The sequence below is a fragment of the Zwartia hollandica genome, assembly GCF_019923725.1.
GTDB lineage: Bacteria > Pseudomonadota > Gammaproteobacteria > Burkholderiales > Burkholderiaceae_B > Zwartia > Zwartia hollandica.
The window spans coordinates 912544-999835 of sequence record NZ_JAHXRI010000006.1 but is presented as its reverse complement, the minus strand read 5'-3'; the positions used below and the strand labels follow the sequence as shown (position 1 = coordinate 999835).

Sequence of the window (87292 nt, the reverse complement as noted above, 5' to 3'; positions counted from 1 at the left end):
CATAACAGGCATACTTACCCAACCTGGCCTGTGCTTTAAGTTTTTAACTCGAAGAAATCTAACTAGCAAGGCTTATTATTATTCGGCGACAAGTAACTTAGTTTCCATCTCGGGTAAGAAAGAGCCACCCAGAGGTAGCGGTCTTTCCGAGTTCACAACTGTATGTGGACTAATAGACAGTCACGGTCAATAAAAATTTACGTCTGGACTGGTACGACTGTTATTGCTTGTAAGCCGACCAAGCATCTACTTCAAAGCTAGGTGCCATTTCCGACAGAGTTTGCTACCACCATATAGGCCTGAGCGGTCGTCTGCTGCGTTCCCAATGGGTGCAAATTCCCCTCTATCGGTGTATCTTGTCGCTTAAGCTGTCTAATTAGGTTTCGCGTCATACCGAACCCGAAGCTAACAAATCTCTGGCTTCATTAACAAATGAAATCATTAACTGTAATTCTTGAATGGCTAGTCGCGCCTTTCCTCTTTTTTACTGGATATAAGTCCTTTCGTGATAACGCCGCGCTTGGGAATGTGCGCCTAAATAGGCTTGGTCTCCATGTATTTCGCGCTTGGTTGGCAGATCGCATGGCGCGTCTACGGCGCTTACTCTTAGGTCGATATGTACCAGATTCTGTTCGCAAAGAATATGAGAAAAACGGCTTTGTGATGCGCGAGAGTTTTTTGTCAGCTGCCAATTTTGAGGGAGTACGACGCGAAGTATTTGAGTCCGACTGGCCGATACGTGAAATGCAACAGGGAAGTGCGCGCACACGCAAGGTATTTCTTGATATGGCGACACTCGCACATTCGCATCCGAATCTTTTTCAGCTCTTGTCGAGCAAAGACCTAATTGCACAGATACGCTACGTGGCAGGAATCGGTGGCGAGCCCTTATTTACGATTCAACATCTGATATGCGAGGCTGGGCAACAAACTGATCCTCAGATGATGCTTCATCAAGACACTTTTCACTCGACGGCAAAGGCATGGCTATATCTTGAAAATGTTCCTGAAGATGGGTGTCCATTCTCTTATGTGCCTGGCTCGCATATAAGATCGCGACGAAGACTTCGGTGGGAATATGAGCAAAGTCAACGGGCTCGTTTGCACCCAGTGCTCTATCACGCACGTGGCTCGTTCAGAGCATCACTAGAGGACATCAGATGCATAGGATTGCCAGATCCAGTGCGGTTTGTGGTGCCTGCTAACACTCTGATTATTGGCGACACTTCCGGATTCCATGCACGTACGCCTACAGCCGAAAAAACGGTCCATCGAATCGAGATATATGCCTCGTTACGCAGAAATCCCTTCCTACCATGGACTGGACTAGATTTTTTCTCATTACCTTTCATACGAAAGAATCACGGCGCATGGGCGATAGGCTTGATGACCCTATTGGCGCGCCCGGGCTGGGTAAAAATGCCTTGGAAAAAAACGGGGCATGGGAAGCTACGTAGCTAACCTCTTTGCGAGAGGGGACCGTTAAGTTAAAGCAGAAGCTTTAAGCGTTTGGATCATTTGAAGATATTTTTGGTGGGCGGTACAAGGTTCGAACTTGTGACCGCCGCCATGTGAATAGGCATCCGACACTCACCGTACGATCGGCGCAATGCTGCTGAACTGATCCGTCCATAACCTCAACCCAGGCTGGTCGTAGGGCTCGTATCTGAGCAAACGACCCTGATCGTCCCGAACTTCGCGACTAACCGAGGAGTGCGCCTTCAGATAGGCTTGGTCATGTGTCATGATGAAGTGCAGATTCCTTCTCACTTTACGCACCTCATCCATATTCTGGTATTTGTGACGGTGGGCCATACCCAACACCTCCGCTTGAGCCTTCGCAATCGGGTAAAGATTCAAATAAGCATTGGTGATGTTAATCGCGATGTGACCATCAGGTTTCAGGTGATCACGATAAATCTGAAACGCCTCACGCGTCAACAAATGGATAGGCACCGATCCGCCTGTGAAAGCATCCAACACAATCACGTCGTACAACTTGTCTTTGGACAGCTGCTCCATGCGCAACCTAGCATCACCTAACAAAATATTCTGCTCACCGGCCTTGCAGGTCGACAAGTTGTCAAACCACTCCTGTGCAATCTGCACGGCCGCAGGGTTGATTTCATAAAAGTCGTAGGCATCAGCTGGGCGTGCGTAGTTGGCCAAGGTGCCAGCACCCAAACCAATTAACGCAACCGAAAGCGACGGTTTTTGTGTCATCACCCACTGTAAAGTCTCGCCGATACCGCTGTCTCGCGCATAGTAAGTTGTCGGCACATGACGAAGCGCGTCAGAAAGAAACTGCTGACCATGGGTCACATTGCCACTGAAAAAAACCCGGTCATTGCGCTCGGGGTCCGATGCAAATCGTCGCTCTTTCACGGCAACAGTGCCATAAAAATTTCGGACTTGGTCTAGTAAAACTTCGGTATCGTCGCCCTTGTGGACGTCACGCCAAGACCTCGGGCTTTCCATGAAAAATATCGAAACCACCATGACCACTGCCGTCAACGCGCCCACCGTCGGACACACATGGCCAGGGGTTTGCCTCCCAGCGCGGAACAACACATGGCACGCCAACAAGGCCACCAAGATCAGTGCCATCAACCACTCGTAGTAATCGTCAAAGAATTGAGTGGCCACAAGGGTCACGAATAAGCCCCCGAACGCCCCCCCAATCGACATACACAGATAAAACTCGGTCAATCGACGCGTGTCCACCGGCCTGCGGCGGTACAACTCGCCATGACACAGCATGCACACCACAAACAACAACGCGTAATGCGACCAACGCACTTCATTGACGCCGGACTCCCATTGAATACCGAGCCAACTGGGTATGTCGCTCAACCCTGAGGTCGCTATCAACAAAACCAGCGTGAGGAAGGCAAACAACTTGGGGCGGTACCACCGAGGGTGGTCAAACGTCAGGATGAAAGTGATCAAATACAAGCTCAGCGTCGCCACCCAAAGCCCTGGCTCGGGTGCCACGTCGTGGCTAATCTGATCTGTGGTTGCAATAAAAACAAGTGAAGCCAAGGCCGGCAAAGCCACCCACGACATGCGCAGGGTCAACGAAGGCTTCAATACGCTGCCCGCATTCCCCTGAGTGGTTGGCACGCCATCTACGGCATCAGAATGAGCTGCGCCGGCAGGAGAATTATTTTGCCACGCACCAAAAGCCACCGGCAAGCAAAGCAAGGCAAAGACCCAAAAGCCAGCGGTCCAAAGGCGCCCCATTTCCTGCTGCTCCAGCCAAGGCTCGAGCACATACGGGAAAGACAAAAGTGCCAGGAGCGAACCTACATTAGACAAAGCGTACAAACGGAAAACTGATGAGGAGTGTGCCGTGCTGGTGAACCAGTGCTGAACCAAAGGCCCGGTGGTCGCCAAACAGAAATACGGCAAGCCCACACTAGCACCCAAAATAAGCAGCACTTGAAAAACAGGTGAATCAGGTGATTCAGGTCGAAGTTCTAACCCAGGTAGCACCCTGGTAGCCAACAAGGCCGCAAGCACCAGCAAGGCCACATGGATACGCGCCTGAGTTTTCCGGGAAGGCAAGGAGGCCAAAGCGTGGGCATAGAGATAGCCCAAGCACAGCAGGCTTTGAAAAAACAGCATGGCCGTAGTCCAAACTGCTGGGCTGCCGCCAAACCATGGCAGGATCTGTTTGCTCAACAGGGGCTGCACCTGAAACAACAAAAACGCGCTAGTAAAAATCGTCAGTGCAAAGGGCAAAAAACTCCACGGATTGGGAGTTTGGCTCGGTAGGGGATGGGTCATGATCAAGAGGTGACTGGGGGCTACGAATTATTTTTTTAGTTATGACCGTCTCAGAACCTCATGTTTGAGGAACCGTCATGCCTAGCGCTCATCGGATCGTAGCAAATTTCAATCATGTTGAACAATAAATGCTTGAATAACTTAAAGATATTTTTGGTGGGCGGTACAAGTTTCGAACTTGTGACCCCTGCCGTGTGAAGGCCACCGATACCTTCTTCATTTCTTTTTTATTTTTCCAACTAAATATTGACCATTTACCTCAAACGCTTCAAATTCGACTTCATCACCCGGCTGAAGACTTTTTAGCAGCGCAGGTTGTTTTGCGACAAACACCATCGTCATCGGCGGCATATCGAGCGCTTTGATGTCTCCATGACGGATAGTGATTTTGTTGTTGTCGAGATCAATACGTCGAACAACTCCCTCGGCCATTGCTTGTGCAAAGCTATTTGCACTCAGTGCACATATGGTCATTCCAAGAAATAATTTAATCAATGACTTATTGAGTTGCATTATTTCGCCCCGGCAATCACGGTAATTTTCCCAACCATACCTGCCTCGTAATGACCCGGCAACAAACAGGCAAAATCAAAATCTCCGGCTCGGTTGAAGTTCCAAATGATTTCGGCACTTTTGCCCGGAGACACGTGAGCCATGTAGGGCTCATCATGCTCCATATTAGGATGTTTTTTCATCATTTCCGCATGTACATCAAGCTCCTGCTTCGTGCCTATCACTAGTTCGTGCATCACTTTGCCTACATTCTTGACTCTCAATCTAACCGTCTCACCTTGTTTGACAGTGATTTGCGCTGGCATGAACCGCATTGTGTCGAGCATCGTGACCTCAATGGTGCGCGTGACAGCCTTTGCATCTCCACCTATGCCCCATTCTTTTTGCTCTTTAGGCATCGCGTCGTGATTCTTATGACTCTGTTGATGGGCTCGCACAGCAAGAGTTGTGGCTCCGAGGGAGAAGCAAACAAGCAAGGAGATCAATATTTTTTTCGTCATCATATGGCACCTATTTCGGCTAAAGACTAACTAGTGTTTGTGAGAGCCGCTTGTTGATTGGCTAGGTTTTCGAACTTGTGCGTTACCCACGTCCACCGATGGCGCCGGCAAGGACCCCGTCTGTCCACTACCGGGCTGATCGGCACCATTTCGGTTCACTGCAGGGAGCTTGCCCTTATATTCGTAAGCCTGCGTACCCGCTGGTTGCTTGTACCAGCCTGGATCTGAATAGTCATCAGGCTTTTGATCCTCGCGGACCTTAAGCGTAGTGAACATCCCGCCCATACCTATTGGACCGTATGGGCCTGTGCCAGTCATCATCGGTATCGTGTTGGGCGGAAGCTCCATCTCCATTTCTTTCATGTCATACATGCCGCGCTCACCCATGACCATATAGTCAGGCACTATTTTTTGGATCTCTCGAACCAGGCCTAAGTGGTTGAGTCCAATCATTGTGGGCACATCATGACCCATCGCGCCCATGGTGTGATGGCTTTTGTGACAGTGCACAGCCCAGTCCCCCGGCTCATCGGCAACAAACTCAATTTGGCGCATTTGGCCAACTGCAATGTCCGCCGTAACTTCTGGCCAACGAGCCGAAGCGGGCACCGGCCCCCCATCCGTACCGGTCACCTCGAACTCGATACCATGCACGTGAAAGGGATGATTTGTCATCGTCAAGTTACCAATACGAATACGCACCCGATCACCTAATTTTGCAACCAAGGGCGATAGTCCTGGGTAGACCCGACTATTAAAAGACCAAATATTGAAATCAAGCATGGTGTTGACCTTTGGTGTCTTGCTGCCCGGCTCGACGTCAAAGGCATTCAGCAAAATACAGTAATCGCGGTCAACCTCACTAATATTGGGGTGCTTGCTTTTAGGATGCGTTACCCAAAAGCCCATCATCCCCATCGCCATTTGTGTCATCTCGTCAGCATGAGGGTGGTACATGAAAGTACCAGGACGTTTTGCAACGAAGTCATAGACGAATGTTTTCCCAGTGGGGATGGGAGTCTGATTTAGACCACTCACCCCATCCATACCGTTTGGTAGTCGCTGACCATGCCAATGAATAGTCGTTTTTTCGGGCAGTCGATTCGTTACAAAAATGCGAACACGATCTCCCTCAACGACTTCGATCGTTGGGCCGGGGCTTTGTCCGTTGTAACCCCACATATTTACCTTGAATCCCGGCGACATCTCTCGAACGACCGGCTCCGCTACAAGATGGAACTCTTTGACGCCCTCGTTCATACGGTAGGGCAAGGTCCAGCCGTTAAGAGTGACGACAGGCCGATACCGCGCATTGTCACCCGTCGTCTCAGGCCCCCGCCAGGGTGGCGCTGTGCCAGCATTTGGCTGAAATATTGGCTCTGGCACACTAGCCAAAGCGTGTCTGCCAACGGCTGTCGCAGTGACTGTGCCAGCTATGCCAATCAGCGCGTTTTGTATGAAGTCTCTGCGTTCCATAATATCTCAATGGCCTTTGCCAGTAGGGCTGTTGACTTCGGCACTATTGGCGCTATTGCCAGGACTTGAGTAGGGCGCACCCGCGAGTAAAGCCTGCATGTCAACCAAAGCTATCCAAAACGCTTGTTTTGCTTGAGCAACAGCCACCTCCGATTGCATTTTGGTTTGCGCCTTGGCGATCAAATCCCACGTGCTGATGAACATCCCGTTGTAGCGCGTAAGCGCCTCCTCTTCCGCAGCGCTATGCAGATTTTGAAGCTTGTTCAGAATATCTGACGCCTGCGTGTGGGTCGCGCGCAAATGTTCACGCGCCTGCTGTAAATCTGTTTTAGTTTTAATTCTCAAACGCAGCATCTCCGAGCGTGCCTTGATTGCCTTCTCAAGGTCGTGGTTCCAGAGTATTTTTGAACGGTCTAGTGTAGGAATCCCAATCGTCCAGCTCGCGCTCGCTCCTATCATTTTGTCGATCTCTTGCTGCCACTGTCCCAACATCGCAGGACCGACAACTCGCTCATAATACTGGGTGTCTTTCTCCAAGATTGCGTATTGAGGATGACGGGCCAGCAATTCGGTCAGTTGCTGTTCCAGCGGAGTCAGTAGTTCGGATAAGCCAGCAAGGTCTTTGGGTTTTGGTAGCGTGTTGGGTAAGCGCCAAAGTTCCGAACCGATTTGTGCGAATAATTTTTGCCTCGAGTTGAAGGCAGTTTGCTCCGCCACCAAAAGTTGACTACGTGCAGACTGATAGCCAATCTCGATGTCGATGCGTCTATTGCGGCCCCAGTTACCGATCTTCTCCATTCGTTTGGCGAGCTCAAGTGAAACGCTAGCCGCTTCGGCGAAACGTTGTCGGATGATGAGTTGTTCCTTTGCAGAGACAGCTTCTATCCAGAGCCTTTGTGTGGCTTGCTGCAACCCGAGTAGTTGAATGTCACGGGACATTCGTTCAACGATACTAATCGCTTGACTTGCCAGCGCATCAGCGTGCAACGTTAGGGTCGCATTTCGTGCGAGTTGTTCCGTCAGTTCGGGGGCCGCGGGGTCCTCTTTGAAGGCACCAAGCATTAGGTTGGAATCCCGCTCACCCGCGCTAACTCGACCGCGCTCAGCTTTAAGTAAATCGATATGACCCCGCGGAAATCGACCGACTTCGGTATTGGCGTTACGCCATTGCCTAAGATCAGACTGTTGCGTAGACTGCGCGCGTACATTAAACGACTGATTAAGTGCCGCAAGAGCAAAAAATAAAGTTATCGACTGTACTAGTCGGGGTCGTACGCTGTAAAAAAACATTATTGCCTAGGTTGCATGAAACCTCTGGTTTGTCTGCAGTAACAACTTTTGCAGCGAATAATCGAGAATGTAGTGTTTCATGGCCAAAGCAGACGTGACGTTAACATTACAAAATTGTCATGTTGCGCTTGGTATGTTGCGTTGCCAGAGCGCTGGGGTATAGTCCTCAGAGACGCTAGCTTAGGCCTTAACACCCCTGATGCTAGCGCTGACCATAGGAGTTCTTCCCGTTGAAAATCTTGATCGTCGAGGATGAGCCAAAAACGGGCGAGTATTTGCGCCAAGGTTTGCGTGAATCCGGTTTTACAGTCGATCTTGTTCAAGATGGTCTGGATGGTTTACATCTCGGAATCGAGGGCGACCAGGACTTGATTATCTTGGACGTCATGTTGCCTCGCATGGATGGCTGGGGAGTCTTACAAGCGCTGACTCAGGCGGGGGTTGCGACACCAGTTATTTTTTTAACTGCCAAGGATCAGGTCGAAGACCGTGTGCGCGGCCTTGAACTAGGTGCGGCTGACTACTTGGTGAAACCCTTTTCTTTTGCCGAACTTTTAGCAAGGGTAAGGAATGTCTTACGACGTGGTCCAACGGCGACAGAAAGTCCAACCTTGCAGATCGCGGATCTCGAGGTAGATCTGCTTAAGCGTCGTGTCACGCGTGCGGGTAAGCGGATTGACCTGACGCCCAAGGAATTTGGCCTGTTGGAGTTACTAATGCGTCGTCAAGGTGAGGTATTACCACGTTCTTTGATCGCATCCTTGGTTTGGGATATGAATTTCGATAGTGATACCAATGTCATCGAAGTAGCGATGCGTCGGTTACGCGCCAAAGTAGACGAAGGCTTTGAAGTTAGGCTGATTCAAACGGTACGTGGGATGGGCTATGTACTAGAGCCTAACAAGGCGCGTGATGTTTAAACGGCTCACGCTGGTATCTCGCTTAACAGTTCTGTACGCCTTGATTTCGGCGTTAGTACTATGCGGGCTCGGCGTAATGGTCGCGCGTGCCAGCTATTTGCATTTCGTCGATCTGGATCTGGCTTATCTCCAGGGCAAAGCAAGCCTAGTACAACGTAACCTAGAGCAGAACTCCGATTCAAACGTAATAAGCTCCGCAATCGAGCAACAAATGGAAAGTCACGAGGGACTGTACATTGCGCTAACCGATGCAGCATCTGTGCGCCCAGTCACGAAGGACATAGACTTTTCTCAGCTACTTAAAGCTAGGCTTGCAGGCGGCGAGACCTATGATTGGCAAACAGGCGGGATGACTTTGCGGGGGATTAAGGAGCCCCTAAGACAGGGCGGTTTTTTATTGGTCGCCCTAGACTTACACCATCACGCCCACTTCATGACACAGCTTCACTACTCCCTAGCAATTTACTTGTTGATTGCCACGATTCTCAGCGGCCTATTGGGTTGGTGGGCGGCGCAGCGCGGACTAGGGCCCCTACGCGTTATGCGAGAGCGTGCCCGTAACATTGACTCGCGACAACTAAATATCCGAATGCCGACTGAGAATAGTTCGCCGGAGCTCGCAGAGCTCGCCCAGGGGTTGAATCTCATGCTCGAGCGTTTAGAGTCCGATTTTCAACGCATTTCGGAGTTTTCAAGCGATCTCGCGCATGAGTTGCGCACTCCAATTACCAACTTGATGACGCAAACACAGGTCATACTGACGCGCGAACGAGACTCAGCCGCTTATCGCGACACGCTTGCTTCAAACGCTGAAGAATTTCAGCGTTTAGCGCGCATGGTGTCCGACATGTTGTACCTCGCCAAGACTGAGAACGGGGTTGAGCTTCCCAATCGTGAGCCACTCTCACTAGCAAAAGAGGTGCGCGCGTTATTTGACTTTTATGAGGCCGTCGCAGAAGAAGCAGGCGTGCGCCTGTCGCTCGAAGGAGATGCAACGATCATTGGCGATCGTTTGATGGTGAGGCGCGCCATCAGTAACTTGTTATCGAATGGGCTCAGGCATGCGTTTAAGCAGTCCGTGGTCGAAGTTAGTGTGACTGCCCTCCCCGAGACTGTTGAACTCTCCGTAGTGAACGAGGGCAATCCAATCGATGAAGCGATGATCCCTCGGTTATTTGATCGCTTTTACCGAACCCAAAAGTCTCGCCCACATCCCGAGCATAGTGGTATCGGGTTAGGTCTATCCATCACTATGTCTTTGATGCTGGCTCATGGTGGCACTGTAAGAGTCAGCTCGAAACAGCCGCACACAAGATTTACACTGGTTTTTCCAACCTTTAGCAAGACCTTGTAACAAGGAGATCCCGCGATCTTAGGCTCGAACGAGTTTATTTTGGTGGGCGGTACAAGGTTCGAACTTGTGACCCCTGCCGTGTGAAGGCAGGATTTAGTGTTTTTTAACGTCCATTAAGTCTTTCGACTCCTTCATTTTACCTATGAAAATCGTCTATTTCAATCCATAGTCGTCCATAGTAGAATATCCGTACAAAATCCGTACGGAGAAAATCGTGGCAAATCCGATCGATAGCAAGACGAAGCGAGATCGCCTGAAGCCTCGGCGCGAACCCTATTGGGCGACACTGGAAAAGTTTGCAGCGCTCGGGTACAGAAAGCCCGCCACCGGACAAGGCACTTGGATTGCGCGGAGATTGGACGAGGATGGCAGAAAGCGGTATCAAGCTCTCGGCACACATGATTCATTTGATATTGCAGCAAAAGCTGCGCGGAAATGGTTGGCCCTTGCAGCCCAAGGGATCTACACCACCGACGTCAAGGTAAAAGATGCCACAGACGCTTATGTCCTTGCCCTTAAGGACAAAGGCCGCACATCAACCGCCCAAGATGCCCAAGGTCGCTTCAAGCGACTTGTAGATAAAGCGCCCATCGGGAGCATATTGCTAACCAAGCTCACCAGCATCAACGTCCGCAAGTGGCTCAACGACCAAATCAACAAAGACAAGGGCGCTGAGGAAGAGGACATCCGTCGATCAAAGGACTCAGCCAATCGAAATTTGTCGAGTCTAAAGGCTGCTCTCACTCTCGCGTACACCAATCGCTTAGTCGCAAGCGACGATGCATGGGCCATAGTCAAGCCATTTCGCCAAGTGGGCGCTCGTCGGAAAGATGCCTTCTTGACTATAGATGCACGTGCCGCTCTGCTTTCCGAATGTCCCGCTGACCTAGCCCTTCTAGTCAAAGCTGCGCTGCTAACAGGCGCTCGTCCCGGGGAACTGGCTGCACTTAACGTAGGTGACTTTAATAGATCACAAGGGGTTCTAACCCTGCGAGGTAAGACTGGGAGCAGAACAGTTGCAATCTCCACCGAAGCTGCAAAGTTCTTCACAGAAAGAAGTAAAGGAAAGACGCCAGCCGCACCTTTGCTAGCGACAAGCTTTGGTCAAGCGTGGAATAAAGATAGCTGGAAAAAACCACTCAAAGATGCGGTCACGAAAGCAGGTTTGTCGGATACTGTAGTGTTGTATTCGCTCAGACACACGGCAATATCAGAGATGATGCGGGCTAGCATTGATGTTTTTACCGTTGCGAAGCTTACTGGGACGTCGGTATCAATGATTGAGAAGAATTACGGTCACCTCAGGCATGACGAGGTTAAGGCTAAGCTGGATAAGATTCGGATGATCCGTTAGCTAGCAATCAAGCAGTCGCCGCGAAGATTACCCCATCCCTTGTTGATTTCAGCCAGCCGATACCCCACCGTACCCGCACCCCCGTAAATCGACGGCTTCGCTGTGCAGACCTATGTGCTGTATTTTGCTCAAACGATGCTGCTCGGGCGTTAAAAAGCCACCCGAAGGTGGCTAGTACCCAAGTGGGTTACAAGCGCAGCAGAAGCTAACACACCCAATAAAAATTCGTATCAGGCGTAAAAACTCCTCTCTGCGCACTACCGGCAGTCAGCTCCAGTGCATCATCAGAGACATCCTGCACAACAACTTCATCCAGTTCAATGTTCATAGCAGACTCCAAGGTTGAATACCCACGCCCAAGTTGGGTGTGGGTTTGCTGTCAGCAATAGCTAACACAGGTAAGTGCATTTTAAGGATGCCTTACCCTTATAGTCCTTAATGACGTCGCAGGGTAATAAATATGCGTTGTTGGTGAGTGACTGCGAGAGTTGGCTAAATCCCCTGAGACACCCGTAAAAACTGAGACACCTGAGCCATCACCTCGTAGCTGAGAATGCCGACCGTTTGTCGATTTCAGCCAGCCACACCCACTGTACCCGCACCCCCGTAAATCGACGGCTTCGGTATGCAGACCTATGCACTGTATTTTGCTCAAACGATGCTGCTCGGGCGTTAAAAAGCCACCCGAAGGTGGCTAGTACCCAAGTGGGCATGGGTTACCGGTCAGCAATAGCTAACACCCGCACCCCTTGGCAGACCATGGCTGAGGGTTGGTGGAGGAGCCACAAGCCAGCCCCCCCTGCGCAGCACCCGCAGCCAGCTCCAGTGCATCATCAGAGACATCCTGTACAACAACTTCTTCAAGTTCAATGTTCATAGCAGACTCCAAGGTTGTAGGTTACCGGCGCAGCAGGAGCTAACACTCGGCTAATGCATTTTAAGAATGCCTTAAATTTATAAAACTACTATTCGATGGGTGTCAACCGTTATTTGCAGTATTAGTGCGTGACTGCAAGAGTTGGCTAAACCTCCTGACTCACCCGTAAAAACTGAGATACCTGAGTCATCGCCTCAGCCTACCTCTTGTCGTTTTCAGCCAACCGACACCCCACCGTACCCGCACCCCCGCAAATCGACTGCTTCGTTGTTTGACCTATGCACTGTATTTTGCTCAAACGATGCTGCTCGGGCGTTAAAAAGCCACCCGAAGGTGGCTAGTACTCAAGTGGGTAGGGTTACCGGTGCAGCAGGAGCTAAGACCCTCAGTGTGATTATGCACCCAAGAGACAGGGCTAATAACACCCTGTATTACATGGGTAGGTTACGGTTGTTCCCCCCTTCGCACCACCCGCAGCCAGCTCCAGTGCATCATCAGAGACATCCAGCACAACAATTTCTTCAAGTTCAATGTTCATCGCAAACTCCAAGTGGGTTACCGGCGCAGAAGAAGTTAACACCAGCTAAAGGCATTTTATGAATGCACCACTTTTATAGTATCGGTGCTGAATGGGTGTCAACCATTATTTATGTGCAAGCGCGAGAGTTGGTTAACCTCCCTGAGACATCAGAGTGCATCCTGAGGATGCGCCTTGTTCGTCACCCCACTCCTGCGCCACGCATTCACAGTAACAAGCGCCAAGGCACGCTGACTAGCGGATACGCTGCCACGGCTTACATTATGCGCAGTAGCAGACAGTCGCGGATCGATTTCGTCTGACACATCGATTTCTGATTGACAATGCTTACTTATGCGTCGATGCTAACCACTTCAGCCGCCAGTCGAACGCCATCCTCTGATTCAACGGTGCGGAGTCGCACTCCTTGCGGAACTCAGCGCTCTTGATTATCTCAAGAGTGTCAGGTGGCTCCTCAGGAGCCTCCTCAGCTTTCTTCTGATTCATTCTGCAACTGACGCTTGCGCTCAATTTTCTCCCCCGAGTAGTCTCGCGCCTTCCATGGGCGGCGATAACGTTATCTTTGAATTTAAACCCAAGCCCCTTCTCGAAGGCATACGACGGCAATCTTGCAATCGAGAGAGTTTGAGAAACTCACAGCACTATTACTAGGTGGGTAAGGGGTATCGGGAGCTGATACTTGCTTCATCCGCGCCAGAGTGTAATTGCAATTAGTGGAAGTCCCTTCCACTCGCAGTCCCTCTAATGTATGTGGTGGCAGTTTCCACTCTAGTAGCACAACCGAGTGCCACTGATCATTGAGCAGCTCGGGCTTGAAGCCGATCTGCGCCGAACGTTTGTCAGCCTTTTGGAACTGGGCGAGCAGCATCCCAGTTTGATCACGCTATTCAAGATCGCCCCCGCTCTGGGCGTTACACCCTCGGAGGTCGTCAGGCGAACCGAGCTATTGGTGCGATAAACGGCGCAGCAAATAGGTACGACAACCCCATCCCCGCGACGGTAGCCAGCACATCGAGGTGATCATATGTGCCGGGAATATAGATGCCCTGAGCTACCTCAACGCCGATCATCAGAATAGATCCGAAAGCTAAGCAGAGCTTTCTTGTTGCCGGGCGATCGTTCCTACATGCAATCAGGAGAAAACTCATGAAACTGAATGACCAAAGCCCGTCTGGAACGTTATAGACCAGCCAGTCAAAGTTTGATCCGAGCTTGAAAGGGTGAGCGTTATAAGGCAGCCATTCGATCATTGCACTCAAAAGTAGCGGTGGGCTGGATCAAAAGGCAATGTAGATACCTCCAGCCAACGCTAACTGCAGGAGAACGTAAAGCAAACCCAGTGAGAATGTATTACCAAAGAGTAATCGTTGATTGTTAGAGTTCATCGCACAGAGTATTGGCTTTGCGAATGCAACTTGCAACAAAAAATTAGCAACTCGACCTAGTCGGACTGAGACCCGTAAAAAAGCCCTTTAGGATACCTTTAGGATACTAGACGGGGCTGTACGTCGGCAGTTACTTACAAGTCATTAATATTATTGGGATTTTTGGTGGGCGGTACAAGGTTCGAACTTGTGACCCCTGCCGTGTGAAGACTATGGCAGTTTGCCAATTTCTCCAATTAAATCAACGACTTAACCGCTTACAAAACCGCCAAAGTAGTATAGTTGTAGTATAGCCAAGAGTTATAAATTACTAATTTATTTGGATCATTTAGAACTTGTAGGACAGCAAGCGTAAAGAGTCTTTACGCTTGCGCATTTTGAACACTCACCCAAACCAATTAATTCAACGCCCTAGAATTCAAAATCCATAAGCCCCAATTTTGCTCATGGATTTGAATGTTGATTAGAAAAACCCATCAGTTGATCTGGTGCACTCCCAACTGGTGCGTTGCCCTAGTTCTGACCATCGCTCCGTGCATCAGTCCAGCTCACACTGGTGTTGTAGAAATTGAAGTTGTAGGCAACTACGATAACTCTGTGGGTAGCAGTGACTCAGCCTCTCAAGGGGTGATCAACTCTCAAATCATAGAAAACCGCCCTCTTCTACGCCCCGGTGAAATGCTTGAATATGTTCCGGGCATGGTTGTCACCCAACACTCAGGCGACGGCAAAGCTAACCAATATTTTTTGCGTGGTTTCAATCTCGACCATGGCAGTGACTTCGCTACCAGCATCAATGGCATGCCGATCAACATGCCAACCAATGCACACGGTCAAGGCTACAGCGATTTGAACTTTTTGATCCCTGAGCTTGTGCAGCGAATCGATTACCGAAAAGGACCTTACTACGCACAAGATGGAGATTTCTCCTCTGCTGGTTCCGCCGACTTTCACTACAAGACCAAGCTAGACAAGGACTTCACGCAATTCACACTGGGTCAGCGCGGCTATCAACGCTTTGTAGGAGCAGCATCGCATGAACTTTCCAACGGTATGAACTACGTTGTGGGTCTAGAGCGAATGAACAACAACGGCCCTTGGTCAACGCCTGAGGGTCTTAGAAGAACTAACGGCATCTTCATGCTCAGCGATGGAAGCAAAGCAAACGGTTGGACCGCAAGTCTTATGAGCTATCAAGCTCGTTGGACGTCTACAGATCAAGTACCCCAATCGTTGATCAACTCAGGCCTGAACAATGGGCAACCCTTTGGGCGATTTGACAGCCTAGATTCATCAGACGGAGGAAAGACTGATCGCTCAAGCCTATCTCTGGATTGGAGACAGTCACACGGGAAAGTTTCCGACAAAGTCATGGTCTACGCCATCAACTATGACCTCACTCTGTTTTCAAACTTCACTTATTTCACCAATGATCCCGTCAATGGTGATCAGTTCATGCAAAAAGAGCATCGCAATGTCTATGGCGTCAAAAGTTCACGTCAATGGGTGATTGATGGCGACGTTGAATGGATCAACACGCTAGGACTTCAAAGCAGAAGCGATTTAATAAATGTTGATCTAGCCAACACTCAATCACGCTCAGTCAGTTCATGGATTCGACAAGATAAAGTGAGGCAAAACTTGACTGGGATTTTTAGTGACGCACAGGCAAACTGGACGCCATGGCTCAGAACTAACTTTGGATTGCGATATGACCAATACAGCACCCATGTTAAGAGCGTTTTGCAAAACCAAAATTCTGGAGCAGCTACTGCAGGCTTATGGTCACCAAAATTCAGCATGGTCCTTGGTCCATGGCAAAAGACTGAATACTTCTTCAATGCTGGGAAAGGATTTCACAGTAACGATGCTCGCGGTACGACAGCAAAGGTTGACCCCATTGACTCCACTAAAACTGTTGCAAGCGTTCCTGGTCTAGTTGCATCCAAAGGCTACGAAGTCGGCATAAAAACCGAGGCCATACAAGGCTTGCAGTCCTCCCTTTCGCTATGGCGATTGGATTTCGATGCTGAGTTGGTTTACGTAGGGGATGCAGGCGGAACTGAATCAGGAAGATCTAGCCGAAGAACTGGTGTCGAATGGAATAACCGCTGGATGCCAAGTTCTAAGTTAGTCATAGACGCTGACCTTGCTTGGACAAAATCTCGTTACAACACTGAAGATGGATCTGGCGTGTTCGTCCCTAATGCAGTTGAGAAGGTAGCCTTGTTAGCTGCCACAGTAAAAGATGTTGGCAAGTGGAACTTAACTGGACAACTCAGATACATCGGACCTGCTGCATTAGTTGAAGATAACAGCGTCAGATCAAATTCGAGCTCCATCATCAACTTCAAAGCTCGTAGAAATTCCGAAAACAACCAAGCGATTTATTTTGATGTACTCAACGTCTTTGATCGCAAGTTCAATGACATTTCGTACTACGCACCAGACCCATTGCGAACCGTCCGCAATGGCACATTGATTTCTGACAATGCACTGGTTCATCCGGGAGAACCGCGATCTGTTCGATTAACTTACGCAATCAAATACTAATGGCCGCAACCTTTGGTGTGATGGCGTATGTGGCGATCAAAATTTCACATGCATCCTTGCTCACGTAGCGTGAGCATATTAAGTTTTGTAACCCAATTCAATCCGTTTTATCGCGATGAATAAATCAACAAGATTCAGTTTTACAGAGGCAAAAAAAAATGCTTCCTAGGGAAGCATATGCCGAACTCTTAAATAGTAAATTCTGAAAACAACCTAAGTGCTTGGTGGTGTTCAGATTTGGCAAAAATGGTGGGCGATGCAAGTTTCGAACTTGCGACCCCTGCAGTGTGAAGACTAAAGCACTTTGTCATTTTCCTGTTTAAAATCAACAAGTTAGCACATTACGCCGGGGCTAAAGTAGTATAGTTGTAGTATAGTTATGAATTAAAAGGTTTTACTTTTTTATAAGATTTTAGAACTTATAGGACATCAAGCGTAAAGACTCTTTACGCTTGTGTGATTTGAACTATCACCGAACCCGCTCACAAGTCACAACACGAACCAAAGTGTATAGAGTTTTCGCTGTAACTTCTATGGAGGCCAGCGATGGAAAAATCAAGACAGGAACTTTTCGAATTGGTCTGGTCAATGCCCATGACCAAACTCTCCAAGCAATTCGAACTTAGTGATGTTGGACTGAGAAAGATTTGCGTCAAGCATCAGATCCCCCTCCCCCTTCAAGGTCACTGGACTCGCAAACAATTTGGCAAAGAAGCTCCTAGACCAGAACTACCTGACAAAGATTTCAACCCCATCATTGAGATCAATGACGATTACAAAATCAAGCTGAATAAAGAGCGGTCAGAAGTAAAAAAAGCTGCGATAAAAATTGCGCTCAATCCACCAACGTCACAGCTGCGATCGCCAGAGCAACTAAAGCATGAACGCTGCATCACAGCGTTCAATGAGATCAAAGAGTTCATCGTTGAGATGGAGAAAAAACAAAACGTAGTGAAGTTTGAAACCATCAAGGACAAACCACCAACTTTTCCTCCAACACATATCTTTTCATTCTCGTATTTCCGATCGTCTAGACATGGATTTCCTTTGTACGCAACGGCTAGAAACGCCATCCGCGCCATCTGCATTGCTGATGAGCTCTTTGAACGATTAGAAGAAAAAGGGATCGAAATTCAAATTGATTTCGATGATCGTTCAGGGACAACAATGAACGCCGTTAAGGATGGTGAAAGACTTCAGTTCAATTTCCGAGAACCTTACACAAAGGTAGGGCGTACACCTGCCTTAAGCAAAATCGAAAAACAACTTCACAACTACGCATGGGAGTCGTCTCAAATAGAAGTGCCTCAAAACGTACTTTGTATAAATTTTGGATGGAGCTCTTACACAAAGAAAGCATTCAAAGATTCTGGTTTAAAGCTCGAGCATCAGATCGAAAACATAGTTGGCTACATTGTCAAAAAATTGGATGAGGAAATTGAAGAATCCAAGCAGCGAGAGATTCGAGCCCGCGAAAGCGAACGAAAAAAATACATATGGGACTACAACGAGCGCATTGCCAAATCTCGGAAGAATCAACTTGAGCACGCACTAAAAGAAAGCAAGGATTTAGAGAACCTTATTCGATTGAAGGTCTATCTCAAAACAATGAAAGGGATCTTTTCAAAACTGCCTGCCGATGAGAAAGCAGCTGGCTTTACGTGGATTGAACTTGTAAAGACTGAGCTCAAAACCATACAACCAATTGAGACTCGGATCAAAAGAATCAAGCGCGCTGCCAAGAAGCCCACAAAGAAAATCAAAGAGCTTTGGTATGTTGATCCATTACCTGATGATCACCAACCAGACTTTGAAGCTATATACGCAGAAGAGCGAAGACATTACATAGACTAAAAGTTGTCCAACAAGGAAGAAACATAGTCTTTGGGAAGTTGATGTCCCGCGTTTGGTACAACAGTAACTGGCAACCCAAGCAAGCTTGCAAACTTAGTGACGTTTTCTGGATTGCTCTGCCAGTCCTCTGAACCAACGTGAAAAGAACAGTTCAGTGGCGCTGGGTACTGATTGGAACTAGCAAGTTCACTGAGTCGATCTGCATACGGCGGGATAAATCCCATGCTGATTTCCTCGCTTGAAAACTCCCCTACGATTGGCGATAACAGCAGTATCTTTCCAATGAATGGATCCAATTTCGACAACGCATGAAGCAACAAATAGCCTCCGAAAGAGTTGGCAATGATCTTGGCATCATCGCGCCAAAAGTGTTCTTTTATGTCATTGGCAATGGTTGTGACTTGATCGTTGAAATCTAGCTTCTTAAAGACACCCACCGTCTCTCGTCCAACGACTTCATTCCCTCGAGCAACTAGAGCCTGCCCTAAACCATTGTTGATTTGACCGCCGTGACCTGGAAGGTAGTAAATAGCGGTTTTATTAAAGCCAGATATTTCCATTGATTTCTCGACTAATTTTTGAAAAATCTTAGGAAATTTAATTAGAGTCCTTGGCTTTCAAAGCATCAGCGTAAGCTTTTGCGTAGATTAATAGGAAATTTTTAGTGGCCCATTCTGCAACTTCATCGCGCCCTTTGCTCTGATTTTCGATCATGTATGCAAGGAATTCAGCGATTCTGTGGCAATAGACATTTACTGTAGACACTAAAATTTTTTCTTCATCAAGATACAAATCCGGCATAGTCAAACCTAAGGGCTTTCTTGTGGAAAAATTGAAGTCAAGGATCCAGTCAGTGAGTTTGTCAACATCTTCATCTGACAGTTCTACAGATACAAATTTTTGTTCATCATCAGAGTAATAGCCAGTTTTTTGTTGTCCAAGCATCTCAGATAAAAAAAACAGGAAATCTGCAGCAACCGCGACTGGAACATTAAAGCGCCGATTCTCATCATCGTACTGATGTTGGGTCATGAAATAATCTGACCAAAGTGTGCACCAAATAATATTGAAACTATCCATATAACTCTCTAGTCTTTTTAATTAGTCTTGAATGGCAGTCATTTTTTTCGCAGTATCTGAGCGCATCAATTGCAAAGAAATTGCTGTAACACTTTCAGCGAAAAAACCTTTGCACGGATCAGAGTTGCAAACTGCAAATAACGCTCGTTGTTCTTGTCGGCTCTTTAGATATTCGAAAGCATATTGATGAAGAGACGACAGATGTTTTCGAGGAGACAACTTAAATGAATGCATCTCACGAAGTTCGCCTTTGCTATCAATGCACCTGAACTTGATCATGTCGTCTTCAATTCTCACATCCTCGATATATGTATCTGCCATAACGTACTCGTATTTGACATGTGGGATAGACAACTTTTGAAATTTTGACGGCGCACGAAGTTCAATGCCTTCGATTTCACTTTCAATGATAGCTTTTAAAATCGGCTCAGGATTTTTAATGATCTCTTGCCCTGCTGCATCTGCTGCCTTGCTATCAAGAGCAATACTAACAATATGTTTTCTGAAAATATCTTCACAGTCGTTTGACGATTCAATTTCACCGCGAACGTAAGCAGGATGAAAATATTTAATCAAATCCTCAGTTGTTATTTGACCTCTTTTGAGCATGCGTTCAATATGGGCCGTGACTGTCATGTCACCCCTATTGCTCATCTTCATTAATAAAGTAACAACAGGAGGACTTTGCTCGCTTGTTTTTGGGGAGCCTAAAACGACCCTGCAATCAAGGCAGTATGGCTTGTCTACAGATCGTGACTCATTTGGAATTACTAGAGTTCCTGTGTAATGTTTATTGCCACGGTCAAGCTCATTTTGTCGCTGGCTAAGAGTGCCTTCTTCGTCGTACTGTGCATCTTCAAGAATCGCGAATTGCTGGTGCTTTTCAGTAATCGCGATACCCATTCTTAATGGGAGTGAAGCACTGTTCGTGTGGCCATACAAACTAAGAAAAACTTTCATGCCTTCACCTCCAAATTTGACTGAATATGCATGACACTAGCCCGAGCGTTTAAGAGTCAACTTGCTAGCATTTTGAACCCATTGAGTTCGCCTGCCAACTACGTGAGCCACAATCGCTGACCAAGAAATCAAAGGGGCAAATTATCCTAGACCCTATCAAACCATTTGAGCTATGCCTGTCGTGACCGCGAATCAGGTTCAAAAAAGCACTATGTTTTCTGCCTAAAAACCACGCTTTTGACCCGATAACGCACTTTTTGTCTGACTTATGGTCTTGAAAGGGTGCTGGGCACGTGAGTGAAATACCAGCTCGTCCTTGTCTCTTTCGTCATAGCCATTGGTCATTGGCTCGATGGGGGTCACTGGTTTTTGTATGGGGGTTGGTGGCTGGGGGTAGATTCTTTGCTGGGGGTTGGGTTTCATCAACTCCTTATGCAGGTGCTGGGCCAGTTGCTGATGTTGCTGGGCCTGTTGTTTTGTATCTTGGGTTGAAGTCACTTGCTGAGGGTTGGGCTTTGGTAGAGGTTTTGGAGCTGGGGCCATTGGCGCACGCTTGGGCTTAACCGCCTTGGTCTTTGATTTGGCTGAAGCTTTATGTGAAGTTTTGGTGGTGGGTCTGGCAACAGGCTTTGCTGGGTTAGCCACCCTACCCTTCAGGGTTGATGATTGAGGCCCCTGGGTGCTGTCAGGCTGCGGGACTGGCTGAGCAAATGCTGCCCACATCTTGTCAGATACCAGCTTCCACAGCGCCAGTTGGTCCTCAGGGTTGGCAATTTCCATAAATCTCATGTTTGGTCTCCTTTTCCTACATTTATTTATCCGTTGCCATAAATAAATGCATGCGAATATTTGAGCTTGCCAAACCAAAATCACCAGAGCAACTGAGGCTTGATCAACTGAAAGCCTCAAGCAAACGTGCCACTGACGTACTGAAAGTTGAACGCGAAAGACAAAAAGCACAACGCGCACAAAAAGCTTTGAGTCAACTACTCAAACCCAAATCGAACACGATCAAACCTATTCAACCAATCAAACCCAGATAGCCAAAAGAAAGCCGACCTTAGCGTCGGCTTGTTGAACATCAATGTGTTTAATTGGCTTTAGCTGGAAGCTTCAGGGTTGGTCGTTTGCCTGAAGTAGCTTCTTTGTCAAAGCCAGCTTTGACCAGTCCGCTAACAGCTTCTATACGCCCATCAAGTTCGCCCGCATCTACAGCCGTTCGCAACACTTCAAGCGTAGTGATAACGCCTGCAATGTTTTCTGTCTCGATGGCGTTCTTTCCTTCGACCACTTCGAGTGTACGAGCACCATAGCGAACAGTGATGCACATCTTGCCGTTATCGCTTGGCCACCACCATGGCTTCAAGCGCTTAGGGATCTCAACTTTGCGCGTCTCCCCTGTTGCTTCATCTTTAACGCTGCGGATCTTTACTGGCACAAACTCAGTCCCAGATTGAACGGCTTTGGCCATTTGTATCTGCTCATGAAGTTTGTTGCTAAGTTTTTGACGACGAGCGTGCTTAGGGCTATTGCCCTGTTGAGGCTTGCTGGCGACGAATTTCAATGCACTTAAACCTGACATTTGCTACTCCTTGTGTGTGTTGCAGGAATAACTAATTTATTGTCAGACCATGGCTCTGGACAACCGAAATGATTGGTAACCCGACAGATTGGAAGGACTCAGATTACTGAAATTTAAGATGGTCAAACTGGCTTTGAACCTGAGTAGTACGCTACAGCACGCGCTTGCTCAATTGCCATTCGGTCCTTGTGTTCTTGCTCTTCACGCTTTGCGTTTAATGATCGCGGTGTGTAGCGTTCGATCTGCTTGGGAGTGAGATGCCAGTATGGGTTGCCTGTTTGCTCGCGCATCTGCCATTCAATTTCACTTTTGAATTCAGCACCCAATCGACGCTTGAAGAAAATGGCATCGTGAACATTGGCAATGGGTACATGCCCTTTAGCCATTGCTGCTTGACGAACAATATCCATGACATGCGTTTCGCCGTGCTGATAAAGGTAGGCGAGCACCTTGGCTTTGCTAGGTCTTCCGCTATCCGTCTGCAGGTATCGCTCGAGCAGCAAATCAGGACGGAACTTCTTGAACAAATCGTAGAGGTAGTCGTCCAGTGCGTTTTGCTCTTTGATGAAAAGCTTGACCGTATCGTCGGCAAGAAATCGCATTCTGTCTTCAGTGTTTTGCAGGATCTCTACAAGCGCTGGGTTAGTCCAATTGCCAGATGCATCTAACCACCCTTTAGCTGTTTGTCGTGCACCAAAGCTGATAGCGGTAAACGCTTGCTTGAGTAGCTTGGGTCGTAGATCTTTGGGTACCGGGCTACTTTCTGGAAAAACATAATGGCGCACTGTCGCCATGAAGTCTGCTTTGTCTTCCAAGTACAGGAGCGTGGCGGGAAATGATTTCTTCAAATCTTGATCAAGTCCACTGGCAGCTAAGTAGCCACGGGCATAGCCCATTTTCCAAGCGACTACGCTGCTTCGGATGTCGTATTCCCAGCAGTTACCCAGCATAGCGCGGCGCAACTCCTTGTTGACGTTTTGAACGCTGGTTCCTTCGTAATAGGTACGACCAAACGGACTGAGTTTTTTGCGTTGGAGGTAGTAGCCCTTGGTAACAGCGGCTATGCCAAGAATTGATAACGCTTGTCGAAGTGCCAAATCTTTCTTGGGCCCTTGGATCATCTTTGATTCAGTCTCAAGCCAATAAACATATGCCTTGACTGACTCAACATCAACTGGCACCCAATCGAAAAGCTGCCGCAGCTTGTCCTCGCGCCATTCCAAGTTGTACTCTGGATAAAGGTGATCAAACAAGGCAATGTTGCTGACATCATTACCGCTCAGGTACGCATCAATCTCTTCGTCAGTTGTGGCGGCAGACAGGGATGCAGCAGGAATCTGCAAGTCGTTTTGTATCGTGACAAGGGGTGTGAGCTTGACCTGGGAATTCTGCCCAGAGAACTTAGTGCCCTTGACCACCGTTTGGACGATGTCCCAGTCGTTGTCCGTGAGCCATTTATGCACGCGGATCTTTTTGGGTCCGATCTGCCCGCCTTTATTAGCCAGTTGGTCTAGTGAAATTGCGTAAAGTCCAAGTTTGCGTTGCTCGGGTGTTTGCCCACGCTGAAGGGCATCAAACAGCATGGATTCCACAACGCTGATGTATTTAGCCAGCGCCCGTTTGGCAGCCGCAGCTGGCTTGGGAAAAGCCTTCTGTAGGGCTGCTTCTACCGACTCATGGACTGTGAGCTTGATCACTTGATACACGTTCCTTGCAAATGAAATCTAGGATTTCCAGTGTATTTAGCACCTTTTTACAGATTTCACGACCACAAAAAAAGTCACAGACATATAGTAATTTATAAGCCTGATTTGTTGAAATATATTGGATAAGTGGGATCTTGGAGTGGCATTACCACCATATGCCGAAGGCATGCAGCTTCTCTTTTTTGATTAAGTAAAAGTTTTTTTCATTGACAGCTATGCAGCGATTGCGGCCAGCCGAACTGAGGTGCTTGGTTCATATTGCTCGGTAAAAGCCGTCAATGACTCACTGAGCATTGCGGTGACATGAACGACCGGTATCGAAGGAACTGCAGTCGTCTTGCTTGGCTGGTTAGCCGACCGCACCGAAAGCGCGTGGCTGAAAGTCCGCTGCTCGAAACGGTGAATTCACGCTCTCGACCCTGAACCGCCGTAGAGCTTTTGGGAAAGCTGTCGTTCAACGACCCAAGCTCAGCGACCCGGCGCACGGGACGCGTGGATTGCAAACCACGACGTCATGCCGGGTTCGCTGCAGCGCATGGTTATGCGGCACTTGGTTGTGTACTTCATGGGCCTCTACTTTTCTGCTTACGACCAAAGGCGGCTGGTCGCGGTTACATTTTCCTTTCGTGATTATGAGGCGAAACTTTCTATTCAAGGCTTTCGGATGGATCTTCCTTTACCTTTTTCAGCCACGATGAATTCCAGCCATCGAACACCTTCAGTCTTACTAGGGTTCCAATGGGAATGAGTGGTGCCGGCCGGAACGAGTAGGCTGTCACCGGGTTTTAGGGTAATGGGTTCCTTGCCCTCCTGCTGGAAAACTGGTGTCCCAGAAACTACATAGAAGGTGACCGCCGCTGGATGAAAATGGCGACGGTTGACACCACCTGGCTCGTACTTCACATCTATGACTGTGAAGTCCAGATTCGCTGTGCCGTCCACTCCGCGTACTATGAGATCCGTAGGTGTTACCCCAGATTTTTGTGGGATGTCTTTCGGATCTTGTGCGTGAGCTACAGACGCAGCTAGAGCCGCCCCGAATAAGATGAGTTTAGTTAGTCTGTTCATTTTCAATCTCCATTTCGATGAGTGCCGCATAACTTTGTTTTCGGGCGACTGCCCAGCTGCGTAACATCGTTACTGCTCCATAATATCACACATCGACCCACGGCGTAACGCGCTTGCTGCTTGGATGCCCGAGGCATAGACTGTACAAAACAACAGTCATAACAAGCCATGAAAACCAGCACTGCACCGTTACCACCGCTGCGTTCGGTCAAGGTTCTGGACCAACTGCGCGAGCGCATACGCTACTTGCATTACAGCTTACGAACCGAACAGGCGTATGTCCACTGGGTTCGTGCCTTCATCCGTTTCCACGGAGTGCGTCACCCGGCAACCTTGGGCAGCAGCGAAGTCGAGGCATTTCTGTCCTGGCTGGCAAACGAGCGTAAGGTTTCGGCATCCACGCATCGGCAGGCATTGGCGGCCTTGCTGTTCTTCTACGGCAAGGTGCTGTGTGTGGATCTGCCTTGGCTTCAGGAGATCGGAAGACCTCGGCCGTCGCGGCGCTTGCCGGTGGTGCTGACCCCGGATGAAGTGGTTCGCATCCTCGGTTTTCTGGAAGGCGAGCATCGTTTGTTCGCCCAGCTTCTGTATGGAACGGGCATGCGGATCAGTGAGGGTTTGCAACTGCGGGTCAAGGATCTGGATTTCGATCACGGCACGATCATCGTGCGGGAGGGCAAGGGCTCCAAGGATCGGGCCTTGATGTTACCCGAGAGCTTGGCACCCAGCCTGCGCGAGCAGCTGTCGCGTGCACGGGCATGGTGGCTGAAGGACCAGGCCGAGGGCCGCAGCGGCGTTGCGCTTCCCGACGCCCTTGAGCGGAAGTATCCGCGCGCCGGGCATTCCTGGCCGTGGTTCTGGGTTTTTGCGCAGCACACGCATTCGACCGATCCACGGAGCGGTGTCGTGCGTCGCCATCACATGTATGACCAGACCTTTCAGCGCGCCTTCAAACGTGCCGTAGAACAAGCAGGCATCACGAAGCCCGCCACACCGCACACCCTCCGCCACTCGTTCGCGACGGCCTTGCTCCGCAGCGGTTACGACATTCGAACCGTGCAGGATCTGCTCGGCCATTCCGACGTCTCTACGACGATGATTTACACGCATGTGCTGAAAGTTGGCGGTGCCGGAGTGCGCTCACCGCTTGATGCGCTGCCGCCCCTCACTAGTGAGAGGTAGGGCAGCGCAAGTCAATCCTGGCGGATTCACTACCCCTGCGCGAAGGCCATCGGTGCCGCATCGAACGGCCGGTTGCGGAAAGTCCTCCCTGCGTCCGCTGATGGCCGAATGCGCTGGTTGACGGCCCCACTCGTTTGCAGTCATCAGTTCAACTGGAGTGATCTCTTCTGACTTGATATAGCGCAAGGCGGTTATACCCCAAAAGCGCATGCTTTGCTCCCCTCAACTCGATGGGAGACCATCATGGAAACCTCAACCAATGTGGTTCATCACGAACCGTGGAACAAGGGCAAGATCGTCGGGCAGAAAGCGCCCTTCAAGGTGAAAGACATCTGGGCCCTACGCGTACGGCTTCAGATGGAAGGACGGGTTCGCGAGCTCGCCCTCTTCAACCTTGGTATCGACAGTAAGCTTCGCGGATGTGACCTCGTATCACTCAAAGTCCGCGACGTGACCCATGGCGATCAGGTGGCCAACCGAGCAATCGTCATGCAACACAAGACCAAGCGCCCAGTGCAATTCGAGATCACGGCTGTCACCAGAGAGGCCTTGCAAGCGTGGATCAAGCAGGCGGCATTGAAATCCGACGACTTTCTTTTTCCGAGCAGGCTCCACGACTCCCCCCACCTCGGAACCCGGCAGTACGCTCGGATTCTCGGGCACTGGGTGGATGAGCTTGGTCTGGATCGTTCCGAGTATGGGACCCATTCGATGCGAAGGACCAAAGCCACGCTGATCTATCGACGCACTAAGAACCTCCGAGCCGTGCAACTGCTGCTCGGTCACTCCAAGCTGGAATCGACCGTGAGGTACCTGGGTATCGAGGTCGACGACGCTCTTGAAATCTCCGAGCAGACTGAAATCTGAGACGGTCATTGAAGGCGGCCTTTGTTCCGACACCGGGTCGACCGCCTTCAATGGCAGCTATGTGGGTGCATTCAAAAGTGTTGCTTTCGGCCAATTACAGTCCTTCGCGAACGGCAGCTAGCTAGCTAGCGACGTGTCGGAACTACCGAGGTCGGAACTCACTGTTGCACCCTGGTTTCAATAGATCTGGAGTTAGTGCACGCATGTTCCCGAACCTTGGCTAACTGAATAGCTCAGTTAATGACGACATGCCGAGTTTATTGTGCGGTAGGCGGTACGTCTAAGAAAAGGTTAACCAGATTGGGGCGTAATAGCATCCACACCTACATAGCCCCCGGTTGACGAAATCCAACTTCCGGTCGGCCGTTTGACCAAGCTGCAAAATGCCTTGACACGAATCGCTCAAATAAATCAAACTATCTCAAAGATAGACGGGGCACATTCGCTTTCATAATATCAAAAGGGATGAGCTCATGCAGGTCGCACACATTCATATCCAGAACTTCCGAGGCGTCAAAGAGGCTTCCCTCTTTTTCTCCCAGCATGCCGTTCTGCTCGGTGATAACAATACGGGGAAGACGACAGTTTTGGAAGCCTTGGACCTGACACTTGGTCCAGACAGGCTGAATCGCACTCCCCCAATTGACGAGCATGACTTCTATCGAGGGCAGTACCACACCAAAAACGTAGGGGCTGCCCAGCCTATCGTCGCAGTTGACGCGCTAGGTGCACCTGGCGCCGAAGGCGCAAAAGGAGAGGCTACAGGCAAGGAAGCCCTAACGATCAAAATTGAAGTGACGATCATTGACCTAACGGGGGAGCAGCAGGCGCGGTTTGGCGACTATGTCGAGTTTTGGGACTCGAAACAGAAAAAACTTTACAGCGATGCTGCACCGGAAGGTGTGGACGCTGCAAACATAACGCATGCCCTGCGTGTCGCGTTCTTGGGCCACTATGACCCAGAGGAAGACGATTTTGAAGGAAAGACTTACTACGCACGTACGATTACCGGCGGTTCGCCTGTGTCATTTAACAAGAAGGATAAGCAGGTCTGTGGCTTCCTCTATTTACGCTCAGTGCGCACCGGTTCACGTGCGCTAAGTCTTGAACGAGGAAGCCTGCTCGACATCATCCTGCGCCTGAAGGAAGTACGTCCGCAGATGTGGGAGGGTGCAATAGAGAACCTGGCGTCATTCTCGGTAGCTGAAGACCCAGCACTAGGCATATCAGGTGTGCTTAAGAGCATCAACACAGCGTTGAAGAAGTACGTTCCAAAAGAGTGGGGAGTAGAGCCTCATCTAAAAGTCTCAAATCTGACCCGTGAACATTTACGAAAAGTCATCACCGCGTTCATTGCAACAGGTGAAGGTGACCATGCCGCCCCCTTCTATCGTCAAGGAACAGGAACGATCAACATGCTGGTCCTTGCTATGTTGTCTCAGATTGCCGAAGATAAGCAGAACGTCATCTTCGCAATGGAGGAGCCGGAGACGGCCATCCCGCCTTACGCGCAGAAAACTATCATCCATGAGGTCCGCAAGCTGGCCTCACAAACGCTGTTCACCTCACACTCGCCCTATGTGCTCGAAGAGTTTGCGCTGACTGAGACGATTGTTCTGTCGCGCAACGCAGCCGGCAAACTTCTTCAGGCGGAGGTTGCACTCCCAGACAGTGTGAAGTTGAAACGGTATCGGCAAGATTTTCGGCAAAGATTCTGCGAAGGGCTGCTCGCACGACGAGTTCTAATAGCTGAAGGAGCGACAGAATCCGATTCGTTCCCAGCTGCATGCCGGAGACTCGCAGAACTGAAGCCCGAGACCTATTCTTCAATCGAGGCGCTTGGTGTCTGCATCGTGAATGCCGATGGTGAAGGCAATATCTCTGATATGGCAAAACTGTATAAAGCCATTGGCAAACGGACATTCGCCCTTTGCGACCTACAAGATGCTCGTGCGCAGGCTCTGATTGAGGCCCAGGTCTGTTGGCGATCGCCCAAAACTGACCCACTTAGAGCAATAGTTTTCACCCAAAATTGACCCATGTGATTGAATGTCCTGCTCAAGGAATGAGCAGGAGAATTTGGAGTGATCACAGTGGGCATGCTAGCTAAAATTAGGCGGATGCACTTGCGCGAGAAGCTCTCGATCCGAGAGATTGCGCGTCGCACCAATTTATCCCGAAATACCATTCGGCAATGGTTACGACAACCAGATATGGTGGAGCCGCAGTATCCGGTTCGACCGATTAAAAGCATCGTTGAACCACACTTTGAGCAGATTCGGCAGTGGCTAAAAGCGGATAGTCACCGCGCCAAGAAAGAAAGGCGCACGGCCAAGGTGATGTTTAACGAGCTCAAAACCCAAGGTTATGCAGGCAGCTACGTGCGTCTAGCCACCTGGGTGCGTAAGTTACGCCAAGAGATCACGGATGCGCCAGACCGTAAAGCGTTCGTACCAATGTTCTTTGCTCATGGCGAAGCTTTCCAGTTTGACTGGAGCTGTGAGTACGTCTGGATCGCGGGTTTACGGCGACGGCTGGAAGTCTCGCATTGCAAACTTGCCTCGTCGCGTGCCTTCTGGATGGTGGCGTACTTTACGCAGAGCCATGAGATGCTATTTGATGCTCACACTCGCTCATTTATCGCGTTTGGTGGAGTGCCACGACGAGGCATCTACGACAACATGAAGACAGCCGTCGACAAGGTGCTCCGAGGTAAGGGGCGCAAGGTCAATGCACGCTTCGAAGCAATGTGTGGCCATTATCTCTTTGAGCCTGACTTCTGTAATGTAGCCTCTGGTTGGGAGAAAGGCATCGTTGAGAAGAATGTTCAGGATCGTCGACGTCAGATCTGGGTAGAGGTTGGTAACCAACGATGGGACTCACTCGAGCAAGTCAATGCGTGGGTCTCTGAACGTTGTCGAACGGCATGGACTGAGATGATGCATCCGCAATGGCCAACGATGACGATTGCTGATGTGCTGCAAGATGAGCAGCAGCAAATGATGCCGTGCCCTAGGCCCTTTGATGGTTATGTCGAGCAACCAATAAGAGTCTCATCGACGAGCTTGATCCACTTTGAGCGCAATAGGTACAGCGTACCGACACCGTTTGCCCATCGCGTAGTCAGCTTGCATATCTACCCTGCGGAATTAGTGCTTGTTGCCGATGATCAGGAGATTGCCCGCCATGTACGTCAGTTTGATCGGTACGTAACGATCTATAACTGGGAGCATTACATCCCGCTCATTGAGCGCAAACCTGGTGCTTTACGCAACGGCGCACCGTTCATGACTATGCCCGACTCGTTGTTGAGTCTTCAACGCCACCTTCTTCGCCATCCGGGTGGAGATCGGGTGATGGCGCAAGTTTTATCTGCCATACCGGTGCACGGTATCGAAGAGGTGCTTGTAGCGGTAGAGATTGCGCTTGAGTCTGGACACCCAAGTGGAGAACACGTACTCAATGTTCTGGGACGTCTTAAAAATCCCGTCACGCCTGAAACCGTTCTGGTGTCTCCACTGAACCTCAGAGTAGAGCCCTTAGCGAACGTCTCTCGCTATGAAACGCTGCGTAACATTCCAACAGAGGTCAATCATGTCCCATGAAATCATTCGTCATCTGAAGTCACTCAAGCTCCACGGCATGGCCCATAGCTGGCCTGAGCTAACAGCGCACAATCGAGTCGCTGACTTCGATCCAGAGCAACTCATGATGCAGCTTATTAAGTCAGAGACGGCAGAAAGAGAGGTTCGCTCGGTAGCCTATCAAATGAAAGCAGCAAGATTCCCGGCTCATCGAGACTTCAACGGATTTACATTCAGTGAAGCGCAAGTCGATGAATCATTGATGGCCGAGTTGCGTACGCTGTCGTTTCTAGATGCCGCACATAATCTAGTATTTATTGGTGGTCCTGGCACAGGTAAAACGCATCTAGCTACGGCGCTCGGTATCGATGCAATCAGTCAACACGATAAACGAGTCAGGTTCTTCTCTACGATCGAATTAGTCAACGCTCTCGAGCTAGAAAAAGCAGCGGGAAAACAGGGGCAGATTGCCCATCGCCTGGTCTATGCAGACTTGGTTATTCTGGATGAGCTGGGTTACCTACCATTCAGTCAGGCAGGCGGTGCACTTTTATTCCATCTGTTATCGAAACTATATGAACATACGAGCGTGGCGATCACAACAAACTTGAGCTTTGCAGAATGGCCCAAGGTGTTTGGTGACGCAAAGATGACAACTGCACTACTAGATCGACTCACGCATCACTGCCATATCGTTGAAACCGGAAACGAATCCTGGCGCTTCAAACAAAGTGAGTCCAGTAAAAAACAGACCAACAGAAAATCAAACAAAGAGGGGGATTCAGATACGAAAAAACTTAACTTATCCACAGAAACACTGTAATTTATGCAGTAACAGGGTGGGTCAGTTTTAGATGAAAACTCTGGGTCAGTTTTAAGTGATTCTCAACAGAATAGCGCTTAGGGTGGTGGGTACCGAGTAGAAATCACCACCCTGAATTGAAAAGTACTTCACCATAATTTTTCGTAGCCCAATTTTTTATGGACGCAGGACCCAATCGGGCAAAGCGTGCGGGCATCAAAAAAGCCCTACAGCGCACTTTTACGCATGAGGGCTGGGCTGAGTAGCTGGGCAGCGGATTTATTGCTTGTAGGGCTTAAAAATTTATACGTTTTTTCAAGCGAGTTGCTAGCGCTTGGAACAAAAAAAAGCACTGAGTTCATCAGTGCTTTTTTGATCTGGTGGGTCGTAGTGGGATCGAACCACTGGCTTCCACCGTGTGAAGGTGGCACTCTACCGCTGAGTTAACGACCCAGATTCTTTGCTGCTTACTACTTTGACGTACCAAGCTTTTTACTCTACTGCTTCAGTGACTTAACTATCACCGACACATTCAAAACTACCTACTTTTGCGTACCCAAAATCTAAGAAAAGACATAGAAAAATCTATGACGAGTAGTATAGTTGGACTTTACTACTTTTTTCTTCTTAAATCACTTTAACTTTACGTTGCAAGTGCTTGAATTTAAAAAGAAATTTCTCAACTTTTTTGACACAAAAAACTCGGCAATTAAGCAGTGTGAAGGCAGTGCTCTACCACTGAGCTAACCGCCCAATCTGACGCGCACATATTGCGGCGGGATTGGAGTCTTGGAGTTAATCCAAGGGGCAAATTATACACACTCAAGCCTTTGATCCAATCGAAGACTGGTCACGACCGCTCTTGGTCGAACTTACGAATCCTCGCTTGTAGACTGTCGTTGCGCGGGGCACAAGGAAAGTAAAAAAACTGCGACAAGTATTGGCACCATTACCCAGTTCAACGCTTCACCCGGAGCAACCCCCTCGGTGACGACTGGTTTTAGATGGCCTGCGAGAGCCCGCAGAGGCGGCTCAAGGATAAAAACAAGAAGCACAAGCGGTACGAGTCCTCGGTAACGCAACAAAAGTACCCATAGCAGCACCGCCAACAGCAGCTGGATAGCGCCCCATTGCCCGAATATTGCAATAATATTTGCACCACCAGCAACCGATAGGTCTATGGTCGCAATACTTTGTGCACCACCATCGGGAGCAAGCATGTGTATAAGACTTCGCACTGTGATGAGGCACAGGTATAACACTGCAATCCACCAAGCTAAGGCTGGACCGCTTGAGATAGATGGATTGACCGGAAACAATGCGGTCAAATCAGGTCGCCAAACTTTGGGCAGCATATTTTTCACAAGCGCTCCATTAATTTAAGTCTTACATTGGGCAAAGAGTTAATAGTTGGCATCTTGCAATAGCCGCTTGTCTGCCGCTCCGAAGCGGGCTACTACCTAAGTGACGGCAAGAGTATTGAAATACACAAGCCAAAGACACTCATGCACATCGTGGCGAGCCCGCCCCCAATCCAAAGAACGTACTTATGTGAATTGGTTAGAACCGCAACATCAGCGCGTAATTTTGAAATTTCACTTTTACATTCATCCGCGTTGGTCGTCATCGCGTCCTTGAGGTCGGCAAGGTCAGATGTCACTTTGACTTCAAACTGAGAAATTCTATCCCCGAGGTGACCAACCTTCAAGTCTAGTTGGCCCACTTTCTCGTCTAGATGACCCACCTTGACGTCTAGTTGACCCACCTTCACATCTAGATGACCCACCTCCACTTCTAGGTGACCCACCTTCACTTCCAGGTGGTCGACCTTCTCATCAAGATGATCGACTTTCGCTTCGAGACGATCTGTCTTCATCTCAAGACGGCTAGTATTGGCCTCTAGTCGATCCGTCTTCTCCTCCAGGCGATCGGCCTTTGTTTCTAAACGATCGGTCTTTCCCTCAAGCTGATCGAGCTGTGTCTTCACTCCATGACTAAGCACTCTAAAATCAGCCTTTGTCGCATACTGCTCATGCCTGCGCAAAACAACCATCACAATCCCTTCTCAAAATAAATTTCAGAGATGATTTTCTGAAGCTTCTACTCTGAACGAACCAAGTACCAAACACAAGATAGAGGTCTTAACTATTACAAACATTTACAAAGTACCGTCTACAAAGTACTCGCATTCAGGACAGCGAACGCAGTCTCAGGCATGCCATTACAAGAAAAATCAGCCATAATTCAACCCAAACAACACCTATTTGAGACGAGCCGTGAAAATTACCGCGATTACCGCTATTCCATTGTCCTTTCGCCTCGATCAAGGCAAAACGGTGACGATGGGCATCGGCAGCACCACAAAGCGTGACGCCATCATCGTTAAGGTCGAAACCTCCGAGGGCATCACTGGCTATGGTGAGGCACATCCAGGACGCAGCCCAGGGGCCGTCGTCAGTCTGATCCACAACACCCTCGCGCCGATGCTAATCGGTATGCAAGCCACAGATTGCATAGGCGTTTGGAAGCGCGTACATCGCATGCAGCTATCTAGCCACGGTGTAGGTTCGGGCGCCTCACTCGGCTTAGCCGGTATCGATATGGCGCTTTGGGACATTCGCGGTAAGGCCGCGAATATGCCGCTGTATGAATTGCTTGGTGGCAGCAAGCGTCGCCTACCGGCCTATGCGGGCGGCATCTCGCTCGGCTATCAGCCCAAAGAGTCGCTCGCCGAAGAAGCGCAAGAATACGTTGCGCGTGGTTATAAAGCCGTAAAGCTACGCCTTGGCGACACGGCTGCAAAAGACATTGAGCGCGTATTACATGTGCGCAAGGTGCTCGGTGACGACATCGATATTCTGACCGACGCGAATACGGCCTATACCATCGCAGATGTGCGGCGTGTCTTACCTGTGCTCGCCGAGATCAAGGCTGGCTGGCTTGAGGAACCCTTCGCCTGCAGCGACTTCGCCTCTTATCGCGAAGCAGCCAAAATCACATCGCTCGTCCCCATCGCCGCTGGTGAAAACCACTACACACGTTTTGAGTTTGCACAGCTGCTCGAAGCGGGCTCCGTTCGAATCTGGCAACCAGACTTATCCAAATGCGGTGGCATCACGGAGGGCTTAGCGATTGCGGCGCTCGCTTCCGCACACCGCATCCCTATGAACACACACAGTTCGGCGACAGGCCTGAATCATGCAGCAACGATTCATTTCGCCTCAGCGATTGAGAATACGCAATATTTTGAAGCATGCGTGTCGCACTACAACCCGCTACGCGATATGTTCGGTGTGAGTTTTGAGATCGGCAAAGACGGTTGCGTCGAACCGCTCGATAAACCCGGAATAGGCATTGAAGTAGACGAATCGATCTTTGCAAAGTACCCATTAATTGATGGTCCTGGCTATGTAGTGAAGTTTTAAACATTCCAACGGAGATATAGATGAGCGCATTACTGAAACAGCTTTTACTGGGCGCAACCCTTGCATGTGCGCTAGTGACGACCGGCTTTGCACAACAGTATCCAAACAAAACCGTCAAAATTGTTGTGCCCTATCCACCAGGTGGCTTTAACGACACACTCGCACGCATCTCTAGCGATAAGCTTGGCAAGGTCTGGAGTCAATCGGTCGTGGTGGAAAACAAGCCAGGTGGTAATACAACGATTGGCAACAGCTATGTCGCAAAATCACCAGCAGATGGCTATACCATCTTGATCACGCCACTACCCTTCTCTGCGCTGCCTGGACTTTACGGCAACAAGCTTCCCTACGACGCGCTGAAAGACTTCCAAGCATTGGTCTGGGCGGGCTCGACACAAAACGCTCTGGTCACGCGCAAAGGCCTGAACATTAAGAGTGCGAAAGAGCTCGTTGAGTACGCTCGTGCTAATCCAGGCAAACTCAATTACGGCTCAACCGGCTCGGGCTCCTCGAATCACCTATCGATGGAGCTATTTATGAACATGACGGGCGTCAAGCTTACGCACGTCCCTTACAAGGGCAGCGCACCTGCAGTCGCGGCGCTGATGGCCGGCGAAATCGATGTGTTGTTTGACAATGTGCCAAACGTGATTCAACAGGTTCGTGCCGGAACAGTACTTGCGATCGGCGTCAGTGGAGCCAAGCGCACAGCCTTACTGCCAGATACACCAACCGTTGCAGAGTCAGGTGTACCTGGCTTTGAGGTAAACGTTTGGTTTGGCATGCAAGTGCCAGCAGGAACACCGCCAGCTATTGTGAAACAGGTAAACGGTGAGCTCGTAAAGATATTCCGCGAACCCGATGTGACCAAGCGTTTTAATGATCAAGGCGTAGAAGTCGTCGCGAGCACACCAGAAGAGTTCAGCAAGCTGGTGCAAAGTGAAGTGGCAAAGTGGTCTAAGCTGATCAAAGAAGCCAATATTCGGATTGAGTAACGATGAAAATTCAAGATGTCACTCTCACACTGTTTAGCTGGGACGACATTCCCTCAACCAGCTACGGTGCGCACACGGGTCGTTTTGCGGGGGGCAGCAAGCTTGGCTTGCTGGCCATTACAACCGACCAAGGTGTTACAGGCCATGCGTTTTTGGGTTCTGCTTTTTTTCCGGCAGACATGGATGGGGCAAGTCTCATTCGTTACCTCAAGCCTATCTTGTTGCAACAAAATCCACTCGATCGTGAACGACTCTATAAGGCGATGTGGAAGCGCGTGAGAACAACGACTGCACGTTGTATCGGAGCAGTCGACGTTGCGCTTTGGGATATTGCCGGCAAAGTAGCAAATCTGCCAATTCATCAGCTACTTGGCTCCTACCGTGATCATGTCCCAGCCTATATCAGTTCCGCTGTTCTCTCGAGCCCACAGGCCTATGCAGATGAAGCGCAGCATTACAAAGCGTTAAATCTTGCGGCCTACAAGATCCATCCGCCTCAAGTGTGGCGCGAAGATATCAAGGTATGTGAAGCCGTTCGCAATGCGGTGGGCGATGACTATGTACTGATGCTCGACTCCGTATGGAGTTACGATTACCCAGCCGCCCTGCGTGTCGGTAAAGTCATCGAAGAGCTCGATTTTTACTGGTATGAAGACCCGCTCGCCGATGCCGACATCTATAACTATGTCGAGCTAAAAAAACACTTAAGCATTCCGATCATGGCAACTGAGTATCCGGCCGGCGGCTTGGACTCATATGCCCCTTGGATCAAAGAGCGTGCGACGGATTTCTTGCGTGGCGATGTGGCTGTCAAAGGTGGAATCACAACGCTCATGAAGACTGCGCACTTAGCAGAAGCATTTCACTTAAATTACGAAGTGCATCATGGCGGGAACTCACTCAATAACTTTGCGAACCTTCACGTCATCATGGCGCTACAAAATACTGAGCTCTTCGAGGTGCTATTGCCGTCCGAGTCCCAGAAATACGGCTTACTTCAAGACATTGAAATTGATGCCCAAGGCATGGTGCATGCGCCCACTGGTCCAGGACTTGGCGCGCAAATTGATTTTGAATTGATTAAGCGCAAGACCCTTGGGGTATTGTCTTAGACGAAGGAGATCCAGGTCGCGAGCGATTTACCGCATCACTCCACTAACGTCCCAGCCTAGTTCCAAAAAAAATTGTTTCAATACGGGGGCCTTGGGGAGCGTCGCAAGAATCATCTCTCTGTCGAAGTGGTAGTCCTTAGAATATGTCATAAACTCCGACTCAATTTTTGTTGAACCTTTAGCTTTTTGTTCAACAACGTACCGCAAAATTAAGGCAGTGTTGTACTCAACATCGAAGCTATCCAGTGCATTCTTATTGCAATATTCATCGGGATTTAAGCCAAGTGAAAGAAAAGCATCCAGGCCACTCAATAGTCGAGGCAGATCAAGAATCTCTGGCTTAAACCCGACTTTCAGATCTAATAGCCGGCGATCGGATCTCTGCTGCACCGGTAAATATGTCGCCTTGTTTTTTAAACAGTCATCAATTTTTCGGTATATCACTGGGACTGTTCGTCCAGAGTAATAAAGGATATTTTTTTCACCGGAAGTAAACAGTAAGGAGTGCATTGCACTTCCCGCGTAACCAATAATGTTTTTATGCCTATTGAAAGCTCTGAACTGTTGTTCGATCGATAACGACTCAGGACAAATGATGGATGCACCCACACCCTTTAAAAGCTGATGCACAAGTCGTTCACCTACAACATATCTGCTATAGCCTGGAATCAACTCATGTCGCGATACGAACAAGGGCTCATCTGTATCGTTTGTTGGAAAGCTGTGTATCTCACTAAAATACCGGCTAAGTTTTAGATAATCAGAGTGAAAAAAATCAGGATAAATTACCGCTCGATCAGGAATTGTCAGTGAATTGATGATGGTTGGTCTTTCTATTATTCTGACCCGATCCCCAATTCCTAGTAAATCAAAAAAGTCTTGTGCAAATTTAGGAATTCCTGCGTCTGTCATTAGAAAAACAAACGTGTCAGATCCTCCCGCTTGGGAAACGATCCACAGCCTTGATAATGTATCGCACAAGAAATGCCCAAAATGGTTATGAAGAATCCCTAGGAAGATAGTCTCTCCATGAATTCGCTCAAAATCACCATTAAAAAAACTGACTAGTGTCGGGGGGTCATACGGCACCACACTCGGCTTTTTCCCCATGACTCTCGCTGACTCACCAATAAATCTACTGTCACTCGAGTAAATTCCACCGCAGAAAAGAAAACTACTGTTTCGCTGTCGTTCAAGCGCAAAACAGCGAACATCAAAGTGAGTTTTATATTTGAGTTGTCTGTAGCGATTGAAAAAAGACAGCACCGAACTTCCTTTCTGAAAATTCTTTGTCGTTTAAAACAACATCTATGAAATGATTCGTGAATGTAGACACTCCAGCGTCCACGGCAAAGCAGCAAAAGTACCCATTGCAGCAACGCCAAGAACAGTTGGCCAGGTTCTTAGCTTGCCATTACAAGCAAAATACCGAGCTCTCTGAGGTGCCATTGCCGTCCGAGTCCCAGAAATGCGGCCTACTTCAAGACACTGATGTCGTACCTTCGTCTAGGGTGCGCCACAGACACTTGCCTTTAACCGATTTATCGAGCGCAGCTAGATATTTTTCATGTGCCTCGAGCTCTTGTGCACTAGGCAAAATAACGGGTAGCTTCGCCGTATCACTGCGATGCTCGTTGGCCGCAGCCCCCTCGGTTGGGGGTACGTCAAACTGATCAATCATCAAACTATCTTGACCACGCGTCATCGCAAGCCAGACCTCGGCCAAGAGCCGAGAGTCTAACAACGCGCCGTGCAAGGTTCGATGGGAGTTCAACACGCCATAGCGGTCACACAAGGCATCTAGCGAATTACGCTTACCAGGATGCAGCGTTTTAGCATGTGCCAGAGAGTCGGTTACGCCCGCGCAATAGTCCGTCACCGACTTGCGCTCTACACGCGCGAGTTCCGCGTTGAGGAACTTAAGATCAAAGGACGCGTTATGAATAATCAATTCAGCGCCGTCGATGAACTTCAGAAAATCATCCACCTGATCTTTGAAGCGCGGTTTGTCCGATAAAAACTCGGTTGTCAGGCCGTGTACATCGAGTGCGCCTGGATCGCTATCACGATCCGGATTCAGGTAAGTATGAAAATGATTGCTTGTTACCGTCCGGTTCAAGACTTCCACGGCGCCAATTTCGATCACGCGATGACCGTATGCAGGATCAAGTCCAGTTGTTTCAGTATCAAGGATTATCCAGCGCATACGATCCAAACCATTCAGTTAAAAACAACTAAGCATTCTGCAAGAGCATCATACCTCTCACATCTTGGCCCGCGCCTCTTCAACGCCTCGGTTAGCTAACAAGTCCGCGCGCTCATTGCCCGGATCACCCGCGTGACCTTTCACCCATTTCCAGGTGATCGAATGTTTAGCGACTTCCTCATCCATCCGTTGCCAAAGATCCGCATTCTTAACCGGCTTTTTGTCAGCAGTCCGCCAACCCCGTTGCTTCCAGCCATGAATCCACTCCGTCATGCCTTTCATGACGTATTGAGAGTCGACATGCAACAGGACTTTACAAGGGCGCTTTAAGGCGCCGAGCGCCTCAATCACGGCGAGCATTTCCATCCGATTATTAGTCGTCAGCGGTTCGCCACCATGGAGCGTCTTTTCAACAGCCCCAAGTTTCAGAAGAGCTCCCCAACCGCCGGGGCCCGGATTACCCTTGCAGGCACCGTCGGTCCAAATTTCAACTGCGTCTTCGTTTTGCATGCGTCCTACTTAATTGTGATCTGGGGGCTCAATGACCCGATCGGTATGATGTTGTAGAGCAACGCCCGCCGCACGAGCAGCGACCCGCTTGGACTGGCGCGCTTTCCAACGAGGAGTAAGTAGTCGCATACCTGGCACGCGCTTGACGGCAGAAACGACATAGACGCCTCCACAAACTGGCCACCAGCGATTACCCGCCTGCTCTGCAAAAGAAAAACGCTCAATCCACTTTTTAGTAGCAAAAGGCGGGACATAGCAGCCAAAGTGCCCTAAATCAATGTCAAATGAAAGAAGTTTGAACCAATCTTTTAGCCTTGGCAGGGAAACTTGTGCGTTCGGAGCGACGGGGAGGTATTTTTTGCCAGGCAAGCGGTTACGCGCGCCCCACAAGCTCCAGGGATTAAAGCCCGACAGAACAATTCGCCCTTCAGGCACAAGCACTCGATCCACCTCCCGGAGCACCTCATGCGGGTGTTCCGTCAGCTCCAAACCATGAAATAACACCAATAAATCAATGCTTTGCGTTTCAAACGGTAAAAATTCGGGTTCGGCTTGAACCACACCCACCCAGTCGCCCGCATGCTTTTCTAGCGGGAGATTCGCACCGCAATACGCCTTAACGGGCATTCGGTTAGCTCGCAACAAATCCAACTCGGGCGTACCCAGCTGAATGGCGTTGTAGCCAAACACATCCGCGACAATCGCGTCGAACCGGGCCTGCTCCCACTCTCGGGCATATTGCCCGGAATCGGTTTGCAACCAGTCGCCGAGACTTACAATGGACGATTGTGTTGTTGACACGTGCTTTCCATAATTGAAGATGCCTACAGAAAAAATAGCTGCGAGCCACCTTGCCCCGGGCATCTACCCGGTCAGGGCCTTTAGCGACAACTATATCTGGCTGATTACCAATGGGAGCACAGCTGCAGTCGTCGATCCAGGGCAGTCCGCACCAGTATTAGACACCCTTAAGCGCCACAATCTAAAGCTTGTGAGTATTTTACTCACGCATCACCACCAAGACCATGTCGGCGGCGTTGCAGACTTGGTCACTCAGACCGAGGCCCATGTTTTCGGGCCTGCTACTGAAGTACTACCCCTGTGCGATACGCTCCTGCAAGAAGGAGATGTCGTCGAAAACACTTCGCTTGGCTTCTCACTACAAGTATTGGACGTGCCCGGACACACCGCCGGTCACATTGCTTACGCAGGGTTGTTCAACTCAAAACCCGTGCTTTTTTGCGGAGACACATTGTTTGCGGCAGGCTGCGGGCGGCTCTTTGAAGGCACACCCGCACAAATGCTCGCCTCGATGACAAAGCTCGCCAATTTAGCCCCACAGACTGAGGTCTATTGCGCGCACGAATACACCCTTTCAAATATGCGCTGGGCTCGAACGGTAGAGCCGGGTAATCACGCGCTCAAGCTTTGGGAAGAACAAGCACAACTGGCTCGCGATCAAGAGCAACCCACGCTCCCGAGCTCGATTGCCCAAGAGCTTGCCTGCAATCCGTTCATGCGAGCACGACAACAAACCGTGTCGAAAGCTGCATCCGAGTGGGCACAGCGCGCACTGGGGACCCCCGTCGAGGTCTTCGCTGCGCTGCGCGAATGGAAAAACAACTTTCGTTGATGCTGATGCAAAAATTTCGTGTTTTGATTTATGTTGTGTTGGCGTCACTCGCTGGCTGCGCGGGCCTTTCCGACAACAGTGGCCGTTTAGTCGCGCAAGATACTTCCCGCACCATCGATCTCACAGTACCCGCCTTGGATGTCTGGGAGCGAATCCGTCGAGGCTACGCCATCCCGAATCTGAATACGCCTTTGGTAGATAAGTGGACGAAGTACTATGCGTCGCATCCAGAGGCTATGCAGCGCATGGCTTCGCGCGCTGGGAAGTATCTGTATTACATCGTCGAAGAAATCAACCGACGCGGCCTACCCACGGAACTCGCTCTGCTCCCCTTTGTAGAAAGCGCATACAACCCGGTTGCTTACTCCAGCGCAAGAGCCTCGGGACTTTGGCAGTTCATTCCAAGCACGGGCACGCAATTTAAACTGAAGCAAGATTGGTGGCATGACCAGCGACGCGACCCAATTGCCTCGACCAATGCAGCGCTTGACTATCTGTCCTATCTTTTTGAGTTTCAAGGGGATTGGTATCTGGCGCTTGCCTCCTACAACTGGGGAGAAGGCTCGGTCAAACGGGCCATCACACGCAATATGGCCTCTGGCAAACCCACCGACTATTTGTCGCTCAATATGCCAGACGAGACTCGCAACTACGTACCCAAGTTACAGGCGATAAAAAATATTGTCGCAGATCCCGAACGCTATGCGGTGCTATTGCCACAGGTTGGTAATGAACCGTATTTTGTCACGGTCAAAAAGACAGTGAATGTGGACTTCAAGATTGCCGCAGAGCTCGCCGAAATGCCAATAGAGGACTTTCAAGCTCTTAATCCATCCTTTAATCAGCCTCTGATCTCGCCTCAAGAAGATCACGTCGTCATTCTCCCACGCGACAAAGTTGACATCTTTAAGGCAAATCTGGCGCAGTACAAAGGTGAACTATCAAGCTGGAAAATGTATGAGGCGCAACAAGGTGAGACCTTCGCCTCGATCGCCGCAAAGTTCGGTATTCAGGAGTCTCGGCTGCGTGAAGCCAATAGGATCCCGGTCAGCGTCAGAAGCGCCGGCGATCAATCGCTCTTAATCCCAACGCCTGCGGCGCAGGGCATCCGCATCACCCCCCAAATCGCTGCAGCGCAAGCGGTCAGAACCCATACAGTGGGTAATGGCGAATCTTTGGCAACGATCGCCCGACGCTACGGCACCACGGTCGCCACACTGCGAGCACTTAACAATCTAAAATCGGATACCGTACGTGTGGGCATGAAGCTTCGCATTCCAGGTACAGGGTCACGCAGTTAATCTACACTTCGCATATCTTTTATTCCACTTCTAGGACTAGTTCATGGGCTTTCTCTCCGGCAAACGCATTCTGATCACAGGCGTCATCTCCAATCGTTCGATCGCCTACGGCATCGCCAAGGCGTGCTACGAACAAGGTGCCGAGCTCGCCTTTACGTTTGCAGGCGAGCGGTTTGAAGAGCGTGTAAAGGAGTTCGCCGCAGAGTTCGCCAGCAACATCGTCCTGCCCTGCGATGTAGCAGAGGACAGCCAAATCGAAGCAACCTTCACTGAGCTCGGCAAACACTGGGACGGACTCGATGGTTTAGTTCACTCTATTGGTTTTGCGCCACGCGAGGCGATTGCCGGCCAGTTTCTTGACGGCCTCTCACGCGAAGCTTTCCGCATTGCGCACGACATTTCTTCTTACAGCTTTCCTGCACTCGCAAAGGCCGCGCGTCCGATGATGCAAGGCCGTAACGGCGCACTGCTCACACTGACCTATCTGGGCGCAGAAAAAGCCATGACGAATTACAACACGATGGGTCTGGCCAAAGCGTCGCTCGAAGCATCGGTGCGCTACCTCGCGGCAAACCTTGGCCCTGAAGGTATCCGCTCAAATGGTATTTCTGCGGGGCCCATTAAGACCTTAGCCGCCAGCGGCATTAAGGACTTTTCCAGCATTCTCAAGTTTGTAGAAGCCAACGCGCCTCTGCGTCGTAACGTCACAATCGAACAAGTCGGAAATGTCGCAGCGTTCTTATTGTCCGATCTATCTGCTGGCGTGACCGGTGAAATCCTTCACGTTGACTCAGGATTTTCAAATATTGTTGCAGGCTTAAACGAGTAGTGCCTTAACGACGGCTTGCGCGGCGACCCCTGCAAGCTGTCCTCCCTGTCAAACAGGAAGCGAAGTTTCAGCGCCAGCCAAAGACATACATTAACGCGCCGCCAACCACGCCAGCGCCCAAAATTAAAAGCATCGTATTGATGCGCGTGAGCATGATTAACGCCAAAGTGGTCAATGCTAACGCTGCAGACAAGAATCCATTGATGGCTCCCTGCGCCACCGCATACACACCCGAGCACATCAAGCCAATCGCAATCGGCTCCATCGCGTTTTGCACCGCACGTCGCCAAGGACGTTCACCGATTCGGTGCCATAGCCGTCCAACGGATAAACACAAAACACTGGAAGGCAACAAGAAGGATAGCAACACGACAGCGGCCCCCAGGAACCCCTCAATCTTGTAGCCGAAGATCACGACCATCAACATATTTGGGCCAGGCGATAGTTGGCCCATGCTGTAGATATGCACAAATTCAAGCCGATCGAGCCCAAACCGCAACGCTAAAACGTTTTGCATCTCAGGAAGCACAGCCGTGCCACCGCCCACAGCAAGCACCGAGAGCATGCCAAAGGTCAGGGCGAGCTGCAGTAAGACGCTCATTCTTTTTTCTCCAACCCCATTTCTGGCTCTCTTGAGACCGGACGGTGCAACCACAAACCGATCGGCACCATGATGAGCAACACCGTCACAAGAGAGAGCTTAAAAAAGCTCATGCAGACAAATGTCGCAAGAATGACGGGAACAGATTTCACGCGCTTAAAGTGCGGCAGACCAATACGTAATGTGACCGACGCAATCAAACCTGTCGCACCCGCCGACACTCCAGCCAAGAGTACGTTCGCTAAGGGATAGTCAGCCCCTTGACTGTAGGCAACAGCTGCAGCAAGAACGAAGCAAACACCTGGTGAAATCAATCCAATAACAGCGGCAAATGCACCTGCTAAACCGCGTATCCGATCACCAGATAGCATCGCCAAATTAACGGAGTTCAAGCCGGGCATCGTCTGCCCCATCGCGAGAATAGCCATGAACTCATCATTGGTGAGCCACTTACGCTTCTCAAGCAACAAGCGTCGCTCGTACGCCATGATGCCACCACCAAAACTCACCAAACCAATCAACAGAAATTCAAAAAAAATACTGCGGATGTTGGGCGCTGGTTTCTGCGGCACGAGTAGAGCAGCGTCTGATGGCGGGTGCATCAGAGGGGTGGGAGGTTGGTTCATGCGCATTAAATTGTAATGATGGGGCAAAATGCTCCACAGCAGATTCCTCAGACTATACTCAAAGTGCTCCGATCACCAGTCGTTTTTATCCTTTACAGATCATGAACCTACCTGAACTCTCCGCCCTTGAACTGCGTCGCCTGATTGGCTCCAAGAAGATCTCACCTGTCGAACTCATGGATGCCTGTATCGCACGTATTGAGAAATACAACCCGGCCATCAACGCAATTACCGCCACTGACTTTGAGCGCGCCCGCGTGACTGCCAAGCAGGCTGAGGCTGCTGTGATGCGCGGTGATAAGCTTGGACTGTTGCACGGGCTGCCGTTGGGCGTGAAAGATCTACAAGACACGAAAGACTTGCTCACTACCTACGGCAACATTGGTCTGCGCGGCAATATCCCCGCGCAAGACAACAGCCTCGTCGCAAGGCTGCGTGCGGCCGGTGCAATTGTCACAGCCAAGACTAACGTCCCCGACATGGGTGCTGGGGCTAACTCCCGCAACGCCGTATGGGGCGCAACGGGAAACCCGTTTAATCCGAGCCTTAATGCGGGAGGCTCTTCGGGTGGCTCGGCCGCCGCACTAGCCACCGATCTCTTACCGATCTGCACAGGCTCTGACACTGGTGGATCGCTACGCATCCCGGCAGCCATGTGTGGAGTCGTAGGCATGCGCCCATCGCCAGGGACGGTCCCAAATGATGGCCGCGCACTCGGTTGGTCTGTGATTTCCGTTCTGGGGCCAATGGGACGTACGGTTACTGATACAGCTTTCCTAATGGGCGGCAGTATCGGTCGTGACCCAATGGATCCTCTCGCCTATCCCGTCGATGGCTCCACTATCTGGCCGATGCGTCACGTTGATTTGTCCAATTTGCGCATCGGCTATACAGAAGACTTTGGCGTTTGTATCGTGGGGGATGAGTACCGTCGCGTGTTCCGTCAACGCATGCAAGAAATCGCTCCAATGGTTGATTGTTGCGAACCGGTTGACTTGAATTTTGCAGAGGCAGATCGCGCCTTTGACATCTTGCGCGCTGAAAACTTCGTGGCTGCCTTTGCTGAGACGTGGCGTAAAAATCCCGAAATGCTGGGGCCAAACATTCGAGCCAATATGGATATTGCCGCAGCTATCACGCTGGCAGATCGCGCCTGGGCGCATCTAGAGCAATCGCGCATCATGCGCGCTTTCGCAGCTGCGACAGAAAAATATGATTTGATTTTATCGCCGGTCGTCCCGCTTACACCGTTCCCGTGGACCGAGCTCTATGCCGCAAAAGTAGACAAGCACGAGATGAAAAATTACTACCACTGGCTTGGCTTGACCTATGTCGTGACGTTAGCAACGAATCCAACAATCGCCCTACCATGCGGAAAAGACGAGCACGGCATGCCTTTCGGGCTACAAGTATCAGGGCGACTGTATGAAGACGGCAAATTAATGGCCGCTGCACATGCTCTTGAGCAAGCTTTCTCGGCGGATCCACAGCTTTGCCGTGCAAAACCGGATATGAGCGCGCTCACTATGGCGCGCCCAGAATTGAAATCTATTGTGACCCATCCACCCATTTACGACGCACCACCCAGCAAGACAGGAGCGCCTCCCGGAGTGGTTTAACGACGCCCCATGACCTCGGGGTTACGCTCGGGGTCTGGTTGCGACACATAGCGCGTCACACTGGCACCGGTCGAACCAAGATAGACATACATCATCTGTGCGTCGTCACCCGCACGTAGGTAGCGATAACCCCAGATCCATTCTTCGCTTCCAATGCCATCACGCGAGATGTTTGCAGGCGGCCCAAATTGACAGTGCACCATCTCTCTGGTCCATACCTCACCGTTACTCATCACGTTAAAACTTTCCGTGCTGAGCACTTGCTGAGGCGCTTCGATTAAACCGCTCTTGGGTACTTGTACAGCGTAAGCTGTCTGTCCCTCTGGCTGCTGTGTCCAAACCATCCTCTGTCCACCGTCTTTCGTTGGACACGTCACGACTGGCTTACCGTACTGTTTCAACACGTCGGCAATCGGTGTACCCGGCTTGGCACTAGAAACCTGCGCGCAACCAGAAATACTCGCAACCAAGCCCAAGGCCAAGAAAGCAGCCCAAACGGGCTTCAGAACAGAAGATTTCATCATCATTTCTTTGGTTCAAAATTGAACATGTGGCCGCTCTTCGCCGCTTTGGTGCGAAGGTAGCCATCATTGTGTTCGTTGGACGGGAAAATATGTGCGACACGTTCTACAACATCAATCCCCTGCTTCGCTAGAGCAGCAACTTTCAGAGGATTATTCGTCAACAGTTTTACTTGGCTCACGCCAAGCAGGCTCAGCATCTGCGCCGCCGGCAAATAATCACGCTCATCCGAATCAAAGCCTAACTGAAGATTGGCATCCACCGTATCAAAGCCTGCGTCTTGCAACTGATAAGCACGCAACTTATTGACCAAACCGATTCCACGACCCTCTTGCGCTAGGTACAACAGAATGCCACTGCCCGCTTTCGCAATTTCGCTGATTGCACCACGCAGCTGGTTGCCACAGTCGCAGCGCAGCGACCCCATCAGGTCCCCTGTGAAACACTCGGAGTGCATACGAATCAATACGGGAGCATCTGTTTTGAGTTCACCCACGACAATCGCTAGGTGCTCAATGCCGCCATCGCGCGGACGAAACGCGACTACTTGCGCGTGCTCGGCATCTTCTAGAGGAACACGTGCCCGACTCACGATCCGCAGAGAGTGCGCTGCGGTCTTCATGTAACTTTCAATGGCACTCGCTTCGACTGCGAAAGCCTCAGAGGTCTCTGGACAATCCACCAAAACTGCAGCAGGCAACAAGCGTGAGAGCTTTGCGAGCTTTACGCACGACATCTCGAGAGGCGTCGCTTGGTTAACAATTAGTGCAGAGAGCTTTGGCTGAGGCGCTTTCGCTGCAAGAGGGTTCGCTAAATATTCGATCGTTGCAGCATCCAAACTGTCGGGCGCACTAACAACGCAGGTTGAACGATCAGATTTATCGATACCCAGCACATTTGCGCGCGTACCGGTCATCACTAAGCGCGGTGTACTCACCCCTTGCGCAGCAAACAGAACCAACAGGTCGGTCGAAACAGCCTCCGTCGCGAGCATCAACACACTCGTCGTGCCAGAGTAAACGCGTAAACCTGCTCCACGGCGCAATTCAGAGATCGCGCGGTCAACTTCTATTAGGGGGTCTGGCCTGAACAAGATGAACCTGCTATTTGAAGGGTTAAGTCACGGCTTTGTAATTATGCCATCTTGCTGTAAATTTCTAATGGATTACACCTATTCCTCTCAAGCTCTAAGGCGGTTACCCCTTGTCTTCGCTTCCCGTCGTTCCGCCTTTTACCTCTCGCTCGGCTGAGCAGGATATACACGCCTTAGTGCCTCCAGGCTTGCGCGACGAGATGACCATTATCGGTCAACTTGGGCAAACACTAGACGGTCGAATTGCCACCGTAACGGGCCATTCTCGCTATGTAAATGGGCCCGCGAGCCTGACCCATTTACACCGCCTACGCGCCTGTGTAGACGCGGTCCTAGTCGGCATCGGTACCGCCCTAGCTGACGACCCCCAGCTGAACGTTCGCTTAACAAAGGGCACAAATCCGGTACGGATCGTCTTAGATCCAAGCGCGCGCTTAACCCCGAATGCGAAGGTTTGGCATCAAGATGGCACTCGGCGACTGTGGCTAGTTAGCAACATCCCATCCTCTCTGATACCTCCCGGCGTCGAGCTCGTCGTTCTGAATACGCCTTCTGGGCACATCGACCCGAAGGATATTCTGCGTGCCTTGCATGCGCGAGGTTTAAGACGGGTATTGATTGAAGGCGGTGCTGAAACAGTCTCGCGGTTTATGCGCGCAGGCTGTCTGGATAGACTGCATTTATTAGTGGCCCCCATCATTATGGGTTCAGGCCGTCCTGCGTTCAATTTACCTGCTATTCAAACAATGGACGAAGCATTGCGGCTGCACACAAAGGCCTACGTACTTGAAGACGAAGTCGTCTACGACATTGATTTATCGGCTCAACGAGTACCAATCGACTTCAGCAGCACCTCTGAAAATCGCTGAGCAGAATCAGGCCAGGTTGGTTGAACGCGTGCAACGCGGCGTGCACCGAACGCGAGTTGCTCGCGGAAGTCTCGATCGTTAATTATTTTTTTAAGCGCTCGGGTCAACGTAGTAACGTCGCCAGGCTCAGCCAACAGCCCAGCGTCTGCCGGCACCGTATCAGGGATCGCTCCCCCAGTTGTTCCCACCACGGGCAATCCATGCGCAAGCGCCTCGGCATACGCCATGCCAAACCCTTCAAAGCGGGACGCTAGAACAAAAACATCCGAGCGCGCATACAAATCTGCGAGCGTCTCAGCCGATACAGCACCCAGTATGCGGATGCGATCGCTAAAACCGAATTGTTCAATGTCGTGATCAAGCTGCCGTGGCGACTCAACATTGCGTGAGCGATCGCCTGCGATCGTCAAATGCCAAGGTAAATCTCTCAGTTGATTTAGTGCAGGCAACAACACGTCAAAACCCTTGCGTGGAATGACTGAACCCACCGACAGCAGCGCAACCCCCTCCCCTGGGGAGCCCTTAGCGAATGTTGCACGATCGGTTCCAGGGATCACCGCATCGATACGCGCAGGCGATACATCAAAGTGTTGAGCCAAATCACGCGCAGTCGCAGGGCTAGTCACAATGACCTGCGTCACATGTTTAAGCGCCTGCGTTTCTGTTTGTTTCAATTTTGCCGCTTGTACAGCACTGAGTCCCGATTCAAAGGCGAGAGGATGATGCACAAGCGCAATCACAGCGCGGTGGGTTGAGACCGCAGCCGCAATATCTGGCATCACGCCGAACGCAAGACCATCAACCACGACCGGCATGCCTGAGGGCAAGGCATCAATCTTTACATGCGCCTGGCGGAGAGTTTCAGTATCGGGAAAAGGGAATCCTTCCCCCAGACCAATCAGCACAACCTCCCAGCCTAGGGAGCGCAAACCCTCGATGATGTGTCGGTCGTAAATATACCCACCCGTCGGCGCAGATATGTCGCCTGGGATTGCGAAAGCGATGCGCTTTAACACCGAGCGGGCCTAGAGGCTAAAACCTTTCGCACTTACAGCGCAGCTTCATACCAAGCGCGCGCAACATGCGATTCCGAGATCGTCACACGGATCGCATGTAACTCTTTGCTATCCCGCCCTAGCTGGCCCGCACGGGCAGCGATCGCTAATTGATCAAAAACATACTTCGTCAAAAATTCCGTCGTGGTGTTCATACCCTTGAATTCGACGCGATCGTCCAGGTTCGAATAGTTAAGCGGCTTGAGCGTCGCTTTCAAGACATCCAAGGCACAGCCAATATCCACTACGATGCCGTTGCTATCAAGCGTCTTGGAAATAAACGCAGCATCCACGACAAATGTTGCGCCGTGCAAAGCTTGTGCAGGACCGAATACCGCGCCGCGAAAAGAGTGGGCAATCATGATGTGGTCACGAACTTCAACTGTAAACATAATGGTTCCTTAAAAATAACGAATAGGTTGGCACAACACACCGCTACGCCCATCAAAAATGGCAGGCAACTTAGCAGGTAAATCAAGAAAATTAATCGGCTCGGCCAGCAATACATCGAGCCTCGCGTCTTTGAGCATGTCCAGTGCGGCACCCAAACGGCGCTTGTAGGTCCAGCGTGGTCTGCGCGAAGCGGAGACATGCCCGACCTGACTGGATTGCAGGCGCAACTGACGACTGTGGAAAGCGCCACCCAGCGGCGCCTGGATAGATTTGGCGCCATACCAACTTAGTTCAAGGACCGTTGCTTCTTCGCCAGCCAAGTCTAGCGCTGTTGCAAAACCAGCTTGGGTCGCGCTGCAATGGAACACGAGGTCACAATCACTTGGTGCATCGCTGGGCAATGCAAAGTCAACACCTAACGCCTTCGCTGTTGCGGACCGCTCTGGATTAATGTCTACCAACGTCACACTGGCGCCAGGAAGATGACCACACAAAAACGCAATCAAACAGCCCACCACACCACCGCCCACAATCACGATGCGGTCACCAGGCCCGACCTTGGCATCCCAAACTGCATTCAACGCAGTTTCCATGTTGGCGGCCAACACCGCACGCATTGGCGGCACACCTTCTGGAATGAGGGAAACAGCGCCCACTGGGGCATTAAAAATATCTTGGTGAGGGGTAAGGCTAAACACCCATTTGCTGATTAGTTCAACCGGGCCAGACTGAACCTGGCCGACCGTCGCGTAGCCATACTTCACCGGAAACGGAAAGGTACCCCCCATATAGGGTGCGCGCATACGCTCGTACTCTGCCGCAGGTACCTCACCTCGAAAAATAAGCGACTCTGTTCCACGGCTTAGCGCACTAAATGCTGAGCACACTTGCACTTGGCTCGCGTCGCAGGGCGGCAAAGACTCAGTCTGGAGTGCCACTTTACCGGGGGCCACATACCAAAGTGCCGTTGCGTCTTGCACAACAGATGAATTTTTTTGCGGGGATGCCACGGCACGTTCCTGGGGATTTATCGATGAGCGACAGCTCTGTGCCCTATACTTCGCGGGCATGAACCGACAGTATAAGTGAGCGCTAGCCGTTCGTTTGGAAATTTTGTGAACAACCCCACTGCACCTGCAATCCATCTGCGCCGAATTCTTTTCGCGACGCTTGCCCTAAGCACGTTCGTTTTTTTGCTGTGGCTCATGCATCGTGCGCTCGGACCAGCCGTCTCGTCGATGGCGCATATCGCGATCCTCGTTCTATTCGCCCTGACGCTGCCCTGGATGGTCATTGGCTTCTGGAACGCCACTATTGGTTTTATTATTTGTCGCTTTGTTCGGGACCCGTTAGCGTTGGTCGTCCCCGACGCCTTGCATGCGAGCAGCGCCCAACCAATCACTCTGTCGACTGCCTTACTGTTGTGTATTCGCAATGAGACACCGGAACGCCTCGAGCGCAATATCGAGGTGATGCTCGCTAGTTTAACAGAGCCAGAAATCGCTCCCCATATTCATCTCTATGTATTAAGCGATACAGACAGCCAGCAGATTGGCGAACAAGAGCAGGCCTGTTTTGACGCAATGCAGAAGCGGTGGAAACAGAGTATTGCCATCACCTATCGCAGACGCACCAACAACAAGGGTTATAAGGCTGGCAATATCGCGGACTTTTGCGAACGCTGGGGTAACCAGCACGATATCGCCATCACCCTTGATGCCGATAGCTTCATGACCGGCAAAGCGATCATGCGTTTAATCCGAATCATGCAAGCAACCCCTAAGCTCGGAATTTTGCAGGGTTTGGTGGTTGGGCTTCCCTCTACGAGCGGCTTTACGCGACTTTTTCAGTACGGCATGCGCCTGGGCATGCGCTCCTACACAATGGGCTCTGCATGGTGGCAATCTGATTGCGGTCCCTACTGGGGACATAACGCAGCGATTCGTCTGGCCCCGTTTATCGCGCATTGCGAGCTTCCAGCCCTACCGGGGCCAAACGGCACGACGCGTCATATTTTGAGCCATGATCAGATTGAAGCCGTTTTGATGCGCAAAGCAGGCTTTGATGTGCGTGTGATTCCGCAGGAAGATGAGAGCTGGGAAGAGAACCCACCCACTCTCGTGGAATACATACGTCGTGATCTGCGCTGGTGTGAAGGAAACTTGCAATACATACACTTGCTGCGATTACCCGGCCTACTCTTTATGAGCCGCTACCAGTTGTGTGTTGCCATCTTTATGTTTTTAGGCTCTCCTGCCTGGATCGTGCTCTTAACGCTCGGTATTGTGAGTGCGTGTTTCAGCTCTGATCCAAGTCAAATCATGCATGGGTCTTACGGTGTCGTGTTGATGATTGCAACATTAACAATGTGGTACCTGCCAAAAATTGCAGGTGCGGCAGATGTTGTGTCGCGCGCAAGCGAGCGTAAACGTTTTGGCGGGACCTTGCGCTTTGTCACAGGCTTTACCCTCGAGATGGTTTTCTCCATTTTGATGACACCTATTACTTGGCTAAATCACACGATATTCATGACAGGACTTGTGTTCGGCAAGAAGGCTGGCTGGGGTGCCCAAGCACGCGATGATCACTCCATTGCGCTGGGGACTGCGCTCAAGCAATTTTGGCCACACACCCTTCTTGGACTATTCGGTGTGGTCGGATTATTCATCTCGCACCCGCACCTGTTGCCGTATTCTTTTTTCGTCTTAGGCGGCTTGCTCCTCTCCGTCCCGATCGCTGTTCTCACGTCACTCCCATGCTTTGGAGCCATACTTATTCAGCACAAACTACTTAGCCTCCCTGAGGAGATTGATCCGCCAGAGGCGCTCAAGTCCTTACACTTACGAGCTCTCTCATGACGCTGACTGCGCTTTACAAACGCGTCTTACGTCAACTTGGGTCCGACCAACGCACAGGCTGGGGGTTGGCTATCACTAATGTATGTCTGGCAATCACTCTGTTTGCAGAGCCCATCCTCTTCGGACGTGTCATAGACACTCTGTCAAAAAGCGCAACTCAGTCGAACGCTCAACTTTGGGATCGCGTCGTACCGCTTCTGCTCGCTTGGGCGGGCTTTGGCCTTTTCACTATTGCGGCGGGTGCGTCGATCGCGTTGCTTTCGGACCGACTGGCACACCGCCGCAGACACGCCGTCCTTGCCGACTATTTCGAGCATGTGTTGCATCTTCCCCTGTCGCAGCACTCACGCACACACTCTGGCCGCGCGATGAAAGTGATGCTGCAGGGTACGGATACCTTATGGTGGTTATGGCTGAGCTTCTTCCGAGATAACTTAGCTGCCTTGGTATCACTCATTGTTCTGATCCCGGTCGCGCTTTATATCAACTGGCGTCTGGCCTGGGTATTGATCGTACTGTGCGTGATATTTGCGCTTCTCACACATTTCATTCTGAAGCGTACGCAAACACTTCAACAGCAAGTCGAATCTCATCACTCCGATCTAGCGGAACGCGCCTCCGACACGTTGGGCAATGTAGCCCTCGTACAGAGCTTTGCGCGGGTGCAGTATGAAGTCGACAGTCTCAGAGGCATCAGTCAACGCGTACTCGGCGCACAATTACCCGTGCTCTCTTGGTGGGCAGTGATGACCATGCTCACCCGCTCGGCAACCACACTCACCATTCTGTGTATTGTGGTGCTCGGCGCTTGGCTCTTTACGCAGGATCTGATTAGCGTTGGAGAAATCGTTACCTTTATTGCCTTTGCTGGCTTAGTGATCGGCAAGTTAGAGCAGGTTGTATCTTTTATTAACAAGCTCGCGATGGACGCACCAAAACTACGAGAGTTTTTCCAGGTTCTGGATACCAATCCGCTCATCTGCGATTCAGCGACTGCCATAGACCCTGGTCGTCTAAATGGGAAAATCGTGTTTAAAGATGTTTCGTTTTCCTACGACGGTAAGCGCACCGCTATCGATAATCTAAATTTCACCATACAGCCCGGGCAAACGATTGCCTTGGTTGGCGCGTCTGGCGCGGGCAAGACAACGGCGCTAAGCCTACTCTATCGCGCATTCGATCCGCAAACGGGCGTGATCGCAGTGGATGATCAAGACATTCGTCACTTCCAACTTGCGGCTCTGCGTCGCAACATCGGTGTTGTGTTTCAAGAGCCGCTGCTCTTTAACCGCTCAATCGCCGAAAATCTTCGGATCGGTAGTCCAGAAGCAACGGATGCACAGCTGCTTGAAGCTTGCGCACGCGCGCAGGCACTGGAATTTATTGAACGCCAGCCTCACGGCTTGGAGACCAATATCGGCGAACGCGGTCGGGCGTTGTCTGGCGGAGAACGACAGCGCCTATCCATTGCACGCGTCATCCTAAAAGATCCACCTATCTTAATTCTAGATGAAGCCACAAGCGCCTTGGATGGCACAACGGAACTCAAGTTAATGGAAGCGCTTGAAGAGGTCACCCGCAATCGCACAACGCTTGTGATTGCCCATCGACTAAGCACAATACGTCACGCAGATATGATTCTGGTGATGGAGGATGGCCGTGTCATCGAGACCGGGTCATTCGACGCCTTATACGCACGACACGGTCGCTTCACGGAAATCGTCAATGCGCAATTCAATGAACAAACATCAAAGAGTCCTGTATGAGTGAATTTTCATCGCAATGGTTGGCACTGCGTGAACCGGCAGATCACCGATCACGCAATCAAGCCTTGCGCGAGCAGCTGAATGAACTGTTGACGCGTTCGCGTACCGCCGATAGCCTGCCGCTGCGGATCATTGATCTGGGCTCCGGTACTGGGTCTAACCTGCGAGGACTATCACCGCATCTCGACTGTGACCAGCACTGGACACTCATTGACTATGACCCAAAGCTCATTGAGGCCGCACGTCTTGCCCTGTCCGCTTGGGCCGACACGACAGAATCTGCCAACCACTCCTGCTTGCATCTTAGAAAGGGAGACAAGCAAATTCAAGTGGACTTCCTCTGTACCGATCTATCTAAGAATATCGAATTGATCCTTGAGCAACCAGCTGATTTACTGACGGCGGCAGCTTTCTTTGACTTAGTCGCAGAGCCCTGGCTCGAGCGCTTTTGTTCGGCACTCTGTACGCCGCTCTACACCATTCTGACCTATGACGGTTCAGAACAATGGATGCCCACACACCCCGCCGATGAGCAAGCATTGCGTGCTTTTCATGCGCATCAAGCGACCGACAAAGGTTTCGGTTTGGCTGCCGGCCCGAAAGCGGTCGACATTATGCAACGGCGCTTGTTGGAATATGGCTTTCAGGTCAGTATTGCACCGAGCCCTTGGGAGCTTGATCAGCGCCACGACGCTGCGTTGATCCATGCACTCGCCACTGGTAGCGCGCAAGCTGTGGGTGAGACAGGCCTTCTAGATGCAGCCACGCTCGCATCCTGGAAGACAGCCCGACAAGAGGCCCAGGCCTGCATGATCGGACACTGGGATCTTTTGGCTACATTTGGCAGCTAAGGCCTTACACGACCTTATTGCGAAGCAACCCTACGCGATCGACAATCACCTCAACAATCTCTCCGGATTGCAAGAATCTGGGCGGCTTGCGGCTAAAGCCGACTCCCTCTGGAGTGCCCGTCGCAATCACATCGCCAGCAGATAATGCCGTAAAAGCAGAGATGTATTCGATCAATTTAGGAATCGAAAAAATCATGGTTTCAAAGGCAGCATTTTGCATGACCTCGCCAGCAACCTTCGTCGTGATCGTAAGCTTATCTAACGGGCCAACCTCATCGGCTGTGACCAAGCACGGGCCTATCGAACTAGAACGATAAAAGTTCTTCCCTTGATCTAGCGTGCGTTGAAACTGATAGTCGCGTACGGATCCATCCATAAAGCAGGTATACCCAGCGATGTATTGCGCAGCGTCTTTTGCTTTGATGTTGCGTGCGTCTTTACTCAGAATCACGGCGATCTCGCCCTCAAAGTCATACTCAGGCGACAACGTTGGCTTCTCAAAATCCTGACCATGCGCCACCAGAGCAGCGGGGATCTTGACGAAAGTACGAGGATATTCTGGAGGCTTGTGACCTGCTTCTGCGGCATGGGCCGCATAGTTCAGCCCTACACAATGAATAGTCACGGGCTCGAGATATAGCGGCAGGTATTCGATCTCGGCTTCCTTAAAATCACCAACCCTCGCAGCTTGCACCACTTTACGCGCCGCTTCCCATCCATCTTTGCGCACCAGTTGCAATAGCGTTGGATACTGTGCGCCCAAGCGTGACCCGAGGTCGACGATCGTTTGATCATCGCGCAGAACACCAAAAGAGTCTCGACCCTCGTGCGTGTAGCTCAGAAATTTCATTTATCTTCCTTAAAGTAGCCGATCTGTATTTTTAGAATATATTAGGCTACAAACCACTGTTGGTCACTCAGGCAGCGCTATGACACCCAAACTCCCCCGCGACAATGCACAAACCGCCGGACAATTCCTCGCGGCAACGCGTGGCGATGCAGAGGCTAAGCAGTATGGAGACTCCTACCATCTCGCCTTTGCAGATCACGAGTTTTTAAGTCGTCCAGAGGTCCGTGGCATTCGTTTTGAGCTTGAACTACTCAAACCAGACCTGGCCCTGCGCGAGAGAGCAATCGATCACACAATCGTAGTATTCGGCTCAGCACGCTTTATTTGCAAAGCAGATGCAGAACTATTGCTAGCAAAAGCACCCGATGACAACGCACGCCTGAAGGCCAACACAGCTTTAGACAATAGTCATCACTATGAGTCGGCACGAGAGTTTGGACATCTGGTAGCTAGCTATAACCAAACACAATCTGACGCACACAACCGCCTGCATATCTGTACCGGTGGAGGCCCTGGCATCATGGAGGCGGCCAACCGAGGCGCGTTTGAATCGGGTGATTTAACGATTGGCCTAAATATCAGCCTGCCTCGCGAACAGAATCCAAACCCTTACATCACCCCTGGGCTAGCATTCCGATTCCACTATTTTGCCTTGCGCAAAATGCACTTTGTCATGCGTGCACGCGCGATCGTGGTGTATCCCGGCGGGTTTGGGTCATTTGATGAGCTGTTCGAGGTCTTAACGCTAATTCAAACGAAGAAGATAGAACCCTTGCCCGTGGTCCTTGTGGACGCCCAGCATTGGCAAACGGTCGTCAGATTTGATTTATTAGTAAATCAAGAACTAATCGATGTTGCCGATATGAAGATCATTCATTTTGTAGACACCGCAACGCAGGCGTGGTCAGTTATCCGAGATTGGTACGAGCTAGACTAATCAATCAATGTGTGGTGTCGGTGTTGATATTATTCAGCTGCCAATCACGACGGAAGGACTCGCGATAGCTAAACCGATCGGCGGGATGAACACTCACGGCTAGTTCAACCAGCTCATCACGCTCATCGAGATATCGGCGGGCGATCCATAGCCCCGCACTGCGGGCAGATACGCCAAGCTGTTTGGCAAGCTGAGCATTTAACACAATCGCACGGATCTCCTGGTGCACAGTTTTAATGGTGCAATTGAACTGCTTCTCTAAAATACGATAGAGCGGCTGTCGCATCGCATCGCGCACACCCTCAAGCGATCGAAATCTCGGCGCAATGTAAACATCCGTCAAACAAATTGGCTGCGCTTGACCATCCTGATAACGCAAGCCTTCAATATGCAACCACGTCTCTCCCTTATTTGCATCGAGTAACTTCGCCAACTCACCCGCTACAGGCAAGAGCTGCGACTTCGTCACCTGCAGTGTCGTCTCGCTTGCGTACTGTCGCAGGTCAGTGATGCCCGTCATCGTTTGCGTGTATTGCTTAACGGGACGCTGCGCCAGAACGCGACTGCCAACACCTGGTTGGCGCGTCACCAAGCCCTGCTGCACGAGCTGCTTTACCGCTTCGCGAACGGTAAATCGCGAAACACCAAACTGCTCGCAGAGCTCGAATTCCGTGGGTAACAGGCTACCGACCCCATAGCGCCCGCTTTCAATCTCGTCGAACAACGTACGTGCAACTTGCACGTAACGAGGTACCGGCAAAGATGATTCCACTCGAGTCATCGGCAAAACCTATTCATGCAATACCTCGACCTCACAGAACGGCATGCTCACGTAAGAACTTAATTTGCTCTGCCGTAAAACCAGCAGAAGCTAATAACGCATCTGTATCAGCGCCCATTTCAGGCGCTGCGCGCAGCGGTGCCGGATCTCCAGCGCAGCGGATCGGAGCAGCAACACCTAGCACTTCCGACCCATCCGCCCTTGCGGTCTTGACCACACCCTCTCGCGAATGCACAAAGGGGTTGTCCAAGGCCTGAGCCACGTCATAGACCGGAGAGGCAGGCACTTTTCCTGCAAACTTTTTCATCCAGTTTGCGGTGGTGTCTGTCAACGTAACGCTCTCAATATCCGCATTAAACTGATCTCGGTTCTCTAAACGAGCTTTGTAAGAGCTGTACTCGGGACGTTGCGCCCACTCAGGTCGCCCCAGCTCTTTGGCCAAGACAGGCCAGAACTTTTCTTTGTTGCACATGATAAATAGCCAGCCATCTTTAGTCGGATACAGCTGACTTGGCACAAGAGACGGATGACCCGAGCGAGGCGCTCTGCCGGTGACGTGACCGCCATTCAGATACCAGGTCGCGAGGTAAGCGAGGTTATGCATCGCCACATCAAACAAACTAGTATCGATATCACGTCCAACTCCGGTCGCTCTTGCACCCAACACGCCAGATACGAGTCCTAGAGCGGCGGTTGTGCCGGTCATCAAATCAATCATCGACAGACCAAAGCGCGAGGGTGGACCATCCGGCTCACCAGTCAGCGACAGATAGCCTGCTTCGGCTTGCATCAAGTAATCGTAACCAGGCCAGGCAGCACGCTCGCCTTCACGACCATAAGCCGACAAATGCACACAGACAATATCCTTGCGAATATGTTTTAGCGACTCGTAGTCCAGACCCAATTTTGCTGGTAAGTCGCCACGCAAATTATTGAAGACTGCGTCCGCGTGCTCGACTAGTTTATGCAATACCTCTCGGCCTGCATCTTTTTTAAGGTCTAGGCGGATGCTCTTCTTGTTTCGATTGAAGGCTTGATAAAAATGACTATCGCCAGGACCAAAGTAATGTGGTCCGACCGCGCGACCAACGTCGCCACCATCGTGTGGATTCTCAATCTTAATGACTTCTGCGCCTAAATCAGCTAAGTGTTGCGTTGAGAACGGACCCGCACCATACTGTTCAATGGCAAGTATCCGCATCCCTTGTAGCGGCAAACTCATATTGGATTCCTTGCAATCAACTGCTTGGCGATAATGATGCGCTGCATCTCGTTAGTGCCTTCACCAATCGTCAACAAGGGCGCGTCACGATAGAAGCGTTCAACCAAGTACTCTTTTGAATAGCCATATCCGCCATGAACCCGCATCGCTTCCATGCTATTTTCCAACGCAGACTCCGTTGCGAACAGCTTAGCCATTCCTGCCTCCATATCGCAACGTTCGCCACGATCGTATGCCTCTGCCGCACGCATAGTCAAAAGCCTTGAGGCTTCTGTTCGCGTTGCCATATCACCCAATTTCAACTGAATAGCTTGATGCTCACAAATTTGCTTTCCGAAGGTTTTGCGTTGCTGCGAATACTTCACTGCTTCGTTCAAGGCAGCTTGCGCTACACCCACACCCCGTGCCGCAACGTTGATTCGGCCGAGCTCCAAGCCGTTCAAAATCATTTGCAAACCCTTACCTTCTTTGCCACCGATTAACTGGCTCGCCGGCACGCGACACTGGTCGAAAACCAGCTCAGCCGAGTCGATCCCTTTGTAGCCGAGTTTTTCTAACTTCCGGCTCGCGCGAAACGCGTCACTCTTTTCAACGAGGAATAAGCTCATACCCTTGTGACGTGGGCTCGCATTCGGATCAGTCTTGACCAACACGGCGAAGCAGTTCCCGTAGATACCATTTGAGATCCACATCTTATTGCCCTGGATGATGTAGTCATCACCATCTCGAACAGCAGTGGTACGAATCGCCTGCAGGTCAGTGCCACAGTCAGGCTCCGTCAACGCAATGCCACCGCGCAACTCACCCGTCGCGAAGCGTGGCAAGAAGGCACGCTTTTGCTCTTCAGTGCCATTTCTCTGCAGCGCAGCTGCCATGATGATGTGGGAATTAATAATTCCCGACACGGACATCCACACGATTGAAATATGTTCAATGATTTTGGCGTAGGTCACAGTTGAGAGACCCAGACCACCATACTCGGGCGCAATCAAACAACCGAACAAACCCATCTCTTTCATTTTTTCGACAATCTCTGCCGGATATTCATCATCATGCTCGAGTTGCCACGCGTAAGGCTTGACCTCTTTCTCCAGGAAGCGATCGACCATGTCGAGAATGATGCGTTCCTGATCTGCGTCTTGATTACTCATTGTTTCTAATCTCCGGTGCTGCACTTTAGGTGTTTGTTGATAAATAAGGATTAAGGTCAGGCGATGCGACCAAGACAAGCTGCCAAGTCTCGAGCCGAGCCGTTTTCAAGATTCAATACTCGCTCTTCGATTTCTAGGCTGCGGGCAGATGACACTTGTCGAGCAGCATTGTCACGATATTTGGTGATGATGTCCTGCGCTGTAAGTGGACGATCTACAGAACCTCGATTCATCGCTTCGCGCTCACGAATGATCCGACCATCCTTGAGCTCAACGATCACCTCACCATCAAAGAACTTGGGAAAACGGCTATCTGGGTCTACCGAATACTCCGTAATCGCCGCCAACGCTAAGACTTTGGGATCAGACAGGGCAGGCTCATCAATATCGTCTAGCGTCAGTCTCCCTTTTAATAAGGCTGTGCCGACCAAGTAGGGGATGCTGAATTGCGCCTCATACGAATTAGCCGGTTTGCGTTTTGCCGCTTCGGGCTCGCAGACAGTCTTAACGACTTCCTCTGGAACCAGAACCTCGATACGCTTGATCTGATCGGCTCGTACGCCTTGAGCATAAATTCGCACTGCCGCATCGACACCTGCATGCGTGAAGTGACAGGCAGGCAAAGGTTTAACTGATACGCGATCCAGTTCCCAGACCTTGCCAAGATCTTGAGTAGCCATACTCAAGTCATAATCGTCGCGGCCTGCGAGGTGGCTCGCATACAAGCCAAAGCGCCCCTCATAGGCCAAACGCGTTCCGGTATAACCATGGCGGCCCAGGGTCGCAGCCGTTACACCCGAATACCCAGCCCAGCCAGGATGCATCCGCTTATTCCAGGCCCCATCATTCAAAAATTCCAGACTGCCAGATGCAACCGACAAGGCAAGTCCCTGCGCGTCCACATATTGCGCAGCGTTGAGCCCCATCAACCAGCCCGTCACCATCGTGCAACCAAAGGTGCCGATCAGTCCGGTAGGATGAAATCCAATTTGATGGAAGCCTCCCTTGGCCACCGAACCAAGCCGCGCAGCGACTTCTACGCCCAGCACGAAGGCGGTGAGCATGTCAGCACCACTTTTGTTTTGCTTCGCGGCTACGGCAAGTGCAGTCGGCAAGGTTGATGTCGTGGTGTGAATCACACCTTGAGCGTGCGTATCGTCATAATCTAAGCCATGAATCAGAATGCCATTCATCAAGATAGAGTTTCGAAGATCGAGACGCTTATCCGAGCCCACCACGATGGACTCCCCACCCGAATTCAATTCATCGATCGCTGCCATGGCACGTTTTGAAAAATCATAGCCGTGCGAAGCCAGTGCAATGCCGAATGCGTCGAGCATCAACAACTTTGCGCGTTCGCGTATTGCGGGTGGAATGTCGGTGGATTTCAGGTTAGTCGCAAAGGTAGCGATTTGTTCTGAAATGGCACGGCCTGTTGCTGGGGTACTACCTATTTGTTTGGTCATGATGATTCCGATTTAATCAACCTTCGCGCCTGACAGCTTCACGGCGATAGCCCAGCGTTTGAGTTCGCCTTCGATAAATGTCCTAAATTCACTGGGTGAGTTTCCAACCGGCACGGCACCTAGCGCTGCAAGTTTTTCAGAAAAGTCTTTTTCGCGGAGCGACTTCATTGAAATACTGGAAAGCTTACTGATCACAGCATCCGGTGTCTTGGCAGGTGCAACCAGTCCAATCCAAGCGACGGCCTGAAACCCTGGATAGCCTGATTCGGCAACTGTTGGGATACCAGGTGTGACCGCAGCACGTTCCGCACTTGAAACGGCGATTGCACGTAACCGTCCAGACTTAATGTGTGGAATCGCACCTGGTCCCGTTTCAAACATTACCGAAATTCGACCTGCCATCAAGTCGGTCAGTGCTGCAGGACCACCCTTGTAGGGTACGTGAGTCATATCGATGCCGGCAGCCTGTTTGAAAAGTTCCATGATGAGGTGGTTGGTGACACCACTCCCTCCAGAACCATAATTTATTTTTCCTGGATTCTTTTTTGCTAACGCGACAAGATCCTGAACTGTTTTGACTGGCAAGTCTGGATTGACCACGAGATACTGGGGCACCACGGCAATTAAGCTGATTGGCGTGAAGTCACGTAGTACGTCGTACGGCAGATCCTTATATAACGCGGGATTCACCGCCAGTGTCGCGCTTGACCCCATCATCAAGGTCAATCCGTCAGGTACCGCACCCGCGACGATTCGACTACCCAGAATCCCAGACGCGCCCGGACGGTTATCCACGATGAAGTTTGAACCAGGAATATTGTCAGCAAACTTCTGCGCCATGTAGCGCGCCACGATATCTGTCGCCTGTCCTGGTGGAAAGCCGACAATCATCTTGACCGGACTTTCTGGGTACTGCGCATGACTTGTTACAGCAACGGAAGTAAGCACAACTGCGGTTAGAGCCAGAGTGAAGCGTTTGATCATTTTCATTGTCTTGTCTCTTCTATGTTTTTTGTGATGGGACTGCAGATTCGACTTTCTACTAACTGTCTAGTCGTGAGCGACTCAATCGCCTACGCCATGACCACGTTTAGGCACTAGGGCTGTACGAATGAAATTCATGATTTCGACCCCATTCTGATTAAACGCACGCGTGCGAACAGTCACCATGCCTTGCGTTGGCCGGCTTTTGGAGTCGCGCACCTCTAGCACTTCCGACTCTGCATATAGCGTGTCACCCGGGAAGACTGGTGCGGTTAAGTTGATCTCTTTCCAGCCCAAGTTAGCAACTGCCTTGCCGCTAATGTCATTAACCGTCATGCCAAGGACAATTGCCAGCGTCAAACCACTGTTGACTAACAACTTGCCGAATTCACTCTTTGCAGCAAACGCGGCGTCACAGTGCATAGGATGAAAGTTCATCGTCATGAGCGAAAACTGCGTGTTATCTGCCTCGGAAATAGTCCGACCTGGCCGATGTTCATACACAGCACCAAGCTCGAAATCCTCGAGGTATCGCCCGTAGCTAGCCTGATAGCGCTTGTGTCCGACTGTCTTGATCTCCATTCCACCCTCTTTTGTCTGGTTTAGTTGTTTGTCCGGACAAAGTGTCGCTGACAGTCGTGAAACTGTCAAGCCGGTCCAGCGTTAAAGGGGAATGGGCGTGACAGCGGGGCGTCCTGCCAGACAGGCATCAACGTTCTCGACCACTGAGCGTATGTAGCCCACGAAGGAGTCAGGGGAAAACCCGGCAATATGCGGAGTCACAATCAAATTTGAAAGGCCCTTTAAAGACTCTGGCAGCTGCGGTTCGCCCTCAAAAACATCCAGCCCAGCGCCTGCAATTTGTCCATTGCGCAACGCAAACGACAGCGCGTCTGAATCCACAACGGAGCCGCGCCCCACATTCACCAAATAGCCCTGTGGCCCAAGCGCCCGCAAAACGGCCGCATTCACCACATGCTGTGTGGCTGCACCACCCGGCGCAGCACAAATCAAAAAGTCCACTCTCTCGGCCAAGCTCTCGAGTGATGGCACGTACTCATACGCCACGTCTGGATTAGGCTTGCGATTGCAGTACGCGATCGACATATCAAACGCCCGCGCACGTGTCGCGATCGCTTGCCCAATAAGACCAAGCCCAAAAATCCCCAGGCGTCGTCCGGAAATATCTGGGCGTGCGTGACGAATAGTGTGCCACTTACCCTTCTGCAACCCTTCAGCGGACATGACAACGTCACGTACGATAGCAAAAAGCAACGTGAGCGCATGATCCGCTACGCTAATTGTGTTCGTGCCGCGGCCATGACTCGTTGCGATGCCAAGTTCATAAGCAGCCTGCGCATCGATGTTTTCATAACCCGCGCCAAAGGCAGCAATCACCTTTAGTTTAGGCATCTGACGCATCAGTGCAGCGTCCCATCCATAGGTGCCGTTTGTGATGACTGCCACGATTCGAGCGCCGAGTTGATCGACTGCGACTTGGCGCTCAGCAACAACTGGAACGTGGTGCACCGTGTAATGCGCACGCAAGGCCTCAAGTGCCGCGCCAGCAACCGGGAACGCCACAATGACCTCGGGCTTAGCGTGTTGCATCATCTTATTGCTTGTAACTATCGTCTTTCTTATCTAACTGACGAAGCATCGCTGGCCATTCAAGAATGCCGTAGCGTCTGGTTACGCTCGGGTTCCACTGTGCATTCGCTTTGGCAACCACCTCGGGTTCAGGAATGATCAGCTCAGCGTTGCAGGCCATCGCGTCAACTTGCACTTTGCAGGCTAGCTCCAGTCGATAGATACTGTTGAAGGCTTCTGGAATAGACGGGCCAACGGCAAGCAATCCGTGGTTATGCAAGATCATCACCTCCGCATCGCCCAAGTCACGCTGCAAACTTTTTTGCTCAGACAAATCGACAGAGATACCTTCGAAGTGGTGGTAAGCAACCTTGGCAAAACGCGTGGCGGTTTGTGTCAGCGGTAACAGGCCACACTTTAAGGTTGACACGGTCATACCAGCACGCGTGTGCGTATGGATGATGCACGCAGCATCGGGTCGCACAGAATGAATGGCACTATGGATCACAAAGCCCGTGCGATTGATCCCGTAATCTTCATTTGGACGATCAATGATGTTGCCGTCGATATCGATTTTGATCAGGCTCGAGGCGGTGATTTCGTCATACAACATCCCGTACGGATTGATCAGATAATGATTGGGCTCGCCCGGCACCATTGCAGAAATATGGTTCGCAATCATATCGGTCATACCGTAGAGCGAGACTAAGCGATAACAGGCCGCGAGTTCCACACGAGTCTTCCATTCCTCGGCGCTCACCCTGCCTTTAAGAGGCCCAGGTGGAATCTTAGGCGAGGTATTCATAACGATCGATGAAGCGGTTCCCATCATGTCTCCTATTGATATTTTTTTAATTACGCTTTAAACAACAAAAGTAATCTCTGCTTGAGGGTGAGCCATTAAACAGGCTTCATCCAATGAATCGTACGACCCGTATGATCAATCGCGACCGTGACCGGCATATCACGCACCACAAACTCATAAATCGCTTCCATGCCCAGATCTTCAAAAGCCAACACTTTTGCGGATTCGATTGCTTTAGACACCAAGTAAGCAGCACCGCCTACAGCCACCAAATACGCGACTCCTGCCTTTTTTATCGCTTCGATCGCGATCGGTCCACGCTCGGCTTTCCCGACAGAGACCAGCAAGCCCGTTTTTTCAAGCAAGGCTGGCATAAACTTATCCATTCGGGCAGAAGTCGTTGGGCCTGCAGGACCAACCGCTTCGCCTTCGATCGGATCAACCGGTCCCACATAATAAATTGCGCGGTTCTTTAAATCGACGGGAAGCGTTTCACCTCGTGCCAGCATATCGGTCAAGCGCTTATGCGCGGCATCTCGACCGGTCAAAAGACGACCCGATAACAGCAGCAATTCACCCGCTTTCCAAGAACGCACTTCCTCAAGTGAAAGCGTATCGAGGTTGACGCGACGGCCATCTGCAGAGGGCATTGTTTGCGGTATGTCATCCCAGACGGCCGCATCGGGCGCGACAAGCTTGGCTGGACCCGAGCCGTCGAGCGTGAAAGAAACGAAACGTGTAGCAGCACAATTTGGCATCAACGCAACCGGCAACAACGCTGCATGTGATGGGGCCTGAGCAATCTTGACGTCTAAGATTGTCGCGTCACCCCCAAGTCCTTGTGCGCCAATGCCCAAAGCGTTTACGCGATCAAAAATTTCTACGCGTAAGCGCTCTGCCTCATCCAAGTCGTCACGTACACGCAAGCTCTGAATATCAATAGGCGCAAATAGCGAACGCTTCGCCATCACCATTGCTTGTTCTGGCGAACCGCCAATGCCCAAGCCTAAAACACCCGGAGGACACCACCCAGCACCCATCCCCGGAAGTTGACTCACAACCCAGTCAGCCACAGAATCGCTCGGGTTAAGCATGGCATAACGCGCCTTCACATCACCGCCACCGCCCTTGGCCACCACGGTCACCTCCAGGGTGTCGCCTTCGATCATTTCGATATGCACGATAGCTGGCGTGTTATCGCCCGTATTACTGCGATCACCAAGAGGTTGTCGAATCATCGAGGCGCGCAAGGGATTTCCTGCATAGGTGTAGCCCTGCGAGACGCCAGCATCCGCGAGCGCCTGCAAACTCGGCGTCGGCTGCTTACCATCTGCGGAAATTCTGGCATCCATTCCTAGTTTGAAAAAGACATGGGCTACACCCGTGTCTTGGCAGATCGGACGATGTGCCTGTGCACTAAGCTTGCTGTTAACCAAGAGCTGCAACAGCGCATTACGCGCGGGCGCAGACGTTTCCTTCTGATAGGCATTCTTTAAGGCCTGAACGAAATCTGCCGGATGGTAGTAGCTGACAAACTGCAAAGCGTCGGCAATACTCGAAACAATATCTGCAGCACGAATCACACGCATTGGTAGCCTCAGCTTTTGTGCCAGGCACGCATTTGATCCACCATCTGTGGCGCAGCGCCTAAATAGTTCGCTGGATCGCAGAGTGCATCGATACGTACACGATCAAGCTTAGTGTTCACCTTCGTATCAAGATACAGAACTTCTGCTAGTTTCTTACCTTGGGTAGCTGCGATACGGCAGGCGTCATAGACTACATCATGCGCGGTTTGACGCCCAATATGTGGAGCCAACCCCATCATCACCGCTTCCGCCACAATCAGGCCACCGGTCAGATCCAGGTTTTTAAGCATGCGCTTGGTATCCACCTCTAGCCCACCCAGCATGAACTTGGCTTGGCGCAAGGCACCTGCTGTCAAAATAAATGACTCAGGGATGGCAGCCCATTCGATATGCCAAGGACCCGTCGCACGCTCAAAGTCTTGAACCATCGCATCTAAAGCGAGCCCCGCATGCTGCCTAACCGACTTAGATGCGCTCAACATAAGCTCGCACGAAATGGGGTTGCGTTTTTGAGGCATAGTGCTTGATGCGCCCCGTCCCTTAACAAAAGGCTCAAATGCTTCACCGAGTTCGTTCGTCATCATCAACATAATGTCAAAGGCAATTTTGCCAAGCGATCCAGTGACTAACGCCAAGAATTGAATGGTCTCTACGAGCCCATCTCGAGCGACATGCCAGGTGACGGGGGCGAGACCCAAGCCAAGCTCCTTCATCAAAGCCGCCTGTACCGGCAAGCCCTGAGCACCGAGGGAGGCCAGCGTTCCCGCTGCACCACCAAACTGGCCAATCAACACGCGAGGCTTGAGCTGCGCTAAGCGCTCTCGGTGACGTCGAACCATAAGCAACCAGACCGCCGCTTTGTAACCAAACGTAATGGGCAAGGCATGCTGCAAATGTGTCCGGCCCGCCATGGGTGTATCGCGATAAGTGGCAGACAGCTGATCCAGAATCTGATCAAGCTCTTTCAAATCCGTTTCGATGATTTCTAGCGCCGCCCGCACCTGCAACACCGTGGCAGTGTCCATGATGTCTTGGGTTGTCGCACCCCAATGTAAATACTCGCCCTCTGGTCCGCACATTTTTGATAGCTGATGCACCAAGGGCAAAATCGGGTAACCGACGATTTCAGTTTCGCGCTTGAGTTCCACCAGATCAAGTTTGGTCGAATCAGCGCGTTGGCAGATTGCTGCAGCAGCGGCCTTGGGGATAACGCCCAGTTCGCCCTGAACCTTCGCCAAGGCGATTTCAGTTTCCGTGTAGCGATACAACGTCGCGGCATCGTCAAACACCGCACGCATGGCGGCAGTACCAAACATATCCTTAAAAATTGCGGATTCAAGCATCGAGATAGGCATAGGGGTTTTTAGCTAAAAAAAAGGTACTTACATAGTAATATCAAATTACTTTTTCTTAGGGGGACACCGTCAAAATGAAAACAGTCTTAGTACGCAAACTAATCGTGGCTGCCGGGTTGGCCATAGCCTCACTATCTGCCTCTGCGCAAGAATACCCATCAAAGATTATCACCATGGCGATGCCTTATGCACCAGGCGGTCCAGGTGACACGATCACTCGCCTTTTCGCTTCTGCGATGCAAAAAACGCTTGGGCAACAAATTGTTGTGGAAAACGTTGCTGGCGCTGGCGGAAGTATCGGTACTGCGAAGGTCGCTAGGTCTGCACCCGATGGCTATAACCTACTCATGATTCACATCAGCCATGCCACCAATTCGCTAATGATCAAGAACCTTTCCTACGACCCCGTGAAAGATTTTGAACCAATTGGATTGGCTACTGTTGGCCCTATGGTCTTGGTCGCACGTAAGGATTTCCCACCCGTGGGCACGCAAGAGTTCGTGGACTACATCAGAAAGAACGGCGAAAAAATCAGCATGGGTAATGCGGGTGCTGGCTCAGCTTCGCATCTCTGTAGCCTGCTGTTCATGGAAACGCTTGGCATTAAGCCAACACTCATTCCTTACAAAGGAACTGGACCAGCACTGAATGACTTAATGGGTGGACAAATAGATTTGCTTTGCGATCAAACAACCGGCACCATGCCTGCGATCAAAGCGAATCGCGTAAAAGCCTATGCTGTCGCGGGCAGCAAACGCCTCGAGTCTTTGCCCGACCTCCCTTCCCTGAACGAAGCCGGCGTCAAGGGTTTTGACATCAGCATCTGGTTTGGACTCTACGCGCCAAAGGGAACACCAAAGCCAATCATCGACAAGCTGTCTGATGCCTTAGCAAAAGCTGTTTTGGATCCGGTCGTGAAAGAGCGCCTCGAAGGCATCGGCAGTGCACCTGTCGCACCTGCACTGGCAACGCCTGCCAAACTACGTGAGCATCTCCAAAATGAAATCAACATGTTCACGCCGCTGATCAAATCTGCCGGGCTCTACGTCAACTGAGTATCTCGTAACGCTTTAGCCGCTTCTTTGGCCCGGTCGTTCGCTGCACGCAACCGGGTCAACTCTTCAGGGCTGACGCATTCCACATTAGAGTAATCACGCTTCCACGCGTGCGACTCGCTCCAGCGCTGGGGCGATTGCACCGTGGTGCGTGCAGCCGGTGCGGACTCGAGCGTGCGTAACGCAAGCTCCAAAGTTGCTGCCTGGGACGCAGGATCCTTCGGTTTGCCCGCCGCATTTCCCAACGGGAAGTCACTAAACATAGCGCGTGGAACACCGCAGTGCTCCACAATGTCTTTGGCGCAAGCAAGCAATACCGTCGATATACCTGCTGCTTCAAGGTAGCGTGCAACTAGACTCAAGGTTTGGTGGCACACAGGACAATTCGGGACAAGCACCACAGCCTGTACACTTTCTTCTCGGCAACGACGCAGCACTTCTGGACAATCCACCTCAAGCGTATGACGTTGACTACGGTTGGTTGGCACACCAAAAAAATGGGTCGCTAGACGACCAATGCGACCTTTCGCAACAGCAGCGCGCAACGCTGGCAAGGGAAACCAGGTGTTACTGTCTTCCATGGTCGTGTGCTTACGGTCAATCGCCACATGCGACACCCGAACATCGTGGTCAATCGAGCTATCGCCTGAGTAGACTTTATAAAACTTCGCTTCGGCGTTGTAAGGTGCACCAACGCCTTGCTCGCCTTTTGTGGGATCGTAAGGTGACGCGGTGCTTATGAGGGCGACCGTCGTCTGAGATAGCGGCTGAGCCAAGGGGGTAAATGGCACATCGACGTAATGTGCCCATCGATACGGGTTCCCGTACCCTAGCGCCAGATACCAATCCCGCGTCCGTTTCATGTAGGGAATCGGCGCATCTTCATCCGGAGCGAATCCTAACTCAGCGTCTGACGGGGGTGTAGGGGTATCATTTTTGTTCATGCGCTTTCCTCGGAGTCGTCGTACCTAAAATAATTCCAAAAATAATCAACGCCGCAGCAATCAATAATGCAGGTCCAAGTGCTTCATCCAGCACGAGACTGGAGCATACGAGTCCAATGACGGGGACGCCCAACAATCCCATCGAAACGGCACTTGCAGGAAGATCGCGACTCACGACATTCATTAACCAATAGGCAAGTCCATTACCCAACAAACAATTAAACCCGACCAATAGAAGGAACTCGACGGACCACTTGATCTGAGGCAAGCCCTCGATTGCCAACGCAAGGACCAACTGCGTTAAACCGCCAACCAACATCTGCCAAGGTAACAATGCGAAAGGCGGGGTCACCCATTTATGGGCGCGTCCATATACGATGGAGCCCGCCCACAACAAGGCGGCGAGCAACACAAAACCATGCCCAATCAAGACATCGCGATCAGACCAATCGAGCTCACCTGGCTGCAATAGCAAAACAAGTCCAAGCATCCCAACCACCAATCCAGTCAACTTACGACGTGTGAGTTTTTCACCAAGAAAAAACCATGCGGCGGGTAACACCCAAAGCGGTGTCGTGTACGCCAACACAATTGATTTTCCTGCCGTCATGTACTGAATGCCGATACTGACCAGCACAGAGAAACCGACCATATGCAATAAGCCAATCGAAAACACGACCGGTAAGTCCGCACGGACTGGAACTCTTAACCGACCAGTAAAAAAGCACAGGGAGAAAAACAAAACGCAGGCGGGCAACAAACGCAGTGCGGTGACCCATATCGGAGAGATATAGGCCAGTGACATTTTTGCAATGACCCAGTTGACTCCCCAAATCAAGACCAGCAAAGCCAATAACAAAATCGCCTTGCGGCGACGAGCGGGATCAGCGTTCATTTGTATCGAACCGAAATCCGCCTGTTTGATTTACTTCAATCCGTCCAACGCTGGGATTTGGAAAGTGCGCGGGAAAAATCAAATTGCCGGTTCCTGCATGCTTCTCAATTAATGCCATGCGTGACTTGCGCGCCAGGTTCCGATCATCATCTGCGATTGTGGACATTTCTGGATAACGCAGTTGAATCTGATGATGCAACACATCGCCAGTCATCACACCACGTTGACCTTGCGACGAAAGGTTGATGACGCAATTGCCGGGCGAGTGCCCCGGACAGGCTTCGAGCGCGATGCCATCATCAAGTTCGTAATCGCTATCCACCAACACTGCCTGCTTGGCACGCACAATCGGATCCACGCTATCTTCAAAGGCTTGCGCATGCGTGTCTTTTACGCCGTCTCGATAAGCACGATCCCAATACGCATATTCAGTTTTTGACATGATGTATTTCGCATTTGGAAAGGTCGGGCACCAGCGACCATCCACAAGCTGCGTGTTCCATCCCACATGATCCCAATGCAGGTGGGTGCACATCACGAAATCAACCTCTTCGGGATTGACCTGTGCGCTTGCCAGAGCACCCAAATAACCGGTGTCCATTTGATGAAACGCAGGTCGAAGAGGTCTTTGTTTGTGATTTCCACAGCAGGTGTCCACCACAATCACGTGGCGCTCCGTTTTAATCACAAAAGAATGGAAACTCATTTCAAGACGACCATCGGCCGTCAATTGACCCGGCTGAAACTCGCGCTGACAGGTTGCCAGCATCTCAGGCGTCAGGTCGGGAAAAAAGTGGCTCGCCGCAGCGTAGGGAAGCTCAAGATCGACTACCCGTTCGATTGCAAATGCACCCAATCTTGTCGTTGCCAATGGACGAACCCCGCAATTTTTCAGAACATCTTGGTGTTAACTGTAACCCAAGGTATGCTTGTCGGCACTGGAATAAACCTTTTATCTTGAACAACGGTACACACGCTCATGACCCAGCAATCACACGCCACATTAAGCTCCTTACTCCAAGCACGTTATGGCAATAACCCTGCCGTGTTGGATGCGTTGAATCCAACGCTCGAAACACTCATGCAGCACCGCTCAGTGCGGGCATTCACCAACGAACCCTTAGCTCCAAACACAGCCGAACTTCTGGTCGCTGCAGCGCAGTCCGCATCTACGTCCTCCAACCTGCAAACCTGGAGCGTTGTTGCGGTGCAAGATCAAGATCGTAAAGACCGCCTCTCACAGCTGGCAGCGAACCAAGCCTTTATTCGCAGCTGCCCCCTATTTTTAGTGTGGGTCGCAGACTTGGCCCGCTTGCACGAGCTTGGTAAAGATCGCCAAAAGCCAGCCGAGAGTTTGAACTACATGGAAATGCTCATGATGGGCGTGATAGATTCAGCGTTGGCTTCGCAGAATGCCGCCGTCGCGGCAGAGTCACTTGGCTTAGGTGTCGTGTATATCGGTGCCATTCGGAATAAACCACTAGAAGTCGCCAAGGAACTAGGCTTGCCGCCCATGGGCTTCGCCACCTTTGGTATGTGCATCGGACATGTCGATCCCGCGGTCAATAACGTTGTCAAACCACGCTTGCCGCAAGAAGCCGTCTTACACAAAGAGACCTACCAGCCGCAGGCATACAAGCAAGCCGTTGATTCTTATAACGCGATCATGGAAAAGTTCTACGCTGAGCAGAATATGAAACCACTGGGTGCTTGGGATCTACACTCTCTAAACCGTGTGCGTGGCCCAGAGGCCATGGGCGGACGTGACGTGCTGGTTGATGCCTTGCGTACCCTCGGCTTCCAAATGAAATAAAGTTGTGCCCTTTGACGTCTAAGGCATAGCGATCATCGTTGCACCATGCCTAGACGTCATCCCCCTGCCGTTTTTGCATCTGCCACATCTGCGCGTAGACGCCATCCAAGTTAATCAGCTCCTGATGGGTTCCGCGCTCAACAACTCGGCCGTGGTCCATCACTAAAATTTGATCAGCATGCACGATCGTCGACAGTCGATGTGCAATGATCAGTGTCGTCCTATTTCGCGCCAACCCCGTCAACTCTTCCTGCAGCGCCCGCTCGGTTTTTGAATCAAGCGCAGAAGTCGCTTCGTCAAATACCAACATAGACGGTTGCTTTAGCAACGTTCGAGCAATGGCGACGCGCTGTTTTTCGCCACCCGACAATTTCAAGCCACGCTCACCAACCTGTGTTGCATAACCCTCCGGCAAGTGATCAATGAATTGTGACATCTGTGCAGCACGCGCAGCAGCTGCGATCTCTTGCTCAGTCGCACCAGGTCGACCGTAAGCAATGTTGTAGCCAATTGTGTCGTTGAATAGAACAGTATCTTGCGGAACGATACCGATCGATTGACGCAAACTCGCCTGCTGCACCTCGCGAATATCTTGTCCATCAATCAAGATCTGGCCCTTTTGCACATCGTAGAACCGGAACAACAGCCTAGCCAAGGTACTTTTGCCGGCGCCACTGCGCCCAACCACTGCGGTGATGGTCCCAGCAGGGATCACAAAACTGACTTCATGCAGAATTTGTCGGTTCGACTCGTAGTGAAACGAGACGTTCTCAAACCTAACTTCGGGTCCACGCGAATGATCTTCAATCCGCAAAGGCAGAGCACTGGGCGCATCGGCAACTTCTCGGTCTGACTCCAGCAACGTAAACATGCGGTCTAAATCTGTTAGCGACTGCTTAATTTCCCGATAGATCACACCCAAGAAATTCAACGGGATGTAAAGTTGAATCATCAAAGTGTTGACCAGAACCAAATCGCCGAGCGTCATTGAGCCATTGGCAACACCGAGTGTCGCTCTCCACAGGATCAACACCAAACCAATCGCAATGATGACTTGTTGTCCAACGTTCAACAGCGCAAGAGATTTCTGGGACTTAATCGCTGCCGCTTGATAGCGCAAAAGATTTTCGTCATAGCGCTTGGCTTCAAATGCCTCATTACCAAAGTATTTGACCGTCTCAAAATTCAGTAAGGAGTCAATGGCCTTCTGATTCGCACGCGAGTCCATATCATTCATCGTGCGACGCAGGTGCGTTCGCCACTCCGTCACGATGATTGTGAAAACAATATAGAGAATGAGTGCAGCGAGCGTAATTGATGCAAACCACAAGTCGTAGTTCAGTGCAAAGTACCCCAAAACCAAGACGAACTCGATTAGGGTTGGAATGATGCTGTAGAGCGAATACGACACAAGAGATTGAATCGCTCGCGTACCACGCTCAATGTCTCGGCTCACGCCTCCTGTTTGACGAGACAAATGAAAACGCAGTGACAACGCATGCAAATGTTGGAAAACTTCGAGCGCGATCTGACGGACCGCATGTTGGGTGACCCGAGCAAATAACAATTCGCGAAGCTCTGCAAACAGAGAAGCCGACAAGCGCAGCAGGCCATAGCCTGCGACCAGTCCAATCGGGACAACAAGCAACGCGCCAGCCACATTGTGGCGCACGTCAAGCGTATCTACGATTTGCTTGAGCATGACTGGGATGCCCAGATTGGCAAACTTGGCAGCAACCAAGCACCCAATCGCTAATAGAACGCGATATTTGTACTCAAGTAGATAGGGCAGTAGATCGCGGATAACGCGCCAGTCACCATGCTGACGCTTTGGTGCGGGTTGGTCGGGGTCGTGCACAAACTCGGTAGAACGTCGGGTTGAATGTCTCATGCTTGGATTCTATCGCTGAATACATGTCCCCCGCGTTAGAATCCTCACTAATGAGCTCGCCTAACCAACGTCCAGCTTCCTTCGTCAACTGTATTTCAGAGACCTGACTCGCGATGACTACTGTTTCCAGCCTTCAGACAGCAAATCTAAAAAAATCCGCCGACACAGTTCTGCAGACTGCGACCACCTCTGGGAAGGTCCCAGGAGTCGCTGCTGCCGCGACTACTCGGAACGACACCATTTACGAAGGTGCGTTTGGACTGCGTGCCCAAGGCCTACCGACTGCTATGGGTCTGGACACCGTGATGTGGATCGCGTCGATGACTAAGCCGCTTGTCGGTACAGCCGCCATGCAACTCGTCGAACAAGGTAAGTTGAATTTAGACGAGCCCGCTGCACGTATCGTGCCTGAAATCGATCACATACAAGTTATCGAAGGCTGGAGCTCTGACGGACAACCCATTTTACGTAAACCAAAACGGCAAATTACTCTGCGTCACCTGCTCACGCACACCGCTGGTTTCACTTCAGATATCTGGAGTGAAAACTCGGCGCGCTATCTCAAACTGCATCAGCTACCTCGGGCAGGCTCAGGGCAACGTAATGCCATCGATATCCCGCTATCTTTTGATCCAGGCGAGCGCTGGGAATATGGGATCAATATCGACTGGGTAGGCTTGATGGTCTCGACCGCGACAGGCCTTCGCTTGGGCGAATACTTAAAGCAACACGTTACCGAACCTCTAGGCATGGCGAGCACGGGCTTTAAGATCACACCAGATATGCGCGCACGGTTAGCTAAGGTGCATCAACGTGACGCGACAAGTGACGCACTAACGGTATTGCCTTTCGAAGTTCCACAAGAAACAGAAATTGATCCCGGTGGCGGCGGTATGTACTCCACCGCGGACGACTATCTGCGCTTTACTCGCATGATTCTGAATCAAGGCAAAGGCAACGGTCATCAATTACTTAAACCTGAGACCGTTGCGCTCATGTCTAAAAATGCTATGGGACCGCTACGCGTATCCATGCTGCACACTGATAACAAGGCTATGTCGCTGGACGCAGAATTTTTCCCAGGCCTAGAAAAAACCTGGGGGCTGACCTTTATGATTAACGAGCAACAAGCACCAACGGGGCGCTCTGCCGGCAGCCTCGCCTGGGCGGGGCTGCCGAATGCCTACTTTTGGATCGATCCAACAAAAGGCATCGCGGGTGTGATCATGATGCAAATCCTGCCTTTCGTTGATACGCACGCACTTCAGTTATTTACCGACTATGAGTCTGCGGTCTACCGCTCATTTTGAGGGATACCATTTTGGCGTACGCTTCTCAATAAAAGAAGCGGTGCCTTCGGCAGATTCTGGCAGTTGACGAAGCGCTGAGTGCTCGCGAATCAATTCATCGAACAGCGTGTCGTCAAGCAATGCACCTGAGACCTGAAGTGTTCGCATCTTTGTCGCTGACACCGCACCTGGTGCGTTCATCAATAGACCATCCACGATGCGCGCACCAGTCGCCTCCAAATCCTCAAGAGCGCACACTTCGTGCACGAAACCTATACGTAAGGCGACCTCAGGACCGAAGCGCTCACAGGTCAGCGCATAGCGACGCACATTACGTACGCCCATCGCATGGCATAACTGCGGCAAAATAATTCCAGCAATCAAACCCCAACGGGCTTCAGTAATAGCAAAAATTGCATTGTCTGCAGCAACTACGATGTCACAAACAGAGGCGATACCAGTCCCACCACCAAAGCACCCGCCCTGGATGAGGGCCACGGTCGGGACGGGCACAATATCTAAACGTCGCACGGCTTCAGCGGTTAAGCGCGAGACCCGTTCATTCTCTGCGGGGGACTTCACGCCAACGCCAGAGATCCACTCAAGATCCGCACCCGCCTGAAAATGACGGCCATTTCCTCGAATCACAATTGCACGGGCCTCTGGCTTAGGACCAAGAAGATCCAAGGCCTCATGCAAGCCACTAATGAGATCTTCGTTATAGGCGTTATTTACTTTCGGCCGGTTCAGTGTGACCGTGACGACTCCGCGAGCATCGACGTCACAAAGTACCGTACCTTTTCCCAGTTCTTTTGACATTCCTCAAACTCCTTTTTTCATCTGTGTTCTGTGAGCATTTGCAACAAAGCATACTCTGGGATGTTAAAGTGAATAAAAAAATAAAGACAAACCGCTTCAAGAGACCATCCATCATGACACCTGAACAACGCTTAGTTGAGCTCGGCATTCAACTACCGACGCCTCCCGCCCCGATTGCAAACTTTCTGCCGTGGCGCAGGGTTGGCCAACTCCTCTACCTTTCTGGTCAAGGACCACGTGATGCCAACGGAAAAATTAGCGTTGGGCGCCTCGGGCGAGATTGCTCAGTAGAACGAGGCTATGCGGATGCACGCTCCGTTGGTTTGCAGCTGCTTGCGACAATTCGTGCAGCCGTAGGCTCACTCGATCACGTCGAGGCTGTCGTTAAGCTGCTGGGTATGGTCAATGCAGAGCCAGACTTCGGTGACCAGCCCAAAGTAATCAATGGTTGCTCTGACATCTTGGTGGAGATCCTAGGCGAGCGCGGCAAACATGCGCGCTCAGCCGTCGGCATGGGCTCGTTGCCAAATGGCATGACCGTCGAGGTGGAAGCCATTATCCAGATAGCAGAAGGGCACTGAGCCAACCTTAAGCGGCCGCATAATTGCGGCGCCGCTTGAGGTACTATTTCATTCATATAAACGTGTTTCTTCCGTTAATTAATTTTTAGAAAAGACAAGCTCTCCATGGAAAAATTAGACGCTATCATCATCGGCTCTGGGTTTTCAGGCATGTATCAACTCTACAGCCTACGTGACAAACTTGGCCTCAAAGCTAAGGTGCTCGACGGAGCGAGCGGTGTGGGAGGCACGTGGTTCTGGAATCGTTACCCCGGCGCACGTTGCGACTCAGAAAGCCACACTTACATGTACTACTTCTCGAAAGATTTAGTCGATGAATGGGAATGGTCTGAGCGCTACCCACAACAGCCAGAAATTTTGCGCTATATGAACTTTGTTGCAGACAGGCTTAAGTTGCGTTCGGACATTGAATTAAACACGCGGATGTCTCAGGCGCACTTCGATGCCGCAACTAACCGCTGGAACATCAAGACTGAGAATGGCAAAGAGTACAACGCCAAGTACCTCATCACTGCGGTGGGTTGCCTCTCTTCGGCAAACCTGCCAAAGATCGAAGGCCTAGCTGACTTTAAAGGTGAGTGGTATCACACTGGTCAATGGCCACACGAAGGTGTGGATTTCACTGGCAAGCGGGTGGCATTGATTGGTACTGGCTCGACAGGTATTCAAGCTACGCCCGTAATCGCGGCAACGGCTAAACATCTAACTGTCTTTCAGCGCACACCGAATTACAGCCTTCCCGCTTGTAACGCCCCCCTAACTCCTGAATTTAAAAAATACGCGAAACAGCACGCAGCTGACATCTATAAGATCATGACCACAAATACCAATGGTCACGGGTTTTATATTGAAGACGTCTCAGCACTCGACGTTGCGGAAACCGAACGAGTCAAAGCCTATGAAGAAAAATGGAAAATGGGTGGTTTTCAGTTTCGGGCTCTTTACCGTGACATCCTGACAAGCGCGGCGGCTAATGAAACAGCGGCCGAGTTCATCCGTGGAAAAATCAAAGAGATCGTCAAAGACCCAAAGGTGGCTGAAGATCTAGCCGACATCGACCATCCGTTCGCAGCTAAACGGCCACCAATTGATTCGGGCTACTTCGAAGCGTTTAACCGCGACAACGTCACCTTGGTGAACATCCGCAAAACACCAATTGAACGCCTCACTACAAAAGGCGTTAAAACCTCGACCCAAGAGATTGATGCCGACGTCGTCGTTTTCGCAACAGGCTTTGACGCGATGACAGGTTCGCTACTGAAACTCGACATCACAGGGCGCGATAACCGTAAGCTGAAAGATTACTGGCACGCGGGTCCACGCACTTATCTTGGCCTGCAAGTACCTGGCTTCCCTAATATGTTCACGATCACGGGGCCTGGCAGCCCTTCGGTGCTGTGCAATATGCCACCCGCGATTGAGCAACACGTTGAGTGGATCACCAACTGCATTCAATACATGGAAGGTAAACACCTTGCGGTGATTGAGACCACTGAAGAGTCTGGCGATTCTTGGCAGACTGAAGTGGATCGCGCCGCGAACGCAACGCTATTGCCTACAGTGAAACACTCATGGTATTTGGGTGCTAACGTCCCAGGTAAGCCTCGCGTGTTTATGCCCTACGCTGGCGGTCTCGCACACTATCGAAAGATTTGTGATGAAGTCGCTCAGAACGGCTTCAAAGGTTTTGAATTTACGCCAGCTTAGTTCGCGCTCTTAAGTATAAAAAAACGCCGGCATGAAAACCGGCGTTTTTTTATGAGACTCTTGCTCTCTATTTCTTTTGCTTTTCTACCCAATAGAACAAAAAGCCTGCTCCAACGGTGAGCGCGCTATACAACACCCACGGCGACACTCCCCAAAGTTGAGGCAACGTTACCTTACCAAGAGCCCAAACAGAAAGGATGTTGGCTTTTACCCAAGAAAACGAGAACGCGTACAACACGGCACCGATCAGCATACCCACCATGCCAACCAATGCATGCACGCTACCTGTCGCCACAGCCGCAACACCGGTGCCAGGGCAATAGCCATAAAGCACCATGCCCACGCCAAAAATGGCAGCACCTACGATCGTCCCAAGCATGTTTGCATCACGAATGTGCAACTTAGCTAACCCAACATCTTTAAGTATCAAGACACCAATACCACCAACAATAATGGCAGTCATCATGACTTTTAGTACGGTGAAGTCACGAAAACGAAATTGATTCACGATAACGTTATAACTAGTCACTTTGCCTCGTTGTAACAGCCACCCGAAGGCAAAACCAAAGATAACAGCAAGAATTAGAGCGAATTCGCCTTTGATTGGGAACATTATTTTTCTCCGGATCTTTTGTTTATTAAGTTTGACGTGTACGGAACATAATTGCAGCAGTGATCAGACCGGAGGTGAACATCACCATTAGGAATGTCCAACCGACTACGGCCAACTGCAAACCTTGCGAGATGCCGTTACCGCTCGTACACCCCCCCGCCATGCGAGCGCCGTACATGGCTAGTGCGCCACCTACTATTGCAGCCGTATAGCGTTTCGCTTTAGACGGACCAAAACGCTCGAGCCAAACGCTAGGAATGGTCTCAATCGCAAACGTGCGAGAAATCAGCGATGACGCCAAAGCACCAAAAAATGTCCCGATCAAAAACAAAGTCCCATAGTCAAGTTTCATGACGTTGGTTTTCCAATAGGCGTTTGTCGATACCGCCTCTGGACCAATAATTGGGCTCATCACACCACCGGCAATTTGACCGATTGAAGTTGTGATGCCGATTGGATTGGCTACCACGACAAAGACAATCCAACTCAGCACACCAATTCCTACACCTGCCAGATAGGGCGTCCAGCGAGACGACGGCTCGCTTGCCACCCGCGTTTGCGATTGCATTGCCATGGATATTCTCCTTAAGTCATTAACCTACTAACCATTGCTTTATACACTATATATAAATATAATCTATTGATAAATATAATAATAGAATTTTCCTACTTTTGCATTGATAAAAGTCAAACGCACCGCCACAGACCCAAATTGACACTAGGCCTGCCCCAGCCTCGCGGCGTGCAAATCGCAGAGGGCAACTTGGTCAAGGCGCGTAGTAATGCGATAATCCCAGTTGGACTGCATATCTTTACTCACCTATCAAATTTGAGGCTTTTCGCTCATGACACAACATTTGGATTTGCTAAAAATCGCCCAAGAAGAACAAAACGGCGATCTTTTTAAGATGCTTGACGGTATCTACAAGCGCTCTTCGGCCAAGCCCACTGGGTGTCCCGATGCGATCATCTGGGAAGGTGGGAATGCCCACGGCGGCGTCAAGCCCGTTGCGCACGCATTCACAGACATGTTTGCACTGAACGGCACTCTGATGGCACTCGACGTGCTCGGCCTGCCCTTCCTTGGCGTCCCAATGATGGCCCAGTTCCGTCATGACTCCAAACTTGAGTCGTTGGAATGGTTTGGCAAGCTCGACTACACCGCACTGAAGTGGTCGACTGCCGGCGACTTCATGGTGAACGAAGGCGGCAAGAAGGTCGTTGTAAACGGTAAATCTGCAAACGCGCCGCTGCGCACTGCTGCAGGTGTCTATTGCAACGTGCGCCCCTATGGCGGCATCACCAGCATCCGTTTCATGCCAGGCCTGCCTTATTCGCAAGACAAAAAGAAATTTAAAGTTGACCCAGCAACGGGCGTGATCCATTCAGAAATGAACACACCGGGCGTTCGTATGGCCTACGCTGCACGCTTGTTCCTAAAAATGGTTCACGAAACCGGTCAGATTGGCCGGGTCGCGACCAAGCCGACACAAGCTCAGGAAGATGCGATCAATGCCGGCATCATGCGTTGGCTGCTGCAGGGCACAAAATTCAAGCTCAAGCGCCAATACACTGTTGACGCCTACGAAGAGCACCGCGCGAACGTTGATGCAATCGTTGCCTGCCTGCCAAAAGACTTCAAAGCTGGCATGGAAAACTGGGGTGGTGATATCTACGAGCACATCTCCGACACCAACTTTGGTTTGCTCCTGCATGACATGATTCGTCAACGCCCTTGCATCGTTTACGCAACGGACCTCGACGGCGATCGTTTGACAGACCTGATGGCTGACGCACCCGATGTATTGCGCGACTGGGGCCAGATTGTTCTAGACAAAGTTGGCGCTAAAGTCGACATGAAGAAGCTTTGGACAGAGATGGGCTTCACCATGACAAACGGCAAAGACATGACCAGCGTCATGTATCGTGTCCACGGCGCTCCCATTTACGAACAAACACTCGGCTCTGCCGATGCAATGCTTCTGCGTTTGTTGGACGGTGACGAAACTGTTGGCGGCGAAAAGCAGCCCTACGACCCACGTATTCACTTCGTTCTAATCAACGAGGCGTACAAGGCAGCGAACCCAGGTAATAAGCAGTTGGCTGACTGGCTCGATGCACAGCTTGCAACCTTCGATAAGATTTATGGCGGTGAGCGCCCACGGTATATCGACGGCTACAAGAAGCTCAAAGCTGCGATCCGTCCTTGGGGAGCCTAAGTCGGAATAAAAGAGGGAGCGAAAGCTAACTCTTTAAAAAAAGGCCTCGCTAATGTTTCATTAGCGAGGCCTTTTTCATTCTAGAGATATTCGAGGGATTGAATCGATATCTTTAATTTCTATTTGAAGCGCGCGCGATCCAAAATTTTCTGTGCTTCAACTTGGTTGCGGCCCATTGCAGCAACGGAAACATTCTCAACCTTAAAAGTACCGAGCTTATTGAGCCCGTCATTATCGACCTTTATGTTCGCGACTACGGGCCACTCGTTGTTACCATCGGCGAAGTACGCTTGTGCTGCATCGCTCGCAAGGTACTCCAAAAATTTTTTCGCAGCAGCGGGATGCGGTGCATTCTTTGCAACGCCACCACCCGCGATGTTGATATGCGTCCCACTGGTTTGCTGATTGGGCCAAACGAACCCGAGCTTTGCGATAAGGGCTTGATCTTCCGGTTTCTTCGAACGTAGCATCCGTACAAAATAATAGGAGTTGGTCAACGCCACACCACACTCACCGGAAGCCACCGCTTTAATCTGATCCGTGTCGCCGCCGCGTGGCGCGCGCGCCATGTTTGCAACCATCCCACGCGCCCAAGCCTCAGTCGCCGGGACACCTTCACGATCGATCATTGCACCAACTAGCGACAACATATAAGGGTGCGATCCCGACCGGGTGCATACCTGCCCTTTGTTACGTGGCTCTGCGAGTTTTTCATAGCTATCAACATCGCTCGCCTGCATGCGCGCCTTGTTGTACACAATGACCCGCGCACGCGTCGAGAAGCCAAACCACTTCACCCCGTCAGGCTGCGCCTGCGAGCGAAGATTTGGTGCAATGCGTGCTTCTAGGTAGTCAGATTGAATCGGCTGGAACAGGCCGTCACTTTCGGCGCGCCACAGTCTTGCCGCATCAACGAGCAAAATCACATCAGCCGGGCTTTTTGCACCTTCGCTTTTTAGTCGTTCGATTAAGGCGTTATCTGAAGCCTCGATGCGATTGATTTTGATTCCCGTTTTTTTCGTAAATTCGTTGTAGAGCGCCTCGTCGGTTTGATAGTGACGGGCCGAGTACAGATTGAGCTCAGCCTGTTTGTCGGCCCACGCAGGGGCAAACCACAGAGCTGCAGCCATACATAGAGATACCGCCAAGCCGCGCGTGACCTGAAATACTGTCTGACGCGTTGCGCTGTTTGAAGAACCCGTTTTGCCACTCATTTTGCTACTCATCGAAAAGTCCGAGGTGGACACATATGAGTAGAGTACATCAAATGAGAATGATTATCAATACCGTTTTGATCCTGACATGGCGCGTGATAAGACAATCACTGGCACCAGCCCAGCAAGCACAATTGTCAGGGAGGGCAAAGCAAGCTCTGCCAGCCTTTCATCTGCAGCCAGTTGATAGGTGGCGACTGCCAGTGTGTCGAAATTGAACGGACGCAACAGTAGGGTGGCGGGGAGCTCTTTCATCACATCTACAAAGACGAATAATCCACCAGTCAATAGACTACGCTTAAGGAGGGGGAAATGAATATCACGCATCGCTTGAAACGGCGTCGCCCCTAAGAGCGCAGCCGTACCGTCCATGGAGGGCGTAATGCGCGACAGGCCGGTCTCGACGCTCTGCAGGCTCGACGACAAAAAACGGATCAGATACGCATAAATAAGCACCCAGGATGTCGCAGACATAATCCAAGCAGCTTGAATCAGGCCCAGTAGGGACAAAATGCCAACCGCCAACACAGCCCCAGGCAGGGCATAGCCCAATCCCAGTAAGCGATTTCCCCAGACAAGGGTCCTGCTTTTGGTTAAGCGTGCCGCATAAGCAAGTGCCACAGCGCAGGCAACAGAAATCAACGCCGTGACACACGAGAGCCAAAATGAGTTCGTCAGCCACTGCAGATAGCGCACATCCATACTGAAGCCTTGCTGCCACAGCAAATTGATCAACGCGAGCGCGGGAACAATAAACGCGCACAACAACGTGGCACCGCAAAAGGCGAATGCCCAAAAGGCTTTGCGCCCCCTCAAAGACTTAGGCAAGACCGCGCGCTGAATCACCCCGGAACTAGCGTAACGCAGGCGCGCACGATTACTTTGTTCAATGTAGAAAATCAAACCGACAAAAACCAATAGCCCGAGGGATAACTGCACTGCAGCCAGTCTGTCACTAAAAGACAGCCATGCTTTAAAAATTCCCGTAGCAAAGGTCTCAACACCAAAATAGGACACTGCGCCATAGTCTGCGAGCACTTCCATCAGCGCCAGTGCCATCCCAGCGAAAATAGCAGGGCGAGCCATCGGCAACACGAGCCGATAAAAGGCTTGCATGCCGCTATAACCTAGCGTTTCAGCTGCCTCCGAGAGTCGGCCACTTCGATCGAGAAAAGCAGTACGAGCAATCAAATACACATAGGGATACAAACAAAACGAAAAAGACCACATTGCCCCGCCTAACGAGCGAGGGTCCGGAAAGAACCACAAACTGTCTGTGCCCAGTATCTGACGCAGCAACGTCTGCAAGGGACCAGAAAACTGCAACACATCGACAAACAGATAGGCCATCACATAGGTGGGTATCGCCAGTGGCAGGATTAGTGCCCATTCAAAGATTTTTTTACCTGGAAACTGGTAGTTTGCGACTAACCACGCATTGCCAACACCGAGCACAAAAATTCCAACACCCACCCCACACAAAAGAACAAAGGTGGATACGAGATAATCTCCTAGAACAAATTGCCATAAATGCAATAAAGTCCCTTGTGCGCCAAGGTCGACCGCAGAAGCTTCGGTCGGCGTTTGGAAAAAGGGAATAAACAGCCCTAGCAATGGTAGGGACAGCATTAAAGCAATCAGGGCAACAACACGGTGCATTGAATGGGGCCGCAAGGCTAAAACTCGGTTTCTGGAAGCAAATCCCAGTTAGTGCGAAAATTATAAAGATGAATGAGACACAACCCCTACTGTCGCTTGAACACGTCCGAGTCGGTTACCCGCGTCTAGACGGTCGGGGCTGGCTGCCAATTGTCGAAGATTTAAGCCTCAGTCTAGCGCGCGGCGACATCGCCTGTCTTCTAGGACCGTCAGGCTGTGGAAAATCGACTATTTTGAGGGCCATTTGCGGTTTCGAGGCCCTTCAAGAAGGCGAAATCAAGCTAAGTGGCAAGATTGTCAGTTCATCGCGCATCCAGGTCGCACCCAACCTGCGCCGCGTTGGCATGGTGTTTCAAGACTTCGCCCTCTTCCCGCACTTAAATGTGTTGGGCAACGTCATTTTTGGTCTCCGTTCACTTCCAGTGCATACCCAACGCGAAGTTGGACTCGCTTGGCTAGAAAGGGTGTCATTAGCAGACAAAGCCGACGCCTACCCGCATGAACTCAGCGGTGGCCAACAACAAAGGGTTGCATTGGCTCGAGCCATGGCACCGGAACCAGACTTAATTCTGCTTGATGAGCCTTTTTCTAGCCTAGATATTGATCTACGCGAAAGACTTGCGGCAGAAATGCGGGACATTCTTAAAAGCAATGGCGTCACTGCGCTGTTGGTCACGCATGACCAATTTGAAGCCTTTGCCCTAGCAGACCACATCGGCGTGATGTCTCAAGGCAGGATGGTGCAGTGGGATACACCTTACGATCTCTATCACGAACCAAGTAGCCGCTATGTCGCCGATTTTATCGGGCGTGGCGTGTTTGTGCCGGGGACGATTCAAGAAGGTGCGACAGTAGAGATCGAACTCGGTAGGCTGCAACTAGATAATGACCACCATGACCCCGTCGGCACAGTTGTCGACGTACTGCTGCGCGCCGATGACATCCAACATGACGACACGAGCCCGTTGTTGGCAACGGTCTTGCGTAAGACTTTCCGGGGGGCAGATTTTCTCTACACCCTACGCCTGGATTCAGGGCTTGAGCTAGTGGCCTATGTGCCGAGCCACCATGATCATGCTGTGGGTGAAAAGATCGGTATTCGGTTAGGCGTCGATCACGTCGTGACCTTTCCAAAATAAGCACCTCGCTTACGCCTCGGGTTCACGCTGTAGAGACAAACCCTAGGTTGACCTCCCAAACGGCTTTTTATTTGACTACGCTGTGTAGAATCGACTGTTTACTTTATGCCCATCCCCCTATAGGGCTAATCCCTATAACTTGCCTTATCCAACACTCGCATTTCTTTAGGAGAGCCGCATGAAACAATTCAAAAAAGTTAGCCTCACCGCTCTAGCACTTTCAGCAGCACTGCTAGCCAGCACGCCAACGATGGCCCAACAAGTGACTCTGATGACAGGCCCTCAAGGCGGCGTGTGGGTCCCACTAGGTGGCGCTCTCAAAGGAATGTGGGAAAAGGCCATTCCTGGATTGCAGGTCACCTCAACACCAGGAGCTGGCATTGCCAACGTCCGTGGCGTAGACGAGGGCAAGGTACAAATCGGATTCGGTAACTCGAGCAGCACAGTGGACGGCTTAGCTGGGCGTGCCCCCTTTCCAAAGAAAGTGACCAAAGTTTGCCAAATGGCTAACTTGTACCCACAGTTCTTTCAAGTTGTTGCACTGCAATCTGCAAAAGTTAATTCTTTCGCAGATCTGAAGGGTAAGTCGCTAGTGACACAATCTCGCGGTAATACAGGCGAACTCCTCACTGACCTGATTCTCCAAGCCAATGACATGACTTATAAATCTCTGTCCAAGGTCAATTTTCAGGCAAGCTATTCAGACGCCGTATCGATGATGAAAGACGGGCATGTTCAGGTGTTTACGCTGGGTACTACCTCACCAGCGTCAGCCGTGATGGATTTGGCCAGTGGACGTGACGTGAACCTCGTTCCCGTCGACGATAAAACCATGGCTTACATGAAAAACCTAAACCCTGGCTACAACCGCTTAATCATTAAGGCAGGAACATATCCAAAGCAAACACAGGACGTACCGGCGATCGGTTACTTAACGCACCTGATTGTCGCCTGTGATATGCCAGAAAAGACGGTCTACGAAATGGTGAAAGCAATGGCGACAAACGTTCCATCGCTGGTTGCTGTCAGTAAGGCTATGGAAGGCCTGACACCAAAAGTGATGGCAAGTGACATTGGCGTACCGCTCCATCCAGGCGCTGCCAAGTACTACAAAGAAGTGGGCGCGCTTTAAGTATTAGCGATCACGCTGTAACGAAGGAACACTCGCACCATGCAACAAGTTATATCCGATGAAAGTATCGCTATTGATCCAGCGTCTAAGGCAC

Annotated in this window: 83 protein-coding genes and 1 tRNA gene (1 of these 84 cut by a window edge); 34 read left to right on the top strand and 50 right to left on the bottom strand. The window is 50.9% G+C overall.

The features are described from left to right. The first annotated feature begins 432 nt into the window (after positions 1-432). On the top strand, positions 433-1461 hold the full coding sequence (locus tag KZZ10_RS08145; RefSeq protein WP_259660980.1) for a phytanoyl-CoA dioxygenase family protein: 1029 nt from the start codon (positions 433-435) through the stop codon (positions 1459-1461). A gap of 129 nt (positions 1462-1590) precedes the next feature. Here the strand turns inward: KZZ10_RS08145 and KZZ10_RS08140 are convergent, their stop codons facing one another. The 5 genes from KZZ10_RS08140 to KZZ10_RS08120 form a co-directional block, all read right to left on the bottom strand. Continuing rightward, positions 1591-3789: a fused MFS/spermidine synthase gene (locus KZZ10_RS08140; protein WP_259660979.1), complete on the bottom strand. Its 2199-nt coding sequence runs from the start codon at positions 3787-3789 to the stop codon at positions 1591-1593. Positions 3790-4005: 216 nt separating this feature from the next. Then, on the bottom strand, positions 4006-4302 hold the full coding sequence (locus KZZ10_RS08135) for a copper-binding protein (RefSeq protein WP_259660978.1): 297 nt from the start codon (positions 4300-4302) through the stop codon (positions 4006-4008). Beyond that, positions 4302-4802, bottom strand: coding sequence for a cupredoxin domain-containing protein (locus KZZ10_RS08130; protein ID WP_259661029.1), 501 nt, complete (start codon positions 4800-4802; stop codon positions 4302-4304). Before KZZ10_RS08130 ends, KZZ10_RS08135 begins: the two co-directional genes overlap by 1 nt. 30 nt (positions 4803-4832) lie before the next feature. After that, a complete protein-coding gene (locus KZZ10_RS08125) occupies positions 4833-6278 on the bottom strand; it encodes a multicopper oxidase family protein (protein ID WP_259660977.1) in 1446 nt (481 codons plus the stop codon). Between the two features lie 6 nt (positions 6279-6284). Next, complete coding sequence (locus tag KZZ10_RS08120; RefSeq protein ID WP_259660976.1) at positions 6285-7568, bottom strand: TolC family protein; 1284 nt, start codon at positions 7566-7568, stop codon at positions 6285-6287. Positions 7569-7798: 230 nt separating this feature from the next. Between KZZ10_RS08120 and KZZ10_RS08115 the strand changes: the two genes are divergently transcribed. From KZZ10_RS08115 to KZZ10_RS08105, 3 genes are all read left to right on the top strand, one after another. Further along, positions 7799-8488: a heavy metal response regulator transcription factor gene (locus KZZ10_RS08115; protein WP_259660975.1), complete on the top strand. Its 690-nt coding sequence runs from the start codon at positions 7799-7801 to the stop codon at positions 8486-8488. Continuing rightward, a complete protein-coding gene (locus tag KZZ10_RS08110) occupies positions 8481-9842 on the top strand; it encodes a heavy metal sensor histidine kinase (RefSeq protein ID WP_259660974.1) in 1362 nt (453 codons plus the stop codon). The genes KZZ10_RS08115 and KZZ10_RS08110 overlap by 8 nt, the downstream gene beginning before the upstream one ends. 214 nt (positions 9843-10056) lie before the next feature. Continuing rightward, positions 10057-11196 (top strand): tyrosine-type recombinase/integrase, encoded by a 1140-nt coding sequence (locus tag KZZ10_RS08105; protein WP_259660973.1) that lies wholly within the window; start codon positions 10057-10059, stop codon positions 11194-11196. 205 nt (positions 11197-11401) lie between these two features. Here KZZ10_RS08105 and KZZ10_RS08100 read toward each other — a convergent pair whose 3' ends face one another. The 3 genes from KZZ10_RS08100 to KZZ10_RS08090 form a co-directional block, all read right to left on the bottom strand. Next, complete coding sequence (locus KZZ10_RS08100) at positions 11402-11524, bottom strand: hypothetical protein (protein WP_259660972.1); 123 nt, start codon at positions 11522-11524, stop codon at positions 11402-11404. A 405-nt stretch (positions 11525-11929) separates the two neighbouring features. Next, positions 11930-12073: a hypothetical protein gene (locus tag KZZ10_RS08095; protein ID WP_259660971.1), complete on the bottom strand. Its 144-nt coding sequence runs from the start codon at positions 12071-12073 to the stop codon at positions 11930-11932. 415 nt (positions 12074-12488) lie between these two features. Further along, a complete protein-coding gene (locus KZZ10_RS08090; protein ID WP_259660970.1) occupies positions 12489-12611 on the bottom strand; it encodes a hypothetical protein in 123 nt (40 codons plus the stop codon). A gap of 62 nt (positions 12612-12673) precedes the next feature. Here KZZ10_RS08090 and KZZ10_RS08085 point away from each other — a divergent pair, with 62 nt between their 5' ends. Beyond that, the gene (locus KZZ10_RS08085; RefSeq protein WP_259660969.1) at positions 12674-12913 is read left to right on the top strand and encodes a hypothetical protein; all 240 of its coding nucleotides are present in this window, start codon (positions 12674-12676) and stop codon (positions 12911-12913) included. A gap of 482 nt (positions 12914-13395) precedes the next feature. Further along, a complete protein-coding gene (locus KZZ10_RS15465; RefSeq protein ID WP_375372544.1) occupies positions 13396-13569 on the top strand; it encodes a helix-turn-helix domain-containing protein in 174 nt (57 codons plus the stop codon). Here KZZ10_RS15465 and KZZ10_RS08080 read toward each other — a convergent pair. Continuing rightward, positions 13541-13870 (bottom strand): hypothetical protein, encoded by a 330-nt coding sequence (locus tag KZZ10_RS08080; RefSeq protein ID WP_259660968.1) that lies wholly within the window; start codon positions 13868-13870, stop codon positions 13541-13543. The genes KZZ10_RS15465 and KZZ10_RS08080 overlap by 29 nt on opposite strands. 582 nt (positions 13871-14452) lie before the next feature. On the opposite strand from KZZ10_RS08080, the gene KZZ10_RS08075 reads away from it, so the two are divergent. Together KZZ10_RS08075 and KZZ10_RS08070 are read left to right on the top strand one after the other, a co-directional pair. Beyond that, positions 14453-16549 carry a TonB-dependent receptor gene (locus KZZ10_RS08075; protein WP_259660967.1) on the top strand — a complete coding sequence of 699 codons (2097 nt, stop codon included), beginning with the start codon at positions 14453-14455 and terminating at the stop codon, positions 16547-16549. A 546-nt stretch (positions 16550-17095) separates the two neighbouring features. After that, complete coding sequence (locus tag KZZ10_RS08070; protein ID WP_259660966.1) at positions 17096-18403, top strand: hypothetical protein; 1308 nt, start codon at positions 17096-17098, stop codon at positions 18401-18403. Here KZZ10_RS08070 and KZZ10_RS08065 read toward each other — a convergent pair. The 7 genes from KZZ10_RS08065 to KZZ10_RS08035 form a co-directional block, all read right to left on the bottom strand. Further along, positions 18400-18963, bottom strand: coding sequence for an alpha/beta fold hydrolase (locus KZZ10_RS08065; protein ID WP_259660965.1), 564 nt, complete (start codon positions 18961-18963; stop codon positions 18400-18402). The two genes, KZZ10_RS08070 and KZZ10_RS08065, sit on opposite strands and share 4 nt — an antisense overlap. Before the next feature lie 37 nt (positions 18964-19000). Then, a complete protein-coding gene (locus tag KZZ10_RS08060) occupies positions 19001-19483 on the bottom strand; it encodes a hypothetical protein (protein WP_259660964.1) in 483 nt (160 codons plus the stop codon). Positions 19484-19504: 21 nt separating this feature from the next. Continuing rightward, positions 19505-20443, bottom strand: coding sequence for a hypothetical protein (locus KZZ10_RS08055; protein WP_259660963.1), 939 nt, complete (start codon positions 20441-20443; stop codon positions 19505-19507). Positions 20444-20665: 222 nt separating this feature from the next. Continuing rightward, positions 20666-21232: a hypothetical protein gene (locus KZZ10_RS08050; protein WP_259660962.1), complete on the bottom strand. Its 567-nt coding sequence runs from the start codon at positions 21230-21232 to the stop codon at positions 20666-20668. A 301-nt stretch (positions 21233-21533) separates the two neighbouring features. After that, entirely contained in the window at positions 21534-22025 is a 492-nt protein-coding gene (locus KZZ10_RS08045) for a DUF6641 family protein (protein WP_259660961.1), read from the bottom strand. 122 nt (positions 22026-22147) lie between these two features. Next, the gene (locus KZZ10_RS08040; protein WP_259660960.1) at positions 22148-23722 is read right to left on the bottom strand and encodes a hypothetical protein; all 1575 of its coding nucleotides are present in this window, start codon (positions 23720-23722) and stop codon (positions 22148-22150) included. A 660-nt stretch (positions 23723-24382) separates the two neighbouring features. After that, positions 24383-24799 carry a cupin domain-containing protein gene (locus KZZ10_RS08035; RefSeq protein ID WP_100120406.1) on the bottom strand — a complete coding sequence of 139 codons (417 nt, stop codon included), beginning with the start codon at positions 24797-24799 and terminating at the stop codon, positions 24383-24385. 168 nt (positions 24800-24967) lie between these two features. On the opposite strand from KZZ10_RS08035, the gene intI1 reads away from it, so the two are divergent. The 5 genes from intI1 to istB all read left to right on the top strand — a co-directional run bounded on the left by intI1 (position 24968) and on the right by istB (position 31255). Beyond that, positions 24968-25981, top strand: a complete 1014-nt coding sequence (gene intI1, locus KZZ10_RS08030; RefSeq protein WP_083377976.1) for a class 1 integron integrase IntI1 — start codon at positions 24968-24970, stop codon at positions 25979-25981. A gap of 243 nt (positions 25982-26224) precedes the next feature. Continuing rightward, positions 26225-26848, top strand: coding sequence for a tyrosine-type recombinase/integrase (locus tag KZZ10_RS08025; RefSeq protein WP_019425179.1), 624 nt, complete (start codon positions 26225-26227; stop codon positions 26846-26848). Between the two features lie 473 nt (positions 26849-27321). Further along, the gene (locus KZZ10_RS08020; protein WP_259660959.1) at positions 27322-28884 is read left to right on the top strand and encodes an ATP-dependent nuclease; all 1563 of its coding nucleotides are present in this window, start codon (positions 27322-27324) and stop codon (positions 28882-28884) included. Positions 28885-28941: 57 nt separating this feature from the next. Beyond that, positions 28942-30453: an IS21 family transposase gene (istA, locus tag KZZ10_RS08015; protein ID WP_259661028.1), complete on the top strand. Its 1512-nt coding sequence runs from the start codon at positions 28942-28944 to the stop codon at positions 30451-30453. Then, positions 30443-31255 (top strand): IS21-like element helper ATPase IstB, encoded by an 813-nt coding sequence (istB, locus tag KZZ10_RS08010; protein WP_259660958.1) that lies wholly within the window; start codon positions 30443-30445, stop codon positions 31253-31255. Before istA ends, istB begins: the two co-directional genes overlap by 11 nt. Before the next feature lie 357 nt (positions 31256-31612). On the opposite strand, the gene KZZ10_RS08005 is transcribed toward istB, so the two are convergent. From KZZ10_RS08005 to KZZ10_RS07995, 3 genes are all read right to left on the bottom strand, one after another. Further along, a tRNA-Val gene (locus KZZ10_RS08005) sits at positions 31613-31687 on the bottom strand. A 419-nt stretch (positions 31688-32106) separates the two neighbouring features. Further along, complete coding sequence (locus KZZ10_RS08000) at positions 32107-32598, bottom strand: hypothetical protein (RefSeq protein ID WP_259660957.1); 492 nt, start codon at positions 32596-32598, stop codon at positions 32107-32109. A 92-nt stretch (positions 32599-32690) separates the two neighbouring features. Further along, positions 32691-33221: a hypothetical protein gene (locus KZZ10_RS07995; protein ID WP_259660956.1), complete on the bottom strand. Its 531-nt coding sequence runs from the start codon at positions 33219-33221 to the stop codon at positions 32691-32693. A gap of 289 nt (positions 33222-33510) precedes the next feature. Between KZZ10_RS07995 and KZZ10_RS07990 the strand changes: the two genes are divergently transcribed. The 3 genes from KZZ10_RS07990 to KZZ10_RS07980 are packed head-to-tail and all read left to right on the top strand — an operon-like array spanning position 33511 to position 36766. Further along, positions 33511-34659 (top strand): mandelate racemase/muconate lactonizing enzyme family protein, encoded by a 1149-nt coding sequence (locus KZZ10_RS07990; RefSeq protein WP_259660955.1) that lies wholly within the window; start codon positions 33511-33513, stop codon positions 34657-34659. A gap of 20 nt (positions 34660-34679) precedes the next feature. Then, positions 34680-35654: a Bug family tripartite tricarboxylate transporter substrate binding protein gene (locus KZZ10_RS07985; RefSeq protein ID WP_259660954.1), complete on the top strand. Its 975-nt coding sequence runs from the start codon at positions 34680-34682 to the stop codon at positions 35652-35654. Between the two features lie 2 nt (positions 35655-35656). Then, on the top strand, positions 35657-36766 hold the full coding sequence (locus KZZ10_RS07980; RefSeq protein WP_259660953.1) for a mandelate racemase family protein: 1110 nt from the start codon (positions 35657-35659) through the stop codon (positions 36764-36766). Positions 36767-36793: 27 nt separating this feature from the next. Here the strand turns inward: KZZ10_RS07980 and KZZ10_RS07975 are convergent, their stop codons facing one another. From KZZ10_RS07975 to KZZ10_RS07960, 4 genes are all read right to left on the bottom strand, one after another. Then, complete coding sequence (locus tag KZZ10_RS07975) at positions 36794-38032, bottom strand: glycosyltransferase family 61 protein (protein ID WP_259660952.1); 1239 nt, start codon at positions 38030-38032, stop codon at positions 36794-36796. Between the two features lie 214 nt (positions 38033-38246). After that, positions 38247-38972: a DNA polymerase III subunit epsilon gene (gene dnaQ / locus KZZ10_RS07970; protein WP_259660951.1), complete on the bottom strand. Its 726-nt coding sequence runs from the start codon at positions 38970-38972 to the stop codon at positions 38247-38249. 57 nt (positions 38973-39029) lie between these two features. Beyond that, positions 39030-39482, bottom strand: a complete 453-nt coding sequence (gene rnhA, locus KZZ10_RS07965) for a ribonuclease HI (protein WP_259660950.1) — start codon at positions 39480-39482, stop codon at positions 39030-39032. 9 nt (positions 39483-39491) lie between these two features. Next, positions 39492-40283 (bottom strand): class I SAM-dependent methyltransferase, encoded by a 792-nt coding sequence (locus tag KZZ10_RS07960; protein ID WP_259660949.1) that lies wholly within the window; start codon positions 40281-40283, stop codon positions 39492-39494. A gap of 19 nt (positions 40284-40302) precedes the next feature. Between KZZ10_RS07960 and gloB the strand changes: the two genes are divergently transcribed. From gloB to fabI, 3 genes are read left to right on the top strand one after another with little or no spacing between them, the layout of a single operon-like run. Further along, positions 40303-41115 (top strand): hydroxyacylglutathione hydrolase, encoded by an 813-nt coding sequence (gloB, locus tag KZZ10_RS07955; RefSeq protein ID WP_259660948.1) that lies wholly within the window; start codon positions 40303-40305, stop codon positions 41113-41115. Positions 41116-41120: 5 nt separating this feature from the next. Further along, positions 41121-42416, top strand: coding sequence for a transglycosylase SLT domain-containing protein (locus tag KZZ10_RS07950; RefSeq protein ID WP_259661027.1), 1296 nt, complete (start codon positions 41121-41123; stop codon positions 42414-42416). 43 nt (positions 42417-42459) lie between these two features. Next, complete coding sequence (fabI, locus tag KZZ10_RS07945; RefSeq protein ID WP_259660947.1) at positions 42460-43245, top strand: enoyl-ACP reductase FabI; 786 nt, start codon at positions 42460-42462, stop codon at positions 43243-43245. A gap of 67 nt (positions 43246-43312) precedes the next feature. On the opposite strand, the gene KZZ10_RS07940 is transcribed toward fabI, so the two are convergent. Continuing rightward, positions 43313-43846 (bottom strand): chromate transporter, encoded by a 534-nt coding sequence (locus KZZ10_RS07940; protein ID WP_259660946.1) that lies wholly within the window; start codon positions 43844-43846, stop codon positions 43313-43315. Next, the gene (locus KZZ10_RS07935; protein WP_259660945.1) at positions 43843-44472 is read right to left on the bottom strand and encodes a chromate transporter; all 630 of its coding nucleotides are present in this window, start codon (positions 44470-44472) and stop codon (positions 43843-43845) included. Before KZZ10_RS07935 ends, KZZ10_RS07940 begins: the two co-directional genes overlap by 4 nt. 101 nt (positions 44473-44573) lie before the next feature. On the opposite strand from KZZ10_RS07935, the gene KZZ10_RS07930 reads away from it, so the two are divergent. Then, positions 44574-46091, top strand: a complete 1518-nt coding sequence (locus tag KZZ10_RS07930; protein WP_259660944.1) for an amidase — start codon at positions 44574-44576, stop codon at positions 46089-46091. Here KZZ10_RS07930 and KZZ10_RS07925 read toward each other — a convergent pair. After that, the gene (locus tag KZZ10_RS07925; protein ID WP_259660943.1) at positions 46088-46618 is read right to left on the bottom strand and encodes a hypothetical protein; all 531 of its coding nucleotides are present in this window, start codon (positions 46616-46618) and stop codon (positions 46088-46090) included. The genes KZZ10_RS07930 and KZZ10_RS07925 overlap by 4 nt on opposite strands. Further along, positions 46615-47706 carry a GTP cyclohydrolase II gene (gene ribA, locus KZZ10_RS07920; protein WP_259660942.1) on the bottom strand — a complete coding sequence of 364 codons (1092 nt, stop codon included), beginning with the start codon at positions 47704-47706 and terminating at the stop codon, positions 46615-46617. The genes KZZ10_RS07925 and ribA overlap by 4 nt, the downstream gene beginning before the upstream one ends. Positions 47707-47816: 110 nt before the next feature. On the opposite strand from ribA, the gene KZZ10_RS07915 reads away from it, so the two are divergent. Further along, the gene (locus KZZ10_RS07915; protein ID WP_259660941.1) at positions 47817-48575 is read left to right on the top strand and encodes a RibD family protein; all 759 of its coding nucleotides are present in this window, start codon (positions 47817-47819) and stop codon (positions 48573-48575) included. Here the strand turns inward: KZZ10_RS07915 and KZZ10_RS07910 are convergent. Genes KZZ10_RS07910 through KZZ10_RS07900 form a run of 3 tightly spaced genes read right to left on the bottom strand, consistent with a single transcriptional unit; the run spans position 48530 to position 51033 of the window. Then, complete coding sequence (locus KZZ10_RS07910) at positions 48530-49591, bottom strand: glycosyltransferase family 4 protein (protein ID WP_259660940.1); 1062 nt, start codon at positions 49589-49591, stop codon at positions 48530-48532. The genes KZZ10_RS07915 and KZZ10_RS07910 overlap by 46 nt on opposite strands. 32 nt (positions 49592-49623) lie before the next feature. Further along, positions 49624-50022: a 6-pyruvoyl trahydropterin synthase family protein gene (locus KZZ10_RS07905; RefSeq protein WP_259660939.1), complete on the bottom strand. Its 399-nt coding sequence runs from the start codon at positions 50020-50022 to the stop codon at positions 49624-49626. Between the two features lie 9 nt (positions 50023-50031). Then, complete coding sequence (locus tag KZZ10_RS07900; RefSeq protein WP_259660938.1) at positions 50032-51033, bottom strand: zinc-dependent alcohol dehydrogenase; 1002 nt, start codon at positions 51031-51033, stop codon at positions 50032-50034. 105 nt (positions 51034-51138) lie between these two features. Here KZZ10_RS07900 and mdoH point away from each other — a divergent pair, with 105 nt between their 5' ends. From mdoH to KZZ10_RS07885, 3 genes are read left to right on the top strand one after another with little or no spacing between them, the layout of a single operon-like run. Continuing rightward, the gene (mdoH, locus tag KZZ10_RS07895) at positions 51139-52881 is read left to right on the top strand and encodes a glucans biosynthesis glucosyltransferase MdoH (protein ID WP_259660937.1); all 1743 of its coding nucleotides are present in this window, start codon (positions 51139-51141) and stop codon (positions 52879-52881) included. Then, positions 52878-54647, top strand: a complete 1770-nt coding sequence (locus KZZ10_RS07890) for a glucan ABC transporter ATP-binding protein/ permease (protein WP_259660936.1) — start codon at positions 52878-52880, stop codon at positions 54645-54647. The genes mdoH and KZZ10_RS07890 overlap by 4 nt, the downstream gene beginning before the upstream one ends. Continuing rightward, positions 54644-55498 carry a class I SAM-dependent methyltransferase gene (locus KZZ10_RS07885; protein WP_259660935.1) on the top strand — a complete coding sequence of 285 codons (855 nt, stop codon included), beginning with the start codon at positions 54644-54646 and terminating at the stop codon, positions 55496-55498. Before KZZ10_RS07890 ends, KZZ10_RS07885 begins: the two co-directional genes overlap by 4 nt. Before the next feature lie 4 nt (positions 55499-55502). Here KZZ10_RS07885 and KZZ10_RS07880 read toward each other — a convergent pair whose 3' ends face one another. Continuing rightward, on the bottom strand, positions 55503-56348 hold the full coding sequence (locus tag KZZ10_RS07880; protein WP_259660934.1) for a fumarylacetoacetate hydrolase family protein: 846 nt from the start codon (positions 56346-56348) through the stop codon (positions 55503-55505). 79 nt (positions 56349-56427) lie between these two features. Between KZZ10_RS07880 and KZZ10_RS07875 the strand changes: the two genes are divergently transcribed. Then, positions 56428-57285, top strand: coding sequence for an LOG family protein (locus tag KZZ10_RS07875; RefSeq protein ID WP_259660933.1), 858 nt, complete (start codon positions 56428-56430; stop codon positions 57283-57285). A gap of 4 nt (positions 57286-57289) precedes the next feature. Here the strand turns inward: KZZ10_RS07875 and KZZ10_RS07870 are convergent, their stop codons facing one another. From KZZ10_RS07870 to KZZ10_RS07820, 10 genes are all read right to left on the bottom strand, one after another. Further along, positions 57290-58066 (bottom strand): GntR family transcriptional regulator, encoded by a 777-nt coding sequence (locus tag KZZ10_RS07870; RefSeq protein WP_311133546.1) that lies wholly within the window; start codon positions 58064-58066, stop codon positions 57290-57292. A 31-nt stretch (positions 58067-58097) separates the two neighbouring features. Continuing rightward, positions 58098-59288, bottom strand: coding sequence for a CaiB/BaiF CoA transferase family protein (locus KZZ10_RS07860; protein WP_259660932.1), 1191 nt, complete (start codon positions 59286-59288; stop codon positions 58098-58100). After that, positions 59285-60439, bottom strand: coding sequence for an acyl-CoA dehydrogenase family protein (locus KZZ10_RS07855; RefSeq protein WP_259660931.1), 1155 nt, complete (start codon positions 60437-60439; stop codon positions 59285-59287). Before KZZ10_RS07855 ends, KZZ10_RS07860 begins: the two co-directional genes overlap by 4 nt. A gap of 56 nt (positions 60440-60495) precedes the next feature. Further along, positions 60496-61905: an MmgE/PrpD family protein gene (locus KZZ10_RS07850; RefSeq protein ID WP_259660930.1), complete on the bottom strand. Its 1410-nt coding sequence runs from the start codon at positions 61903-61905 to the stop codon at positions 60496-60498. A gap of 12 nt (positions 61906-61917) precedes the next feature. Continuing rightward, positions 61918-62895, bottom strand: a complete 978-nt coding sequence (locus KZZ10_RS07845) for a Bug family tripartite tricarboxylate transporter substrate binding protein (protein WP_259660929.1) — start codon at positions 62893-62895, stop codon at positions 61918-61920. Positions 62896-62970: 75 nt separating this feature from the next. Then, complete coding sequence (locus KZZ10_RS07840) at positions 62971-63471, bottom strand: MaoC family dehydratase (RefSeq protein WP_259660928.1); 501 nt, start codon at positions 63469-63471, stop codon at positions 62971-62973. A gap of 81 nt (positions 63472-63552) precedes the next feature. Next, positions 63553-64503, bottom strand: coding sequence for a 2-hydroxyacid dehydrogenase (locus KZZ10_RS07835; RefSeq protein ID WP_259660927.1), 951 nt, complete (start codon positions 64501-64503; stop codon positions 63553-63555). Between the two features lies 1 nt (position 64504). After that, entirely contained in the window at positions 64505-65311 is an 807-nt protein-coding gene (locus tag KZZ10_RS07830) for a class II aldolase/adducin family protein (protein ID WP_259660926.1), read from the bottom strand. A 68-nt stretch (positions 65312-65379) separates the two neighbouring features. Continuing rightward, positions 65380-66873, bottom strand: a complete 1494-nt coding sequence (locus KZZ10_RS07825; protein WP_259660925.1) for a fumarate hydratase — start codon at positions 66871-66873, stop codon at positions 65380-65382. Positions 66874-66881: 8 nt separating this feature from the next. Then, positions 66882-68228 carry a class-II fumarase/aspartase family protein gene (locus tag KZZ10_RS07820; RefSeq protein ID WP_259660924.1) on the bottom strand — a complete coding sequence of 449 codons (1347 nt, stop codon included), beginning with the start codon at positions 68226-68228 and terminating at the stop codon, positions 66882-66884. 74 nt (positions 68229-68302) lie between these two features. Here KZZ10_RS07820 and KZZ10_RS07815 point away from each other — a divergent pair, with 74 nt between their 5' ends. Next, complete coding sequence (locus KZZ10_RS07815; RefSeq protein ID WP_259660923.1) at positions 68303-69283, top strand: tripartite tricarboxylate transporter substrate-binding protein; 981 nt, start codon at positions 68303-68305, stop codon at positions 69281-69283. Here the strand turns inward: KZZ10_RS07815 and KZZ10_RS07810 are convergent. From KZZ10_RS07810 to KZZ10_RS07800, 3 genes are read right to left on the bottom strand one after another with little or no spacing between them, the layout of a single operon-like run. After that, complete coding sequence (locus KZZ10_RS07810) at positions 69271-70227, bottom strand: glycine/sarcosine/betaine reductase selenoprotein B family protein (RefSeq protein WP_259660922.1); 957 nt, start codon at positions 70225-70227, stop codon at positions 69271-69273. The two genes, KZZ10_RS07815 and KZZ10_RS07810, sit on opposite strands and share 13 nt — an antisense overlap. Then, the gene (locus KZZ10_RS07805; RefSeq protein ID WP_259660921.1) at positions 70214-71122 is read right to left on the bottom strand and encodes a DMT family transporter; all 909 of its coding nucleotides are present in this window, start codon (positions 71120-71122) and stop codon (positions 70214-70216) included. Before KZZ10_RS07805 ends, KZZ10_RS07810 begins: the two co-directional genes overlap by 14 nt. Then, positions 71112-71978, bottom strand: coding sequence for an MBL fold metallo-hydrolase (locus tag KZZ10_RS07800; RefSeq protein ID WP_259660920.1), 867 nt, complete (start codon positions 71976-71978; stop codon positions 71112-71114). The genes KZZ10_RS07805 and KZZ10_RS07800 overlap by 11 nt, the downstream gene beginning before the upstream one ends. Before the next feature lie 123 nt (positions 71979-72101). Here KZZ10_RS07800 and KZZ10_RS07795 point away from each other — a divergent pair, with 123 nt between their 5' ends. Then, positions 72102-72935, top strand: a complete 834-nt coding sequence (locus tag KZZ10_RS07795; RefSeq protein WP_259660919.1) for an NADPH-dependent oxidoreductase — start codon at positions 72102-72104, stop codon at positions 72933-72935. A 49-nt stretch (positions 72936-72984) separates the two neighbouring features. On the opposite strand, the gene KZZ10_RS07790 is transcribed toward KZZ10_RS07795, so the two are convergent. Next, the gene (locus KZZ10_RS07790; protein WP_259660918.1) at positions 72985-74826 is read right to left on the bottom strand and encodes an ABCB family ABC transporter ATP-binding protein/permease; all 1842 of its coding nucleotides are present in this window, start codon (positions 74824-74826) and stop codon (positions 72985-72987) included. A 113-nt stretch (positions 74827-74939) separates the two neighbouring features. On the opposite strand from KZZ10_RS07790, the gene KZZ10_RS07785 reads away from it, so the two are divergent. After that, positions 74940-76136: a serine hydrolase domain-containing protein gene (locus KZZ10_RS07785; protein WP_259660917.1), complete on the top strand. Its 1197-nt coding sequence runs from the start codon at positions 74940-74942 to the stop codon at positions 76134-76136. Here the strand turns inward: KZZ10_RS07785 and KZZ10_RS07780 are convergent. After that, positions 76128-76934 carry an enoyl-CoA hydratase-related protein gene (locus tag KZZ10_RS07780; RefSeq protein WP_259660916.1) on the bottom strand — a complete coding sequence of 269 codons (807 nt, stop codon included), beginning with the start codon at positions 76932-76934 and terminating at the stop codon, positions 76128-76130. The genes KZZ10_RS07785 and KZZ10_RS07780 overlap by 9 nt on opposite strands. 113 nt (positions 76935-77047) lie before the next feature. On the opposite strand from KZZ10_RS07780, the gene KZZ10_RS07775 reads away from it, so the two are divergent. Continuing rightward, positions 77048-77515 (top strand): RidA family protein, encoded by a 468-nt coding sequence (locus KZZ10_RS07775; protein ID WP_259660915.1) that lies wholly within the window; start codon positions 77048-77050, stop codon positions 77513-77515. Between the two features lie 105 nt (positions 77516-77620). Beyond that, a complete protein-coding gene (locus KZZ10_RS07770) occupies positions 77621-79222 on the top strand; it encodes a flavin-containing monooxygenase (protein WP_259660914.1) in 1602 nt (533 codons plus the stop codon). Positions 79223-79289: 67 nt separating this feature from the next. Here the strand turns inward: KZZ10_RS07770 and KZZ10_RS07765 are convergent, their stop codons facing one another. Both KZZ10_RS07765 and KZZ10_RS07760 read right to left on the bottom strand, forming a co-directional pair. After that, positions 79290-79835, bottom strand: a complete 546-nt coding sequence (locus tag KZZ10_RS07765; RefSeq protein ID WP_259660913.1) for a YeeE/YedE thiosulfate transporter family protein — start codon at positions 79833-79835, stop codon at positions 79290-79292. Between the two features lie 25 nt (positions 79836-79860). Further along, on the bottom strand, positions 79861-80409 hold the full coding sequence (locus KZZ10_RS07760) for a YeeE/YedE thiosulfate transporter family protein (protein WP_259660912.1): 549 nt from the start codon (positions 80407-80409) through the stop codon (positions 79861-79863). Between the two features lie 271 nt (positions 80410-80680). Here KZZ10_RS07760 and KZZ10_RS07755 point away from each other — a divergent pair, with 271 nt between their 5' ends. Further along, complete coding sequence (locus KZZ10_RS07755; protein ID WP_259660911.1) at positions 80681-82054, top strand: hypothetical protein; 1374 nt, start codon at positions 80681-80683, stop codon at positions 82052-82054. Between the two features lie 119 nt (positions 82055-82173). Here KZZ10_RS07755 and KZZ10_RS07750 read toward each other — a convergent pair whose 3' ends face one another. Together KZZ10_RS07750 and KZZ10_RS07745 are read right to left on the bottom strand one after the other, a co-directional pair. Continuing rightward, positions 82174-83184, bottom strand: a complete 1011-nt coding sequence (locus tag KZZ10_RS07750; protein ID WP_259661025.1) for an extracellular solute-binding protein — start codon at positions 83182-83184, stop codon at positions 82174-82176. 150 nt (positions 83185-83334) lie between these two features. Next, positions 83335-84927, bottom strand: a complete 1593-nt coding sequence (locus tag KZZ10_RS07745) for an ABC transporter permease (RefSeq protein ID WP_259660910.1) — start codon at positions 84925-84927, stop codon at positions 83335-83337. 68 nt (positions 84928-84995) lie between these two features. Here KZZ10_RS07745 and KZZ10_RS07740 point away from each other — a divergent pair, with 68 nt between their 5' ends. The 3 genes from KZZ10_RS07740 to KZZ10_RS07730 all read left to right on the top strand — a co-directional run. Further along, on the top strand, positions 84996-86066 hold the full coding sequence (locus KZZ10_RS07740; RefSeq protein WP_259660909.1) for an ABC transporter ATP-binding protein: 1071 nt from the start codon (positions 84996-84998) through the stop codon (positions 86064-86066). A gap of 178 nt (positions 86067-86244) precedes the next feature. Further along, positions 86245-87198, top strand: coding sequence for a TAXI family TRAP transporter solute-binding subunit (locus KZZ10_RS07735; protein ID WP_259660908.1), 954 nt, complete (start codon positions 86245-86247; stop codon positions 87196-87198). A 39-nt stretch (positions 87199-87237) separates the two neighbouring features. Continuing rightward, positions 87238-87292 carry the 5' portion of a TRAP transporter permease gene (locus KZZ10_RS07730; protein WP_259660907.1) on the top strand. Its footprint extends 1832 nt past the window's final position, so only the first 55 of its 1887 coding nucleotides appear in the window; it begins with the start codon at positions 87238-87240; the stop codon falls past the right edge of the window.

What these genes read in the sequence shown, in the direction of transcription:
- KZZ10_RS07735 (WP_259660908.1), top strand. Translation starts at nt 86,245, where the DNA reads ATGAAACAATTCAAAAAAGTTAGCCTCACCGCTCTAGCACTTTCAGCA.
- KZZ10_RS07755 (WP_259660911.1), top strand. Translation starts at nt 80,681, where the DNA reads ATGACACAACATTTGGATTTGCTAAAAATCGCCCAAGAAGAACAAAAC.
- KZZ10_RS07950 (WP_259661027.1), top strand. Translation starts at nt 41,121, where the DNA reads ATGCAAAAATTTCGTGTTTTGATTTATGTTGTGTTGGCGTCACTCGCT.
- KZZ10_RS08110 (WP_259660974.1), top strand. Translation starts at nt 8,481, where the DNA reads ATGTTTAAACGGCTCACGCTGGTATCTCGCTTAACAGTTCTGTACGCC.
- intI1 (WP_083377976.1), top strand. Translation starts at nt 24,968, where the DNA reads ATGAAAACCAGCACTGCACCGTTACCACCGCTGCGTTCGGTCAAGGTT.
- KZZ10_RS07825 (WP_259660925.1), bottom strand. Translation starts at nt 66,873, where the DNA reads ATGCGTGTGATTCGTGCTGCAGATATTGTTTCGAGTATTGCCGACGCT.
- KZZ10_RS07875 (WP_259660933.1), top strand. Translation starts at nt 56,428, where the DNA reads ATGACACCCAAACTCCCCCGCGACAATGCACAAACCGCCGGACAATTC.
- dnaQ (WP_259660951.1), bottom strand. Translation starts at nt 38,972, where the DNA reads ATGCGCTGGATAATCCTTGATACTGAAACAACTGGACTTGATCCTGCA.
- KZZ10_RS08060 (WP_259660964.1), bottom strand. Translation starts at nt 19,483, where the DNA reads ATGGATAGTTTCAATATTATTTGGTGCACACTTTGGTCAGATTATTTC.
- KZZ10_RS07775 (WP_259660915.1), top strand. Translation starts at nt 77,048, where the DNA reads ATGACACCTGAACAACGCTTAGTTGAGCTCGGCATTCAACTACCGACG.
- KZZ10_RS07795 (WP_259660919.1), top strand. Translation starts at nt 72,102, where the DNA reads ATGACCCAGCAATCACACGCCACATTAAGCTCCTTACTCCAAGCACGT.
- KZZ10_RS08145 (WP_259660980.1), top strand. Translation starts at nt 433, where the DNA reads ATGAAATCATTAACTGTAATTCTTGAATGGCTAGTCGCGCCTTTCCTC.
- istB (WP_259660958.1), top strand. Translation starts at nt 30,443, where the DNA reads ATGTCCCATGAAATCATTCGTCATCTGAAGTCACTCAAGCTCCACGGC.
- KZZ10_RS07810 (WP_259660922.1), bottom strand. Translation starts at nt 70,227, where the DNA reads ATGAACAAAAATGATACCCCTACACCCCCGTCAGACGCTGAGTTAGGA.
- KZZ10_RS07820 (WP_259660924.1), bottom strand. Translation starts at nt 68,228, where the DNA reads ATGCCTATCTCGATGCTTGAATCCGCAATTTTTAAGGATATGTTTGGT.
- KZZ10_RS08020 (WP_259660959.1), top strand. Translation starts at nt 27,322, where the DNA reads ATGCAGGTCGCACACATTCATATCCAGAACTTCCGAGGCGTCAAAGAG.
- fabI (WP_259660947.1), top strand. Translation starts at nt 42,460, where the DNA reads ATGGGCTTTCTCTCCGGCAAACGCATTCTGATCACAGGCGTCATCTCC.
- KZZ10_RS08055 (WP_259660963.1), bottom strand. Translation starts at nt 20,443, where the DNA reads ATGAAAGTTTTTCTTAGTTTGTATGGCCACACGAACAGTGCTTCACTC.
- KZZ10_RS07780 (WP_259660916.1), bottom strand. Translation starts at nt 76,934, where the DNA reads ATGTCAAAAGAACTGGGAAAAGGTACGGTACTTTGTGACGTCGATGCT.
- gloB (WP_259660948.1), top strand. Translation starts at nt 40,303, where the DNA reads ATGCCTACAGAAAAAATAGCTGCGAGCCACCTTGCCCCGGGCATCTAC.
- KZZ10_RS07890 (WP_259660936.1), top strand. Translation starts at nt 52,878, where the DNA reads ATGACGCTGACTGCGCTTTACAAACGCGTCTTACGTCAACTTGGGTCC.
- KZZ10_RS08085 (WP_259660969.1), top strand. Translation starts at nt 12,674, where the DNA reads ATGCACCACTTTTATAGTATCGGTGCTGAATGGGTGTCAACCATTATT.
- KZZ10_RS07765 (WP_259660913.1), bottom strand. Translation starts at nt 79,835, where the DNA reads ATGTTCCCAATCAAAGGCGAATTCGCTCTAATTCTTGCTGTTATCTTT.
- KZZ10_RS08070 (WP_259660966.1), top strand. Translation starts at nt 17,096, where the DNA reads ATGGAAAAATCAAGACAGGAACTTTTCGAATTGGTCTGGTCAATGCCC.
- KZZ10_RS08120 (WP_259660976.1), bottom strand. Translation starts at nt 7,568, where the DNA reads ATGTTTTTTTACAGCGTACGACCCCGACTAGTACAGTCGATAACTTTA.
- KZZ10_RS07750 (WP_259661025.1), bottom strand. Translation starts at nt 83,184, where the DNA reads ATGGCTGCAGCTCTGTGGTTTGCCCCTGCGTGGGCCGACAAACAGGCT.
- KZZ10_RS07760 (WP_259660912.1), bottom strand. Translation starts at nt 80,409, where the DNA reads ATGGCAATGCAATCGCAAACGCGGGTGGCAAGCGAGCCGTCGTCTCGC.
- KZZ10_RS08090 (WP_259660970.1), bottom strand. Translation starts at nt 12,611, where the DNA reads ATGAACATTGAACTTGAAGAAATTGTTGTGCTGGATGTCTCTGATGAT.
- KZZ10_RS07880 (WP_259660934.1), bottom strand. Translation starts at nt 56,348, where the DNA reads ATGAAATTTCTGAGCTACACGCACGAGGGTCGAGACTCTTTTGGTGTT.
- KZZ10_RS07740 (WP_259660909.1), top strand. Translation starts at nt 84,996, where the DNA reads ATGAATGAGACACAACCCCTACTGTCGCTTGAACACGTCCGAGTCGGT.
- KZZ10_RS07830 (WP_259660926.1), bottom strand. Translation starts at nt 65,311, where the DNA reads ATGATGGGAACCGCTTCATCGATCGTTATGAATACCTCGCCTAAGATT.
- KZZ10_RS08135 (WP_259660978.1), bottom strand. Translation starts at nt 4,302, where the DNA reads ATGCAACTCAATAAGTCATTGATTAAATTATTTCTTGGAATGACCATA.
- KZZ10_RS08100 (WP_259660972.1), bottom strand. Translation starts at nt 11,524, where the DNA reads ATGAACATTGAACTGGATGAAGTTGTTGTGCAGGATGTCTCTGATGAT.
- KZZ10_RS07935 (WP_259660945.1), bottom strand. Translation starts at nt 44,472, where the DNA reads ATGAACCAACCTCCCACCCCTCTGATGCACCCGCCATCAGACGCTGCT.
- KZZ10_RS07770 (WP_259660914.1), top strand. Translation starts at nt 77,621, where the DNA reads ATGGAAAAATTAGACGCTATCATCATCGGCTCTGGGTTTTCAGGCATG.
- KZZ10_RS08035 (WP_100120406.1), bottom strand. Translation starts at nt 24,799, where the DNA reads ATGAACAGACTAACTAAACTCATCTTATTCGGGGCGGCTCTAGCTGCG.
- KZZ10_RS07845 (WP_259660929.1), bottom strand. Translation starts at nt 62,895, where the DNA reads ATGAAAATGATCAAACGCTTCACTCTGGCTCTAACCGCAGTTGTGCTT.
- KZZ10_RS08125 (WP_259660977.1), bottom strand. Translation starts at nt 6,278, where the DNA reads ATGGAACGCAGAGACTTCATACAAAACGCGCTGATTGGCATAGCTGGC.
- KZZ10_RS08140 (WP_259660979.1), bottom strand. Translation starts at nt 3,789, where the DNA reads ATGACCCATCCCCTACCGAGCCAAACTCCCAATCCGTGGAGTTTTTTG.
- KZZ10_RS07860 (WP_259660932.1), bottom strand. Translation starts at nt 59,288, where the DNA reads ATGAGTTTGCCGCTACAAGGGATGCGGATACTTGCCATTGAACAGTAT.
- KZZ10_RS07885 (WP_259660935.1), top strand. Translation starts at nt 54,644, where the DNA reads ATGAGTGAATTTTCATCGCAATGGTTGGCACTGCGTGAACCGGCAGAT.
- KZZ10_RS08130 (WP_259661029.1), bottom strand. Translation starts at nt 4,802, where the DNA reads ATGACGAAAAAAATATTGATCTCCTTGCTTGTTTGCTTCTCCCTCGGA.
- KZZ10_RS07785 (WP_259660917.1), top strand. Translation starts at nt 74,940, where the DNA reads ATGACTACTGTTTCCAGCCTTCAGACAGCAAATCTAAAAAAATCCGCC.
- KZZ10_RS07805 (WP_259660921.1), bottom strand. Translation starts at nt 71,122, where the DNA reads ATGAACGCTGATCCCGCTCGTCGCCGCAAGGCGATTTTGTTATTGGCT.
- KZZ10_RS08050 (WP_259660962.1), bottom strand. Translation starts at nt 21,232, where the DNA reads ATGAGATTTATGGAAATTGCCAACCCTGAGGACCAACTGGCGCTGTGG.
- KZZ10_RS08045 (WP_259660961.1), bottom strand. Translation starts at nt 22,025, where the DNA reads ATGTCAGGTTTAAGTGCATTGAAATTCGTCGCCAGCAAGCCTCAACAG.
- KZZ10_RS07985 (WP_259660954.1), top strand. Translation starts at nt 34,680, where the DNA reads ATGAGCGCATTACTGAAACAGCTTTTACTGGGCGCAACCCTTGCATGT.
- KZZ10_RS07930 (WP_259660944.1), top strand. Translation starts at nt 44,574, where the DNA reads ATGAACCTACCTGAACTCTCCGCCCTTGAACTGCGTCGCCTGATTGGC.
- KZZ10_RS07850 (WP_259660930.1), bottom strand. Translation starts at nt 61,905, where the DNA reads ATGACCAAACAAATAGGTAGTACCCCAGCAACAGGCCGTGCCATTTCA.
- KZZ10_RS08075 (WP_259660967.1), top strand. Translation starts at nt 14,453, where the DNA reads ATGTTGATTAGAAAAACCCATCAGTTGATCTGGTGCACTCCCAACTGG.
- KZZ10_RS07835 (WP_259660927.1), bottom strand. Translation starts at nt 64,503, where the DNA reads ATGATGCAACACGCTAAGCCCGAGGTCATTGTGGCGTTCCCGGTTGCT.
- KZZ10_RS07870 (WP_311133546.1), bottom strand. Translation starts at nt 58,066, where the DNA reads ATGACTCGAGTGGAATCATCTTTGCCGGTACCTCGTTACGTGCAAGTT.
- KZZ10_RS07815 (WP_259660923.1), top strand. Translation starts at nt 68,303, where the DNA reads ATGAAAACAGTCTTAGTACGCAAACTAATCGTGGCTGCCGGGTTGGCC.
- KZZ10_RS07840 (WP_259660928.1), bottom strand. Translation starts at nt 63,471, where the DNA reads ATGGAGATCAAGACAGTCGGACACAAGCGCTATCAGGCTAGCTACGGG.
- KZZ10_RS07905 (WP_259660939.1), bottom strand. Translation starts at nt 50,022, where the DNA reads ATGTTTACAGTTGAAGTTCGTGACCACATCATGATTGCCCACTCTTTT.
- KZZ10_RS07940 (WP_259660946.1), bottom strand. Translation starts at nt 43,846, where the DNA reads ATGAGCGTCTTACTGCAGCTCGCCCTGACCTTTGGCATGCTCTCGGTG.
- KZZ10_RS08025 (WP_019425179.1), top strand. Translation starts at nt 26,225, where the DNA reads ATGGAAACCTCAACCAATGTGGTTCATCACGAACCGTGGAACAAGGGC.
- KZZ10_RS07980 (WP_259660953.1), top strand. Translation starts at nt 35,657, where the DNA reads ATGAAAATTCAAGATGTCACTCTCACACTGTTTAGCTGGGACGACATT.
- KZZ10_RS07855 (WP_259660931.1), bottom strand. Translation starts at nt 60,439, where the DNA reads ATGAGTAATCAAGACGCAGATCAGGAACGCATCATTCTCGACATGGTC.
- KZZ10_RS07790 (WP_259660918.1), bottom strand. Translation starts at nt 74,826, where the DNA reads ATGAGACATTCAACCCGACGTTCTACCGAGTTTGTGCACGACCCCGAC.
- KZZ10_RS07745 (WP_259660910.1), bottom strand. Translation starts at nt 84,927, where the DNA reads ATGCACCGTGTTGTTGCCCTGATTGCTTTAATGCTGTCCCTACCATTG.
- KZZ10_RS08095 (WP_259660971.1), bottom strand. Translation starts at nt 12,073, where the DNA reads ATGAACATTGAACTTGAAGAAGTTGTTGTACAGGATGTCTCTGATGAT.
- KZZ10_RS08065 (WP_259660965.1), bottom strand. Translation starts at nt 18,963, where the DNA reads ATGGAAATATCTGGCTTTAATAAAACCGCTATTTACTACCTTCCAGGT.
- KZZ10_RS07925 (WP_259660943.1), bottom strand. Translation starts at nt 46,618, where the DNA reads ATGATGATGAAATCTTCTGTTCTGAAGCCCGTTTGGGCTGCTTTCTTG.
- rnhA (WP_259660950.1), bottom strand. Translation starts at nt 39,482, where the DNA reads ATGCAAAACGAAGACGCAGTTGAAATTTGGACCGACGGTGCCTGCAAG.